Origin of the sequence: Qaidamihabitans albus, from assembly GCF_016464705.1 — a bacterium.
In the GTDB taxonomy this organism is placed as follows: domain Bacteria; phylum Actinomycetota; class Actinomycetes; order Mycobacteriales; family Pseudonocardiaceae; genus Qaidamihabitans; species Qaidamihabitans albus.
This window is the reverse complement of record NZ_JAEHOB010000009.1, coordinates 54,308-167,521: the sequence shown is the minus strand read 5'-3', so window position 1 is coordinate 167,521 and position 113,214 is coordinate 54,308. Positions and strand designations below refer to the sequence as shown.

Here is a 113,214-nt window from a genome sequence, read left to right as displayed (position 1 = left end):
CGCCGACCCGGGGACGCAGCGCGCGGCCCTCCCGGACCGGGTCGAGGCCGAGGACGCGTACCGTCCCGGCGTCCGGCCGCAGGAAGCCCTCGCAGACCTCGACCGTCGTGGTCTTGCCGGCCCCGTTCGGCCCGAGCAGCGCCAGCAGGCAGCCCCGTGGCATCTTGAGATCGAGGCCGTCGACGGCGGTCACGGACCCGAAGCGCTTCACCAGCCCGGTGATCTCGACGGCGGCTGCACTCACGAAGCTCAAGGGTACGGCGTGTACCTACACGCGCTCGGCGGGCATCCCGCTTTCCCGGCGGCGGAACAGTGCCGGCGCGCGGCGCCACGCCACCACGAGCGCCACGGCGAGCACGATGGCCCCCGCGAGGTAGGCCTGGTGCTGGATGTAGGCGCGCCCGTCGAACGGGGAGCCGGTCGGCGGTACCAGCATCGCGAGCGCCGCGCTGACGACGGTCGCCGCGACGCGGAACCGCGAGGTGCCCGCCGCCGCGGCGAGCGGGATCACCGCCCACAGCAGCCACCACGGCTGCATGGCGACGTGCAGCATCATGAAGGCGCCGAGCGAGACGCCCAGCCCGATCATCGGCCGGTAGCGCCAGCGGAAGCTGTCCCACAGGAACTTGACGGTGATCCCGGCCGCCACGGCATAGCCGAGGATGCTCAGGATCGCGATCACCGAAGCGGTGTGGTTGCCGAGCCCCAGCGCGATGCCGAGGACGCCGCCCAGCTGTCCGAGCTCGGCCACGGGTGAGAGCAGGCTCCACACCAGGCCCGGAGTGCCCAGCGCGCCGACCCAGCCGAAGCCGAGCCCGGTGCCGAAGCCCACGGCCACCGCGACCGCCGCGCCGATCACGGCCATCAGCGCGGCCGCCCAGAGCAGGTCGGCGACCCTGCCGTACCAGCGGCGCGCGATCATCACGCCGAAGAAGCCGAGCGCCACGATCGCGTGGATCTTGATCATGGCGCCGAGTGCGATCGTCGTGGCCCCCAGGACGATGTAGAGCAACTCGCCCCTGGCCAGCGGCGGCGGCGTGTCACCCGCCACGCGCATCGGCAGCCTGCGGATGCCGATCTCGAGCCCCGCCACCATGAGGCCGATGCCGAGTGCCTCGTTGTGCGCGCCGGCCACCAGGTGGAACAGCACGAGGGGATTCGCCGCGCCGAGCCACAGCGCGGCGGCCGGCTGCACGCCGAAGCGCTGTGCCAGCCGGGGCAGCGCCCACACGATGAGCCCGAACCCGACGAGCGCGAGGGCGCGCTGCAGCAGCACGCCGGTGGCGATGTCGGTCCCGACGACGCTGGAGATCCAGCTGCCGATCTCCAGGAACAGCGGTCCGTACGGGGCGGGGGTCTCCCGCCACAGGTTGGACACACCGGCGGTGAGCGGGTCGGCGACGCCAAGCGCCTCGGCGGGCCCCATCGCGTACGGGTCCATGCCGCGGTTGACGATCTCGCTCTGCGCGAGATAGCTGTAGACGTCCCGGGAGAACAGTGGCGGGATCAGCAGCAGCGGGGTGATCCAGGTCGCGAGCGTGCGATGCAGCTGCCCCTGGCTCGCCAGCCGGATCCGCCCCGGGCGGGTGAAGCGGCCGAGCAGCAGCCAGCCTGCGACCATCATGCCCATCCCCGCGAACGCGATCGCGAGCGAGACCGTGGGTATCCGCGCGAACAGCCGCAGCACGGGGATGTCGAGCACCGGGTTCAGCACCGGCGCGGCACCGGCGCCGAGCGAGCCGAACGCGAGGAACAGCGCGCCCACCGTGCCGAGACGGCGCACGACGTTCAACGCGCGGGTCTCCCCCGCGGCGAGCGGTTCGGCCGGGCCGGGATGAGCCGGCGAGCGGGTGACGAGCGCAGGACCGGCCGCGCGGACATCGTCCTGTTCCTGCTGCCGCGTGCCGCCGTCTGCCCAAGCCACGAAGGAAGCGTATCGACCACCCTCTCGACGTGAGTCCGGTCACTCCGTTTTCGCGTCCCTTTGCCGGGGACGCCGAAATACGACACACTTATGTTGTGAAAAAGCAGGGCACCTCGGAACGGCCGACGGGCGGCGCACGAACCGCCGCGGCGGGTGTTCCTGTCCAGGTGACGGCCGAGGGCCGGACCAGGCACGAGGTCGCCCGGTTGCTCCTGGAGCAGGGGCCCATGTCGGCGGTCGCGGTCGCCGAGGCGCTCGGCATCAGCCCGACGGCGGTGCGCCGGCATCTCGACGCGCTGCTCGGCGACGACGAGGCCGAGACCAGGCACGCGCCCCGGCGCGGACCGCGTGGACGTGGCCGCCCGGCGAAGCTGTTCCTGCTCACCGAGCAGGGCCGGGCCCGGTTCGGCCATGCCTACGACGACCTCGCCGTCTCCGCGATCCGGTTCCTCGCCGAGCACGCGGGGGAGGACGCGGTCCGGGCTTTCGCAGAGCGCCGCGTCGCCGCACTGGTGGAGCCGCACCGGGAGGCCATCACCCGCAGCGACGACCCCGCGGACCGGGCCGAGGCCCTGGCCACGGCTCTTACGCGGGAGGGCTACGCTGCGTCGACCCGGGAGGTCGGTGCCGGTGAGCAGCTCTGCCAGCACCACTGCCCGGTCGCGCACGTGGCGGCGGAGTTCCCGCAGCTGTGCGAGGCCGAGACCGAGGCGTTCGCGCAGCTGCTCGGCACGCACGTGCAGCGGCTGGCGACGATCGCACGTGGCGACGCCGCGTGCACCACACACGTACCCGCGGACAGCCCGCCGGGTATGCAAGGACGTACCTCGAATGGAGGGACAACCGCATGACTGCCGCTGCAGAGCAGCGCAACCCCACCACCACGCAGTTGAGCCAGGAAGAGACGATCGAGTCCCTGGGCAACTACGCGTTCGGCTGGGCGGACTCGGACGTCGCGGGAGCCAAGGCTCGCCGCGGCATCAACGACGAGGTCGTCACCGAGATCTCCGACAAGAAGTCGGAGCCCGAGTGGATGCGCGAGGCGCGCCTGAAGGCGCTGAAGCTGTTCGAACGCAAGCCCATGCCCAACTGGGGCGCGGACCTGTCGGGCATCGACTTCGACAACATCAAGTACTTCGTTCGCTCCACGGAGAAGCAGGCCACGAGCTGGGACGAGCTGCCTGAGGACATCAAGCGGACCTACGACAAGCTCGGCATTCCGGAGGCGGAGAAGCAGCGCCTCATCGCCGGTGTCGCCGCGCAGTACGAGTCCGAGGTGGTCTACCACCAGATCCGTGAGGACCTGGAGCAGCAGGGTGTGCAGTTCCTGGACACCGACACCGCCCTGCGCGAGCACCCGGAGATCTTCAAGGAGTACTTCGGCTCCGTGATCCCGGCCGGGGACAACAAATTCTCCGCGCTGAACACGGCGGTCTGGTCGGGAGGCTCCTTCATCTACGTGCCGCCGGGCGTGCACGTGGACATCCCGCTGCAGGCCTACTTCCGGATCAACACCGAGAACATGGGCCAGTTCGAGCGGACGCTGATCATCGTCGACGAGGGCGCCTACGTGCACTACGTCGAGGGCTGCACGGCGCCGATCTACCAGTCCGACTCGCTGCACTCGGCGGTCGTGGAGATCATCGTGAAGAAGGGTGGCCGCTGCCGCTACACGACGATCCAGAACTGGTCGAACAACGTCTACAACCTGGTGACCAAGCGCGCCAAGTGCGAAGAGGGCGCGACCATGGAGTGGATCGACGGCAACATCGGCTCCAAGGTCACGATGAAGTACCCGTCGGTCTTCCTGATGGGCGAGCACGCGAAGGGCGAGGTGCTCTCGGTCGCGTTCGCCGGCGAGGGCCAGCACCAGGACGCGGGCGCGAAGATGGAGCACCTGGCGCCGCACACGTCCTCGACCATCGTGTCGAAGTCGGTCGCGCGCGGCGGTGGCCGCACCTCGTACCGGGGTCTGGTCAAGGTCGCCAAGCGGGCGCACCACTCGCGTTCGACGGTGAAGTGCGACGCGCTGCTGGTCGACACGATCTCGCGCTCGGACACCTACCCCTACGTGGACATCCGCAACGACGACGTGTCGATGGGCCACGAGGCGACGGTCTCCAAGGTCAGCGAGGACCAGCTGTTCTACCTGATGTCGCGCGGTCTCACCGAGGACGAGGCGATGGCGATGGTGGTGCGCGGGTTCGTCGAGCCGATCGCGCGGGAGCTGCCGATGGAGTACGCGCTGGAGCTGAACCGCCTGATCGAGCTGCAGATGGAAGGAGCCGTCGGCTGAGATGACGGTGACGGAAGAGAACACCGCCAACACAGCCGCTGCCGGGGAGGCCGTCGTTCCGGCGGTCTCCCGCGGGGAGCGGTTCTCCTCGTACGACGTCGAGGCCTTCGAGGTCCCCGGCGGACGCGAGGAGAACTGGCGCTTCACTCCGATGAAGCGGCTGCGGGGCCTGCACAACGGCTCCGCGCCCGCGACGGGCGAGATCAAGGTGGACGCCGACGCCGCGCCGGAGGTCCGGATCGAGACGGTCGGCCGGGACGACGAGCGCCTCGGCGCGGCGGGCACTCCCTCCGACCGGGTCGCGGCGCAGGCCTACTCCTCGTTCACCAGCGCCACGCTGGTGACGGTGCCGAAGGAGACCAAGGCCTCGAAGCCCACGGTCGTCCGGCTGAGCGGGCCCGGTGAGGGTGAGACGGCCTACGGGCACGTCCAGGTGCGCGCGGAGGCGTTCGCCGAGGCGGCGATCGTGCTCGACCACGTCGGCTCCGGCACCTACGCGGACAACGTGGAGTTCGTCATCGGCGACGGTGCGCAGCTCACGGTCGTCAGCGTCCACGACTGGGCCGACGACGCGGTGCACGTCTCCGAGCAGCACCTGCGGCTCGGCAGGGACGCCAAGCTCAAGCACATCGTCGTCACGCTGGGCGGCGATCTGGTGCGGGTCAGCCCCACGGCCACGTTCGCGGGCCCCGGCGGGGACGTCGACATGCTCGGGCTGTACTTCGCGGACGCGGGCCAGCACCAGGAGCACCGGCTGTTCGTCGACCACGCGGGGCCGAACTGCAAGTCGAACGTGCTCTACAAGGGCGCGCTGCAGGGCGACGGCGCGCACGGGGTCTGGATCGGCGACGTGCTGATCCGGGCCGCCGCGGAGGGGACCGAGACGTTCGAGCTCAACCGCAACCTGGTGCTCACCGAGGGCGCCCGCGCCGACTCGGTGCCGAACCTGGAGATCGAGACGGGTGAGATCGCCGGTGCGGGGCATGCGAGCGCGACGGGAAGGTTCGACGACGAGCAGTTGTTCTACCTGCAGTCGCGTGGGATCGAGGAGGAGCAGGCGCGCAGGCTGGTGGTGCGCGGGTTCTTCCACGAGATCCTGATGAAGATCGACATCCCGGAGGTGCGTGAGCGGCTCGAGGCCGCGATCGAGGCGGAACTGCAGGCCATCGGCGTCTGAGCTCGCACTCCCGGACCACCGAAGGGTCCCGACAGCTTCCCGACAGCTTCCCGACACTGACGAGAGAAACGAAGAGGCATGGCCACACTGGAAATCAAGGACCTGCACGCCGCAGTCACCACTGACGAGGGCAGCAAGGAGATCCTCAAGGGCGTCGACCTGACGGTCCGCTCGGGCGAGATCCACGCGATCATGGGCCCGAACGGCTCCGGCAAGTCCACTCTCTCCTACGCGATCGCAGGCCACCCGAAGTACGAGGTCACCTCCGGCGAGGTGCTGCTGGACGGCGAGAACGTCCTGGACATGAGCGTCGACGAGCGCGCCCGTGCCGGGCTGTTCCTCGCGATGCAGTACCCGGTCGAGGTGCCGGGCGTGTCGATGTCGAACTTCCTGCGCTCCGCGGCCACCTCCGTGCGCGGTGAGGCGCCGAAGCTGCGGCACTGGGTCAAGGAGGTCAAGGACGAGATGGCCAAGCTGGACATCTCCTCCGAGTTCGCCGAGCGCAGTGTGAACGAGGGCTTCTCCGGCGGTGAGAAGAAGCGGCACGAGATCCTGCAGCTCGCCCTGCTCCGGCCGAAGTTCGCGATCCTCGACGAGACCGACTCCGGCCTGGACGTCGACGCGCTGCGTGTGGTGTCCGACGGCGTCAACGAGTACACCGCGAACAACGACGTCGGCGTCATGCTGATCACGCACTACACCCGGATCCTCAAGCACATCCACCCCGACTTCGTGCACGTGTTCGCCGGTGGGCGGATCGTCGAGTCGGGCGGCAAGGAGCTCGCCGACGAGCTCGAGGAGAGCGGCTACGTGAAGTACATCGAGAAGGCCGGTACCACTGCGGCCGTCTGAGCGGGACGCCCCAGGAGAGAACGAAAGGAGTTGGCGCGATGACCACCACAGTGTCTGGCGGTACGCCTGACTCGCTGCCCCTGGACGTCGCGGCGGTGCGCGCCGACTTCCCGATCCTGTCCCGCACCGTTCGCGACGGCAAGCCGCTGGTCTACCTGGACTCCGGGGCGACCTCGCAGCGCCCGGTCCAGGTGCTCGACGCGGAGCGGCGGTTCCTGGAGACGGCCAACGCGGCCGTGCACCGCGGCGCGCACCAGCTCGCCGAGGAGGCCACCGACGCCTACGAGGACGCCAGGGCGCGCATCGCCGAGTTCGTCGGCGTGGTGCCCGGTGAGCTGGTGTTCACGAAGAACGCGACCGAGGGGATCAACCTCGTCGCGTACGCGATGAGCAACGCCGTGACGGCCGGTCCGGAGATGGAACGGTTCACGGTCGGCCCCGGTGACGAGGTCGTCATCACGGAGATGGAGCACCACGCGAACCTCGTGCCGTGGCAGCAGCTGTGCCAGCGCACGGGTGCCACGCTGCGCTGGTTCGGGGTCACCGACGAGGGCAGGCTCGACCTGTCGAACATCGACGAGCTGATCACCGAGCGCACGAAGCTGGTGGCGTTCACCCACCAGTCCAACGTGCTCGGCACGATCAACCCGGTGCGCACGCTGGTGGAGCGCGCGCGGCAGGTCGGTGCGCTGACCCTGCTCGACGCCTGCCAGTCGGTGCCGCACTCGCCGGTGGACTTCGCCGCGCTCGGTGTGGACTTCGCGGTGTTCTCCGGGCACAAGATGCTGGCGCCGTCCGGTATCGGCGTGCTCTACGGGCGGCGGAAGCTGCTCGAGGCGATGCCCCCGTTCCTCACCGGTGGCTCCATGATCGAGATGGTCCGGATGGAGGGCTCGACGTTCGCTCCGCCGCCGCAGCGGTTCGAGGCGGGCGTGCCGATGACCTCGCAGGCGGTCGGTCTCGGTGCCGCGGTGGAGTACCTTTCCGTGGTCGGGATGGACCGCGTCGCGGCACACGAGCACGCGCTCACGGAGCGGGCGCTGGCGGAGCTGACGGCGGTTCCCGGCGTACGGGTGATCGGCCCGACCGACATGGAGTCGCGGGGCGGCGCGGTCTCGTTCGTGATAGACGGCGTGCATCCGCACGACGCCAGCCAGGTGCTCGACAGCCTGGGTGTCGCGGTGCGCGTGGGACACCACTGCGCGTGGCCGCTGCACCGCAGGCTCGGCGTGCCGGCGACGGTACGCGCGTCGTTCTACCTGTACAACGAGTTGTCCGAAGTGGACGCGCTCGTGGCCGGGGTGCGGGAGGCGCAGCGTTTCTTCGGAGCTGACCGGCCATGAACCTGGAGAGCATGTACCAGGAGATCATCCTGGATCACTACAAGAACCCGCACGGCCGCGGCCTGCGGGAGCCGTACGACGGTGAGTCGTTCCAGGTCAACCCGACCTGTGGCGACGAGGTGACGTTGCGGGTGAAGGTTGCCGACGGCAAGGTCTCCGACGTCTCCTACGAGGGGCAGGGCTGCTCGATCAGCCAGGCGGCCACCTCGGTGCTCACCGACCTCGTCACCGGGCACACCGTCGAGGAGTCCCTGACGACGATGGACGCGTTCGTCGAGCTGATGCAGGGCCGTGGCAAGGTCGAACCGGACGAGGACGTGCTGGAGGACGGCGTCGCCTTCGCCGGCGTCGCGAAGTACCCGGCCCGGGTCAAGTGCGCCCTGCTCGGCTGGATGGCGTTCAAGGACGCACTGGCGCAGACTCCCCACGGGGAGCGTGCGGCGAACACCGTGATCGAGTAGCGATCCGGCCCGGTGCCACAGAACGGAAGTGGAAGGCTCATGACCGAGGAACAGACGCAGGCCGCCTCTCCGGAGGCCCCGGAACACCGCGACGGCCGCACGGCCGCGGACCTGCCCGAGCAGGCGCAGCCCGCCGCGGACGTCGCCAAGGTCGAGGACGTCGAGGAGGCCATGCGCGACGTGGTCGACCCCGAGCTCGGCATCAACGTCGTCGACCTCGGCCTGGTGTACGACATCCGGGTCGAGCCGGACAACACGGCCACCATCGACATGACGCTGACGTCGGCGGCCTGCCCGCTGACCGACGTGATCGAGGACCAGACGTCGTCGGTGCTGACCGGCGGCACGGGCGTGGTACGCGACTTCCGGATCAACTGGGTCTGGATGCCGCCGTGGGGCCCGGAGAAGATCACCGAGGACGGCCGCGAGCAGCTGCGCGCCCTCGGCTTCACGGTCTAGCCCGCCGACCACCTCGTCAGTGCCGAGTCGAGTTCTCACTCGCATGCGCACTCACGAGGTGTTCGCGATCGGCTCGCCGCGGTCGTGAGCCGCGCGACGTATCGCCGCTGGGTCTACCTGATCCTCGGCGGCGCCGTGCTGGTGCCGTACGTGCTGTTCGCGGCCATGGTGGTCCCCTCACTGCTGCCGGTCCCGGCTCCCGTCGACGTGGCCGTCCTGCTCGGTGGCCTCGGCGCGCTCGCCGTGCTGGGCGCCACCTCGCTGTTGCCCGCCGTGCGGGCGATCGAGGCGACCGCCGTGCGGGAGCTGCTCGACGAACCGGTGCCGGAGCAGTCGTCCGGTGGATGGCCCGCGCGGCTGCGGGCGGGCGGGCTCTTCGTGGCGCATGTGCTCGTCGGTGGCGTGGTGAGCTTCGCAAGTCTGGTGCTGCCGATCCTCCTGGCACTGTCCGTGGCGGTCCCCTTCACCGGTACCTTTCCGGTCGGGACGGACGGCTCGACCGCGATGCCGACGGGCTGGGCGAGTGCGTGGCTGCCCGCGGTGCTGCTGCTGTCGGTGCTGCTGCTGTTCCCGGTCGTCGCGGGCAGCGGCGCGCTGCTCGCCCGGGCCGCACGGGCGCTGCTCGGCCTTCCCGTGGCCGAGCGCATCGCACTACTGCAGCGGCAGGCAGAGGTGCTCGCCGAGCGCAACCGCCTCGCCCGCGAGCTGCACGACTCCGTGGGGCACGCGCTGAGCGTGGTGTCGTTGCAGGCCGGCGCGGCCCGCCGGACGCTGCGGCGGCAGCCGGATACGGCCGAACGCGCGCTGCGGGCCGTCGAGGACTCGGCCCGCGCGGCGCTGGAGGACCTGGATCACGTCCTCGGCCTGCTGCGGGAGGAGGACGGGGCCCGCGCGCCGCGGGCGGGGCTGACGGAGCTGCCCGCACTGCTGACGGCGACCCGGGAGGCAGGCGTCGCCGTGGACAGCGAGGTACACGGCGAACCCGGCGCCGTGACGCCGGTGGTGTCCAGGGAGGCATACCGGATCCTGCAGGAGTGCCTGACCAACGCGCTGCGGCACGCCGGCAGGGTGCCGGTCGCCGTCCGGGTGCACGTGGGCGCGGAGGAGCTGCGGCTGAGCGTGCGCAACCCGCTCGGTACGGCACAAGGCGGCGTCCCCGGTGGCGGGCGGGGGCTACGGGGGATCACCGAGCGGGTGGAGCTGCTGCGCGGCGAGGTGCGTGCCGGGCGGGACGGATGACATTGGGAGGTCGCGGTGCGGCTGCCGCTGGGCATGCGATGAGCGGGGAACCGATCGGTGTGCTGCTCGTGGACGACGAGCAGCTCGTGCGGGCCGGCCTGCGCGCGATCCTCGAGTCGGAGCCCGGCCTCGCGGTGCTCGGCGAGGCGGTCGACGGCGCGGAGGTGCCGGGACTGGTGTCCCGGCTGCGCCGGACGTGGTGCTGATGGACGTCCGGATGCCGTCGGTGGACGGCATCCGGGCGACCGCGCATCTGATGTCCACACTGGACTCACCGCCGAAGGTGGTCGTGGTGACCACGTTCGAGAACGACGACTACGTCTACGATGCGCTGCGCGCGGGCGCCAGCGGGTTCCTGCTCAAGCGCGCCAGGCCCGAGGAGATCACGGCCGCCGTGCGGACGGTCGTGGCGGGCGACTCGCTGCTGTTCCCCGCGGCGATCCGGCGGCTCGCCGCGCGCCACGGCGGCGAGCCGGGGCAGGACCGGCTCGCGGCGGCCGGGCTCACGGAGCGTGAGGCCGAGGTGCTGCGGCTCATGGCGACCGGGCTGTCCAATGCCGAGATCGCCGGCACGCTGTACCTGGGGCTGCAGACGGTCAAGACCCACGTCGGCAACGTGCTGGCCAAGGTCGGCGCGCGCGACCGTACCCAGGCGGTGATCAGGGCATACGAGTCGGGATTCGTGTCGCCGACGTCCTGAACGTACGGTGTTGCCCATGTCAGCAGAGCCGGATCCACGAACACAGCGCCGGGACGGCGAACAGCCGGCACGGGGGCTCTCCGACCTGGCGGGCAGCCCGTTCCGGATCGACCGGGACCGGATCGCCGCTTCGCCGTTCTTCGCGCGGCTCGGCGGTGTCACGCAGGTGGTGAGCGCGGGCGGTTCCGGGCTGCTGCACAACCGGCTCACGCACAGCCTGAAGGTGGCGCAGGTGGCCAGGGCGATCGCCGAGCGCCTCGCGGCCTCGGCGGACTCCCGTGAGCTCACCGGCAAGCTCGGCGGCTGCGATCCCGACGTGGCCGAGGCGGCGGCACTCGGCCACGACCTCGGCCATCCCCCGTTCGGCCACCTCGGCGAGCAGGTGCTCGACCGCATCGCGCGGCACCGCTACGGCCTCTCCGACGGCTTCGAGGGCAACGCGCAGACGTTCCGCATCGTCACGACCACCGAGGTGGGCGGGCCGACCCCGATCGGGCTGAACCTCACGTCGGCGACCCGTGCCGCGCTGTTGAAGTACCCGTGGGCGAGGCTGCACTACCCGAGCCAGCACCCGGCGGCCATGCGGGTGCCGCCGCGCGGCGCGGCGGAGCCCGCCGACGCGCCGGGAACGGGTTCGAGCAAGTTCTCCGCGTACTGCACCGAACTCGACGACCTGGAGCAGGCGAGGGCGCCGTTCACGGGCCGGATCGAGCGCTGGCAGCAGACCGTCGAGGCCTCGGTGATGGACATGGCGGACGACATCGCCTACGCCATCCACGACCTGCAGGACTTCCACCGCATCGGCGTGCTGCAGCACGCGTCGGTGGCCACGGAGCTCGGCCAGTGGCTCGGCCGGGTGAGCGAGCTCGCCGAGCTCAGCACGGAACAACTGCGGGCAGGCGATCGCAAGCCGGGCCGCTCCCTGGAACTGCTGCGCCGCCGGATGCACGCCAAGGACGCGTGGATCGTCGACGACGAGGCGTTCGCGCAGGCGGTGGCGCGCGTGCGGGCCGAGCTGGTCGACGACCTGCTGGCCAGCCCCTTCGACGGGTCGATCGAGGCCGAGCAGGCGATAGCCGCCTTCTCCGCCCGCTGGAGCTCGCGTCTGGTCGACGGCGTCCAGGTGACACCGTCCCCGTCCACGCGGACCGGGCATGTCACGCTGCGGCCCGCGCAGTGGCACGAGGTGCAGGTGCTCAAGTTCGTGCACCGGCGGTTCGTCCTGCTGCGCCCCGACCTGGCGCTGCATCAGCGCGGCCAGGCGAGCGTGCTGTCGTCGCTGGTGGAGGCCCTGGACGCCTGGCTGTCCGACCGGGAGGAGGTCTCCCGCCTGCCGCGCAGGCTGCACGACCTCGTCGAGGTGGCCCGCGCGGAGTACGCCCTGCTCGCCGAGCGCTCGCCGGAGTTGCTGGTCGGCGCCACCGGGGAGCCGATCGAGGGTGCCGACGCGGTGCGCGCGTTCGCCAGGGGCCGGGCAGTGGTCGACTTCGTCGCCTCGCTGACCGACAAGCAGGCGGTCGGCATGCTGGACGCGATCTCCGGCCGGACCGCCCAGCCGTGGTCGGAGTCCTTCGTGCTCTGAACGCTCATCAGGTACGACGAGGGGAGCGGCGTGGCCCGGAAACGTGCGGTCCGCGGTGGGGGGCGCGCCGTCGAGGTGGAGCCCGAGCGGCTCGCGCGGTGGTTCGAGCGGTTCGCCGAGCGCAACGGCGGCGTGCGCCACACGGTGCTCGGTGCCGACGAGGTCGCGGTCACCGGTGGCGACGGCACCACCGCGACCGTTGCGGTGCCGTTTCCACCGCTGCCCACCGGCACCGGGGACACCGAGCACGTCGCCGAAGGACTGGCGGTGCGGCCGCTGATCGAGCATGCCTGCCGCCCGCGCCGGATCGGCCTGCTCCTGGTCCGGCTCGGCGGGCACAGCGTCGGCGTCGCCGAGCGGGGCAAGGTGCTCGTCTCCCGCACCGACCGGCATCTGGTGCACGGCCGCAGCGCCGCGGGTGGCTGGTCGCAGCAGCGCTTCGCCCGGCGCCGCGAAGGGCAGGCACGGCAGGCGCTGCGCTCGGCCGCCGACGACGCCGCCGACGTGCTCGGCTCCCGGGTCACCGAGCTGGACGGCGTCGTGCTCGGCGGTGACCGCAAGGCGATCGACGAACTGCGCGCCGACCACCGGCTCGAACCCGTGTTCGCACTCGCCGGGTCCCGGGTGCTCGACGTCGGTGAGCCCCGCCGGACCGTGCTCGACGACGCCGCCGAGCGGGCCCGGGCCGTCGAGATCGTCGTCCGGGACGGGTGAGCCAGGACACGGGTGGGTAATCCGATGGACACGCGTACGTACACTGGGGACGTGGTCGTCCGGCTGGAGTAGCTGACCCGCCTCTCGTGCGGGTGTCTCATGCTGTCCGTTTCCGCTTCTACGCCACGGAGCTTCCTTTGATCTCGGCCTCTGGCCTCGAACTACGCGCCGGTTCCCGCATCCTGCTCGCCGACCTGGGCCTGCGGGTCCAGCCCGGCGACCGGATCGGCCTCGTCGGCCGCAACGGCGCGGGCAAGACCACCACGCTGCGGGTGCTGGCGGGGGAGGGCGAGCCCTACGCCGGTGAGGTGCACCTCGGCAGTGAGCTCGGCTACCTGCCACAGGACCCGCGCGAGGGTGACCTTTCGGTCCCGGCGAAGGACCGCGTGCTGTCGGCACGCGGCCTCGACACGCTCGTACGGGACATGGAGAAGGCGCAGACCGCCATGTCCGAGCTCGTCGACGACGCCGAGCGCGACCGGGCGATCCGGCGGTACGGCAGACTGGAGGAGCGTTTCTCCGCTCTCGGCGGCTACGCGGCGGAGAGCGAGGCCGCGCGGATCTGCGCGAACCTCGGGCTGGAGGAACGCGTGCTGCCGCAGCCGTTGCAGACGCTCTCCGGCGGGCAGCGGCGCCGGGTCGAGCTCGCGCGCATCCTGTTCGCCGCGTCCGAGGCCGGTGCGGGCGGCAAGTCCGACACGGTCCTGCTGCTCGACGAGCCGACCAACCACCTCGACGCCGACTCGATCAACTGGCTGCGCGGGTTCCTGAAGTCGCACGAGGGCGGCCTCGTGGTGATCAGCCACGACGTCGACCTGCTCGACGAGGTCGTGAACAAGGTCTGGTTCCTCGACGCGACGCGCGCCGAGCTGGACACCTACAACATGACCTGGCAGCGCTATCTCGAGGCTCGCGCGACCGACGAGAAGCGCCGCAGGCGCGAGCGGGCCAACGCCGAGAAGAAGGCCTCCGCACTGCAGCAGCAGGCGGCCAAGCTGGGCGCGAAGGCCACCAAGGCGGTCGCGGCCAAGAACATGGCGCGGCGCGCCGAGCAGATGCTGGCGAACCTCGACGAGGAGCGGCAGTCGGACAAGGTCGCGCGGATCAAGTTCCCCGCGCCGGCGCCCTGCGGCAGGACACCGCTCACCGCGGAGGAGCTTTCGAAGTCCTACGGCTCGCTGGAGATCTTCACCGGCGTCGATCTCGCCATCGACCGCGGGTCCAAGGTCGTCGTGCTCGGCCTGAACGGCGCGGGCAAGACCACGCTGCTCCGCCTGCTCGGCGGGATGGAGACCCCGGACACCGGTGCCGTCGTCGCCGGCCACGGCCTGCGCCTCGGCTACTACGCGCAGGAGCACGAGACCCTCGACCACGACGCGTCGGTGTGGGAGAACACCCGGCACCTCGCCCCGGACACCGGGGCACAGGAGCTGCGGAACCTGCTCGGTTCGTTCCTGTTCACCGGCGAGCAGCTCAACCAGCCCGCCGGCACGCTCTCCGGTGGCGAGAAGACCCGGCTCGCGCTGGCGGGGTTGGTCTCCAGCGCGGCGAACGTGTTGCTGCTCGACGAGCCCACCAACAACCTCGACCCGGCGAGCCGCGCGCAGGTGCTGGACTCGCTGCGCAGCTACTCCGGGGCCGTCGTGCTGGTGACACACGACCCGGGAGCGGTCGAGGCACTGGAGCCCGAGCGGGTCATCCTGCTGCCGGACGGTACCGAGGACCACTGGTCCGAGGACTACCTCGAACTGGTACAGCTCGCCTGAGACCCGGCGAGAGAGCTAGTCGATCTCGTTAGTTGCGGTCGGACAAGGACCCTGGATCGGCCCAATATGGCGCCGTTTTAGGAGGTTTTTCGCTCGCCGTCTGGCATTCAGCGGCTCAGTGTTCGATCATTGCGACAGGCAGGGGTCGAATGTGACCCGAATTACCCGATCGGGGCGGAAGGTGGATTGACGTGGCAGACCTGAAGAAGGGCGCGCGCATCACCGGAAACACGCGCGACAAGCTGGCCGCCGACCTGAAGAAGAAATATGAGAAGGGCGCGAGCATTCGCGCCCTGGCCGAGTCGACCGGTCGTTCCTACGGTTTCGTGCACCGGGTGCTCTCCGAATCGGGTGTGCAGCTCCGTGGCCGGGGTGGCGCGACCCGGGTCAAGAAGAAGTAGCCGAAGTACGTCTGCCGGATTCCGCGGTGCCGGGCGGTGCTGCGGTGCGATCCGGAAAGCACAGCATCGCGCCGAGCAGTACGAACGGATACACCAGGTAGCCGAATCGCGTGGCCGGTGTGAGCAGGGTGAACGCCGCCAGGCCGACGGCGATGCGCAGTAGCGCGTCCGCACCCGTCCTCGGCGGCCGCCGGATGAGCCATGCCAGGATCAGCAGTGCGGCGGCGAACAGCAGTGCGAACGCGATCGCCCTGCCGGTGGCGCCGGTGCCGGCGATCAGGTGACCGGGCAGCGGGCTCGCCGCGGGGGAGCTGACGGCTCCGAGCCCGGCCGGGAACCGGATCACGTGCTCGGTGAACGCCGCCGGGTCGGCGAGCAGCACGGGGACGTTCAGTGCCGCGCACATCGCCACGAAGACGGCAGCGAAGCCGGCGAGCGCGCGGGCGCCGAGCCGGGTGAGCACGAGCGCCGCCAGCACGGCGGCGGCCGGCAGCACGATCAGCTTCGCGCTGGCGACGGCGGCCAGCACCACGGCGGCGAGCACTGGCCGGTCGGTCGCGGCGAGTGCGCAGGAGAGCACGAGCAGGCCGACCACGGCGAGGTCGGGACCGGCGACCGTCCAGGTGAGCGCCGTGAACGGCCCGATCAGCGCGAGTTGTGCGCCGCGCACCGGCACGCGCGGCGAGCCGAGCAGGCGCAGGCTCGCCCAGGCGCATAGCGCCGCCACGAGGATGAACACCAGCCGGGCGTCGGTCAGGGCATCGGCCACCGGCGTGCCGCCCAGCAGTGCCCTCGGCAGCCCGAACAGTGCCATGACCGGCCCGTACGGCGTGTAGTCGTTCACCACGGGTGGCCGGCCGAGTGCGCCGACGTCGACATAGGGCGTGCCGTGGTCGAGCAGCAGGGTCGCGGACCGCTCGATCACCCACACCTCGGGCTGGGCACTCCATGCTCCGGGCGCGCGTGCCCAGTCGCCGCCTCCCAGCCTGCTCCCCACCAGCGTGACCAACGGCGCGAGCATCGCCACGACGACGACGGCGGCGACGCCCACCCAGCGTGAGCGCCACCAGCCGGGCCGCAGGCGCGGCGTGAGCAGCAGCCAGCACGTGTGGACGAATGCGAGGCCGTATCCCGCGACCGCGAACGTTCCCCACACGCGGAAGCCGTAGTGCTTGTCGGTCAGCGCGATCACCAGCGCATAGCCGGCGCAGACGAGGTAGAACGCGGCGTCGAGCGGCAGCGGGCGCTCGTTCCAGCTCGGCCGGAGCCGGAGCGGCACCAGTCGTGTCGCCACGCGTTCACCTCCTGAGCAGCGGCCGGGGTCGCGGTCAGGTTACCGAGCCGCCTGCCACCGTCGGCGACGGCCGGGAAAATTGTCGGACCTGTCGGGAAGGATCAGGTAGAACAGTGCGTTGGGCTGGTCATATGCGCAAAAAATCTTGACTAAGGTCGAGGTATCTGGAGGGCGGCGGGCGAAGTGGACAACACCTGGTCACTGCTGAGCGGTGCCATGCGGGCGCCGGACGTGCCGAAGAAGGGACTGCGCCGTGGCACCGTGCGGCGGGTCGCCCGCTTCGCCCGGCCGCACTGGCGCAGGCTCGGGATCTTCCTCGCGCTGACCGTGCTCGCCGCGGTACTGGCGGTGAGCACCCCACTGCTCGCAGGCAGGGTCGTCGACACGATCGTCGGCGGGGGAGCGGTGTCGGTCCTGGTGTGGCTCGCCGTCGCCATCGCCGGGCTCGCGATCGCCGACGCCGGACTGGGACTGGCCGAGCGCTGGCAGTCCGCGCGCATCGGTGAGGGGCTGATCTTCGACCTCCGCCGCGCGGTGTACGAGCACATTCAGCGGATGCCCGTCGCGTTCTTCACCCGCACCCGGACGGGCGCGCTCGTGAGTCGGCTCAACAACGACGTGATCGGTGCGCAGCGCACGTTCACCGCCACCCTGTCCGGGCTGGTGACCAACGTGATCCAGCTTGTGCTGTCGCTGGCCGTGATGATGACGCTTTCCTGGCAGGTGACGCTGCTCGCGCTCGTGCTGCTGCCGGTCTTCGTGCTGCCCGCGCGCCGGATCGGCAGGCGGATGGCCGCGCTGCAGCGCGAGTCCGCCGAGCTGAACGCGTCGATGACCACGCAGATGACCGAGCGTTTCTCGGCGCCCGGAGCGACACTGGTCAAGCTGTTCGGCAGGCCGGACGCCGAGAACTCCGCGTTCGGCCTCCGCGCGGGCCGGGTCCGCGACATCGGCGTGCGCACGGCGATGCTCACCCGGTGGTTCATGACGAGCCTGACCCTGGTGTCGGCGCTCGCGCAGGCGCTGGTGTACGGGCTCGGCGGCTGGATGGCGCTGCGCGGCGACCTCGCGCCGGGCACGGTCGTGGCGCTCGCGCTGCTGCTCACCAGGCTCTACACGCCGCTCACGGCGCTGGCCAACGTCCGGGTGGATGTGATGACCGCGCTCGTGTCCTTCGAGCGGGTCTTCGAGGTGCTCGATCTCGATCCGATGATCAAGGAACGACCGGATCCGAAGCCGTTGCCTGCCGGTGGCGTTTCGGTGGAGTTCGAGGATGTCCGTTTCAGCTATCCCTCCGCCGACCGCTACTCGCTCGCGTCGCTGGAGGAAGTGTCCATTCTGGACAACCGTGGCGGCGAGGAAGTCCTGCACGGGGTCGGTTTCCGTGCCGAGCCTGGGCAGATGGTCGCCCTCGTCGGTTCGTCCGGAGCCGGGAAGTCGACGATCGCGGCGCTGGTACCCAGGCTCTACGACGTGGACTCGGGTGCCGTCCGGCTGTCCGGTGTGGACGTGCGCGACCTCGGCTTCGACACGCTGCGGCACACCGTCGGGGTGGTGACGCAGGACGGGCACCTCTTTCACGACACGATCCGGGCGAACCTCTCCTACGTCCGGCCCGAGGTGACCGAGCCGGAAATCTGGCACGCGCTCGAACGGGCGCGGCTGGCCTCGCTCGTGCGCTCGCTGCCGGACGGCCTCGACACGCTGGTCGGTGAGCGCGGTTACCGGCTCTCCGGCGGGGAACGGCAGCGGCTCACCATCGCGCGGCTGTTGCTCGCCCAGCCGCGGGTGGTCGTCCTCGACGAGGCGACCGCCCACCTCGACTCCGAGTCCGAGGTGGCGGTCGGTGAGGCACTCACCGACGCGCTGGACGGCAGGACCGCACTCGTCATCGCCCACCGGCTTTCGACCGTGCGGGCCGCCGACCTGATCCTGGTGATCGAGGCGGGCACGGTGGTCGAGCGCGGAACGCACGAGGAACTGCTCGCCGCAGGCGGCCGGTACGCCGAGCTCCACCGCACCCAGTTCAGCGAGGGTGAGCGGGAACACGCCGCCGCGTAGCGCGCGCCCCGGCGCCGGTGGCGTTCACTGCGACCAAAGCGGAGGAGGTCGCCGCGTGAAGGGCACGGAAGGCACGGAAGGCATGGAGAGCATGGAAGGTGACGAGCCTGCGCTGTTGGTACGGCGCCCGGCAGGCCCGGCCCGTGCGGTGGCACTGGTGCTGCACGGCGGGGCCCAGTTCGGCGCAGGCGTGGTGCGTCCGTGGGGACTCGCGTACCTGCGCATGGTGCCGCTGGCCAGGGCGTTGTACGCAGCCGGTGCTGCACACGGCCTTGAGGTCCGGCTGCTGCGCAACCGGGTGCGGGGCTGGAACGAGCCCGCGCTCGACCCCGTCCTGGACGCCCGGTGGGCCCTCGGCCGGTTGCGCGCGGAGCATCCCGGCCTGCCGGTGGTACTCGTCGGCCATTCGATGGGTGGCCGCGTGGCCCTGCGCGTCGCCGACGACCCTGCGGTCGTGGGCGTGTGCGCGCTCGCCCCGTGGACGCCGGGGGACGAGCCCGTGGAGCCGGTCCGGGGCCGGTCCGTGCTGATCGCGCACGGTACACAGGACCGGGTCACCGGCCCGGCCGACTCCTATGCCTACGCCGTCAGGGCCGAGGCGAGCGCCGCCCGCCTGGCCAGGTTCGAGGTGACCGCCGAGGGCCACGCGATGCTGCGCAGGCCCCCCGTCTGGAGCCGGCTCGTCGCGGAGTTCACCTTGCGGACGCTGGAGCTGCCCTTCCGTGACGGGCTTGTCACCTCGGCCTGGACCAAACCGCCGGCGCAGCGGCTGCGAATCCCGCTCTGAAGTCCCTGCGGGGTTCCTCAGGCGGAAGGAAGTGCCTTGACCAGCTCGAGCGTCGACCGGTCGCAGCGTGACGTGCAGGCATGGCCCGGCCTGACCACCCCACCGCGCGCTCCCGCCCGCGCCCGTATCGCGGAGCTGCTCTTCCGGCGTGCCGTGCGGCCGCTCGACGTCCGGGTGAGCCTGCCGGGCGGCAGCCGCCTCGGCGCCGGTGGCCCCGGTGCGCCTGAGCTGCGGCTCCTCCGGCCTGCGGCGTTCTTCCACCGCCTCGGCGCCGACGGGAAGATCGGCTTCGGCGAGGCCTACATGGCGGGCGACTGGACCTCCGACGCGCTGGCCGAGGTGCTGACGCCGTTCGCGGAGCGGACGGCGGTTCTGATTCCGCCGGCGTTGCAGCGCTTCCGGGGGTTCGTCGACCGCGGGCACCCGCAGGCCGAACGGAACACGGTCGACGGCGCGCGGGCCAACATCCACCGGCACTACGACCTGTCGAACGAGCTGTTCGGCCTGTTCCTGGACGAGACGATGACCTACTCCTCAGCGCTGTTCGGCCCAGGGGACGATCTCGCGGCTGCGCAGGTCCGCAAGATCGACAACGTCCTCGACTACGCCGGGGTCCGCGCCGGCAGCCGCGTGCTGGAGATCGGTACCGGTTGGGGTGAGCTGGCCGTCCGGGCCGCCCGGCGCGGTGCCGAGGTGACCTCCCTCACCCTGTCCGAGGAGCAGCGCACGCTGGCCACCAAGCGCATCGCCGAGGCGGGCCTCGCCGAGCGGATCGACGTGCGACTGCTCGACTACCGGCAGGCGGAGGGAACCTACGACGCGGTGGTGAGCGTCGAGATGATCGAAGCCGTCGGCGCCGACTACTGGCCGGAGTTCTTCGGCACGGTCGGCAGGCTGCTGCGGTCGGGGGGCAGGTTCGGTCTGCAGGCCATCACGATGCGGCACGACCGGATGCTCGCCGCGGCATCCTCGTACACCTGGGTGCACAAGTACATCTTTCCGGGCGGGCTGATCCCGTCCGTGGAATCGGTAAGACACGGCATCGCACACAACACCACGCTGCGGCAGCATGCCCAGCTCGAGTTCGGCCAGGACTACGCGCGTACCCTTGAACAGTGGCGGGAGCGGTTCCGGCACCGCCGGGCGGAGGTCGCCGAACTCGGTTTCGACGACGTGTTCCGCCGGATGTGGGACTTCTATCTCGCGTACTCGGAGGCCGGTTTCCGCTCCGGCTACCTGAAGGTGCACCAGTTCTCGTTCGGATGAGCAGGCGCAACCGATCGGGGTGCCGGACGTCCTTCTGTCGGGACAGTGCGGTTAAGTTAGCGCGGCGACACGGCCGGCACGACACCGAATCGGAGAACCGATGAGCTACGGCGGACAGTACGGCGGGCACCAGCCCCCACCTCGGCGCCGCCAGCCACCCCGTGGTCCGCGGGAACACCAGCGAGCGCAGACGCTGCCGGTGCCTGGCAGGGAACGCGCAGGTCAGGGTGCACAGCGTGCACGGCCCCCGCAGTCGACGCGGGCCGCCCCGCCGCACCAGCCCCCGCCGGGGGAGCGCAGGCGGCCGCCAGGGCCGCCGCCGAAGCGCAAGCGGTGGACGTTCGGCCGGGTGGCGCTGAGCCTGCTGATGGTTCTCGTGCTGTTCATCGCGGGTATCTGGGTCTATCTGGAGTTCTCGATCAACCGCATCGACGCGCTGCCCGGCTACGAGGGGCAGCCGGCCGCCGCCGAGGGCACCAACTGGCTGATCGTGGGCTCCGACTCACGGGCCGGCCTTGACCCCGAGGACCAGGAGAGGCTGTCCACCGGTGACTCCGGCGGCCAGCGCACGGACACGATCATGGTCGCGCACATCCCGGACAACGACACGGCGCCGACCCTGCTCAGCCTGCCCCGCGACTCGCAGGTCGAGATCCCCGGACACGGCACCAACAAGATCAACGCCGCGTTCTCCTTCGGTGGCGCGCCGCTGCTGGCGCAGACCGTCGAGCAGGCGACCGGCCTGCACATCGACCACTACGCGGAGATCGGCTTCGGCGGGTTCGCCAACATCGTGGACGCCATCGGCGGTGTCGAGATGGACATTCCGGAGGAGATGCGCGACACCAAGACCGGTGTCGTGATCCCTGCGGGCAAGCAGGAGCTGGACGGCGCGCAGGCACTCGGGTTCGTCCGCATGCGTTACAGCTCGGCGACGCCGCGTTCGGACCTCGACCGGGTGGCCAACCAGCGCAAGTTCATCGGCGCGCTGGCCAACGAGATGGCGAGCCCCGCCACGCTGCTCAACCCGTTCGACCTGTTCCCGCTGCTGTCCGCGGCGCCGGACGCGCTGACCATGGACACCGGTGACCACCTGCACCACCTGGTCGGCCTCGCCTGGGCCATGCGCGGCATCTCCGACGGCGGGGTGGTCGCCACCACCGTGCCCACGACGTCGGCCTCGGCGGAGAACTGGGACGAGGCCAAGTCGCAGCAGCTGTTCGACGCGCTACGCAACGACACTCCGCTGCCGGACAGCGTGATCGTCAACTAAGCACGCTCGTGAGTGGCTACGCGAGTTCTAACTCGCGTAGCCACTCACGAGGCGTGGCCGGTACGAGCGCGGAGCACTTCGAGGGCCTTGTCGGCGTGCACGCTCATCCGCAGCTCGCTCTTGATCACGTCGAGGACCGTGCGGTCGGTGTCGATCACGAACGTGTGCCGCCTGGTGAGCAGCGGGCCGAGCTTGCGGCGCACGCCGAACTGCGTCGCGACGGTGCCGTCCGGGTCGGAGAGCAGCGGGAAGTCGAAGTCGTGCGTGCTGGAGAACCGCCGCTGCTTGTCCACCGGGTCGGGGCTTATGCCGATTCGGTGGGCGCCCACCTCGGCGAACTCGGCGGCGAGGTCGCGGAACTGGCAGCTCTCGGCCGTGCAGCCGGTGGTCATCGCCGCCGGGTAGAAGAACAGTACGACCGGTCCGGTCTCCAGGAACCCGGACAGCGTGCGCTGCTCGCCCTGGTCATCGGCCAGCGTGAAGTCCGGTGCGAGGTCTCCCTTTTTCATGCTCGGGACGGTACTGGACGGCCGGGGTCAGCGGGTGTGCCGCCGGATCAGCGACTCGATCTCCGCTCCGCTGGCCGTCCCGCCGAACGCGGGACCTCGGCCCGCCACGATCCCGAGCTCCCTCAGCCGCCTCGCGTGCTCGGCGTCACGAACACCTTCCGCGCCGACGCGGTGCAGCCCCAGCTCCCTGGTTCGTTCGAGCAGTGCCGCGATGTGCCTGCGGGCGCCCGCCGCACCGGCCTCGTCCTCCGCGAGCGCGTCGATCAGCGGGCCGGAGAGCACCACGAAGCCCACCGGCAGCTTCTGGGCGTGCATCAGCTCCACGTCCGCGGCTCCCGTGGCCGCCATCGCGATCTGCACATCCAGATCGGACAGGACGGACAACGCTTCCAGAACCTCACCCCGCGGGTCGAGCAGGGCGGTGGTGTCCGCGCACAGGCGCACCTTCTGCGGCGGCAGCTCCGTGCGCTTCAGCTCGTCCCGCACCATTCCCACGAGGTTGGGATCGATCGCCAGCCGGGTCGGCAGCCGCAGGCACAGATCGGGTGCCGCCTCGCCGAACTGCTCATGCCACCTGGCCGCCTCGCTCAGTGACTCCTTCAACAGCCACTGCCCGAGGCTCAGCGTCATTCCGGTGGTGTCGGCGAGCGAGTAGAACTCCCGTGGCGCGAGCACGCCGTGCTCGGGGTGGTTCCAGCGCAGGGACGCGTTCACGACCGCGATCTCGTTGCTGTCGTCGAGCTTGACGGTCGGCTGGTACTCCAGCTCGAACTCGCCGTTCTCCAGCGCACCGCCGATGACGGCGCCGAGCCCGTAGCGTCGCCGGTCGAGGCTGTCGAGGTCCGCCTCGAACAGCATCCACTGCGCGCGGCCGTTCTCCTTGGCCCGGTGCAGCGTGATCTCCGCCGCGCGGTGCAGGTCCTCCTGGGTCCGCCCGGCCGTCTCCTGCACGACGATGCCGACGCTGACGCTGACCGCGACGCCGTTCCCGTCGAGGTAGACCGGCTCGGCCAGCAGTGCCATCGCGTCCTCGACGAGGTCGATCACGTCGGTGCCCGTCAGCCGTCCTTGCATGAGCACCGCGAACCCGTCGCCGGACAGCCGCGCCACGAAGGCGTCATGCGAGGTGAACGCGGACTCGATCTTGCGGGCAACACTGCGCAGGATCTCGTCGCCTGCGCCGGGGCCGAGTCCATCGTTGATCACCTTGAAGCCGTCGATGTCGAGGTAGACCAGAGCGACCTGCTCGTCGGAGTCGTACGACGGGCCGGCGAGCGCGGCCTCGAGACGGTTGAAGAAGCTGCCCGCGTTGGGCAGGCCGGTGAGCGAGTCCTGCACGTTCTGCCGGCGCAGCGTCTCGCGCAGCAGGCTCAGCTCGCTGGCGTCCTCGATCATCAGCACCGGATACAGGGATCCGGCGGAGTCGCCAGGGAGGCCGGCGATGGTCACCTGGGTGCGGAGGGAGCCGTCCTCGATGTGGATGAGGTCCAGCCGTTCCCGGAAGCGCGAGCGTGGTACGGACCGGAGTTCCGCGAGTCCCGCACGGATCGTCGCGGCGTCCTCTTCGGACGCCGTGAGCTCGGTGACCGGCTTGCCGCGGAGATCGCCGGCCTCGTGACCGAGCAGCCGGGTCAGCGCGGCGTTGGTGTCCACGATCCGGCCGTCGTGGTCGGCGAGGACGATTCCGGTCGGCGAGGCCGAGTAGAAGGCCGCGAAGCGGTGCGCGACGGCGTCCTTCTCGGCCTCCGCGTGTGCCCGGGCCTCCTGGGCGACGGCGAGCAGGACGCGTTCGAGTTCCTCGGCGGGTAGCGTTACCCCTTCCGTGTCAGCCAGCGTGGCTGCCCATCGACGGGCGATCCCCTCCGCCCCTGGCGCGCCACCAGGTTCCGGCACACTGCACCTCTCCAAGGAAGCGACGAAGGCCAGCTCGCAGCCGGTGCGGGAGGTCGAGCCCACGACACCGGCCGGAGTCGGCCGAGAGCCTTGCCACCGCATCATGCAGGTAACGCGGTGTCTACCGGCTGAAAGGGTGGTCGCGCGTACTCTAGCGAATACCCAGAGTGATTGTAGGTGGTGCTCCCGTTGCCGGTCAGCGGCGGTCCAGGCGCACGGGCAAACCATCGACGGGTACCGGCAGTGATACGTAGTCCCAGCGGACGTCGTAGCCCGGCGGCACGCTCCACCGGTAGGTCCGCAGCATCTCGTGCAGCAGGGCCTTCACTTCAAGCGTGCCGAAATGCAGGCCGATGCACTTGTGCGCGCCACCGCCGAAGGGCAGCCACGCGTAGCGATGGGACTTGTCCTCCCGGCGCTGTTCGCCGAACCGCTCGGGATCGAAGGAGTGCGGGTCGCTCCAGCACGCCGGGTCGAAATGGTTCACGGTCGGCGAGACGCCGACGAGCGTGCCCTCGGGGATGTAGTGGCCCAGCACCGAGGTCTCCTTGACCGTCTTGCGGGACAGGCTCGGCACCGGTGCGACGAGCCGCAACGCCTCCTTGATCACCAGGTCGAGCGTGTGAAGCTGCTCCAGGGCCTCGATGTCGGGGATGTCGTCGCCGAGCCGGAGTGACTCCGCCCTGGCCCGTTCCTGCCACTCGGGGTACTTGGCGAGGTAGAAGGCGGCGGCCGAGCTGGTGATGGTGGACGTGTCGTGCGCGGCCATCATCAGGAAGATCATGTGGTTGACGACGTCCTCGTCGGTGAACCGCTCGCCGTCCTCGGTCGTCGCCTGGCACAGCGCCGAGAACAGGTCGCCGCCGGGAGCGGCACGCTTGGCCGGCAGGTTCTCCGCGAAGTAGCGCTCGAGCACCTTGCGGCCGCGCAGCCCGGCCGCCCAGCGGCCTCCAGGTACCGGGTGACGCACGACGGCGGTGGCGGCTCGCACGGTGTCGACGAAAGCCCGGTTGATCGCCCTCGCGTCGTCCCCGCTGCGCATGTTCATGAAGACTCGCGTCGCCACGTCGAGCGTGAGCTGCTTGAGCGACCAGTACAGCCTCGGGTTCGGGTCGGTCCGCCACCCGGCGATCCCGGCGCGCAGGGTCGGGCCCATCTGGTCGACGTAGCCCACGAGCCGGTCGCGGGTGAAGGCGTCCTGCATGATCCGGCGGTGCATGTGGTGCTCGCCGAAGTCGAGCAGCATCAGCCCGCGCGAGAAGAACCGCTCGATGAAGAACCTCCAGCCTTCCTGCGAGAAGGCTTTGTCCTTGTTGACGAGGGCGGCCTGCGTGGCGTCCGGGCCCGCGAGGGTGACGATGCGGTGGCCGAACGCGCGGGACCAGGACACGGGGCCGTACCGCTCGATGCGGCGCAGGGCGTACTCGACGCCGTAGCGCATGAAGTCCAGCGAGTGCCCGATCAGGGGCGGGCCGTCGTCGCCGAGCACGGGCTTCAGCCCGCTGCCCGCAGGCGGTGCGGCGAGCTCGTGCACCGGCCAGCGTTTGGCGAGGATGCGCTCGTCGACGGCGCGCGGCAGCCGCAGCGCCGTGATCGGCGGTACGCGTTCCCTGATCGAATCGGTCACCCTGCCGACAGCCGACGTCATCGTCATCACCCCGCATCTGCCTCTGGGACGACGGTCCCGCACTATTGGCAATCTGACAAGAGGGTTCAGCCGTCCGGTGGTGAGTCAGACTTTCCGGGTCACCAGGGGACGACGCCCTCGTCGTCGAAGAAGCCACCGCGCGGCCCGTCATCCGGCAGGGTGGCGAGCCGGATCGCGATCGCGGCACCCTGCTCGGGCGTTCGCGGCGCGTTGAAGCCGGTGAAGTCGGTCGCCACGTAGCCGGGGCAGCCGGCGTTCACGATGACGTTCGTGTCGGCGAGTCGGCGGGCGTACTGTGCCGTGACGCTGTTGAGCATCGACTTCGACGGTGCGTACGCGGCCATGATCGGGCCGGTCTGCAGTGTCAGCGAGCCCATGTTGCTCGACATGTTGACGATGCGCGGCGAGTCCGCGCGGCGCAGCAGAGGGAGCATCGCGTTCGTCACCCGGACGACCCCGAACACGTTCGTGTCGAGGACGGTGCGGACGACGTCGAGGTCGAGCGTCGTCGGGTCTTGCGCGCCACCGTCGGTCCGGCCGGAGATGCCGGCGTTGTTGACGAGCACGTCGAGCCGTCCTGCCGTCTGCTCGATGGTCGCCGCTGCCGCGGCGACGCTGTCGTCGGAGGTGACGTCGAGGGCGACCCCGAACGCGTCAACGCCCGCGGTACGCAGACGCTCGAGGGCCTCCTCGCGCCTGGCATCGTCGCGTGCGCCCATCGCGACCGTGAAGCCGATCGCTCCGAGACCCTGTGCGATGGCGAAACCGATTCCCTTGTTCGCGCCGGTGACCAGCGCGGTCTTCGTGTTGTTCACTCCGTCCATGCTCGGCGAGCCGTGCGCTCGCTGTCCAAGACCGAGTCGGTGGACTGTGATACCCAGCAGGTATCAGCCGGTAGGCTGCTCGCGTGGACGATCTCGAGACCCGCGAGCTCAGATACTTCGTCGCCGTCGCCGAGGAAACGCACTTCGGACGTGCCGCCGGCCGGCTCGGGATCGCGCAGCCGCCGCTCTCACGCGCGATCCGCCGGCTGGAGCGGCGGCTCGGCGTCCAGCTCCTCGACCGGGACCGTCGAGGAGTGGCGCTCACCGACGCCGGCAGGGTGCTGCTCCGCGAGGCCCGAGCAGCCCTCGACGCGGTCGCGGCCGCTGAGCGTCGGACGCGGCGTGCCGGGGATCCGAAGCGGCCGCTGGTGCTCGCGACGAAGGCCGGGGCGTCCCATGAACTGCTGCAACGGCTCCTCGACGAGCTTGCGAGCGAACCCGATGGCGCACCGATCGAGATCCTCCTGTGCGAGGTCGGCGAGCAGGCACGGCTGCTCCGCAACGGGCGCGCCGACGTGGCACTCATGCATCGCCCGTTCGACGACCTCGCCGGGTTCGACACCGAGGACCTCTTCGTCGAAGGCCAGGTCGCGATCCTTCCCGCGGTGCATCCGCTCGCCTCCCGTGAGCAGCTCACGCTGGCGGATGTCCGCAATGTGCCGGACCTGCCGATCGCTCGATGGCCCCGGCTCGACGGGTCCTACCCGGACGGGCCCGGACCGGAGGTGCACACCCAGTCACAGCTCGCTCAGCTCGTGGCGCTCGGCAGGACGCTGCTCGTCATCCCTGCCTCCAGCCGTGCCTGGCAGTGGCCCGAACACGTCGCGGTGCCCGTCGTCGACGCGCCGGACGTCACCACGGTGATCGCATGGCCGCCAAGCAGTCACTCCCAGGCGGTCGCGTCACTCGTCCGCTCAGCGGCCGGGCTCCGCGGCAGCGCGCTGGGTCCATGGGCTGAGAGTGCCTCACCGTAGGCCCGGTGCAGCTCCCCTTGAGTCAGGACAGACCGGGGGGCGCTCAGTCCCAGTCGAGGGCGCTGCCGCTCTGGTACTCGGTCACCCTCGTCTCGAAGAAGTTCTTCTCCTTCTTCAGGTCCATTGCCTCCGACATCCACGGGAACGGGTTCTCGTCCACGCCGAAGATCGGCGTCAGGCCGATCTGCCGGGCCCGGCGATCGGTGATGAAGCGCATGTACTGCTCGCACAGCTGCGCCGACAACCCGAGCATCCCGCGCGGCATCGTGTCGCGCGCGTAGGCCACCTCCAGCTCGCACGCCTCGGTGAGCATGCCTCGCACCTCCCGCTGGAACTCCGGCGTCCACAGGTGCGGGTTCTCGATCTTGATCTGGTTGATGCAGTCGATGCCGAAGTTCAGATGGATCGACTCGTCCCGCAGGATGTACTGGTACTGCTCGGCGATGCCGACCATCTTGTTGCGCCTGCCGAGCGAGAGGATCTGCGCGAAGCCGGTGTAGAACCACATCCCCTCGAAGATCACGTAGAAGGCGACGAGGTCTCGCAGGAAGTCCTGGTCGGCCTCCGGCGTGCCGGTCTCGAAGTCCGGGTTCTCCAGGTTCCGCGTGTACTTGAGCGCCCAGGCGTCCTTGTCCGCGATCGAGGGCACCTCGCGGTACATGTTGAACAGCTCGCCCTCGACGAGACCGAGGCTCTCGCAGATGTACTGGAAGGTGTGCGTGTGCACGGCCTCCTCGAACGCCTGCCGCAGCAGGTACTGGCGGCACTCCGGGTTGGTGATGTGCCGGTACACCGCGAGCACGATGTTGTTCGCCACCAGCGACTCCGCCGTGGCGAAGAAGCCGAGGTTGCGCTTGAGCATCAGCCGCTCGTCCTCGGTCAGCCCGTCCGCCGACTTCCACAGCGCGATGTCGGCCTGCATCGCCACCTCGGTCGGCATCCAGTGGTTGTTGCAGCCGGCGAGGTACTTCTCCCACGCCCAGCCGTACTTCAGCGGCAGCAGCTGGTTGACGTCGGCGCGGGCGTTGATCATCGCCTTGTCGTCGACGCTGACGCGCTCCGCGCCACGCGCGATCTCGCCGAGGCCGGTGGTGTCGAGGGTGTCCACGTTGGTCATGGTGCCTTTCTGCAGGTCAGCGCTCGTGAGTGCGGACACGGGTTCTAACTCGTGTCCGCACTCACGAGGGGTCGGGCGGGTTACTGGCAGGCTTCGCAGTCCGGGTCGTCGATCCGGCACGCCTCCGGCTCGGGCGACGGCCCGGCGGCGGGCACTGTGCTGGTGCCTCCGGTGCCGGCGGGCACTGTGCTGGTGCCTCCGGTGCCGGCGGGCACTGTGCTGGTGCCTCCGGTGCCGGCGGGCACGGCGTTGAGCTTGCCGTCCGTTCCCCGCAGCGTGCTCTTCTCCACATGCGTCGCCGACTGGGCCCGCAGGTAGTACGTCGTCTTCAGCCCCCTGCGCCACGCGTAGCGGTACAGCTCGTCGAGCCTGCGCCCGCTCGGCGCATCGATGTAGAGGTTCAGCGACTGGGCCTGGTCGATCCACTTCTGCCTGCGCGACGCGGCGTCCACCAGCCAGCGGCTGTCCACCTCGAACGCCGTGGCGAACAGCTCCTTGAGATCAGCGGGCACCCGGTCGATCTCGCCCAGGCTCCCGTCGAAGTACTTCAGGTCCGCGACCATGACCTCGTCCCACAGCCCGCGCTCCTTGAGACTCGCCACCAGGTACGGGTTCACCACCGTGAAGTCGCCCGACATGTTCGACTTGACGAACAGGTTCCGGAACAGCGGCTCGATCGACTGGCCCACCCCGCTGATGTTGGAGATCGTCGCGGTCGGCGCGATCGCCAGCACGTTCGAGTTGCGCATCCCCGTCACGCGCACGCGCTCGCGCAGCGCGTCCCAGTCGAGCGTGGCCGAGGTGTCGACGTCCAGTGCGTCCCCCTGCCGTGCCTCCGCGAGCAGCCGCAGCGAGTCGAGCGGCAGGATGCCCCTGCTCCACAGGGAGCCCTCGAAGCTCTCGTACCGGCCGCGCTCGGCGGCGAGGTCGGCCGACGCCGAGATGGCGTAGTAGCTGATCCGCTCCATGCTGCGGTCGGCGAACTCCACCGCCCCTTCCGAGGCCAGCGGCAGGCCAAGCTGGAACAGCGCGTCCTGGAAGCCCATCAGCCCCAGCCCGATCGGCCGGTGCCGCAGGTTCGACCGGCGTGCCTCCGGAATCGTGTAGAAGTTGATGTCGATCACGTTGTCGAGCATCCGCACGGCCGTTCGCACCGTGCGCTCCAGCCGCTCGGCGTCCAGCCCGTCCGCCGTCACGTGCCGGTCCAGGTTCACCGAGCCGAGGTTGCAGACCGCCACCTCGCCGGAACCGGTGTTCAGCGTGATCTCCGTGCACAGGTTCGACGAGTGGACCACACCCGCGTGCTGCTGCGGCGAGCGCAGGTTGCACGGATCCTTGAAGGTGATCCACGGGTGGCCGGTCTCGAACAGCATCGTCAGCATCCGCCGCCACAGCTCCACCGCACGCACCGTGCGGAACACCCTGATCTCGCCGCGCCCGGCGGCCGCCTCGTACTCGCGATAGCGCTCGGCGAAGGCCGTGCCGTACAGGTCGTGCAGGTCGGGCACCTCGTCGGGGGAGAACAGCGTCCAGGAGCCGTCCGCCTCCACCCGGCGCATGAACTCGTCCGGCACCCAGTTCGCGGTGTTCATGTCGTGCGTGCGCCTGCGGTCGTCCCCGGTGTTCTTGCGCAGGTCGAGGAACTCCTCGACATCGATGTGCCAGGTCTCCAGGTAGGCGCAGGCCGCACCCTTTCGCTTGCCGCCCTGGTTGACCGCGACCGCGGTGTCGTTGGCGATCTTGAGGAACGGGACCACGCCCTGCGAGGTGCCATTGGTCCCCTTGATGTGCGCGCCGAGGCCGCGGACCGGCGTCCAGTCGTTGCCGAGGCCGCCCGAGTACTTGGCGAGCAGCGCGTTGTTCTTGTACGATTGGAAGATCGAGTCCAGGTCGTCGTCGACCGTGGTCAGGAAGCACGACGAGAGCTGCGGGCGCGTCGTGCCCGAGTTGAACAGCGTCGGCGTCGACGCCATGAAGTGGAACGACGACAGCAGCTCGTAGAACTCCACGGCGCGTGCCTCCCGGTCGTCCTCGCGGATCGCCAGGCCCATCGCCACCCGCATGAAGAACGCCTGCGGCAGCTCGAACCGGGTGCCGTCGTGGTGCAGGAAGTAGCGGTCGTAGAGCGTCTGCAGGCCGAGGAAGCCGAAATCGAGGTCCCGCTCGGGCCGGATCGCCGCGGTGATCGCGTCCAGGTCGAACGTGGCCAGCTCGGGACTGAGCAGCTCCAGCTCGATCGCGCGCCGGAGGTAGTCGCGGAAGTAGCCGCCGTAGGCCGCGGCCATCTCGTGCTGGCTCGCCAGCCGTGGCGCGCCGGCGAGGTAGCTCAGCGCCTCGCCGCGCAGCCGGTCCAGCAGCAGGCGCGCGCTGACGTAGGAGTAGTTCGGCTCCTGCTCGACGAGGGTGCGGGCGGCCATGACCTGGGCGAGCGCGAGCTCGTCGGGGCTGATGCCGTCGTAGAGGTTGCGCCACGTCTCGGTCAAGACCGGCTCGGCGGAGACGTCGGCCAGCCCCGCGACAGCCTCGCCGACCACCTGCGAGACCCGGTCCCAGTCCAGTGGCGTGACCGTGCCGTCGGCTGCCGCGACGCTGATCTCGGCCCTCGGCCGCCCGGGTCGCCCGGCCTCGCGTGCCCTGGTGCGTTCCTCGCGGTAGAGCACGTAGGCCCGCGCGACCTTGTGCTGGCCGCCGCGCATCAGCGCGAGCTCGACGAGATCCTGGATCTGCTCGATGTGCAGCGCCTGCTCCGGTCCGGCGTGCCGGAACAGTGCGGCCTCGACCTGCGCGGTCAGCTCGGCGACGATGTGGTGGATGCGGGAGGACGCGGCGGCGTCGCCGCCCTCGACCGCGAGGAACGCCTTGGTCATGGCGACGGAGATCTTGTTCGCGTCGAACGAGGACACGCTGCCGTCCCGGCGGATGACCCGCACCGCCGAGGCGGCCGGATCTGACGCGGACGGTGAGCGCTGGGAGGTCTCCACAGACATGCGCGGCTCCAGAAGGGTGCGTTCGGTGGCCCGCCGGCCGCTGCCGACGGGCTGAAGACGAGGTGTCGAAGCTCGCGAGCGCGCCGGGCCGCGGCAACGCGGTCCACCGCCCACGAGGTGCCCGAAGACTACATGTTGGGGTCGGCAGTCGCACGGGACCCAACATGCTGGCGTGTCGACGTGTTCTACGACACCTCGCCCGAACGGGTCAGATACCGGCGGCCCCCGGCGCGCCTGCGCGGAAGTCGGCCGGGTCGAGCCTGCGGGTGCGCCTGCGGTACTCGGCGGTGCGGCCCGGCCAGTTGCTCACCACCCGGCCGTGCTCGTTGCGGTACCAGCTGCTGCACCGGGTCCACACCGAGCGGCCGAGCCGCCGCTGCACCTCGGTGTCCCAGCGGCGCTCCGCCTCGGGACGCACGTCGAGGTAGCGGCCCGGGCGCGCGGCGAGCCGGCGCACCGCGTCGCGGATGTAGCGTGCCTGGCTCTCCAGCATGTAGACGACGGAGCCGCCGCCGAGGTTGGTGTTCGGGCCGTACATCAGGAACATGTTGGGGAATCCGGGCACCGTGATACCGAGATGCGCGCGGGCGCCCTCGCTCCATGCCTCCGACAGCGGCCGGTGGTCCAGCCCGTGGATCTTGATCGGGGCCAGCAGTTCCAGCGCGGCGAATCCGGTGCCGTAGACAATGACGTCGGCCGGGTGCTCAGTACCGTCGGCTGTCCGCACGCCGTCCGGCGTGATCTCGGCGATGTCCTCGGTCACCAGGTCCACATCGGACCTCGTGAGCGCCGGATAGTAGTCGTTGCTGAACAGCACGCGCTTGCACCCGATCTCGTAGTCGGGCGTCAGCTTCCGGCGTAGCTCCGGGTCCCGCACTTGTTCGCGCAGGTGTTTCTCCGCCTGTCTCTTGAACACCGGGACCATCCACTGCCACTTCGACAGGCACTGCTGGGCGAACTCGGCGTAGAGCCAGAAGCTGACGCGGTCGAGCGTCTGCAGCAACGGCACGGTGCGGAAGAGCCGATGGTGCCAGCTCCGGTAGGCATGGTCGCGCTTGGGCAGGATGTACTGCGCCGACCGCTGGAACACGGTCAGCCGCCCCACCTTCCGCTGGATCTCCGGCACGAACTGGATGGCGCTCGCCCCCGTGCCGATCACCGCCACACGCTTGCCGTCGAGCTCGCAGTCGTGGTCCCACTCGGCGGAGTGGAACGAGCGGCCGCGAAAGGTCTCGATGCCGGGGATGGTGGGGAACGCCGGCCGGGACAGCTGCCCGGTGGCCGGGATGAGGACCTGCGCGGAGTACTCCTCGCCGTTCGCCGTGTGGACGTGCCAGCGGGCGCCGGTCTCGTCGAACTCCGCGGAGGCGACCTCCGTGGAGAACCGGATGTGCCCGGTCACGCCGTACTTGCGCGCAGTCCGGCCGAGGTAGGAGTGGATGTCCGGCTGGGCCGCGTAGCGCCGGGGCCAGGCGAGGTTGCGCTCGAAGGAGAACGAGTACAGCGGCGAGGGGACGTCGCAGCCCGCGCCCGGATAGGTGTTCTCGCGCCAGACGCCGCCGAGGTCGTCCGCCCGCTCCAGGATCACGAAGTCGTGGATGCCCGCGCGGCGCAACTCGATCGCCATCGCGATGCCGCCGAAGCCCGCGCCGATGACGAGCGCGGTGGTACGGACGGCCTCCCTGGACGAGTTCACGGTCGTCATGGCTCGAAGGCTAGGTCGGGGGGCCGCGCTCCTCCAGCGGCGGGCCGGACAAGATATTGATACTTTCGGACACGTGGTGGTGAACGGAGACGTGCGACGGCCCCCGGTGACCGACTGGGACTTCCCACGCGGTGTCGGGGGAGTGGTGCTGCTCGTGGACTTCGCCTCGGAGCTGGGCATCCCGGCCGAGCGAGTGCTGCGCGGCACGGGGATCGGCGCGGACGCCGTCCGCGACCCGCTCGCACAGGTCGAGGCCCATCAGGAGCTCGCCGTCGTCCGCAACCTGTTGCGGGCGAGCGGCGCCGACCCGGCCGCGCTCGGGCTCGCGGCGGGGCAGCGCTACCACGCGACGTCCTACGGCATCTGGGGTTACGCGGTCATCAGCAGCGGCACCGTCCGCGACGCGGTGGAGGTCGCACTGCGCTACGTGGAGCTGACGTTCGTGTTCTGCGTTCCGGAACTGCGTGACGGTACCGACCTCGCCCAGCTCTGCTGTCACGACGAGGCCGTGCCGGCCGACGTGCGGCCGTTCCTGCTCACCCGGGACATGGCGGCGATCTTCACGCTGATCCGGGAGCTGCTCGGCACGCCGTTGCCGGCCAGGGCGGTGCGGCTGCGGCTGCCGGAGCCGGCGGATGTCGCGCCGTACGCCGACGTGTTCGGCACGGTGCCCGAGTTCGGCGGGGAGAGCAGCGGTGTGGTGTTCCCGCGGGAGCTGCTCGCGCGCCGGATGCCGCAGGCCAACGAGCACACCGCCGCGCTGTGCGAGCAGCAGTGCCGGGAGCTGCTCACGCGTCGCCGCGAGCGGACGGGCGTCGCGCGGCTGGTGCGGGACAGGCTGCTCGCCGCCGAAGGGCTGCGCTCGGACATGGACAGCATCGCCGCCGGGCTCGGCATGACCGGCCGGACACTGCGGCGGAGGCTGGCCGCCGAGGGCACCAGCTACCGCGCCCTGGTCGACGAGGTGCGCGAGGCCTTCGCCGAGGAGCTGCTCGCCACCCGCGCGCTGTCGGTCGAGCAGATCGCCTACCGGCTGGGCTACGCCGAGGCGTCGAGCTTCATCCACGCCTTCAACCGCTGGAAGGGAACCAGTCCGCGGGCGAGCCGGTCGTGAGTGCGCACACGAGTTAGAACTCGCGTGGGCACTCACGAGCCGGACGTGCTCAGCCGCCGAAGCGGATCCGGAAGTCCTTCAGGTGCAGGCTCAGCAGCGGGCGGCGGCCGGCGAGGTAGCCGAGCGGGCCGTCAGCGTTGACCTTCCAGTTGGCGGCGGCGGCCTGTGGCCGACCGGTCGAGCGCACATCGCTGACCAGGACCCGCCCTTGTACGGCCTGGGCGATCGAGAAGCTCACCGGCGGACCCGGCAGCGGCAGGCCGCGCGGCACGAACGCCGCCGTCGCGATCCAGTCGCCGGGGGTGCTCGCGGCACCGGCGAACCCGCGGCCGTGGCGGAACTCCAGGGTCGCCAGCTCCTTCGGGATGCCCCACAGCTCCCGGCCACCCGCGAGGGAGATCTCGCTGTCGACCCAGATCTCGGTGATCGTCGCGGTGGCACGCGGGCCCCGCCGGAGCACCACGGCGGAGAGCAGTTCGTGGTACGAGAGCTGCCCGTGCGGCTGGTAGTCGATCCACGCGGTGCACACGATCGCGCGGCCGCCTGCGGTCACCGGCGACACCCCGCCGGGTACCCGGGGCAGTTCGGCCAGTGGCACGGCCCACGCGGACAGGTACGCCTGGCCTGCCAGGTTCCAGGGCTCCGGTGGGTACCCGGGCATGGTCAGCGCTCCTCGGTCCAGGGCAGGAACTCCGGCAGGCCGTCGCCGACCCGCTGGGTGAACTCCGGCGGCCGCTTCTGCAGGAACGACATGACACCCTCGATCGCGTCCGGGTTGCTCGGGATGCTCGCGATGAGCTGGGAGTCCAGCTCGTGCACCGGAAACGGGGTGTCCACCCCGGACATCCGGTAGAGCAGCTGCCGGGTCACGGCGACCGAGACTGGCGCGGTGCTCGCGGCCAGGTCGGCGGCCAGCTCGTAGGCCGCTTCGAGCAGCCGCTCCGGCGGATGCAGCGAGTGCACGAGACCGGCCGCCCGCGCCTCCTCGGCGTCGAACACCCGCCCGCTGATCATCCAGTCCATGGCGCGGCCCAGCCCGACGAGCCGGGGCAGGAACCAGGCGGAGGCCCCCTCCGGGTAGATGCCGCGCCGCACGAACACGAAGCCGAACCGGGCGTCGGTGGCCGCGAGCCGGTAGTCGGCGGACAGCGTGATCGTGACGCCGCCGCCGATCGCGGCGCCGCGGATCGCCGCGATCACCGGCTTGTTCATCGTGTAGATCCGCTTCGAGCACCGGCCCGCAGGCTCCTGCCAGTGCGCGTCCGGGCCGGTCTGGTCGAAGTCGAAGCCGCCCTCCGACAGGTCGGCGCCCACCGAGAAGTTGTCGCCCGCCCCGGTCAGCACGGCCACGCGCACCTCGTCGTCCCGGTCGGCCCGGTCGAAGGCGTCGGCCAGCTCGTCGGCCATCCGCACGGTGTAGCCGTTGCGTGCCTCCGGGCGGTCGAGCGTGACGGTGGCGATGCGGTCGGCCACCTCGTACGTGATGTCGGCGTAGTCAGGCACGGCGTCTCCCACGGTGTGTCGTTGTGCCGACCGTATTCCATCCGAACCTTGCTGGCAATCTGTCAACAAGATAAAACAATCATGTGTGCTTGATTTTTCCGTGGCCGGGTGCCACGCTCGCCGCAACGGCGCGAGGAGGTGCTGGCGTGGCGGATCTCGGTCCGATCCTGAGCGACCTGGCAGACGAGAGTCAGGAGCTCGACGACCTGGTCGCGGGCCTGCCCGGGGTGGAATGGGCCCGGCCGACACCGGCCAAGGGGTGGACGATCGCGCACCAGATCGCGCACCTGGCGTGGACCGACGAGAAGGCGCTCGTCGCGGCGCGCGAGCCCGAGGGGTTCGCCGCCGAGGCACGGCGGGCACTGGCCTCGGGACCCGGCTACGTCGACGAGGGAGCCGCCGAGGGGGCCTCGAAACCCCCGGCCGAGCTGCTCGCCGCCTGGCGGGAGAGCAGGGCACGGCTCGCCGACGCACTGGCCGACGTCCCGCCGGGCACGAAGGTGCCGTGGTTCGGGCCGCCGATGAGCCCCGCCTCGATGGTGACCGCGCGGATGATGGAGACCTGGGCGCACGGCCAGGACGTCGCCGACGCGCTCGGCGCCCGGCGCACGCCCTCGGCGCGGTTGTGGCACATCGCCCGCTTCGGCGTGCGCACCAGGGACTTCGCCTTCCAGCTGCGCTCGCTGACAGCGCCCGCCGAGGAGTTCCGCGTCGAGCTCACCGCGCCGGACGGCAGCAGCTGGTCGTTCGGCCCGGAGGACGCCGGGCAGCGCGTGACCGGCAGCGCGCTCGGTTTCTGCCTCGTCGTGACCCAGCGCCGCCACCCGGCCGACACGGATCTGCGCGCCGAGGGGGCCGGTGCCGCGGAATGGCTCGGCATCGCGCAGGCCTTCGCGGGCGTGCCGGGGCCAGGGCGCAGGGCGGGGCAGTTCTCGTGACGATCAGGATCGGCAACGCGTCCGGCTTCTACGGCGACCGGTTCTCCGCCGTGCACGAGATGCTCACCGGCGGCCCGCTCGACGTGCTCACCGGCGACTACCTCGCCGAGCTGACCATGCTCATCCTCGGCCGCGACCGGCTCAGGAACCCGGACCGCGGTTACGCCAAGACCTTTCTGCGTCAGCTCGAGGGCGATCTCGGGCTGGCCGCCGACAAGGGCGTCAAGATCGTGGCCAACGCGGGGGGACTCAACCCGGCCGGGCTCGCCGGCGCGCTGCGGGAGCTGGCGGGCCGGCTCGGGGTCGACGTCGCGATCGCGCATGTCGAGGGCGACGACCTGCTGCCGAGAGCCGGCGAGCTCGGGCTGGGGACGCCGCTCACCGCCAACGCCTACCTGGGCGCGTGGGGGATCGCCGAGTGCCTGCGCGGCGGCGCCGACGTGGTCGTGACCGGGCGGGTCACCGACGCCTCGGTGGTCGTCGGTCCGGCCGCGGCACACTACGGCTGGGCGCGCGAGGACTACGACGCGCTGGCCGGTGCGGTGGCGGCCGGCCACGTCATCGAGTGCGGCGCGCAAGCGACCGGCGGCAACTACGCGTTCTTCACCGAGCACCGGATCGGTGTGCCGGGCTTCCCGATCGCCGAGATCGACGCCGACGGGTCGAGCGTGATCACCAAGCACGAGGGCACCGGCGGAGTGGTCACGCCGGGCACGGTCACCGCGCAGCTGCTCTACGAGGTCGGCGGCGCCCGCTACCCGGGCCCGGACGTGACCGCGAGGTTCGACACGCTCGTGCTCGGCGAGGACGGCCCGGACCGGGTGCGCATCAGCGGGGTGCGCGGTGAGCCGCCACCCCCGCGGCTCAAGGTGGGCCTCAACAGCCTCGGCGGGTTCCGCAACGAGGTCACCTTCGTGCTCACCGGCCTCGACATCGAGGCCAAGGCCGCGCTCGTGCGCGAGCAGCTGGAGACCGCGCTCCGGGCGAACCCGCCCGCCGAGCTGCGCTGGACGCTGGCCCGCACCGACCACGAGGACGCCGACACCGAAGAGCGGGCGAGCGCGCTGCTGCACTGCGCAGTGAAGGACGCCGACGCGAAGGTGGCGGGGCGCGCGTTCAGCGGTGCCGCGATCGAGCTGGCACTCGCCAGCTACCCGGGCTTCCACGTCACCGCGCCGCCGTCGGATGCCTCGCCCTACGGGGTCTACACGGCTTCGTTCGTGGACGCCGGGGAGGTGCCGCACGTCGCGGTGCTGCCGGACGGCGGCCGGGTGGACGTGCCGCCGCCGGGCGAGACCAGGGAGCTGGCCGATCCGGCCGAACCGGCGCCGCCCGAGCCGTTGCCGCCGGGGCCGGTGCGACGAGTGCCACTCGGCACGGTCGCCGGTGCCCGCAGCGGCGACAAGGGCGGCAGCGCCAACGTCGGGGTCTGGGCGCGCTCGGAGAAGGCGTGGCGGTGGCTCGCGCACGCGCTCACCGTCGAGGAGTTCCGCCGCCTGCTGCCGGAGACCGGGGGCTTGCCCGTCACCCGGCACGTGCTGCCGAACCTGCGTGCGGTGAACTTCGTCGTCGAAGGGCTGCTCGGCGAGGGCGTCGCCGCCCAGGCCCGCTTCGACCCGCAGGCGAAGGCCCTCGGCGAGTGGCTGCGCGGCCGGTACCTGGAGATTCCGGAGGTCCTGCTGTGAGCGATCGGTTCGCCACCCCAGAGCGGGCGGCACTGCGCAAGACCGTGCGCCGCTTCATGGAGGGCGAGGTGCTGCCGTACCTCGACGACTGGGAGCGGGCCGGTGAACTGCCCAGGGACCTGCACCGCAAGGCCGGTGAGATCGGGCTGCTCGGGGTCGCGTTCCCGGAGGACGTCGGTGGCGGTGGCGGCGACTATCTCGACGCGCTCACCGTCGCCGAGGAGATCCACTACGCCGGTGGCTCGGGCGGCCTCGTCGCGTCGCTGTTCACCTGCGGCATCGCGGTACCGCACATCGCGGAGGCCGGTGACGCGGCGCAGATCGAGCGCTGGGTCCGGCCCGCGCTGACCGGCGAGAAGATCGGCTCGCTCGCCGTGACGGAGCCCGGCGGCGGATCGGATGTCGCTTCGGTGCGCACCACCGCGCGCCGGGAGGGCGACCACTACGTCGTCAACGGGTCCAAGACGTTCATCACGTCGGGCTGCCGGGCGGACTTCGTCACCACCGTGGTACGGACAGGGGAGCAGGGTGCGCACGGGATCTCGCTGCTCGTCGTGGAGAGCGGCACGCCCGGCTTCGGCGTGACCAGGAAGCTGGCGAAGATGGGCTGGCACTGCTCGGACACGGCCGAGCTGTCCTATGTGGATGTCCGGGTCCCGGTCGAGAACCTGGTGGGCGCCGAGAACAGCGGCTTCGCGCAGGTGGCGACGCAGTTCGTCACCGAGCGGCTTTCCCTGGCCGTGCAGGCGTACGCGACCGCGCAGCGCGCCCTCGACCTCACCGTCGGGTGGTGCCGCCTGCGGGAGACTTTCGGCAGGCCGCTGATCTCCCGGCAGCTCGTGCAGCACAAGCTGGTCGAGATGGCGCGCCGGGTCGACGTCGCCCGTACCTACGTCCGTGAGGTGGCGCTGCGCCACGTCGCGGGCGAGGAGGTCATCGCCGAGGCGTGCTTCGCGAAGAACACGGCCGTCGAGGCGGGCGAGTGGGTGGTCGACGAGGCGGTGCAGCTGCACGGCGGCCTCGGCTACCTGAGCGAGTGCGAAGTGGAGCGGCACTACCGCGACATGCGCATCCTCGGCATCGGCGGCGGCACGAACGAGATCCTCGCCGGGCTGGCGGCGAAGCGATTGGGGTACACGTCGTGACGACACTGAGGTCCACTCTGGACACTTCGGGTGCGGAGTTCACCGCCTACCGCGAGGCCATGCTCGCCAAGCTGGACGAACTGGCCGGCGAGCACGCCAAGGCCGTCGATGGCGGTGGGGAGAAGTACGTCGCCCGGCACCGCAAGCGCGGCAAGCTGCTGGTGCGCGAGCGCATCGAGCTGCTGCTCGACGAGGACTCGCCGTTTCTGGAGCTGTCCCCGCTGGCCGGCTGGGGCAGCGACTTCCAGGTCGGGGCCAGCGCCGTTACCGGCATCGGCGTCGTCGAGGGTGTCGAGTGCATGATCATCGGCAACGACCCCACGGTGCGGGGCGGCGCGAGCAACCCGTGGACGACGCGCAAGATCTTCCGCGCCTCCGACATCGCACTGGAGAACCGGCTCCCGGTCATCAACCTGGTCGAGTCCGGCGGTGCCGACCTGCCGACGCAGAAGGAGATCTTCATCCCGGGCGGCCGGCTGTTCCGCGACCTCACGCGGCTGTCGGCGGCCGGCATTCCAACGGTCGCGCTGGTGTTCGGCAACTCCACCGCGGGAGGCGCGTACGTGCCGGGCATGTCCGACTACGTGGTGATGATCGAGGAGCGGTCGAAGGTGTTCCTCGGTGGCCCGCCGCTGGTCAAGATGGCGACAGGAGAGGAGGCGGACGACGAGTCGCTCGGCGGTGCCGGCATGCACGCGCGCACGTCGGGTCTCGCGGACTACCTCGCCCGCGACGAGCCGGACGCGATCCGGATCGGCAGGCGGATCGTGTCCCGGCTGAACTGGCGCAAGCACGGGCAGGCGCCCGCGGCCGCGACGGCGCCGCGCTACCCCGAGGAGGACCTGCTCGGCGTGGTGCCGGACGGGCTCAAGGTGCCGTTCGACCCGCGCGAGGTACTGGCAAGGGTCGTGGACGGGTCCGAGTTCGACGAGTTCAAGCCGCTCTACGGCAACAGCCTCGTCACCGGCTGGGCCAGGGTGCACGGCCATCCGGTCGGCGTGCTGGCGAACGCGCGCGGAATCCTGTTCAGCGAGGAGTCGCAGAAGGCGACGCAGTTCATCCAGCTCGCCAACCAGACCGACACGCCGCTGCTGTTCCTGCACAACACGACCGGCTACATGGTGGGGCAGAGCTACGAGCAGGGCGGGATCATCAAGCACGGCGCGATGATGATCAACGCCGTGTCGAACAGCAAGGTGCCGCACATCTCGCTGCTCATCGGCGCCTCCTACGGCGCGGGACACTACGGCATGTGCGGCCGCGCCTACGATCCGCGCTTCCTGTTCGCCTGGCCGAGTGCCAAGTCCGCGGTGATGGGCCCGCAACAGCTGGCCGGGGTGCTCTCGATCGTCGCCCGCGCCGCCGCCGAGGGGCGGGGCCAGCCCTACGACGAGGACTCCGACGCCGCGATGCGGGCGGCGGTGGAGTCGCAGGTCGAGGCCGAGTCACTGCCGATGTTCCTGTCCGGGCGGCTCTACGACGACGGGGTGATCGACCCGCGTGACACCCGCACCGTGCTCGGGCTCTGCCTTTCCGCGATCCACAACAACCCTGTCAGGGGTGCCCAGTTCGACGGCACCGGCTTCGGCGTCTTCCGGATGTGAGGCTGTGTTGAATCCGACCCCCAGCGCGATCGAGAACCTGCTGGTCGCCAACCGTGGAGAGATCGCTCTGCGCGTGTTCCGATCCTGCCGCGACGCCGGTATCGGCACGGTCGCCGTCCACTCCGACGCCGACGCCGGCGCGCCGCACGTGACGTCGGCGGACGCGGCGGTCCGGCTGCCCGGGGACTCGCCCGCGGACACCTACCTGCGCGGCGACCTGATCGTGAAGGCGGCCACCGACGCCGGAGCGGACGCGGTGCACCCTGGATACGGGTTCCTCTCGGAGAACGCCGGATTCGCCCGGGCCGTGCTGGACGCGGGCCTTACCTGGGTCGGCCCGTCCCCCGAGGCCATCGAGACGATGGGCTCCAAGGTCGGGTCTAAGCGCCTGATGGCGGACGCGGGCGTGCCGGTGCTGCCCGAGCTCGACCCCGCCGAGGTCACCGAGGACGACCTGCCCGTGCTGGTCAAGGCCTCCGCCGGGGGCGGCGGCCGCGGCATGCGGGTGGTGCGCGAGCTCGGCGAGCTGGCCGAGGCCGTGCGCGGCGCCGGTGCCGAGGCGGCATCGGCCTTCGGCGATCCCACCGTGTTCTGCGAGCGTTACCTCGACACCGGTCGGCACATCGAGGTCCAGGTCCTGGCGGACACCCACGGCACCGTGTGGACGGTGGGCGAGCGGGAGTGCTCGATCCAGCGCAGGCACCAGAAGGTCGTCGAGGAGGCTCCCTCTCCGCTGGTGGACGCCGCGATGCGGGAGCGGCTGTTCGCCGCCGCGCGGCAGGCGACGACCGCGATCGGCTATGTGGGTGCGGGGACCGTCGAGTTCCTCGCCACCGGCGACGGCGAGTTCTTCTTCCTGGAGATGAACACCCGGCTCCAGGTGGAGCACCCGGTCACCGAATGCACGACCGGGCTCGATCTGGTCGCCCTCCAGCTCACGGTGGCCGAGGGCGGGCGGCTTCCCGCCGAGCCGCCGCGGCCGAAGGGTCACGCCATCGAGGTCCGGCTCTACGCGGAGACCGTGACCTTCGAGCACGGCGCCGCGAGCTGGCAGCCGCAGAGCGGGACGATGCACCGCTTCGAGATACCGGGTGTGACCGCGGAGTTCACCGTGCCCAGGGCGTACGGCCTCCGGCTGGACAGCGGGGTCGCCGATGGTTCGGTGGTCGGCGTGCACTACGACCCCATGCTGGCCAAGGTGATCGCATGGGCGCCGGAGCGCCGCGCGGCGGCCCGCGCGCTGGCCGGTGCGCTGGCCCGCGCGCGGATCCACGGCGTGGAGACCAACCGCGACCTGCTGGTCAACGTGCTGCGGCAGCCGGAGTTCCTGGCCGGCGACACCGATACCTCGTTCTTCGACCGGCACGGGCTGGACACGCTCGCAGCGCCGCTGGCGGACGAGCGGGCGGTGCGGCTCTCGGCGCTCGCCGCGGCGCTCGCCGACGCGGCGGACAACCGGGCGAGGGCCGTGGTGCTCGGCGGGCTGCCCAGCGGCTGGCGCAACGTGGACTCGCCGCCGCAGCGCAAGACCTACACCGCGGGCGGCTCCGAGTACGAGGTGCGCTACCGGTTCACCCGTTCCGGCCTCTGGGCCGACGGCTACGACGACGTCGCGCTCGTCGAGGCCGCCCGGGAGCGCGTGGTGCTGGAGGTGGCCGGGGTGCGCCGCACCTTCGAGATCGGCAGGTACCCGGGGCTCGTCGGCGTGAACTCGCCACTCGGCCCGGTGAGCCTGCTGCCGGTGCCGCGGTTCACCGACCCGGACGCCGTGCCGGCGGCCGGATCGCTGCTGGCGCCGATGCCCGGCTCGGTGCTCAGGGTCGCGGTGTCCGAAGGGGACACCGTGCGGGCGGGCGCACCGTTGCTGTGGCTGGAGGCCATGAAGATGGAGCACCGGATCGCGGCGCCCGCAGACGGCGTCGTCACCGAGCTTCCCGTCACGGTAGGACAACAGGTTGAGCAAGGCGCGGTACTCGCCGTGGTGACAGGCACAGAGGAGCGGGAATGAACTTCGTCGAATCCGAGGAGCGGCAGGCGCTGCGCAAGGCCGTGGCCGAGCTCGGGCGCAGCTACGGCCACCAGTACTACCTCGAGAAGGCCCGCGGCGGCGGGCACACCAGCGAGCTCTGGGACGAGGCGGGCAGGCTCGGCTACCTCGGCGTGGCGGTGCCGGAGGAGTACGGCGGCGGTGGCGCCGGGATCGGCGACCTCGCCGCGGTGTGCGAGGAGTTCTGCGCGGCAGGCACGCCGATGCTGCTGATGGTCGTCTCGCCCGCGATCTGCGCGACGGTGATCGCGCGGTACGGCACCGAGGAACAGAAGAAGCACTGGCTGCCCGGCTTCGCGAGCGGCCGGGTGCGGATGTCCTTCGCCATCACGGAGCCGGACGCGGGCTCGAACTCACACCGGATCACCACCACCGCGCGGCGCGAGGACGGCGGCTGGGTGCTGAGCGGCCGCAAGGTCTACATCTCGGGCGTCGACGAGGCGGACGCCGTGCTCGTCGTCGGACGGATGCACGACGCGCGGACCGGCAACCTCAAGCCCGCGCTGTTCATCGTGCCGACCGACACGCCGGGCCTCGAGTACCGGGAGATCGAGATGGACCTCGTCTCCGCCGACAAGCAGTTCGGGCTCTTCTTCGACGACATGCGGCTGCCCGCCGACGCGCTGGTCGGCTCCGAGGACGCCGCGATCGCGCAGCTGTTCGCCGGGCTCAACCCGGAGCGGATCATGGGCGCGTCGTTCTCCCTCGGGATCGCCCGCTACGCCCTCGACAAGGGGGTCGGCTACGCGAAGGAGCGCAGCGTGTTCGGCGCTCCGATCGGCTCCCACCAGGGGCTCGCCCACCCGCTCGCCCAGGCGAAGATCGAGCTGGAGCTGGCCAAGCTGATGACCCAGAAGGCCGCGGCGCTGTACGACTCCGGTGACGACTTCGGCGCGGGGGAGGCGGCGAACATGGCGAAGTACGCGGGCGCCGAGGTGGCGATCAAGGCCGTCGACCAGGCCGTTCAGGTGCACGGCGGCAACGGACTCGCGTCCGAGTACGGGCTCGGCACGCTGATCGGGGCGGTCCGGGTCGGCCGCATCGCCCCGGTGAGCAGGGAGATGGTGCTGAACTTCGTCGCGCAGCATAGTCTGGGCCTGCCCAAGTCCTACTGATAAGTAACAAGGAGCAGATGGTGAGCACGCTGGCGGGGAAGACGCTGATCATGTCCGGCGGCAGCCGCGGCATCGGCGAGGCGATCGCGGTGCGCGCAGCCCGGGACGGAGCGAACGTCGCGCTGATCGCGAAGACCGCCGAGCCGCACCCGAAGCTGCCCGGCACGATCTACACGGCCGCGAAGGCGATCGAGCAGGCCGGTGGCAAGGCGCTGCCCATCGTCGGCGACATCCGCGACGACGAGGCGGTCGAGGCCGCCGTGGCGCGGACCGCCGAGCAGTTCGGCGGCGTGGACATCGTGGTCAACAACGCGAGCGCGATCGATCTGACCCCGTCGGAGTCGATCCCGATGAAGCGCTACGACCTGATGCAGGACATCAACGCACGGGGTTCGTTCCTGCTGTCCAGGACCGCGATCCCGTATCTGCGGCAGGCGCGCAACCCGCACGTGCTGACGCTGTCGCCGCCGATCCGGCTCGAGGAGAAGTGGTTCCAGGCGGGTCATCTCGCGTACAGCATCGCGAAGTACTCGATGAGCCTGGTGACGGTGGGGCTCGCGGCGGAGCTGCGGGCCGACGGCATCGCGGCGAACTCGCTGTGGCCGCGCACCACCATCGACACCGCCGCCATCCGCAACGTCGTCGGCGAGCAGCTCGCGAGCCACTCACGGACACCGGAGATCATGGCGGACGCGGCGTACGCGATCCTGACCAAGCCGAGCACGGAGGCCACCGGCAGGTTCTTCATCGACGACGAGGTGCTGGCCGCCGCGGGCGTCACCGACCTGTCCGGCTACCGGATCGGCGGGCGGGAAGAGGACCTGCAGCTGGACTTCTGGGTCGACCCGGCCTGACGATGCGGCAACCACAGCAGGAGCGCAGCAGGACCACCCGGCGGCGGCTGGTGGACGCCGCCGTCGAGTGCCTCGGCGAGCGTGGCTGGAACGGCACCACGGTCGCGGTGATCGCCGAGCGGGCCGGTGTCTCGCGGGGTGCCGCGCAGCACCACTTCCCGACGCGGGAGGACCTGGTCGCGGCCGCCGTGGAGTTCGTCGGCGAGGAGCAGATCGTCGAGCTGCGCAAGCGAGCTGCCGCGCTGCCGGAGGGCCCCTCGCGGGCCGGGCCGGTCGCCGACATGCTGCTCGACCTCTACACCGGGCGGATGTTCCGCGCCGCGCTGCACCTGTGGGTCGCCGCGTCGACCGACGAGAAGCTGCGCGCCGCGCTCGTGCCGCTGGAGGCCAGGGTCGGCCGGGAAGCGCACCGGGTGGCCGTCGAACTGCTGGGCGCGGACGAGTCCCGGCCGGGCGTGCGGGAGACGGTCCAGGCCACTCTCGACCTCGCCCGCGGGCTCGGGCTGGCCAACCTGCTGACCGACGACACCAAGCGGCGGCGCCAGATCGCCCGGCAGTGGGCGAAGATCCTCGAACCGACCGTGGCGACCCGTGGCGCGGCACCGAGGTCCGCCTAGGGTGTCCTGACCGCTCAGGTCAGGACACCCAGGCGGCTCGTGAGTGGCAACCGGGTTCTATTGCCGAAGCGGCAGGGGCGATCTCGCTCCGCCGTGCGGCGGGCGAAGCCTAAGAGGCTGTCTTCGAACCTGCTGGAACGGACCAGGGCGCGCTGTTTCCGCAGTCCACCGGTCGTGAGTGCGTAACAGTGTTCTAACTCGCGTGCGCACTCACGAGAGGTGACCAGGCAACGCCGCGCCTCCGTGGGATCAAGGACAGGCTCTAGAAGAGATCCGGCATCACCGGTGGCACGTCATCGAGGAACGCACTCACCATCGGCACCAGTACCGCTGACTCCCCCGAGATGCCAAGGTGCGACGTCGCCGGCAGAATCACCAAGCGCGCGGCCGGAACCTTCTGCAGCATCCCCGACGCTGCCGCTTCCTCGCCGCCACCACCGCGTAGCCTGAACATCGCCAGCGCATGCTCCGGTTTCACGGCATCCGCGTCACCGACGATGACCATCGTCCTCGCGGAGATCGAACGCATCTGCGCGTCACTGATGTTCTGGTCGTCGATGCCCAGGACCTTCATCTTTTCGAGGTAGGCGTCGAACGCCGTGGCGTCCGGCGTGTGCTCCTTGAACGCCTTCTCGACGGGCGTACCGGCAAACGCTGTGGCGCTGAGACCCGCGATGCCCTCCAGCGCCGACGGGTACCAGCCGTCCTGGCGGTAGGTGGCGGACAGCGAGACCAGCTTGCCGACAAGCGCCGGGTGACGGAGCGCGAGCTGCAGCGCGACCCCACCGCCTTGGGAGTAACCCATCACATCCGCGCGCTCGACCTGCAACGCGCGCAGCAACGCCGCGGCGTCGTCGGCGAACTGCTCGTAAGACATCCTGCGCGAGGTATCCGGGGTGCGGCCGTGCCCTTGCTGATCGAAGACGATCACGGCGCGCGTGCCCGCGAAGGCGGACACCCACGACCTCATCGAGTCGGTCGCCATGAAAGCGCCAGGGATGAGCAGCAACGGAGACGTTCTCGACTTGCCGAGCTCGCCATACACTTCGTGATAGAGGCTCAGACCGTTGATCGGCAGGTGGCCATGGCGCGAAGGCTTCGTTGCCGTCACGTCAGCCTCCGTTCGGGCCGTAGAGCCGTGCGACATCGGGGGAGTCGAGCCACTTGGAGTAGGTGGGCGACTTCGGCCAGCCATCGGGTGAATCCTGCCATTCCTCCTGGCGGCCCCACGGCAGGATGTCGATCAACGCGAAGGTGTAGCTGAGCTGTTCGGTGCCGCGGCCGTCGGTGTGCCAGGTGCGGTAGACCTTGTCGCCGTCGCGGAGGAACACGTTCACCGCGAAGCCCGCGCCGGGGGGCGCGCCTACGTCGGCGCCGAACGAGCTCTCCGACGACGAGTACCAGTCCATCTTGTTGCCGACTTTGGTCTTGTAAGCCAGCGCTTCTTCGATGGGCCCGTTGGTGACGATGACGAAGCGGGCATCGTAGTTGTCGAGAAAGCCCAGCCGGACGTACTGCGACGTCAGCCCTGTACAGCCGCCGCACTGCCACTCCGCGCCGTCGGACCACATGTGGTTGTAGACGATGAGTTGGGAGCGCCCGCCGAATACGTCGACCAGTCGGATGGGGCCGTCCGGACCGATCAGCGTGTAGTCCGGGAGCTCGACCATCGGCAGTCTGCGGCGTTGTGCGGCGATGGCGTCGAGTTCACGGGTGGCGGCCTTCTCCCGCATACGCAGATCGTCGAGCGCGGCCTGCCAGGTCTGCAGGTCGACGACTGTGGGCAGGGCGCTGGCGGTCTTCTCGGTCACGGTTCCTCCCGGGCTCGGATGGATCGGCTCTGACGTGCTGACCGGAGACGGCTGCAGAAATCATCGCGCCCGGGTCCAGTTGGTCGAACCTTGCCATTCCGGGCAAGCAGCTGCCAGCCGTCCTCACGGGTTGCGACCGGAATCCGGTTGTCCGGTGGCATCCAGGAGTCCGTGGCCGAACGTCTAGGACCGGATCTCCACGTACCCGTTCGTTCCATTCACGCGGATCCGCTGCCCGTCCCGGATCAGGCGGGTGGCACGCTCCACACCCACGACGGCCGGCAAGCCGTACTCCCGGGCGATCACGGCGCCATGGGTCATCTGGCCGCCGACCTCCGTGACAAGGCCTTTGATCGTGACGAACAGGGGCGACCAGCTGGGGTCCGTGTAGGTCGTGACCAGGATGTCGCCCGCTTCGAGATCGGCCTCCGTCATGTCCAGGACGACGCGGGCCCGCCCCTCGACGTTGCCATTGGAAACCGGCAAACCGACCAGCGCGCCCGCCGGCACGTCTTCGCGTCGGTACGCCCCGGCGACGGCCTCACCGTCCGACGTGAGCACCCGGGGTGGTGTGAGCGCCTGATACGCCCTGAACGCCTCCCTGCGCAGGCGGATGAGCTCGTCGTCCACCTGTCTCGTGCGTGCGGCGTCGTGGAGCTCCTGGAACGTGAGGTAGTAGATGTCCTCCCTCTCCCGGAGCACACCGTCCCGCACGAGCCGTTCGGCCTCTTCCAGCAGCGCCTGCTTGTACACGAAGTAGCGGCTGATCATGCTGTACTTCGGGTACTCCCGATACCCGATGAAGGTGCGGAGGCGGTCGATCATCCGCTTGGTCTCTTCGGCTTTCCGCTCTCCGTCCGGCAGGGCCCGCAGGCGCTCGAGCACCTCCTGTTCCTTCTTCCACGCCTCCTGCCGCCCTTGTGCGAAGCGCCGCTCGCCTGCGCCCGGCTCGAAGTTGTCGATGTTGCCGAGAAGCACGGGAACGAGGGCGGTGGGGCGCTCGCTCCACCGCGGCCTGGTGATGTCGATCTCGCCGACGCAGCGCATGCCGTACTTGTCGAGGTAGGCGAGGATCGCGTCTCGCGCCTCCCGCCCGCCTGCAAGCCTGGGTAGCTCGTCCAGAAAGCCGTCGTCCTCGACGGTCCGGAGAAAGGCCACCACAGCCGGACGCGGGCGGATCACGTCCGCGACGTCCAGGAGCGCGAGCCCCATCTCCGAGGTGACGTTGCCGGGCGCGGACTGCGTGAGTGTGTCGGCCGCGTTCTTCTCGCCCAGCCACGCCTGCAGCTGTTCGTTGAGCCACCACGTCGCGTCCATCACCGCCGTGATCACCTGATGGCTCCGCGGATCGAACAGGAGCCGCTTCACTTCCTGAAGGTCCTCCAGGATGAAGTCGAACAGCTCCGATCCGGACCTCGTCCGGATGTCGCGTTTCACGGCGGCGATGGATTCCTGGCTGCGCGCGATCAGCTCGGCAACGATTGCCGGATCGGTTTCGATCGGAGCCGGCGCGCCGCCGGCAGGCGGCCCGCCGGTACCCTCGTCCGGGAGCGACGGGACGAAGTCGCCGCGGTCGAGGACCGTCTGCAGCGCGTCCCTGATCAGCGGATCGGACTTCCCCAGGGCATCGAGGTATCCGTCGCGGCTCGCTGGTGCCGCCAGGCCCCGGGTGACGTCGACGAACAGGCGCCCACCGGCCTCGACCATCGGCGCAGGGGTCGTCAGCAGCCACACGGAGAGCCCGAGGGGCTTCATGGCGTCGGTCATCATCTGCTGATGACCGACGGAGACGTAGACGTGGTTCTCGCCGTCGTCGACCTCCGGAACGGGGAACAGCGTGGTGATCGGCCGGCTCTGGACGATCTGGAAGCCGCCGCCCGCGAGGCACCACTCGATGTCCTGCGGGCGGCCGAAGTGCGCCTCGATCCGCCGGCCCAGCTGCGCGAGCTGCACGGCCTGCGCGTCCGTCAGCGCCGGCTGTTCCTGCAACTCGAGCTCGATCGCCCGTTCCTGCGTCCCGCCTCCAGGCGAGGCTTCGATGGCGAGCTGCTTCGTGGCGACCCTCTTTTCGACGATTTCGCCGTCCCGCACCTGGTAGACGTCCGCGTTCACCAGGCCGGAGACCAGCGCCTCGCCGAGGCCGAAGCCGGCCTCCACGGTGGCGACCTTCCGGTTCGACGTGACGGCGTCGGCTGTGAACAGGGTGCCTGCGGCGTCCGAGGAGACCATCTGCTGCACGACCACGGCCATGCGGACCTTGCGGTGGTCGAAGCCGTTCCGCAGGCGGTAGGTCACGGCTCGGTCGGTGAAGAGCGAGGCCCAGCATCGGCGGATGTGCCTGAGGACCGCCGCCGGCCCCACGATGTTCAGGTACGTGTCCTGCTGGCCCGCGAAGGAAGCCGTCGGCAAGTCCTCCGCGGTCGCGCTGGATCGCATGGCGTAGGCGGCTTCCTCTTCGAGCCGGGCGAGCGGGCGTGTGATCGCCGCCGCCAGATCATCAGGGATGTGGACCCTTTCGACGCTGCTGCGGATCTCGGCGCTGAGCGGTCGGATCGCGTCCCGGTCGTCCGGGTTCAGGCGCGACAGCTGATCGAGCAGATCGTCGATCGACGGCACCTCCGCCATGATCCGCCGGAAGGCGTCCGTCGTCACGCAGTAGCCGGCCGGCACGTGGATGCCCTCGACCCGCGAAAGCTCCCCCAGCTGCGCGCCCTTGCCCCCAACCAGCGCGACCTGCGTCTGGTCGATCTCCTGAAGACCCAGCACGTAGCAGTCGGGCGGGAGAGACCTCGCCACACTGCTGTCAGTATCAAGCACTCGCTACCCCCCGCGTCGTTTCTGGTTTCGACCGGAGGATTCTGCGGCACGACGCGGGTCTTGCCGCAAGCCCCCTGTCGTGCTATACATTGAGAATGGCAGGGAGTACGCAAACTCCTTGCCATTTGTTTTGTCCGCTGTGGATGGACAATCCCCTCGCCAGGCCGCGCGAGCGCCGGCGCCTTGATCACCGGTCGTGAGTGAGGAACCGTGTTCTGGCTCGCGTGCGCACTCACGAGAGGTGAGTGTCGGCGCCGATGTCCTCGAACCACAGCTCGGGCCGTTCGGCGATGAACCCGGCCATCAGCTCGGCGCACTCGGGATCGTCGAGCAGGGTGATCCGCACGCCGTGCTCGGCGAGCCAGTCGTGCCCGCCGGAGAATGTCCGCGCCTCGCCGATCACCACGTGGCCGATGCCGAACTGGCGTACCAGCCCGCTGCAGTACCAGCACGGCGACAACGTCGTCACCATCACGGTGTCCCGGTAGTGCGGCCGCCGTCCGGCGGCACGGAATGCCGCGGTCTCCGCGTGCATGGCCGGGTCGCCGTCCTGGACCCGCCGGTTTCGGCCCCGGCCCAGCAGCTCGCCGCCCGGGCCGAACAGCGCGGCTCCGACCGGGACGCCGCCCTCGGCCCGACCGGTCCGCGCCTGCTCCAGCGCCGTGGCCAGCATGCGGGTGGTGTCTGTGTCGTCCATCCGCTCACTCTCGGCCGACTCCGCCGCGCGGGCAACAAGCCGCTCCCGGCGCGGCGGGGTGGCGCCTGCGTGAGCGACCGCTTAGTATGTCGCCGCGCCGGGAGTCGTCTGGAGGTGAGTGTGCGCCGCGATCAACCGGGTGTGCCGCCGAGCATCCGCAGGGCCAGCTCGCCGTACTCCTTGCCGAGCTCGTCCGGCGTCATCGACGCCCGGTCGGTGTACCAGCGCGCGACGTCGATGCCGAGGGAGAGCACGGCACGGGCGGCCGTCTTGGCGTCCGCCGTGCGGAAGTCGCCCGACTCGACACCGGCGACGACGAGCTCGCGCACGATGTCCTCGATGCGCCTGCGCAGGCCCGCGACCACCTCGTACTCCTTCTCGGGCAGTGCGCCGAGCTCGTACTGCACCACTCTGGCCACCGTGTGCCTGCGGGCGTGCCAGGCGACGAAGCGCTCCACGATCGCGCGCAGGGCTGCGGACGGTGTGTCGGCGTCGGCGGCGGCGTTCTCCACCAGCGCGAGCGCCTGCTCGTGCCCGCTGCGGCTGATCGCGAACAGCAGTGCCGCCTTCGAAGGGAAGTGGACGTACAGGGCGGCCGGGCTCATCCCCGCACTGCCCGCGATGTCGCGGGTGGTGGTGGCGTGGTAGCCGCGCCGGGCGAAGGACTCGACCCCGGCCAGCATCAGCCGGCGGGCCGCCTCCGGCTGCACATCCGGCCACAGCTCGGTCGTCAGCGACATCGTCATGGGAAGATTGTAAGCGAGCGCTTAGTGTGTGGTGGGAAGCGCGCGGTACGGATTGGAGATCGGCAGCAGTGAACTCTTTCAAGGATCGTGTCGCCATTGTGACGGGCGCGAGCAGGGGTATCGGTCTCGGCATCGCCAAGGACCTGGTGGAACGCGGCGCGAAGGTGTGCATCACCGCACGCAAGCCCGAGCCGCTGGCCGAGGCGGTGGAGGAGCTCGGTGGCGCCTCGGTCGCGCTCGGCGTGCCCGGCAAGGCCGACGACGACGCCCACCAGCAGGACGCCATCGCGCGGACCATCGAGGCGTTCGGCAGCGTCGACCTGCTCGTCAACAACACCGGGATCAACCCGGTCTACGGCCCCGTGCTCGACGTGGACACCGACGCGGCGGCCAAGATCCTCGCCGTCAACGTGCTCGCGCCACTGGCCTGGACACGCAAGGCACGTGACGCGTGGATGGGGGAGCACGGCGGTGCCGTCGTCAACGTGGCCTCCATCGCCGGGCTGCGGACCTCGCCGGGCATCGGCATGTACGGCGTCAGCAAGGCGGCCCTGATCCGGCTGACCAAGGAGGTCGCCGAGGAGCTCGCGCCCGGCATCCGGGTCAACGCCGTCGCGCCCGCCGTGGTAAAGACCAAGTTCGCGACCGCGCTCTACGAGGACCGTGAGGAGGAGGTCGCCTCGGCGTACCCCATGAAGCGCCTCGGCGTGCCCGCCGACATCGCCGGTGCCGTCACGTTCCTGCTGTCCGAGCAGGCCGGCTGGATCACCGGGCAGACCCTGGTCGTCGACGGCGGCGTGACCCTGGGGGGCGGCCTGTGAGCATCGAACTCTCCGGCGCGGGCGTGGTGATCACTGGCGGTGGCGCGGGCATCGGTGCCGCGCTGGCCCGCCGGTTCGCGGCGGAGGGCGCCAGGATCGTGGTCGCCGACCTCGACGGGACGGCGGCCGCCGCCGTCGCCGAGGAGGTCGGCGGCGTCGCGGTGGCCGGGGACGCCGCGGGCGAGGACGGGGTGCGCCGGCTCGTCGCGCGCTCCCGGGAGGTGCTCGGCGCGATCGACCTGTTCTGCGCCAACGCCGGCGTCGCCACCCGCGGTGGGCCGGAGGCGCCCGACGAGGACTGGGCGAACGCCTGGGAGGTCAACGTGATGGCGCACGTGCGCGCGGCGCGCGAGCTGCTCCCGGAGTGGCTCGAGCGCGGCAGCGGGCACTTCCTCGCGACGGTCTCCGCGGCTGGCCTGCTCACCAGCCTGGGCTCGGCGCCGTACTCGGTCACCAAGCACGGCGCGCTCGCGTTCGCCGAGTGGCTCTCCGCGACCTACCGGCATCGCGGCGTCACCGTGCAGGCCGTGTGCCCGCAGGGCGTGCGGACCAAGATGCTCGCCGACAGCGGCCAGGGCGGCCAGCTGATCATGGGCCGCTCGGCGATCGAGCCGGAGGAGGTGGCCGACACCGTGCTCGAGGCGCTGCGGGACGGGCGTTTCCTCATCCTGCCGCACCCCGAGGTCGCGGAGTACTACGGGAACCGCGCCACGCAGACCGACCGCTGGCTCGGCGGGATGAACAAGCTCCAGCGGAAGGTGGAGAGCGTGCTCGGCGACTGACGAGCGGAGGACGGCCGTGGCTGTGACCGAGACGGCGGGGACGGTGCAGACCGTCCGCGGACGGCGCGACGCTGCCGAGCTGGGCCGCGTGCTGATGCACGAGCACGTCTTCGTGCTGAGCCCGGAGTTCCTGACCAACTATCCCGAGCACGAGGGATTCCGCGAGGACGAGCAGGTGCCTGCCGCGATCGAGCGGCTGCGGGAGCTGGCCGCGGCGGGGATCGACACGATCGTCGACCCCACCGTGATCGGGCTCGGCCGCGACATCCCGCGCATCCAGCGGGTGGCGGCCGAGGTGGAGCTGAACATCGTCGTCGCCACCGGGCTCTACACCTACCGGGATGTGCCGCACTACCTGCACTACCGCGGCCCCGGCACGCTGCTCGGCGGTGCCGATCCGCTGGTCGGCCTGTTCGTCGGCGACATCACCGAAGGCATCGCGGGCACCGGGGTGAAGGCGGGCGTGCTCAAGTGCGCCACCGACACCCCCGGCATCACGCGCGGGGTGGGCCGGGTGCTGCGGGCCGTCGCCGCGGCACACCGGGCCACCGGAACACCGATCATGACGCACACGCACGCCACCAGCATGCAGGGCCTCGCACAGCAGAACGTGTTCGAAGAGGAGGGTGTCGAGCTGTCCCGGGTGCTCATCGGCCACTGCGGCGACACCACCGACCTCGGCTACCTGATCGAGCTCGCCGACCGCGGCTCCCTGCTCGGGATGGACCGCTTCGGCGTCGACACGATCCTGCCGTTCGAGAAGCGGGTGGACACCGTCGCCGAGCTGTGCGCACGGGGTTACGCCGGGCACCTGGTGCTCTCGCACGACGCGTCGTGCTACATCGACTGGTTCCCGCGGGCGGAGCTGCCCCGGATCCTGCCCAACTGGCACTATCTGCACATCACCAGGGACGTGCTGCCCGCCCTGCGGGAACGCGGCGTGGCGGAGGCGCACCTCGAGCAGATGCTCGTGGCGAACCCGCGCCGCTTCCTCGGGGGCGGGGCAACCGACCGGTCGGTATCGTCCTGGCCATGAGCGCACCGGAGGAAGGCGACTCGGCAGGCGTGGCGGACTCGGTGCCGCGGCGGCTGCTCTCGGTGGCGACGCGGCTCTTCGCCGAACAGGGCTTCGACCGCACGTCGGTGCAGGAGATCGTGGCCGCGGCCGGTGTCACCAAGGGCGCCATGTACCACTACTTCGGCTCCAAGGACGACCTGCTCTACGAGATCTACGCCCGGGTGCTGCGGGAGCAGACCGAGCGCCTCGAGAAGTTCGCGGTCACCGAGGCGCCGGTGGCCGAGCGGCTCCGCTCGATCGCCTCGGACGTCGTGGTGAGCACCATCGTCGCGCTCGACGACACGAAGATCTTCTTCGAGTCGATGCACCAGCTGAGCCCGGAGAAGCGGCGGACGGTGCGCGCAGAGCGCCGCCGCTACCACGAGCGGTTCCGCGGCCTGATCGAGGAAGGGCAGCGGGCGGGGGACTTCCGCCGGGACAAGCCGGCCGAGGTGGTCGTCGACTTCTTCTTCGGCGCGGTGCACCACCTCGGCTACTGGTACCGGCCCAGCGGTGAGCTCTCCGCGCAGGACATGGGCGAGCACTTCGCCGACCTGCTGCTGGCCTCGCTGCGCCCGGACCGCCCCGGCTCGTAGGGTTGGGGCATGCCTGCGGATCACGTCATCGTCGCGACCACCACGGACTCCGAGGAAGCCGCGCGCAAGCTCGCGGCGAGCACCGTCGAGGCGAACCTCGGCGCGTGTGCCCAGATCGTCGGCCCCATCACCAGTGTCTTCCGGTGGGAGGACGCGGTGGAGACCGCGCGGGAGTGGCGGGTGGAGGTCAAGACCGCCGCCGACCGGGCCGGTGCGCTCGTGGAGCACCTCACGGCACAGCACACCTACGACGTGCCCGAGGTGATCGTCACGCCGATCACCGGCGGCCACGCCGAGTACCTGTCCTGGCTGGTCACCGAGACGCGCCCGGCCTCGTGAGTGCCTACGCAAGCCGGGTGCGGGTGTCCCGCAGGACACCGTGAACTCGCGTGCGCACTCACGAGGGGCGGCGCTAGGCGGGGAGGTCGACCAGGTCCGCCAGCCGGTCCCGGTGCCGGCCCGGCGCTCCGAGTGCGATCTCGTTCGCCTTCGCCCGCTTGAGGTAGAGGTGCGCCGGGTGTTCCCAGGTCATCCCGATCCCGCCGTGCAGCTGGACGCATTCCTCGGCGGCGTGCACGGCCACCGTCGCGCAGTAGGACTGCGCGACGGCCACCGCCACCCCGGTGTCCGGGTTGCCGGTGGCGAGCGCGTCGGCCGCGTAGCGCGCCGCCGCCCGCGCGGCGACGAGTTCCAGCCACAGGTCGGCGAGCCGGTGCTTGAGCGCCTGGAACGAGCCGACCGGGCGGCCGAACTGGTAGCGCTCGCGCACGTACCGCACCGTCTCCTGCAGGCACCACTCGGCGATGCCGAGCTGTTCCGAGGCGAGTAGTCCCGCGCCGGTGAGCAGCGCCTGCCCCAGGGCGTCCGCCGCCCGTTCCGGCCCGGCGAGCAGGCGCCCGCCCGCCTCGGTGAGCGTCACGTCGGCGATCCGCCGGGTCAGATCGAGCGGCACCAGCTCCGACACCGAGACCCCGGCCGTGCCGGTGTCCACCGCGTACAGCGCGGGACCGTCCGGGCCGGTCGCGGGCACCACGAGCACATCGGCGGCCTGCGCGTCGGCGACCGTACCCACCCGGCCGGTCAGCCCGCCGTCGCCGGAGGCCCGGACCGACTGCGGGAACGGCGCGCCCGGCGCGGTGGACAGCGGCACGGCGAGCGCGCCGGTCGCCTCGCCGGAGGCCAGGCGGCGCAGCAGCCCGGCGGCGGCCTCGCGCTCGGGGTCGGTGCCCAGCAGCGCGGACGTGGCCAGCACCGCGCTGCCCAGGAACGGCACCGGCGCGACGCTGCGGCCGAGCTCTTCGAGCACCAGTGCGGTCTCCCGGGCGGAGGCGCCCTGGCCGCCGCGTTCCTCCGGCACGTGCAGCCCGGCGGTGCCGAGCTCGGCGCCGAGGGTGCGCCACAGCTTCGTGTCGTACGGCTCGCCGCTCTCCACCCTGGCCAGCAGCGCCGCAGGCTCGCAGCGATCGGCGAGGAGGTCCCGCACGCTCGCGCGCAGGTCGTTCTCGACGTCGGAGTAGAGCAGGTCGGGAGTGCTCATCGGGGCAGGTCCTTCCAGGCGACGTCCTTGTCCACACGCGGCTCGGGCGGCAGGCCGAGCACCCGCTCGGCGATGATGTTGCGCAGGATCTCCGAGGTGCCGCCCTCGATGGAGTTGCCCTTCGCCCGCAGGTAGCGGTACCCGGCCTCGCGGCCGGTGAAGTCGACGAGCTCCGGCCTGCGCATCGACCAGTCGTCGTAGCGCAGCCCCTCGTCGCCGAGCAGCTCCACCTCCAGCCCGGACAGCGCCTGGTTGAGCCGCGCGAACGCCAGCTTCATCCCGGAGCCCTCCGGCCCCGGCTCGCCCACCGCGAGCTGCTGGCGCAGCCGGGTCCCGGCGAGCCGGAACGCCTCCGCCTCGGCCCACAGCCGCAGCAGCCGGTCGTGCAGGTCGGGCGCGCGCAGCTCGGGCCGCTCCCGCCAGGTGCGGGCGACGGTGCCGACCATGCCGCCCTCCCGGGGCATCGCGCTGCCGCCGATGGCGACCCGCTCGTTCATCAGCGTGGTCTGCGCGACCTTCCAGCCCTCGCCGACCTCGCCGAGCCGATGTGCGTCCGGGATCCGGGCGCCGGTGAGGAAAACCTCGTTGAACTCGGCCTCGCCGGTGATCTGGCGCAGCGGCCGCACCTCGACGCCGGGATCGGTCATGTCACACACGAAGTAGGTCATGCCCTGGTGCTTGGGCACGTCCGGATCCGTGCGCGCGACCAGGATGCCCCACCGCGCGGTGTGCGCGGTCGAGGTCCAGACCTTCTGCCCGGTCACCACCCACTCGTCACCGTCACGGACCGCGCGGGTGCCGAGCGCGGCCAGGTCCGACCCGGCGCCCGGCTCGCTGAACAGCTGGCACCAGACCTCCTCGCCCGTCCACAGTGGACGTAGGAAGCGGCGTTTCTGCTCGTCCGTGCCGAACCGGAGGATGGTCGGTGCCGCCATGCCGAGGCCGATGCCGATCCGGCGCGGGTTGTTGCTCGGCGCTCCCGCCGCCGTGAGCTCGGTCTCCACCACGTTCTGCAGCTCGCGATAGGTGTTCAGGCCGCCCAGGCCGACCGGGAAGTGCACCCAGGCCAGCCCGGCGTCGAAGCGGGCGCGCAGGAACTCCAGGCGGTCGGTGGTCCGCGGATCGTGCTGCTCCAGCAGCGCCCGTACCCGCTCGCGGATTTCGTCGGCGGTGATCGTGGGTTCGCTCATCACAGGTACCTCTTGAGTTCACGGCGGGCCATCGAGCGCTTGTGCACCTCGTCCGGGCCGTCGGCCAGCCGAAGCATGCGCGCGGACGTCCAGAGCGAGGCCAGCGGGAAGTCCTGGCTGACCCCGCCCGCGCCGTGCGTCTGGATCGCCTTGTCCAGGATCCACTCGACCGATGCGGGGGTGGCGATCTTGATCGCCTGGATCTCCGAGTGCGCGCCCCGGTTGCCGACCTGGTCCATCATCCACGCGGTCTTGAACACCAGCAGCCGCAGTTGCTCGACACGGACCCGTGACTCGGCGATCCACTCCTGGATCACGCCCTGCTCGGCGAGCGTCTTCCCGAACGCGACGCGGGAAACGGCCCGGCGGCACATCAGCTCGATCGCACGCTCCGCCATGCCGATCAGCCGCATGCAGTGGTGGATGCGGCCGGGCCCGAGCCGCGCCTGCGCGATCGCGAAGCCACCGCCCTCCTCGCCGACCAGGTTCTCGGCGGGCACCCGCACGTTGTCGAAGACGATCTCGGCGTGCCCGCCGTGGTCGCCGTCGCCGTAGCCGAACACGGACATGCCGCGTTTGATGTGCATGCCCGGCGTGTTGCGGGGCACGAGCACCATGCTCTGCTGCCGGTGCGTCTCGGCGTCCGGGTTCGTCTTGCCCATGACGATGATGATCTGGCAGTTGGGGTTCATCGCGCCGGAGATGAACCACTTGCGCCCGTTGATGACGTAGTCGTCGCCGTCGCGCTCGATGCGGGTCGCGATGTTGCTGGCGTCGGAGGAGGCGACGTCCGGCTCGGTCATGGCGAACGCCGAGCGGATCTCCCCTTCGAGCAGGGGGTCCAGCCACTGCTTGCGCTGCTTCTCGTTGCCGAACTCGGCGAGCAGTTCCATGTTGCCGGTGTCGGGGGCTGCGCAGTTCATCGCGGCCGGAGCGAGTGCGGGGCTGCGGCCGGTGATCTCGGCCAGTGGCGCGTACTGCATGTTGGTGAGCCCGGCGCCGAGCTCGCCGGGCAGGAAGAAGTTCCACAGTCCGCGCTTGCGGGCCTCGGCCTTCAGCTCCTGCAGGACCGGAACCGGTTCCCACGGGTTGCCGCGGGCGGCCAGCTGCTCGCCGAACACCGGCTCGGCCGGGTAGACGTGCTCGTCCATGAACGACTGGAGCCGTTCGCGGTACTCCTCGGTCGTGGCGTCGAACGAGAAATCCATCAGTCCTCCTAGTTTTTCCGGACGCTTCGGCCGAGCGTGTGCACGTCCTGCCCGAGGACGGAGTTGCCGTGTGCCACGAGCGGGGGGACGCCTGCACCGATGTCGTCGAAGCCCTCGCCGACCGTCTGGCCGTGGCTGAAGCGGTAGTGGATGCCCTCCAGGATCACGGCCAGCTTGAAGAACGCGAAGCCGACGTACCAGTCGAGCGTGGAGACGTCCCGCCCGGAGAGCCGTGCGTAGCGGGAGATCACCTCGTCGGTCCCGGGATAGCCGGGTGCCGAGCTGACGTTGCTGACGATCTGCAGGTCGAGTGCGTCTCGCTCGGCGTAGGCGACCAGGAGCGCCAGGTCGGTCAGCGGATCGCCGATCGTGGACATCTCCCAGTCGAGCACGGCCTTGATCCGGTAGTCGTCGCCGACGAGAACGTTGTCGAGCCGGTAGTCACCGTGCACGATCGCCGGCGCAGGCGATTCCGGGACGCGTGCGGCGAGGCGGTCGTGCAGCGTGTCGATGCCGGGCAGGTCGCGGCTGCGGGAGGCGTCGAGCTGCTTCTTCCACCGGCGCAGCTGGCGCTCCAGGAAGCCCTCCGGCCTGCCGAAGTCGGCGAGGCCCACCGTCGCGGGATCCACGGCGTGCAGCTCGACCAGCGTGTCGATCAGCTCGTCCGCGATCGCCCTGGTGCGGCCGGGGCCGAGCGCGGCGAGCTCCTCCCTGGCCCGGTACGGCGTGCCGGGCACGTACTCCATGACGTAGAACTGCGCCCCGAGTACCGACTCGTCCTCGCACAGCAACAGCGTGGCCGGCACGGGTACCGCGGTGTCACCGAGCGCGCTCATCACCCGGTGCTCGCGCTTCATGTCGTGCGCGGTCGGCAGTACGTGGCCCAGCGGGGGCCGCCGCACGACCCACCGGTTCGTGCCGTCGCTCACCACGTACGTCAGGTTCGATCGGCCGCCCTTCACGACCTCGGCGCTCAGCGGCGCCGTCACGAGCCCCGGCAGTTCCCGGTCGAGGTGACCGCGCAACCGGTTCAGGTCGAGACCCGGCGGGTCCTCGTTGCTCATCCGACCTCCTTGTCAGTGACCGGACCGACAGTACCGACCGGTCGGTATGCCGGGGAGACCCGGCGGGCGCCGGCATGTCCGTGCCCGGGCGGCCCGTCAGGGAACCAGTATGGCCACCGTCTCGGCCACGCAGGCGGGCTTCTCCTCGCCGTCGATCTCGATCGTCCACCGTACGAGCGCCTGCTTGCCCTGGCTGGCGTCGCTGATCTCGGTGAGCTCGGCGGTCGCCCGAACCTTCGAGCCGACCTTCACGGGCTGCGGGAAGCGGACCTTGTTCACGCCGTAGTTGATCCCCATGCTCAGGTTGTCCACCCGGTAGATCTCCTTGCCCAGCATGGGGATCAGCGAAAGGGTGAGATAGCCGTGCGCGATGGGGGCGCCGAAGGGCCCCTTGGCGGCCCGCTCCGGGTCGACGTGGATCCACTGGTGATCGCCCGTGGCGTCGGCGAACAGGTTCACCTGTTCCTGGGTCACCGTATGCCAGTCGCTCCTGCCGAGCTGCTCGCCGACGGCGCCCGCGAACTCGTCGAGGCCGGCGAAAACACGCGGCTCACTCATGCCTTCGGTCCTCCCGCCACGTAGATGACCTGGCCGGAGACGAACGAAGCCTGGTCACTGACCAGGAACGACGCGACGTTGGCGATGTCCTCGGGCTGGCCCACCCTGCGTACCGGGATCTCCTGCGCGGCCGCCTTCTGGAACTCGTCGAACGGCATGCCCACCCGCTCGGCGGTCTGCGCGGTCATGTCGGTGACGATGAACCCGGGAGCGATCGCGTTGACGGTCACGCCGAACTTGCCGAGCTCGATCGCCAGCGTCTTGGTGAAGCCCTGCAGGCCCGCCTTCGCGGTGGAGTAGTTGGCCTGGCCGCGGTTGCCGAGCGCGGACACGCTGGAGAGGTTCACGATGCGCCCCCAGCCCTGCTCGGTCATGTGCTTCTGCACCGCACGGCTCATCAGGAAGGAGCCGCGAAGGTGAACACCGAGCACCGAGTCCCAGTCGGTGTCCGACATCTTGAACAGCAGGTTGTCCCGCGTGATACCGGCGTTGTTGACCAGCACCGTGGGTGCGCCGAGCTGCTTGGCGACGGTGTTGACGGCTGCCTCGACCGACTCGGTGTCGCTGACGTCCAGGCCCACGCCGACCGCGCGGCCACCGTCGGCACCGATCGCCTCGGCGCCGGCCTTGCAGCTCGCCTCGTCGAGGTCGAGCAGACCGACGGCGAACCCGTCGGCGGCGAGCCGCCGCGCGACGGCCGCGCCGATGCCGCGGCCCGCACCGGTGACGATCGCGACACGGGAAGGGGACTCTGTCACTGGTTCCTCCTCATCGAGTAAGCGTGCGCTTAGGAAGGTACTAGTAGCGTACCGCGACGCGCTGTGATCCCCGTCATGCGTGTCGGCCGCTACGGCACCTGGACACCCTCGTCGCGACGGGGTCGGGAGCGCTCGCCGGCGCGCGGAGCTGGCCGAGGGTGAGGGCCACGACCGCGAGCACCTCGTTGAGCGCCAGCATGCGCTCGACCAGCCCGAGCGGGATGCTCCGCCACCACGGGGGGCCGCCGGCGAGCATCACGACGACCGCGCCGATGATCACGCCGAACCACAGCAGCGAGGTGAACGCGAGCCATCGCGTCAACCGGCGTGGGCCGGGGGAGTGCGGGTAGGCGGCCCGCGCCGCCAGCAGCACCGCGAGCGGCAGGCAGACGAACGCCACGATGCTCGCGTACCGGTGGATCGTGCCCTCGATGCTCGGGCCGACCGACCAGTCCGTCTTCGGGAAGACGACGATCGCGAGCAGGCCCGCCGTCCACAACGCCGCGAAGACCGTGTTGCCGGACAGCGGCCGGACGAGCCCGCGCCGGACGAGCGTGCCGAACGCCATGGCGGAGCCGCCGGCGATCAGCAGGACGGCGACGCCGAAGACCCAGCCGACCGGGCCGAGCGCGTACTCGCTGATCGTGCGCCGCACCGGGTCGATGTCGCTGGTCGCCGGCAGCACCTGCAACAGTGCCATCAGCACGATTCCGCCGAGCAGGGCGGCGAGCGCCGCCGCCGGAAGTGCCCGGGAACCGGTGTTCGCGGCCGGTCTGTCCTCCGGCATCCGGACTCCTCCCCGTGATCGGGCTCCCTGTGATCGGACCCTGTGCCAGGCTATCGGGAGGGGGTGTGAAGGGACGGTAGATGGAAAGCCATGACGTCGTGATCGTCGGCGGCGGCCACAACGGTCTCGTCGCCGCCGCCTACCTCGCCCGGGCGGGCCGGTCGGTACTGCTGCTGGAACGCCGCGGCGAGCCGGGCGGTGCCGCGGTGTCGTTCCGCGCCTTCCCCGGCGTGGACGTGCGGCTCTCGCGCTACTCCTACCTGGTCAGCCTGTTGCCGGGGAAGATCGTGGCGGACCTCGGGCTTTCCGTGGAGCTGCGCAGGCGGCGCATCTCGTCGTACACCCCGGCCGGGCGGACCGGCCTGCTCGTCGACACCGCCGACGACGCCCGCACCGCGGCGTCGTTCGCGCGGGTGTGCGGCACGGCCGCCGACCTCGTGGCGTGGAAACGGTTCTACACGCTGGCCGGCCGGGTCGCCGAACGTGTGTTCCCGACCCTGACCGAACCGCTGCCCGCCAGGTCGCGGCTGCGCGAGCGGGTCGGTGACGAGGAAGCCTGGAGGATGCTCTTCGAGGAGCCGGTCAGCGCGGCGATCGAGGGGCGCTTCGCCGACGACACCGTGCGGGGCGTCGTGCTGACCGACGCGCTGATCGGCACGTTCGCCGCCGCGGACGCCCCGGACCTGCGGCAGAACCGCTGCCTGCTCTACCACCTGATCGGCAACGGCACCGGTGACTGGGACGTGCCGGTCGGCGGGATGGGAGCGCTCACCTCGGCGCTGGCCGGGACCGCGCGGGCGGCCGGTGCGCGGCTGCGGACGAGCGCTGAGGTGCTCTCGATCGACCCGGCGGGGGAGGTGCGTTACCGGCACCGGGACGGCGAGCACGTCGCCGCCGCAGGGCACGTGCTGGTGAACGTGGCGCCGAGCCGGCTCGCCACCCTGCTCGGCGAGCCGCCGGAGCAGGCCGAGGGCGCCCAGCTGAAGGTCAACATGGTGCTGCGCAGGCTGCCCCGGCTCAAGGACCGGAACGTCGATCCGCGGGACGCCTTCGCGGGTACCTTCCACGTCAACGAGAGCTACGATCAGCTCGCCGCCGCCTACGCGCAGGCTCGCGGCGGCACGATCCCCGCCGTGCCACCGTGTGAGGTCTACTGCCACTCACTGACCGACCCGTCCGTGCTCGGCCCGGCCGAACGAGCGGCCGGTGCGCACACGCTGACACTGTTCGGGCTACACATGCCGGCCCGCCTCTTCGCGGGCCGCAACGAGCCGGCCCGCGAGCGGGCGCTGCGGGCGACGCTGGCTTCATTCGACAGCGTCCTCGCCGAGCCGATCGAGGACTGCCTGTGGCGCGACGCCGACGGCAACCCGTGCCTGGAGGCGAAGACGCCGCTGGACCTGGAGCGGGAGCTCGGGCTGCCCGCGGGGCACATCTTCCACCGGGACCTGTCCTGGCCCTTCGCCGCCACTCCGGAGCAGGCCGGTACCTGGGGGGTCGAGACCGGGCACGACCGGATCCTGCTGTGCGGCGCCGGTGCCGTCCGGGGTGGCGGGGTGAGCGGCATTCCCGGGCACAACGCGGCGATGGCGGTGCTGCGCGGGCCGGTGCCCGGGAACCGCTCACGCTGACCGGGCTCACCCCCTGCCGCCGTCACCCGTGGTCGTGGCCGCCGGTCCGGAGGGTGCGCGGCACGCTGTCCTCGCGGCCGGGCGGGACGATCACGAACTGGCCCATCATGCCCTTGTCCTCGTGGTAGAGCAGATGGCAGTGGTACATGTACGGGACCTCGGGATCGACGTCGGTGCCGAACTCCACCACCAGCCGCACCTCCTCACCGGGAGGGACGTACACGGTGTCCTTGCGGCCGGCGAGCCACGAGGGCGGTGGCTCACCGCCGATGTCCAGGATCCGGAACGCGACGTCGTGGATGTGGAAGCTGTGCGGGTTCCTGCCCCCACGGATCTCCCAGACCTCGGTGGCTCCCGCGGACACCACCTCGTCGACGCGGGACATGTCCATCTTCTTGCCGTTGATGCTCCTTCCACCGAGGTCGAACCGCCGTACCGGTGCACCGGGCCGAGGTTCGGGCGGCTCGCCGCGGGAGAGTTCGGCCGGCACCCCGGGGCTGGGCGCGATGCCGGCCGGTGCCCGGAGCTGGATGAGGTCGAAGGTGTCGTCCCCGCCGGCGAACCGATCGCCGGGAAAGCCCGCGCCCAGCCCACCGGGGAAACTGCGCAGGACCGGCGACTCGCCGGGTGCCAGGCGGACCACCAGCTCGACGCGCTCGCCCGGTGACACGACGACCCGGTCGCGCGGGGCCGGCACAGGCAGCAACCCGCTGTCGGTGCCGATCACCCGGAAGTCGCGGCCGTCGTCGAAGCCCAGGTTGTAGACGCGTGCCGGGGACGCGTTGAGCACCCGCAGCCGCGTCAGCGTCCGGGAGACCTCGAAGTGGGGATCGTGGGTGCCGTTGACCAGGATCTCATCGCCGAGGATGCCGGTGGCCCCGGCGCCCACTCCCCCGGCGAGTGAGGAGGCGCGGCTGAAGTCCAGCTCGCCGTCCTCGTCGAACCTCTTGTCCTGGATGATCAGCGGTACGTCGTCGACGCCGTACTCACCGGGCAGGTCGAGCCGGCCGGACTCCGGATCGTCGAGGAGGAACATGCCGGACACGCCCCGGTAGACGTGCTCGGCGGTGTGGCCGTGCGGATGGGGGTGGTACCACAGGCTCGCGCCGGGCTGCCTGATCGTCCACTGTGGAGACCAGGTCTCGCCGGGGGCGATCTCCTGGTGCGGCCCGCCGTCCGTCCGCGCGGGCAGGCGCATCCCGTGCCAGTGCAGCGTCGAGGCTTCCGGCAGATCGTTGGTGACGTGCATGACGACGCGGTCGCCCGTGCTCGCCCGCAGTGTCGGGCCGAGGTGTGCGCCGTTCACGCCCCACGTCTCCGTGTCGTGCCCGGGCAGGAGCTCGCTGCGTCCGGTACGCAGCCTCAGGTCGAAGTGCTTGCGTCCCTGCGCGTCGACGGTGGGTTCGAGTACCGGCGGCACGGCGACGGGGTTGCCGAACGTCAGCTCGCCCAGGTTGCTCTGGCGCGCGTCCTGGTACGCGACGGTGAACACCGCGCCGAAGAACGCGCCGAACGGCACGAGCGCCAGCGCACCGATCAGGAGTAGCTTGCCGAATAGGCCGCGGCGGCGCCAGAAGTGCCGCGGCGGCGAGGGATGCGTCTTCACGCCCCGAGCAGACCAGCCGGCGCCCGGCCGTCGCTTCCGGAACGCCCCTGACTTTCACCCCGAACCCCGGCCCCCGGGATCCCGTACGCCCCTGGTCGTACCGGCGACCTGGCCGAGTACCACCCGGAAAACGCTACGGTCCACTGTGTATGGTTCGACGGCGAGCCAGTCGCCGATCTCGCGGACGAACCGCTCCGGGGCCATCGGCGCCGCGGCGCCGGTCGCCGCACCGGTGCTGAGCGCGCCGCTGCGGCTCGGGTACAGCACGAGGGCGCCGCGCACCTCCACCTCCGGCAGCAGCGCCCGGAAGGCGTCGACGCCGTCGGCGAGCCTGCTGCCGCCACCGCGGAAACGCTGCCCGTTGCGCAGGAGGGTACCTGCGGCGTCGGTGGTGTAGTGCCCCGGCAGCCACAGCTTGGACTCGATCAGCACGAGCCGCCGCCCGCACAGCACGGCGTGGTCGATGTCGGCGAAGACCGAGTCCGGCCAGGCGAGGCCGTGGAAGATCCGCACGCCTGGTAGCCGGGTGAGGTAACGCGACAGCAGGTCGGCCGTCAGCCGCTCACCGGCCTGGTCGCGGTCCGCGCCCGGGCGGCCGAACACCGTCCGGCCGCCGAACTCGTCGCGAAACGCCCGTGCGGTCCGCACTGACGAGCGGTGGTGCCGCATCAGCCGCCGTCCCGCGACGAGCGCGGCGACGACGAGCACCAGCCAGCAGACCAGCAGCGGCGTGGAGAACTCGACGGGAAGCAGCGGCGGCGCCGCGAGCAGCGCCAGCCCGCCTGCCGCTGCCGCCCACGGCGCGTGGCCGGGTGCGCCGGGATGCGCGTAGTGCACCCGCTCGCGGGCGTCGACCAGGCCCCACCAGGGAATGGTGTCCACGTCGATGCGGACCGGCGGTGGTGCGAAACCGGGGTCCTCGCCGAACCGCCTGCCCCGGTGCGCGCGGCCCGGCGCCCGGCGCCTGGCCCGGGTGGCCGTGGTGGCGGCCGGGTCCCGGGCCGCACCGTTCGCTTCGTCGTCGCGCCCGGTGGCGTCGTCGTCGCTGTCGCTGTCGCCGTCCCGGTCGTACTCCGCGCGGCGGGCCGGGTCGTTGAGTGTCTCGTATGCCTCCCGCAGCAGCCGGAACGTGCCTGCGGTACCACCGGTGTCCGGGTGCATGCTCCTGGCGAGCGTGCGGTAGGCCGACTTGATCTGCGCGTGGGTGGCGTCCGGCCGCACACCCAGCAGCTCGTAGTAGTCGACGTCGTCCACGCAGTCCTCCGCTTGGTAGCGCGCACACAATATGGCGTCCCCGGCCGCACGCGGGCACCGGCCGCCCGGCACGTCGGGGTGGAATCGGGGTGTGCTAATGCCGGTCCACGTGGGTGTCCGGGTGTATCGCGAGCCGGTCCGGCACGGCTACGCTTTGTCCCTGTGCGACCCGGTGACCTCGATGCGGGCCCGATCGTGCTCGACGGCGGCCTGGCCACGGAGCTGGAGGCACGCGGGCACGACCTCTCCGACGAGCTGTGGTCGGCGCGCCTGCTCGCCGACGCACCGGCCGGGATCGTCGCCGCGCACGTCGCGTTCTTCCTGGCTGGTGCCGAGGTCGCGACGACGGCGAGCTACCAGGCGAGTTTTCCCGGCTTCGCCGCGCACGGCATCGACCGGGCCGAGGCGGCGACACTGCTGCGCCGCAGCGTCGAGCTGGCCCGGACGGCGCGTGAGCAGGTGCGGGACCGGGTCGCGGACGGCAGGCGCCGGTGGGTCGCGGCGTCCGCCGGTCCGTACGGCGCGCTGCTCGCCGACGGCTCGGAGTACCGGGGGCGCTACGGCCTGACCCGGCGCGAGCTGGTCGCCTTCCACCGCCCGCGGCTGGAGGTGCTCGCCGAGGCCGGCCCCGACGTGCTCGCACTGGAGACCGTGCCCGACATCGACGAGGCCGTCGCACTGGTCGAGGCGCTCGGCGCGGTGGACGTTCCCGCGTGGCTGTCGTACACGATCGCCGGCGGGCGCACCCGCGCCGGCCAGCCGCTCGACGAGGCGTTCGCCGTGGTGGCCGGATGCGAGCAGATCCTCGCGGTGGGCGTGAACTGCTGCGCCCCGGACGAGGTGGCCGGGGCGGTGGAGCTGGCGCGGGAGGTCACCGGCAAACCAGTGGTGTGCTACCCCAACAGCGGGGAGCGCTGGGACGCCGCGCGGCGGCGGTGGACGGGGGAGTCGCGGTTCCGCACCGACCACGTTGGACACTGGCTCTCCGCCGGCGCGGCCCTGCTCGGTGGCTGCTGCCGGGTCGGCCCGCCCGACATCGCGGCGCTGTGCCGGGCCGTGCGCTGAGGGTGGATCCCGGATTCACCTGATGGGGCGGAGTTCGGCCGTTCGGGAAGCTGTGCGTAAGTGTGCGTGTGAGCCTGAGGCTCGCGGGGTACCCCCGGCTGGTCCACCAGCGACACAACTGCAGACGGTTTCCGGCCGAGCGCTCAGTAGCCTGCCGGCCGCAGAAGGGAAGTGGAACCGGATGAACATAACGGAATCCTTCAACGACGCCCTCGGGGCGGTGATCACCTTCCTGCCGAAGTTCGTCGCGTTCGTGGTGATCCTGCTCGTCGGGTGGTTGGTCGCCAAGGGACTGCGCAAGCTGGTGAACATGGTGCTCGACCGGCTCAACTTCGATCGGGCCGCCGAGCGGGGCGGCATCAAGCGTGCACTCGCCCGGTCGAAGTACGATGCCAGCGGGCTCGTCGCGGCGTTGGTCTACTACGCCGTGCTGCTGGTCGCGCTCCAGATCGCGTTCGGAGTCTTCGGCCCGAACCCGGTGAGCGCGCTGCTGACCGGGATCGTGGCCTGGCTGCCGCGGGCGATCGTCGCGATCGTGATCGTCGTCGTGGCCGCCGCGATCGCCAACGCCGTTCGTGATCTCGTCGGCAGCGCGCTCGGCGGGCTGAACTACGGCGCGTTCCTCGCCAGGGTCGCGCAGGTCTTCATCATCGCGCTCGGGGTCATCGCCGCTCTGAACCAGATCGGGGTCGCGACGGCTGTCACCACCCCGGTGCTGATCGCGGTGCTCGCCACCGTGGGTGGCGTGATCGTGGTGGGTGTCGGCGGCGGCATGGTGCGCCCGATGCAGCAGCGCTGGGACCGCTGGCTGAACCGGGCGGAGGAGGAGCTGCCCAACGCCAAGTCGCAGACGCAGGCGTACCAGCGTGGCCGCGAGGACGCGTCCCGGGCGCAGACCGAGGAGCCGCCCACGCAGCCGACGCCGCAGCAGCAGCCGGCGGGGCAGGCGCCGCCCGAGTACCCGCGGTAGCAGTCGGGGACGCCCCCAATGCGGCATTGGTAGCGCTGAGCGCTACCAATGCCGCATTGGGGGCAGAAAATCAGAAGAACAGCAGCGGGTCGGCGTCGCCACCGGCGACCACGACCGGCGCCGCCACGGCCAGCAGGCACACGGCGATCAGCCGCAGGCTCACCCAGTCGGGGGTCCACGAGGCGTGACCGGGCAGCCGCCAGCCCGACTCGGCGGCCACGTCCTGGACGCCGCGGGCGTATCCGGCGAGCTCGGCGGCACTGACCCGGCCACCGCTGAGCGTGAGGATGTCGCGGACGGAGGCGGCGTGCTGGTCGACGGCGGCGAGCAGGCCGGGCGCCAGCGAGCCGAGGCGCAGCCCGGCGTGCCCCAGCCGGTCCGCCAGCGACGCCAGCTCACGGCGCGCGGCGGACTCGTGCCAGACGTTCAGCCACCTGCTCATCGCCCGGTATCATACGAACGACCCCACCGCATCCGGAAGGCGGGTGGATCACTCCGTCGTGAGGAGCGGTCCCAGCGGACCCAGATCGATGTCGAGGTCCTCGGCGCCCAGCCCGAAATGCTCGCGGAGCTCGGCCATCCGCTCCTCGAGCCGCATCAGCGTGAGGCCGATCCGCTCCACCTGGGCATCGGTGAGGCCGCCGTCATCGACCCGGCGAAAGCGCCTGCCGCTCCATGAGCTGCCGCAGCAGCTCGATGATCGTGAGCACGAGCCCGGCCAGCCCGCGTTCCACCGACTCGGGGTCGGAGTCGATCCGCTCGGCCAGCGGGTTCCGGCGGCCGGGGGTGTCAGGCATCCGCCACACCCCGCTCCAGCGTGCTCGCGGAAGTGAGCAGGGCCCGCAGCGACAGGTGCACCAGATCGACGTCGGCGATCGCGAGCGTGATCTCACCGGAGACGACGACGCCGCCGGCCAGTACCCGGTCGAGCAGATCGACCAGCGCGATCCGGCGCTCCGGGCCCGCCTGCACCGCTTCGGGTTCCGTCATCACTCCTCCAGCACCTCCAGCACTGTTGTCGAGAACGAGTACGGCGGCCACGGTCCGGTCAGTTCGAGCGAGACCCCGCTCCGCTCGCCGTCCAGGTCGCTGACGGCGGCGGCGAACTCGTCGGCTCGCGCGTCGTCGACCAGGTAGGAGCCGTTGAGCACCATCCACGCCCGCTGCCCGGACAGGTTCGGGTCCTGAGGGGCGTGCCGCCTGCCCGCGACCGACAGGTCGGTGAGTGCGGCGTGCAGCCGCCCGGCGTGCTCGGCCGCCGTGCGCTCGGCGCTCTCCCTCGCCGACAGCTGCGCTCGTCGCCGGAGCAGGTAGGCCGTACCGGAACCCCGCCCGGCGGCTGCCTCGTCGCCGGACCGCGGCGGCGCGGCGAGCGCGTCGGGATCGGCGTAGCCCTTCACCCCCCACTCGGTCCGCCCGGCCAGCCGGTCGAGCGCGACCGCGAACTCGGTTCGCCGGTCGGCCAGCAGCACGCGTACCCGCTCGTCGCCGAGGTACACGGTGGCGAGCCGGAGCGGAACGGCCGCGGTGGCCGACCGCGCGACGGTGTGCACGACCGCGTCGTGGGCCCGTGCCGTCGCCGCGAGCCAGTCGAGGTCTTCGAGGTTGCGCCGCAGCGGTTGCTCGCCGTACTCGGCGAGATCGACCGTGCTGACGACGGCGACCAGGCCGGCTGCCTCCACCGTGCGGGCCGGCTCGCCCCCACCCAGCGCGATGACCCCGCGTACCGGAGCCAGGGGCAGGCCGAGGATTAGCGACAGAAGGCCCATCCCGTCACTCCTGCTGTTGGCCGAGCAGCCGCAGGTGCACGCGGCCCTCCCACTCACGGGCGAGCTCGCCGACGGAGTCCTCCAGCTGATCCTGCTTCGCCGTCTCGGCGAGGCACGCGACGTGGACCGCGTCCTCCTCGTGAGTGGGCTGGCGCACCGAGGTCGCGAAGCCGAGCGAGTCGAGTGCCCGCACGGTTCGCCGGGTGTCCGCTTCGCGTTTCGCGGCGATGGCGTTGTTGACGAGCTCGCCCAGCGCGATGCGCGCGTTGCGGGAGGCGTCCTCCGGCAGTTCGGCGATCTCGTCGCGCAGCCGCGCCGCCTCCTCGCTTTCGGACAGAATCTCGCGCAGTACCGCCTTCTCGTCGTACCGGCCCTTGACGATGTACTGCGCATGGCCCTCCAGCTCGCGGAGTGCGGCGAGGAACTCGTCGTGGTGGGCCGCGAGCAACTCGTCGGTCACCGCGTTCTCGTCGGCCAGCACGGCGCCGAACCGCAGGGGCAGGACCGGCGCCTCCCCGGCGGTGGCGTCGAGGATCTGGGCGTGCGCGGTGAGCTCCTCGGGCCGGCCCAGCGGCCGGTCGGCGACGATCTCACTCACCAGCGCCGCGACCTCCCCGTGCCGCACGGCCGTGATCGGGCTGGGCGGGTCACCCACGCCGCGCACCTCGGGGTCGGTCTCGACGTCGGCGGGCACGATCCCGTACACGTAGCTGGCGGTCTGCTGCGCGGTGTCGTCTCGCGTGGGCATCATTCGTCCCCCTTCTGCCTGCGGCCGCGGCCGGCCTGCTGCTGCTCGTTCTCGCCGAGGAACTCGTGCAGTTTGTCGCCCGCCGCCTCGATCGCTCCCTTCGTCCTGGACCTGGCGCCGCCCTGGTTCATGTCCTGCATGAGGTCCGGCAACCCCTTCTGCTCGTTGTCGGAGATGTCGAGCCGGTTCACGGCCTCGGCGAAGCGCAGGTAGGTGTCGACGCTGGCGACGACGATCCGCGCGTCGATCGTCAACAGCTCGATACCGACGAGCGACACCCGCACGTAGGCGTCGATCACGAGGCCCTTGTCCAGGATCGTGTCGATGACATCGGCCAGGCTGGACGAGGAGGGGCGGTCGAACCCGCCTCCTCCGCCGCCTGCGGGCTGCACGGCTGTGGTCATGAACGGCCTCCTCGGGTTGCCCGCGTCCGGGTTCCGGTCTTCGGTTCCCGGCGCCGGGTGCGGCGCCGCGGCCGCGCCGGCTCGGGCTCCCCGGGAGCCTCGGTCTCGTCCGGTTCTTGGTCTTCGCCGGTTTCTTCGGTGTCTTCCGTGTCTTCGGGACCGTCGACGACCTCTCCGTCCTGTATCTCGCCGCGCCAGCCCTCGACCTCGTCGGGATGCAGGACGGAATGGGTCATCACGTGCCGCTGGAAGTGCTTCAGTTCCAGGCGCGCCCGGCGACCCTGGGCGCGCCAGAGGTTGCCGGTGCGCTCGAAGAGGCCCTGCGGGTGGTACTCGAGCACGAGGACGACGCGGGTCAGCTGTGGTGCGAGCTCGTGGAACGTCACCGCGCCGTCGACATGGCCCTTGTCGCCCCTGGACCGCCAGACGATGCGCTCACCGGGAACCTGGTCCAGGATCGTGGCCTCCCAGCTGCGATGGGACCAGAAGACCTGGGCCTTCCACACGAGCTTCTCGTCCGATACCTGCTCGACGTTCTCGACCTTCTTCATGAAGCTCGGAAAGTCGGTGAACCGGGTCCACTGGTCGTAGGTGACGTCCACCGGCGCGCCCACGTCGATCGCCTCGACGATGTTGGTGACCCTCAGCTTGCCACCCTTGCCGCCACCACCAGCACCGACGGCTTCCCTGAGCTTGCCGCCGATGCGGGAAAGGCCCGCTCCGGTCACGGCGGAGAGCAGGCCACCGCCGTCACCGCCGCCGCTCGCGTAGTCGTTGAGCCGCCCGGCGGTCGCCTCGACCTTGCCCGTCACCGTCGACGCCGCTCGCCCGGCCATCGTCGTGACGAGCTGCTGTACCGCGTCCTTGAGCTGGTCCGCCGAGTCGGTGCCGGTCGCCTTCCGGGCCTTGCCGGAAACCTGTTCGGTCGCCACCTGGCTCACCTCCGCGTGCGCCGCACGGGCGCGCGGCCGGTGGAAGTACCGGCCCGCGGGGATCGCCGCTGCCGCGCGGGACGCTGCTCGGATTCGTCACCGCTGTCGGATTCGCCCACTGTTCCGGAGATTTCCGCTTCGTCGTCCGCGGAGCCTTGCGTCCGGTCCATAGTAGACTCGACGGGTTCGGCCGGTTCGTCGCTTCCGGTCGCCGTGCGGCCGCCACTCTGGATGCGCTCGTTCAGCGACTCGATCCGGCCGCTCGCGGCCGTGGCGGCCGCGGACTTCGCGGCGCCGAGTAGTTCTCCGCGTACCGTCTCGGTGAGCCGGCCCAGTTCCGGCGATGCGGTGAGCCGCTTGGCGCCTCGTTGCACCAGTTCGCCCGGGGACACGCCGAGTCTTCCGGTCGCTCCCGCCCCGGCCATCATCAGTGCCAGCCGCATCTTGCGGGTACGACCGAGTAGATAGCCTGCCCCGACCCCCATGGCTACCTGAGCCCCACGTTTCATGGTCAGCCTCCCTTGGTGAATTGTCCTGAATGAACTTGTTGTGAATTCGTAATGCATTAGGTCTTGCGAACTCGACCGAATTACCACCGCCGAGTGAACGTAAAACGCGGGATTCGGAACCCTTCCCGCGAATTGCTCCAAGTGGCCCAGTCGCGTTCAGGCGAAACGCCAGGCATCGCGCGCTGCGAGCCGGATCTCCGGTGGGGAACGAACGCTCTACCCTGTCGGAGTGACAGGGAGACACCGGTGAGCGACGACGAGGGACGCCTGGTCGCCGGGCGTTACCGCCTTCAGGGCCGCATCGGCAGCGGCGCGATGGGCGTGGTGTGGCGGGCGGTGGACGAGCGCCTGGACCGGGTGGTGGCGGTCAAGCAGGTACTGCTGCCGCCGGGGTTGAGCGAGGCCGAGGCCGAGAGTGCGCGGCAGCGGGCGTTCCGTGAGGGAAGGATCGCCGCGCGCCTGCAGCATCCCAACGCCATCGCGGTCTACAACGTGGCCGAGGACAGTGGCAGGCCCGTGCTCGTCATGGAGTACCTGCCCTCGCAGAGCCTGGCCGCGGTGCTGGACGAGCGCGGCATCCTGCCCCCGGCGGAGGTGGCCCGGATCGGCGGCCAGACCGCATCCGCACTGGCCGCGGCCCACGCCGCGGGCGTCATCCACCGCGACATCAAGCCGGGCAACATCCTGCTCGGCCACGACGGCGCCGTGAAGATCACCGACTTCGGCATCTCCCGTGCCGCCGGTGATATCACGGTGACCAAGACGGGTCTGCTCGCCGGGACACCGGCCTTCCTCTCGCCCGAGTCCGCCCGGGGCGAGGAACCCGGCCCGGCATCGGACGTCTTCTCCCTCGGGGCCACGCTGTACGCGGCGGTGGAGGGGCGGCCGCCGTTCGGCGGTGGCGGTAACGAGATCGCCCTGCTGCACACGGTGGCGACCGGGCGCGTGGAACCACCGCGGCAGGCCGGTCCGCTCACCGGCCCGTTGCAGCAGATGCTGCAACCCGAGGCCGGAGGCCGGCCGACAATGCCCCAGGTCGCCGATCTGCTGAACGCGGTCGCGGGCGGCAGGTCGCCCGTCGGCGTGGAACCACCGACGATGCCCGCGTCGAGGCCGGCGTCGACGCGGCTCGACATGCACGCCGCCGCACCGGCCGCACCGAGGGCGGCTCCGGCGGCCGCCGCGGCGGCCGCACCCGCAGGACGATCCGGCAGGCGGGTCGCCTACTACGCGCTGGCACTGCTCGCCGCCGCGGCGGTGGGCGTCCTCGTGGCGGAGTTCCTCGTCAGCGCCGGCCAGCGAAGTGCCGCGGACGATGCGCCGCCGAGCTCGTCGGCGCCACCAGCTCCCGGCACCTCGTCCAGCCCGGCCACGCCGACGACGCCCACCGCCGAGCCGGTGAGCGACGAGGACCTGCGCGATGCGGTCACCGAGTACTACGCGCTGCTGCCCGAGCGGACCGGCCAGGCGTGGGACCGGCTCGGCCCGGGGCTGCGGGAGCAGGGCGAGAAGGAGTACGAGCGGTTCTGGGGCGACGTCAAGAAGGTCAAGGTGATCGCCGGGCCACGGGTGGCCGGGAAGGACCTCGTCGAAGTCCGGCTCGAGTTCGACATGGCGGGCACCGGCAAGTTCCGCGAGACGCACCGGCTCGGCATGCTCACCCGCGACGGCGCGCCGCTGATCGACTCCGACGAGCTGGTCTCCTCCGTCCGGCTCGACGACGAGAACGACGAGAACAGCGACAACGGCGACAACGGCGACAACGACAAGAAGGACGACAAGAAGGACGACAAGGACCAGAAGGACGAGGACGACGACAACTGAGCGGTCCCGGTGGGGTGTCCCGGTGGGGTGGCACGGCGCCGCCCGGCCCTGGGTGGCATAGTTCGAACGCCCACCCCGGCCAGGCTGGCCGCGTGCTCGGGCGATCCGTCATTGACCACTCGGGGGAGCCTTGTCCGCGGAGAACTCGATCGAGCCCCGGCCGGGTAGCGAGGACACCGTTGAGGAGTCCGCTGCCGATCCGGTGGCACCGCCTGCCCCGGCGCGGGTCCGTCCCAGGCTGCACAGGGCCGCTGCCGTCGCGGGTGCGGTGGCCGGCGTCCTCACGCTGGTGTACGTGCTGGACCTGCTCCTGACCAGCGGCGACGTGGCGAGAGGCAACACGGTGGCCGGCGTCGATGTCGGCGGGATGAGCCGCGAGGATGCCGAGCGGCGACTGCGGGCGGTGGTCCGGCCCCGGCTCGGCCGTCCCGTCGAGCTGACGGCGGCGGGCACCACCCACTCGCTGGACCCGGCTGCGGCCGGGCTCAAACTGGACTGGGCGGCGACCCTCGACAGAGCCGCCGAGCAGCCACTGAACCCGTTCGCCCGGATCGCGTCCTTCTTCACCACCGAGGAGATCGGCGTCGTGTCCAGGGCCGCCGACGACGGCCTCGGCGCGGAGCTGGAACGGCTGCGCGCCGAGGTGGACCGGGAACCGGCCGAGGGAACCGTCCGCTTCGAGGGCCTGGAGCCGGTTCCGGTGGACCCCGTGCCGGGCAGACGGCTCGACGTGGCCGCGGCCACCGACCGTGTCCTGCGGCACTGGGCCGCGGGCGAGCCGGTGCGACTGCCGGTGGCGACCCTGCCGGTGCGCACGACCCCCGGCGCCGTGCGCACCGTGCTCGACCAGGTGGCCAGGCCCGCCGTGGCGGCGCCGGTGCACGTTCGTGGTGACGGCGCCGACGCCGTGCTGAGCCCCCGGACCATCGCCGCGGCGCTCACCTTCGTGCCCGGCGCGGACGGCACGCTGGTGCCGGAGCCCGACCACGACAAGATCGCCGAAGCCGTCGGCCCGGCGCTGGCGCCGACCGAGCGCGCGGGCAAGGACGCCGGGTTCTCGTTCAAGGGCGGCGAGGTGCGGGTGCTGCCGTCCGCTCCCGGCCGTGCCGTCGACTGGGACGCGACGCTGGCCGGGTTGCCTGCCGTGCTCCGGCAGCAGGGGCAGCGCGAGATCACCGCGCGGTACGCGGCGCGGCCCGCCACGCTCACCACCGAGCAGGCGCACGCCCTCGGTATCAGGGAAGTGATCGGCGAGTTCACCACGAGCGGGTTCGCGGCCGACTCGGGCGTCAACATCAGCGTGGTCGCCGAGGAGGTCGACGGGGCGGTCGTCCGCCCTGGCGAGACGTTCAGCCTGAACGGGCACACCGGCCCCCGGGGCACGGAGCAGGGCTACATCGGCGCCGGTGTCATCAAGGAGGGCGCGCCGGCCAGGGCCGTCGGCGGTGGCATCTCCCAGTTCGCCACCACGCTCTACAACGCGGCGTACTTCGCCGGTATGCGCGACACCGAGCACAAGGAACACAGCTACTACATCAGCCGCTACCCGGAGGCCCGGGAGGCGACGGTGTTCCAGAACCCGGACGGCTCCAGCGTCATCGACCTGAAGTTCACTAACGACGCCCCGACCGGTGTGGTCATCCAGACGGTCTGGACCCCCTCGGACATCACCGTGCGGCTGTGGGGCACCAAGCGCTACGACGTCGAGTCGGTCACGGGCGGCCGCTACGCCTACACGTCCCCGCCCACCCGGCAGGGACCCGAGGGCTACTGCGTCCCCAGCAGCGGCGCGGGTGGGTTCAGCACGAGCGACACCCGCATCATCCGCGAGGTTTCCACCGGTGAGGAGGTCCGCCGCGAGACCCGCACGGTGGTCTACAACCCGCAGCCCCGCATCGTCTGTGAACCGCCACCGGAGCCCGAGTCCGGGGCGGACTCGGAATCCGAACAGGACGCCGAGCCGGAGTCCGGGTAGGACACACCGGTCAGCCCGGCAGCGGGCCGCCGTCCAGAACGGTGAGGACCGGGCCGGCCAGCACACCGATCAGGATCGTGGCCGGGGCGGCGGTGAGCGCACCGGCCGCGGCCCACCGTCCGGGCCGCTCGCCCGCCCAAGGCCCGGATCGCAGTGCGGGCACGATCCAGCGCAGGTAGTAGAACACGCTCGCCACCGTGTTGGCGACGGCGAGCACCACCAGCCAGCCGAAGCCCGCGTCCAGCGCCGCGGTGAAGACCGTGAGCTTGCCCGCGAAGACGGCCGTCGGTGGCGTGCCCACCAGTCCGAGCAGGACGATCACCAGGCTGAGCGCCAGCCAGGGATGGCGGCGCCGCAGGCCCGTGTAGTCGCCAAGGGTGCGGGCGGCGGGGAACGCGCAGACCACGGCGAACGCGCCGAGGTTGGTGACGGCGTAGGCGCCGAGGTAGAGCAGCAGGCTGGGTAACGCCAGACCGCTGCCGGTGGCGGCCGCGACCGCCATCAGCACGTAGCCGACCTGTCCGATCGTCGAATAGGCCAGCAGGCGGCGGACGTTGTCCTGGAAGAACGCCGCCAGGTTGCCGAGCGTCATCGTCGCCGCCGCGATGATCGCGACCAGCAGGGGCCAGGCGAGCGTGGTCGGCGCGAGCACGGCCGTGCCGATCCGATAGAGGGCCACCACGGCACCGATCTTCGGGATCGTGGTGACGAGCGCGGCGACCGGAGGCCGTGCGCCCTCGGTGACGTCGGGTACCCAGAAGTGTGCGGGCACGGCACCGGCCTTGAACAGCAGCCCCGCGAACAGCGCGATGACGCCGACCGCCACGGCCGCGCCAGGCGCACCGGGCAGCCCCTCGCGCAGCGCCGGGTACGCCGTGGCGCCACCGGTTCCGAACAGCAGCAGCGCTCCGAACAGCATCGTCACGCCGAGCAGGGCACCGAGCAGGTAGTACTTCAGCGCCGCCTCCGTGCCGGGCGCGTCCTTGCCGAACGCGGTCAGCGCATAGAGCGGAACGCTGGCCAGCAGGTACGCCGCGACGAGCAGCAACAGATCGTTCGCGCCGGAGAGCAGCACCGCGCCGAGCGCACCGAGCAGCACCAGCACCACGAACTCGCTCTCCCTGCGGTGGCCGTGGATGTCCGTGCCCGCCAGGCACAGCACCAGCAGCACTGACACGAGCACCACCACGCGGGTCGCGCCGAGCGGCACGTCCACCGAGTACGCGCCCTCGAACGCCGTGCTCGTCCGGTGCCAGCCGGCCACGGTCGCGGCCAGTGCCGCCGCGCACACCAGCGCCGCCAGCGCGCGGACCGCCCACTGCCGCCGCCTGGGCAGGAAGGAACCGAGCAGCAACCCGAACACCGCGCCGCCGGTGAGGAGGAGCTCAGGCAGCACGAGGAGCAGGCTCGTGATCATAGTGCTCCCGCGGCCGGCTCGATCACGTCCAGCAGGAAGCGCGGGAACAGCCCGATCGCGACGGCGAGCAGCATCAGCGGGCCGATCGCGGCCGTCTCCGTGACCGTGAGGTCACCGACGACCTGCCTGCTCGGCGGTCCGAGGAAGAGCCGCTGATACGCGCGCAGGAACAGCGCCGCGGTGATGAGCACGCCGAGCAAGGCGATCGCCGTGGCGACCGGGGCGCCACGCAGCGAACCGGTGAAGATCTGGAACTCGGCGATGAACCCGGAGAAGCCGGGCAGGCCGAGCGAGGCGAACGCGGCGAGCCCGGTGATCCCGGCGAAGACGGGCAACTGCCGGGCCAGCCCGCCGTAGGAACCCATGTCGTAGGTACCGCCGCGCTGGTAGAGGACACCGGCGAGGAGGAAAAGCGCGCCGGTGATCAGGCCGTGGCTCACCATCTGGGTCACCGCGCCGGTGATCGCCAGCTGACGCGCCTGCGCGTCCGACTGGCCCACCAGGGCGGCAGCCCCGACCGCGAGCACGATGTAGCCCATGTGGTTCACCGACGTGTAGGCGATCATCCGCTTGAAGTCGCGTTGTGCCAGCGCCACCAGCGCGCCGTAGAGCACGCTCAGCACGCCGACGATCACGATGACCGGCGCGTAGTCGCGCCACGTGCCCGGCAGCACCGGCAGCACGATCCGCACGAAGCCGTAGGTGCCCATCTTCAGCAGCACCCCGGCCAGGATGGCCGATCCGGCCGCGGGCGCCTCCACGTGTGCGGGCGGCAGCCAGGTGTGCACCGGCACCGTCGGCGTCTTGATCGCCAGCCCGAGCACCAATGCCAGCAGGATCAGCCCGGCCACTGCACCCTTGCCCGCCGCGGGGTCCTGCCGGACCAGCTCGACGATGTCGAACGTGTGCGGCGAGGAGGCCAGGTAGAGGCCGATGAAGCCGAGCAGCAGAACGAGCGAGCCGAGGAACGTGTAGAGGAAGAACTTCAGCGCCGCCCGCGCCGCGCCGCGGTGCCCCCAGCCGGCGATCACGAAGTACATGCCCACGATGGACAGGTCGAAGAACACGAAGAACAGCAGCAGGTCCAGCGCGACGAACACGCCGAGGCACACCGTCTCCAGGAACAGGAAGAGCGTCGCGAAGCCGCGGACCCGCTCCGTCTGCCTCAGCGAGTAGATCGCGCAGGCGAGGAACAGCACTGCCGTCAGCGCGACCAGTGGCAGGCTCAGCCCGTCGACTCCTACGTGGTAGCCCGCGCGCACGCTCGGGATCCAGCGCTGGTTCTCCTCGTAGGCGAATCCGGACGTGCCGGGGGAGCCGGGGGAGCCGGGGGAGTAGGCCACCCACATGCCCACGAGGAGGGCGACCTCGGTCGCGCTGGTGCCGATCCAGGTCCAGCGCACGACCGGGTCGCTGACCCGGGGCACCGCCAGCAGCACGACCGCCACCACGACGGGCAGGAACACCACGAGGCTGAGCACGCTCACCCCTCTCTCTCACAGGACGGCCAACAGCAGCGCGAGCACCGCGAGGACGACCACGGCCTGGGCGTAGTACTGGTGGAGCTGGCCCGTCTGCGGGCGGCGGGCCAGCCGGCCCAGCGCGCGGCCGCCACGCGCCACGCCCCGCACGCCCGCATCGACCACCGGCTCGATCCGGACATCGGTGAGCCGGGCCACCGCCGTACCCGCCCCCGCGGCCGCGTGGACACCTCCGTCGACGACCCGGTCGTCGAAGCGCGCCAGTAGCCCGGCGAGGACGTCGGCGGGTGTGACGAGCACCCTGCGGGCGAGCCGTTCCAAACCGAGCCAGTCGCCGAGCACACCGGACTCGCCGACGTCGCCGCGCCGGTGGACCACCGCCGCCGCGGCGCCGGTGGCGAACAAGGCGACCGCCGCCGACACGGCCATCTCGGCCCAGGTCGGCGCCGGCTCGCCGGGATGTCCGACCGCGTCGGCGAACGCCGACCACACCGGGGGCACGGCGAAGGCGCCGAGCAGCACCGCCGGCGCGGCGAGCAGGGGTAGCGGGGCCGTCCGCCACCGGCCGGCCCGCCCAGGTCCGTCTGCGTCCACAGTGGAATCGGCGTCCACAGTGGAGTCGGTCGAGTCGGTCGAGTCGGCGGGCGACCAGACCAGCATCAGCGCGCGGCCCGCGTACCCGGCGCTCAGCGCGCTCGCGGCCAGCCCGAGCAAGTAGAGCGGCACGGACGAGTGCAGCGCCGCCGTCAGGACGGCGTCCTTGGCGGCCCAGATGGACAGCGGCGGCACCCCGGCGAGCGTGACCGCACCGATTGCGAACAGGACACCGACCATCGGCTTGCGCCGTGCGGCGCCGCGCAGGCCGGACAGGCTCTGCCTGCCCAGCACGGCCAGCCACACGCCGGCGGAGAGGAACAGCAGGGTCTTGGTCACCGCGTGCGCCGTCAGCTGCGCGGCACCCCCGGCCACGCCGCCCGCTCCGGCGGCGAGCACCATGAAACCCACCTGTGCGCAGGTGGAGGCCGCCAGCAACTGCTTGAGATCGCGCTGCACGACGGCGACGGCGCCCAGCGCGAGCGCGGTCAGCACACCGACCCACAGCACGAGCCCCGCCGCCCATGCGGTCGTCTCGAGCAACGGCCGCAGCCGCAGCAGCAGGTAGGCCCCCGCCGCGACCATGGTCGCCGAGTGCAGCAGCGCCGACACCGCGGTGGGACCCGCCATCGCGCGGGAGAGCCAGAAGCTGAACGGCAGCTGTGCCGACTTGCCGAATGCCGCGAGCAGGACACCCGCGGCCGCCGCGTCGCGCCAGCCGTCCGGCAGCGTGGCCAGCCCGTCCAGCGCGAGCGCACCGGCACCGCCCGCCATCGCCGCGGCGGCCGCGAGGTAAAGGCCGAGGTCGGCGCCCCTGGTGGTGAGGAAGGCGATCGTGCCGGAGCGGGCCCGCTCCGGCTCGTGCCACCAGAACCCGATCAGCCCGTACGAGGTCGCGCCCATGACCTCCCACGCCATCAGCAGCGCCACCATGCTCGTGGCGGTGACCGTCACCAGCATCGCTGCGGCGAAGAGCAACATGAGGCCGAAGAACCGGGCGCGGGGCTCACCCGGGCCCACCTCACCGACGGCGAACACGAGCACGGCGAGCAGCACCACCGCGACGAGCACGATCAGCACGGCCGAAAGGCCGTCCACCCTAAGGCCGAACGGCACCCCGGCGAGGAACGGGGCCGAGACCTCGGGCCTGCGCACGGCGGCGCCGACCGCGAGCGCCAGCGTGAGCGCGGCGGCCGGCAGTGCGGTGCCGGGAGCCCACCGGTCCGCGCGCCTGCCGGAGGCGAGCAGCGCGGCGCCTGCGATGAGCGGGATCACGACTAGGGTCCAGAGCATCGGTCAGTCCCGCAGATCCGCGGCCATGTCGGTCATGTCCACATCCCGCGCGCGGAACACCGCCGTGGTGACGGCAAACCCCATGGCCATCTCGATCGCCATCGCGGTCACGGCGAGCACGACGACGACCTGGCCGTCCGGCCTGTCCGGCGAGGTGAAGTACCAGAACGCGGCGCCGCCGACGATCACGGCGTTGATCATCAGCTCCAGGCCCATCATGATCATCACGATCGACTGCTGGGACAGCGCGCCGTAGAGCCCGACGCTGAACAGGGCGGCCGCGAGCAACAGGTAGTCCTGCAGGGTCATCGGCCGACACCTCCCCGCACGGGGTCGTCGGGACGGTCGCGTTCCAGCCGGTCGCCGTAGCGGTCGTAGCGACCCCGGTTGGTGGCGAGCACGACCGTGGCGACGATCGTGGCGAAGAGTGCGAGGCCGAGCACGATCATCACCAGCATCTTCGGGCCCATCAGAGCCTCACCGAGAGCCTTCGTCGGGTCGCCGGGGCGCGGCGCCCGCGAGGTGGGCCAGTCGACGAGATAGATGCCCGCGGTGAGCAGCGCGAACGTGCCTGCGGCGATCGCGAGCGAGCCCCTCTGGTTGTGCAGCATGCTCATCGGCATCAGGCCGGCGGGATTCATCATGTACATCACCATGAAGACGACCATGATGACCATCTCCATGATCATCATGAGGATGACCAGCACACCGAGGTAGGTCAGCTCGACCAGCAGCACCGTGCCCGCGCCGAAGAGGAAGGACGCGAGCAGGGCGAAGGTGGCCCTTGCCATCGAGTCCACCCGGAACACCGCTATGCCGGTGCCAACGGCACCCGCCGCGCAAAGCCAGAAAACGATCTCCTGCCACATGCGACCACAGCCCTAGATAACCACGATGGACACGAAAAGAGCCTGGAGCAGCGTCGCCGGGATGAGCACGAGCCAGGCGAGCTCGGCGAAGCGATCCATCCGGACCGTCGGCAGCCGGTGTCCCGCCCACACCAGCGCCGCGAGGACCGCCGCCGTCTTCAGCACCGACCACAGCCACGCGGGCAGCAGCGGTCCCGCGCCGCCGCCGAGGAACAGCGCGACGGCCATGCCCGCGCCCGAGACCAGCAGCAGCCAGCGCCCGGCGAGGAACACCAGCCGGTCCACACCGGACAGCTCGGCGAGCACGCCCCCCGCGGTGTCCCGGCTCACCGGGTGATCGAACGGCCGGCGGAACGCCATCGCGAGCACGGTCGCCAGGAAGACCAGGAAGGCCACGGGCATCCACACGGCGAACCATAGCCCGTCCTGCGCGGACACCACGTCCGCGACCCGCAGTGAACCGGCACCGATCGCCGGGGCGGTGAGCGCGAACATGTGCGGCAGCTCGTAGGAAAGCCCCTGTGCGATGAACCGGTAGCCGCCCACCAGCCCGAACGCCGAGTTTGCGCCCCAGCCCGCCAGCCACACCGCGGCCCAAGCCACGATCTCCATCGCGTTGAACCACACGATGCCGACCGAGAGGTCGCCCACGGCCCACCGGCCGAGCGGGGTCACGAGGGACGCGAGGACGCCGGCGGCGGCCAGCGTGATCCCCGCACCACGCCACAGCGGCGCGTCGGCGGCCAGCGTGCGGCGCCGTTGCTGGAGGAGCAGCCCGCCCGCGGCCCGCAACGGCGCCCCGGCGGCCGCACGCGGAGCGGGTGCACCGGCAGCCCTGGCCGTGAGCGCCGAGTCGAAGACGGCGGCGGCCACCGCGAAGGCCGCGAGAACGGGGGGCAGCAGTAGTGCGCCCCACCAGGGAGTCAGCTCGATCACGGGCGCACCTCGCGGCCGGTCAGAGCCTCGATGTCCGGATCGAGGCTCGCGACGAGCAGCCGGGCGGCGGCGAGCTCACTCCCGGCCAGCAGCCGCGGCAGCGTCTCGATCGTCCACTGCGCATCGCCGGACTCATCGCCGGACCGGCCGGGCAGCGCACCGTCCTCGTCCAGGTCGGCGAGTGCCTCCTCTGCGGCGGTGGCGAAACGCCGCAGCCTGGCGAGTACGTCACCGGCCAGGTGCGGGGGAGGGGCGAGGTCGTCGTCGACCGGACCGAGGCCGGAAAGCAGCCACCGCAACGGCCACGAGCGGCGGACCCCGGCCGACCACCGGCGCAGCGGCCCGGTGAGCTCCGCGGCGGGCCGGCCGAGCAGGACGTCGTCGCGCAACCGCCGCGCGGTGATCGCCGCGCGGCCCGCTCCGGCGAGCGTGAGCAGGCTCGCGCACGTATCGAGGTGCCGCGCGGCGAGCCCGCGGCGGGGCGTGCCGCCGCCGTACGGCCACCACGGGGTGCCGCCGGACACCTGGCCGAGCCCGAGCAGTTCGACGCGGGCATCCTGGATCACGTCACCCTGGACGGTCGTGTGCAGTACGAGGCCGGCGGGCCATTCGGGCAGCACCGGGCCCAGCGGCACGGTGAGCTGGTCCAGCATGAGCCCGTCGCGGTCCTCGCCGCGCCCGGCCATCTCGGGTTCCGGTCCGGGGTGGACGGTCTCGGTGGCCTGGCGGCGCTGGCGGAAGGTGTCGCGCAGGGTCGCCTCCGCCGCGTCGAGCTGTCCTTCCGCGTGCTCCGCGCGGGCGATCGCGGCCCGTGCCCGGGGAGCCGGCATCGACTGCCACACGCGTTCCACCGCCGCTTCGAGCGCGCCGTCCGTGGCTCCGGCGACGACGAGGAGGTTGGCCTCGGCCGGACTCGCCGCGGAATACCAGCCCCGGGTACGGCAGGTGCGTTCGGCCGCGAGCCGCGACGCGGTGCCGCCCGGCACGGGCACCACGAGCGGGCGCACCGGAAGCCGTCGCGACAGCCATCCCCTCAGGTCCACCGCAGCGCCCCCTCACGCCAGGCGTAGACCACCCCGGCCATCAGGATGGCCAGGAAGACGAACATCTCCACGACCGCGCTCGTACCCTTCTCGGCCACGACCAGCGCCCAGGGGTACATGAACACCATCTCCATGTCGAAGGCGAGGAAGATCATCGTGAGCGCATACCAGCGGACGTGGAAGCGGGACAGTGCGTGCTCGGCCGGGTCGTGCCCGGAGAGGAACGGGCGCATGCCCACACCGGTACTGCCGAGCCGGACGAGGTGCGCCACGCCGTAGAGGCCGCCGGTCACGCCGAGCACTAGTGCCAGCGCGATCAGTGCGTTGGCGAAGGTCACGTCGGTCTGCACCTCCCCGGATCGGAGCCAGTGTCGACTACCCCAACCGCACCGGCGGTATGCATCGTCCCCGCCGGCTGGGAGTGCGCGGGACGAAAGGCCAGCGCAAGATACCCCGCCCTCGTATCGGTGGCGCGTTGACTTGCCTTACCCCCCTAGGGTATAAACGAGGCTGTCGCCGACCCTCGGCTACCGCCGCCGGATATACGGGTAAGGGGTAAACTTGGGTGTCGGCGCGAACAAGGAGATGGCGAGATGCGGGGATACACCGGAGACAAAGAGGCATACCTCAAGCGGCTGCGGCGCATCGAGGGGCAGATCCGCGGGCTGCAGCGGATGGTCGAGAGCGACGAGTACTGCATCGACGTTCTCACCCAGATCTCGGCGGCCACCAAGGCACTGCAGTCGGTGTCGATCGGGCTGCTCGACGAGCACCTCAAGCACTGTGTCGCCGAGGCGATCGCCGAGGGCGGCGACGCTGCCGAGGAGAAGGTCCGCGAGGCCAGCGACGCGATCGCCCGGCTCGTCCGCTCCTGAGGACCATTCGACGAACGGAAAGGGCTGCACCATGACCGAGACGACCTACACCGTCACCGGCATGACCTGCGAGCACTGTGCTCGCTCGGTGACCGAGGAGGTAGGCGCGATCCAGGGGGTGACCGACGTCGCGGTGGACCTGCCGACCGGTGCGGTGACCGTGACCAGCGCGGGCGAGGTCGACGTCGCGGACCTGCGTGCCGCGGTCGAAGAGGCCGGATACGAGCTGCGGCCATGACCGCGCAGGTGGGGACGGGGCCCGCGGGCACCGAGGTCGAACTGGCGATCAGCGGGATGACCTGCGCCTCCTGCGCTGCGCGAATCGAGCGCAAGCTCAACAAGCTGGACGGTGTCACGGCGACGGTGAACTACGCCACCGAGAAGGCCAGCGTCACCTACGGTGCCGGCGTCGAGCCGGAGCAGCTGGTGGCGCAGGTGGAGGCGGCGGGCTACGCGGCCACGTTGCCCGGCCCCGGCCGGGCGGAGCCCGCCGAGAACTCTGAGGAGCCGGAGGACCAGTCGATCCGGGCACTGCGGCAGCGGCTCATCGGCTCGGCCGTGCTGTCGGTGCCGGTGATCCTGCTGGCCATGGTGCCCGCGCTGCAGTTCACCTACTGGCAGTGGATCTCGCTGACGCTGGCCGCGCCGGTGGTGGTGTGGGCGGGCTGGCCCTTCCACAAGGCCGCCTGGACGAACCTGAGGCACGGCGCGGCCACGATGGACACGCTCATCTCGATGGGCACCCTCGCGGCGTTCCTCTGGTCGCTGTACGCGCTGCTGTTCGGTGGTGCAGGCATACCGGGGACGACACACCCGTTCGAGCTGACCATCGAGCGGATGAGCGGGGACGCCAGCATCTACCTCGAGGTCGCGGCCGGGGTGACGACGTTCATCCTCACCGGCCGCTATTTCGAGGCGCGCTCCAAGCGCAGGGCCGGCGCCGCGCTGCGGGCGCTGCTCGAGCTCGGCGCGAAGGAGGTCGCCGTCCTGCGGGACGGGCGCGAGGAGCGCATCCCGACCGACCGGCTCGCGGTGGGAGACCGCTTCGTCGTCCGGCCGGGGGAGAAGATCGCCACCGACGGCGTGGTCGACGAGGGCAGCTCCGCGGTCGACGCCAGCATGCTCACCGGTGAGTCGGTGCCGGTCGAGGTGCGGCCGGGCGACACCGTGGTGGGCGCGACGGTCAACGCGGGCGGGCGGCTGATCGTGCGGGCGAGCAGGGTCGGCTCGGACACGCAGCTGGCGCAGATGGCGAAGCTGGTCGAGCAGGCCCAGACCGGCAAGGCCGCCGTGCAGCGCCTCGCCGACCGGATCTCGGCGGTGTTCGTGCCGATCGTCATCGTGCTCGCGCTCGGCACGCTCGTGACGTGGCTGGCCGTCGGCGGTTCGGCCGCGGCCGCGTTCACCGCCGCGGTGGCGGTGCTCATCATCGCCTGCCCGTGCGCACTGGGGCTGGCGACACCGACCGCGCTGCTGGTGGGCACCGGCCGGGGTGCGCAGCTCGGCATCCTCATCAAGGGCCCGGAGGTGCTGGAGTCGACGCGGCGGGTGGACACCGTCGTGCTCGACAAGACCGGCACGGTCACCACCGGCCGGATGGCGCTCACCGACGTGCACGTGGCCGAAGGCACCGACACCGGGGAGGCATTGCGCCTGGCGGGCGCGCTGGAGAACGCCTCCGAGCACCCGATCGCCAGGGCGATCGCCCGTGGCGCGGCCGAGCGGGCCGGTGAGCTGGGCACGGTCGAGGAGTTCGCCAACGTCGAAGGGCTCGGCGTGCGGGGCGTCGTCGACGGCCGGGCGGTGCTCGTGGGCAGGCCGGCGCTGCTGCGGCAGTGGAGCCAGGAGCTGCCCGCCGACCTGGCCGAGGCCGCCGACGCGGCGCAGCGTCAGGGGCGGACCGCGGTCGCCGTCGCCTGGGACGGGAGGGCCAGGGCGGTACTGGTCGTGGCCGACACCGTCAAGCCGACCTCCCGGGAGGCCGTCGGCAGGCTGCGCGAGCTCGGGTTGACCCCGGTGCTGCTCACCGGCGACAACGAGGCCGTCGCCAGGTCGGTGGCCGCCGAGGTGGGGATCGACGCCGGAGACGGAATGGGCACCGTGATCGCGGAGGTGCTGCCCAAGGACAAGGTGGACGTCGTGAAGCGCCTGCAGTCCGAGGGCAAGGTCGTCGCGATGGTCGGCGACGGCATCAACGACGCCGCGGCGCTCGCGCAGGCCGACCTCGGCCTGGCCATGGGCACCGGTGCGGACGTCGCCATCGAGGCCGGGGACCTGACCCTGGTCCGCGGTGACCTCCGCGCGGCGGTCGACGCGATCCGGCTGTCGCGGCAGACCCTGCGCACGATCAAGGGCAACCTGTTCTGGGCCTTCGCCTACAACGTGGCCGCCCTGCCGCTGGCCGCGGCCGGCCTGCTCAACCCGATGATCGCCGGTGCCGCGATGGCGTTCAGCTCCGTGTTCGTGGTGAGCAACAGCCTCCGCCTGCGCCGGTTCCGCGCGTACTGACCCCGTGTCCGCGGTCGGTGCACCAGCGTCCGCGGTTCCCGCACGCGTGTCCGCGTTCTGTGCGCACAGAACGCGGACACGCGCGCATGGGGCCGCGGACACGGCGTCACTGGCGGTCGCCCTTCGGCTTGCCGGGCTGGCCTGCGACCCCCTTCGGGGGCGGGTGGATCGGTTCCGCGCTGCTCGCGGGCGACACCGGGGAGCCGTGCCGGGTCGGCGCGGACTGCTCCGGCCGGGTTTCCTGGTCGCCGCCGGGGGAGGGCTCCGCGCCCTGCTCCAACTGTTCGAGCCGGGTCTCCAACGTGGTGGTCACCGGCGCGCGGTCACCGTGCGCCCGCTCGTAGTCGAGCAGTTGCCGCACCTCCCCGGCGGTGAGCGACCGGATCCGGTCGCGCAGTGACCCGACCGGGAGATGGTCGTAGTCGGCGAGGGGAAGTTCCTCACGGGCCGGTTCGGTCATCAGTTGCCTCCTAGTCTTCTCCGCACTCAGTGCGCCGGTGGACCGCTCCCGCCGGCATCGACCTCCGCGATGGCGGAGGTCACCGACTCGGCCACCTCGGGTTCCGCCAGCGACCGCGGTCGCGCGCCGCGGGTGACGACCCGGACCTGCACGCCGTCGATCTCCCGCTCGTCATCACCGTCGGCCGGGTCGACCAGCAGCAGCGAGCGCACCGGCCCCGGATGCCGGCCCAGCGCTTGCCGCACGGCCTCGGGTACGGCGCCGCCGGTGACCACGTCGATCGGCCTGCCGAGGGCATCGGGATCGGTCAGCAACCGCTCGGCCTCCGCCAGTGCGTGGGGCGCGGCAAGACGGCACCACACGACCTGGCGTTCGACGGTCATTCGCCGCCAGGTCCGGGGCAGCTCGCGCTGCTCGACCTCACCCGGATCGAGCACCAGCACCGCGGGCCCGCCGGGGTCGCCCTCCCGGATGACGGTCGTTGCCATGGCCGCTCCTTTCCGCCCACTGCCGCCGAACCCGCCCGTGCCATCACTGCCCGAACGGGTAGGTCTCCGGTTCGCCCGTCTCCGGTTCCCAGGGATGCAGCGGATCGAGCGCCTCGGTGCGGTCACAGTGGACGAACACGTCGTAGCGGTCGGCGAGGACCGTGGGGACGTAGCTGCCGCGCCGGTGCGCGGAGGGGTCATACACCACCCCGATCGCCCGATGCCCGCGTACCGAGCTCGCCCAGCCGGGTGCGTCGTCGCCGTCGAGCATGAACAGGCTGTCGCGCTCCGGCGCCGCCTCGTGCAACAGCGCCTCCGTGGTCCCGGGACTCGCCTCCGGCAGCGGCATCCGGCGCACGGGGCCGCCCCAGAACCCGGAGGCGACGACGCTGCCGGAGTACGTGCCGAAACCGATCGCCACCACATCGTCCGCGCCGTGGCGTTGCCGGGCGAGCTGGCCGACGTTGTGCATCCCGACCGAGGCCATGTCGGTCGCCCGCGCGTCACCGATATGGGTGTTGTGCGCCCAGACCACCGCCTTCGCGCCGGGGCCGTAGGCACGGACCAGCCGGTCGAGGGTGTCGGTCATGTGCTCGTCGCGGACGTTCCACGACCGGGCGCCGCCGCGCACCATCTCGCGGTAGTAGCGTTCGGCGCCGGCCACGATCTCCGCGTTCTGCTCGGCGACGAACGCCGGATCGAGTCCCTCGGTCGCCGAGCCGGCGTGCTTGCTCCGCAGCTGCGCCAGCAGCCGCACCACCTCGTCCTCGCACGTTCGCGGAACGAGGGCGGCGGTGGACCGGGCGTAGGAGCCGGGATCCTCGCCGTGCGGCTCGAAGCAGCGGTAAGCCTCCACCGCGGCCGCGACCTTGTCCGGCTCGTGCTCGCGCAGGTAGTCGATGATGCCGCGCAGCGAGTCCCACAGGCTGTACACGTCCAGGCCGTGGAACCCGGCGGGTGGCCGGTCCGGGTTCGCGGCGTTGAATCCGCGCAGCCACTCGGCGAAGTCGGCGACGTCCTCGTTCGCCCACATCCAGGTGGGCCACCGCCGGAAGCCCCACAGCACCTGCCGCGGGTCGTTGGGCGCCCCGGGAGCCCCGCTCACACAGCAGTGCACCTGGTGGCAGTCCGGCCAGTCGCCCTCGACCCCGACGAACGAGAATCCACGCTCGGCGATCAGCCGCTTCGTGAGCTCGGCACGCCAGCGGTAGAACTCGGCGGTGCCGTGCGAGGCCTCCCCGATGAGGACGTACCGCGCCGCCCCGATCCGCGCGAGTACCGGATCGAGGTCCTGCGGGCTGCGCAAGGGCAGCGCATCCTGCCGTGCCTGCGCGACTTCGTTCTGCATCGCTTCGGAGCTTTCCCGCCGCCGCCTGCCGCGAAACCGGCGAATAGCGGGGCGCGCGGACGGGTAGTCCGCGGCCATCGGCAGGAAGGAGGGGAAACCCGTGATCAAGCATCAGGATCTCGTCGACTCGGTTCGCGAGTACGCCGAGCTGGACAGCACGGAGCAGGCGCGCGGCGCCACGGCGGCCGTGCTGAGCACGATCGGGCATTGCCTGCGGCCGGAGGACCGGCGGCGGCTCGCCGAGGACCTGCCCGGTACGGTGGAGGAGGCCGCCCGGGTTCCCGGCCAGCTCGAGGCGCGCGACGCCGACGAGCTGCTCGTCGAGGTTGCCCACCGGCTGGACACCACGCCGGAGCGGGCCCGCTACCTTGCCAAGGCGGTGTTCGCGGGCGTGCGGGACAACGACCCCGATCTCGTCGACTTCCTGCGCTCGCGCATGGCCTCCGACCTGCTGGACGTGCTGGCCGCCGACGGTGATCCACCCCACCGGGCGGAGAGCGTGCGGCCGGGGGAGCCGACCGAACTGTCCGATGAGGACGTCGAACGAGCGTTGCGTGGCCTCACCGGATGGAGCGGTGACCACACGGGCATCTCCCGCACCGTCCGGTTGCCGGACGACCGGGTGAGCCCGCTGATCGACCGGGTGCAGCGGGAGGCGCGCGAGATGAACGACCACGCGCACACCGAACGTTTCGAGGACGGTGTCACCTTCACGCTGCGCACGGATCGGCGGGGCGCGGTCACCGAGCCGGACATCCGGCTGGCCGAGCGGATCGACGCGGCCGTGCAGGACATCGGTTCCGGCGGCAGGCCCGGCTGAGGCGCGGTGCCGGTCAGTCCTCGCCGGTGCCGGCTTCCAGGCCGTAGACGGTGAACGCCGAGCGGATCACCGGCTGTGCGACGTTGCGCACCCGGACCCCGCCCGGTGTCACACCGCGCTCGGAGCCCATGTGCGCGTGCCCGTGCAGCGCCAGGTCGGTGCCCGTCGCGTCGACCGCCTCGCCGAGCTGGTAGGCGCCGAGGAACGGGTAGATCTCGGGCGGTTCACCGTGCAGTGTCTGGGGCACCGGCGCGTAGTGCATCAGCGCGACCCGGGTGTCGCAGCTCAGCGAGTCCAGTGCCGAGCGCAGCTTGTCGGCGATCTCGATGGTGTGGCCGACGAACGCCTTCATCTCCGGCTCGCCGAAGTTGCTGCCGCACTTGCCGGCGAAGCCGCCGCCGAAGCCCTTCACCCCGGCGACCCCGAGCCGCAGCCCGCCGACAGGCAGCACGACACCGTCGCCCTCCAGCACCTGGATGCCCGCGTCGGTGAGGATCTGGGTGAGCGCGGACACCTCGTCGCAGTGGTAGTCGTGGTTGCCGAGCACCGCGAGTACGGGGACGCCGAGGTCGCGGAACTCCGCGGCGACGACGCGCGCCTCCTCCTCCGTGCCGTGCCGCGTCAGGTCACCGGCCAGGAGCAGGACGTCGGCGTGCTGGGGGAGCCGTTCGAGTGCGGGCCGGAGCCGGCCGTGCGCGTCCTCGCCGAGATGAACGTCGCCGACCGCCGCGATCCTGATCATTCGATCACCTCCGGCTCGCCCGGCTCGCCCGCCTCCACGACCCGGACGTCGTTGTGCACCCGGGTGCCGGGTTCCTTCTCGTGCAGCACGTGGTCGAGTTCCTCCTTGCGCTGCCGCGACGGCACGGACCCGGACAGGTACACGTGCTCGCCGCGGACGGTGACCTGCACGCCGAGCTCGGCGGTGCGTGTGTCCTCGGCGAGCGCGCGGCGCAACCTGGCCGCGCGGTACTGGGGCGCTTCGGTGTCATCCGGGCCGGGCATCGGTCGGTCCTCCCTTGGGAACGGTCCGCAGGGTGCCGGCGAGCTCCTGCGCCTGCACGACGCCGAGATCCGCGATCAGCGTGAGAAAGGCCCTGGCGTAAGGGGATCCGGCTGTCTCGCGGGCGACCTCGTTCCAGTCGACCTGCTCGCGCAGCGCCCGCGCGACCGGCAGCAGCGGCGTGAGGTCGCAGCGGTGCGGCCCGAGGACGAGCAGCTTGTCGACGACCAGGTCGGTGGCGGGCACGACCGGCGCCCAGGCCGGGCCGACCCGCTGCATGCGGGCGCGGTCGAGCATCTCGGCGGTCACCGGCCGCTGGTTGGGCCGGAAGATCAGGTCGACGAGGCAGTCGCCGTCGTAGGCCTTGGTCAGCCAGTCCTCCGGTGGGTCCACGGCGCGCATGCCCTCGGCGACGAGGGCCTGGCGCGCCGGATGCGCGTCCCGTTCGGTGACGAGGACGTCCACGTCGTGCTCCGTGGCCGGACCGCCGTGCGCGTACACCGCACAGCCTCCGGCGAGCGCGAACGGGATGTCGTTCGCCCGCAGGATGCTCGTCACCTTCGTGACCGTCCGGAGCAACTGCTGTTGATCCACCTCCACAGCGCGCGGGTACCCACCGCCGCCATTTCCGAATCGGGCCGCCGCCCGCGGTTTCCGGGGCGCGGGCCGGGGTATGCGCTGCGCAGACGCCAGGAGAGGAGAGGACCGTGTCCCAGCCGAACCCGATCAAGATGCAGAAGTACCTCGCCGGGGTGGACTACCCGTGTGACCGGGACAGCCTGGTCGCGCACGCGAAGGACAAGGGTGCCGACGAGGAGGTGCTCGAGCACCTGCGCAACCTGCCGGACCGCACCTACGACGGGCCCAACGCGGTGAGCAAGGAGTACTCCCGGAGCTGAACGGCGCCGAGCAGGACCGGCGAGCGCGACGTTTACTCCGGTCGGCGGCGGACCACCCTGCCCGCAGGAGGTACGCCATGACTGATCTCGCCGTTGAACTCGACCTGCCCGCCGCCGGCGTGGACGAGCCGCACAGCATCCGGATCGACAACCCGGCCGACGGGCGGCTCGTCGGCCGGGTGGCGATGGCGACTCGCGAGGAGGTGACCGACACCCTCGCGAGGGCGCGCGAGGCGCGGTACACGTGGGCACGGACCCCGGCGGCGGACCGAGGGGCGGCCTTGCGCGCGGCCGCGGCCGCGCTGCGTGAGCGGGCCGACGACCTCGCCTCGGTGAACCAGGCGGAGACCGGCAAGCCGCTCGACGAGGCCAAGGGAGGCGTGCTCGCCGGTGCGGGCACCCTGGAGCAGTACGCGGAGCTGGGGCCGGTGCATCGCGGGCGGAGCCTGCTCGGCGACGTGTCGGCCACCGACCTGATGGTGCCCGAGCCGCATGGCGTGGTGGCGGCGCTGACCCCGTGGAACGATCCGGTCGCGGTGGCCTGCGGCCTGCTCGGCGCGGCACTGGCGGTCGGCAACACGGTGGTCTACAAGCCCAGTGAGCGGTGCCCGCACACCGGCCTGATGCTGGGTGAGCTGCTGATCCCGCACTTCCCGGACGGCGTGCTGAGCAGCGTCGCAGGGGACGGTCAGGTCGGCTCGTGGCTCGCCGGGAGCCCGGAGGTGGACCTCATCGCGCACGTCGGCAGCACCGCGACAGGCCGTTCGATCGCCGAGGGGGCCGCGCGCACCGGCGCGAAGGTACTGCTGGAGAACGGCGGCAACGACCCCCTGCTCGTGGACGCGGACGTGGACCCGGTGTGGGCGGCGAAGCAGGCCGCGACCGGAGCGTTCGCCAACAGCGGGCAGATCTGCGTCGCGGTCGAACGGATCTACGTGCACGACGCCATCGCCGATGCCTTCGTCGACGCGCTCACCGCGGAGGCCGACCGGATCGGGCTCACGCCGCTGGTGGACGTCCCGCACCGGGACGGCGTGCACGAGCAGGTCACCGCCGCGGTCGCTGACGGCGCCCGGCTGCGCGCCGGTGGTGTCGTACCGGGCGGGCCCGGCTCGTACTACCCGGCCACCGTGCTCGCCGGCTGCTCGCCGGACATGCGGGTCATGAGCGAGGAGACGTTCGGCCCGGTCGCCCCCGTGCGCGCCGTCAGCGACTTCGAGCAGGGGCTGAACGAGGCCTGCGCCGGCCGCTACGGTCTCGCGGCGACGGTGCTGACCACGTCGATGGAACACGCGCAGCGGGCGTGGCGCTCGCTGCCCGTGGGCACGGTGAAGGTCAACGCCGTGTTCGGCGGCGCCCCGGGCGGCGCGGCGGAGCCCCGGCGCGCGAGCGGGCAGGGCTTCGGCTACGGCCCGGAACTGCTCGACGAGATGACGGCGACGAAGGTCGTCCACATCGAACCGGCCCCCGGCTGAGCACGCCCTCGTGAGTGCGCACGCGAGTTAGAACTCGCGTGCGCACTCACGAGGCGGGGGGCGGCAGCGGGCGGTGTCAGCGGTGTCAGCGGGCGAAGAGCCCCACGAGCGTGCCGCGGGCCAGGGTGTGGTCCTCCGCCGCGGCGTGCACGTCCGCCCCGCTGGCGCCCTCGCCGAGGCCGAGCGGGCGGTCCACCGCGTACAGCCGGAAGAAGTAGCGGTGCGTGTCGTCGCCTGCCGGCGGCTGCGGCCCGCCCCAGCCGAGCTCGTCGAAGTCGTTGCGCCCCGGCGTGCCGCCCGCGGGCAGCCGGTCCTCGGCCACACCGCCGGTGTCCGGCGGGATGCTGGTGACGACCCAGTGCGTGAACGTGCCGCCCGGCGCGTCCGGGTCCTCGCACACCAGCGCGAGCTCCTCGGTGCCGTCGGGCACGCGCGTCCACTCCAGCGGTGGCGACGAGTTGCCGCCCGGCCGCGAGTACCGGTCGGGGATCAGCGTGTGGTCGCTGAACGCCTGACTGCGCAGCTCCAGCTCGGCCGCGACCGGACGGGGCGGGTCGCCGATGGCCGGATCGCCCCGGCTGGTCCCGCGTGTGCCCTTCGGCCCGGCCGCGCGTTCCGGGTCACCCTTCGGCCGCGCGGGATACTCCCGCTCCAGCCGTTCGTTGGCTCTCTGGTCCGCGTGCTGGTCGGGCACGCCACGATCGTCGTACTCGGCACGCAACCGGGCGCGCCGCACGTCGTACTGGTGACTGCCCGGATCCGGCATGGCGTCCTCCCTTCCGTGGTCAGCGTGCTCCTGAACGCGCAACCTGGTCCCGTCGCCGGGACTCGGTCTGCTCCGTCCGTTTCGCCGCCGCGATCGCGGGTTGGCCCGGTTCTGGAGCAAGCTGTCAGCACAGGCATTCCCGGGCCAGGGCCGGGCAAACCCGCTAGCGGACCACCACGGTGTGCTCGCGGCGGGGCACCAGCTCCCCGATCACCGGCGCGCCGGGCACCTCGCCCGCGACCAGGAGGCCGCCCGAGGTCTGCGCGTCGGCCAGCAGCAGCGCGGTGTCGTCGTCGACCGCGGACAGGTCGGTGTGCGGCCGCACCCAGTCCAGGTTGCGCCGGGTGCCGCCGCTGACGAAGCCGTCCCGCAGCGCCTCCCGCGCGCCCGCGACGAACGGCACCGCCGCCGCGTCGACGACCGCGCTGACCCCGCTCGCCCTTGCCAGCTTGTGCAGGTGCCCGAGCAGCCCGAAACCGGTCACGTCGGTCGCGCACTTCACGCCCGCCGTGACGGCCGCCCTCGACGCGCGGTCGTTCAGGGCGGCCATCACCTCGATCGCCTCCTCGAACCGCTCCGCGGTGGCCTTGTGCCGCGTGTTGAGCACCCCGAGACCGAGCGGCTTCGACAGGGACAGCGGCAGGCCCGGCCGCCCGGCGTCGTTGCGCAGCAGGCGGTCCGGGTCCGCGGTGCCGGTGACCGCGAGCCCGTACTTCGGTTCCGGATCATCGACACTGTGCCCGCCCGCCAGATGGCAACCGGCGTCACCGCACACCTGCGTGCCCCCGCGCAGGGCCTCGGCGGCGAGCTCGAACGGCAGCGTCTCCCGCGGCCAGCACAGCAGGTTGACGGCGACGACCGGCCGGCCACCCATGGCGTAGACGTCGGAGAGCGCGTTGGCGGCCGCGATCCGCCCCCAGTCGTACGGATCGTCGACGACCGGGGTGAAGAAGTCCGTGGTGGCGATGAGGGCCTGGCCACCCTCGATGCGCACCGCGGCGGCGTCGTCCCCGTCGTCGAGCCCGACGAGCAGTTCCCCAGCGGGTTCGGCCGGGGCCGAGCCCGCAAGCCCGCGCACCATGTCCTCGAGCTCGCCGGGCGGGATCTTGCACGCGCAGCCACCGCCGTGGGCGTACTGGGTCAGTCGGTAAGCCATGTCACCATGGTGCGGCCGCCGCTGAAGTCGCACATGTCGCGGCCTCCTGCGAGGATGGGCTGACGGCTCAGGGAGGCGTATCCGGCCTGGTGGCCGGCGCGGTCTTCAAAACCGTTGAACGGCAGGCACTGCCGTTGGCGGGTTCGATTCCCGTCCGCCTCCGCCAGCAACCCAGAGGCCCGGACCATGAGCAGCAGCGACTCCGACCACGCCGACCCGCGCAGGCACATCCCTCGCACCGATGCGCTGCTGGCGCAGCCCCGGCTCGCGAAGGCGGCACACGAGCTCGGGCACGCGCTGGTCAAGGAGGCGGTCGGCGCCGCGCAGGACCGGGCCCGCCGCGGGGAGATCGCCCCCGGCGAGGTCGCCGACGAGGCGGCGGCCGCCCTGCCCGCCACCGCCTCGTCACTGCGGCCCGTGCTCAACGCCACCGGCGTGCTGGTGCACACCAACCTCGGCCGTGCCCCGCTTTCGGCCGCCGCGCTGGACGCCGTGCGGGCGGCGGGCGGGAGCACCGACGTCGAGTTCGACCTGACCGGCGGACGGCGTGCCCGGCGCGGCCAGGGCGCGCTGGCCGCGCTCGCCGGGGCGGTACCCGACGCGGGTGGCGTGCACGTGGTGAACAACAACGCGGCCGCACTGCTTCTCTGCGCGCTCGCCATGGCGCCGGGTAAGGAGATCGTGCTGAGCCGCGGCGAGCTCGTCGAGATCGGTGACGGCTTCCGCATCCCCGACCTGCTCGCCGCCGGCGGCGCGCGGCTGCGCGAGGTCGGCACCACCAACCGCACCACCGTGAGCGACTACGCCGACGCGCTCGGTCCCGACACCGGCTTCGTGCTCAAGATCCACCCGTCGAACTTCCGCATCACCGGCTTCACCGCCGAGGCAGGCGTCGCCGAACTCGCCGAGCTCGGAGTGCCGGTCGTGGCCGACATCGGCTCGGGCCTGCTCGCGCCGCATCCGCTGCTGCCGGACGAGCCCGACGCCACGACCCTGCTGCGCGACGGTGCCGCACTCGTCACCGCGAGCGGCGACAAGCTGCTCGGCGGTCCGCAGGCAGGCCTGCTGCTCGGGGAACAGGCCATGGTCGAACGCCTGCGCAGGCACCCGAGTGCGCGTGCGCTGCGGGTGGACAAGCTCACCCTCGCCGCGCTCGAGGCGACGCTGCGCGGCCCCAGCCCGCCTGTGCGCGCCGCGCTCGATGCCGATCCGGCGGCGCTGCGGGCCCGCGCCGGAGAACTGGCCGCGCGGCTGGCGCGCCGCGGCGTGGACGCGGTCGCCGTGGACTCGGCCGCCGCGGTCGGTGGTGGGGGAGCACCGGGTGTGCGGCTGCCCAGCGCCGCGGTGAGCCTGCCCGAGGAGCTGGCCGACCGGCTGCGCGGCGGTGATCCACCGGTGGTCGGCAGGGTCGAACGCGGCCGCTGCCTGCTGGACCTGCGTACCGTCGAGCCCGGCGACGACGAGCGGCTGCTGGAGGTGGTCACGCGATGCACGTCCTAGCCACGGCGGGACACGTCGACCACGGCAAGTCGACTCTGGTCCGCAGGCTGACCGGGATGGAACCGGACCGCCTGGCCGAGGAGCGCCGCCGCGGGCTGACGGTCGACCTCGGCTTCGTCTGGGCCGAGCTGAACGGGGACGTGCTCGCGTTCGTCGACGTGCCCGGGCACGAACGGTTCGTGTCGAACATGCTGGCCGGCGTCGGCCCGGTCGCCGCAGCCGTGTTCGTGGTGGCCGCCGACGAGGGCTGGCAGGCACAGTCGAGCGAGCACCTGGCCGCCCTCGACGCGCTCGGCGTCCGGCACGGCCTGGCGGTGGTCACCAAGGCCGACCGCGCGGACCCCGCGCCCGCGCTCCACGAGGCACGGGAGCGGATCGGGCCGACGACGCTCGGCGAGGTGCCCGCGATCGCGGTGAGCGGCCACACCGGCGAGGGCTTCGACCGGCTCAGGGCCGAACTGACCGCGCTGACCGGCGCGCTGCCCGCGCCCGACCCCGCCGCCGAGGTCCGGTTGTGGATCGACCGCGTGTTCACCGTGCGCGGCTCGGGCACGGTCGTGACCGGCACGCTGGCGGCGGGCACCCTGCGGACCGGTGACGAACTCGTGCTCGCCGGCACCGGGCGCAGGGTGGGAGTGCGGGCACTGCAGTCGCTCGGGACGGACCACGACGAGGTCCCCGCCGTGGCGCGGGTCGCGGTGAACCTGCGCGGCGTCGACCGGGACGGTGTCCGGCGCGGGGACGCGCTGATCACCCCGGGCGCGTGGCCGAGCACTACCGAGCTGGACGTGCGGCTGCGCGGGGACAAGGCCGGGGAGCTGCACCGGGAGCTCGTGCTGCACGTCGGTGCCGCCGCGGTACCCTGCCGTGTCCGTCCACTGGGGACGGACACCGCGCGGCTCACGCTGGCCGGCGGGCTGCCGCTGCGGGCCGGTGACGGCGGCCTGCTCCGCGATCCCGGCGAGCACCGGGTTCCGGCGGGGGTCGAGGTCCTCGACGTGCGCCCGCCCAGCCTCCGCCGCCGGGGCGCCGCGACGGCCAGGGCGTTCGAGCTTGACGCAGGGGACGCCGCGGACGCCTACGTCCGCAGGCACGGGGTCGTCCCCGGGCGGGAACTGCGCATGCTCGGGTGGCGGCCGCCCGCGACCCGTTTCGGCGACTGGGTGGTGGACGAGGGATTGTGGGCCGAGCTGCCCGCACGGGCCTGCACCCGGTGGTCCGACTGGGCGCGGGAGAACCCGCTCGCCGCGGGAATGCCCGTGGAGTCCCTGCGGCGTGTCCTGGGTGTACCCGCGGAGCTCCTGCCCGCCGTGCTGTCCGGCTCCGGGCTTGAGCTGCACGACGGGCTCGTGCGCCGCCCGGCCACGGCGCACCAGCTGCCGCCCCGGGTCGAGCGGGCCGTGTGCCGGGTCGAGGAACGTCTCGCGGAGCAGCCGTTCCAGGCGCCCGAGGCGGACGACCTCGCCGCACTGGGCCTCGGCGTCCGGGAACTCGCCGCCGCCGAGCGGGCGGGGAGGCTGCTGCGCATCACCGAAGGTGTCGTGCTCGGGTCGGACGCCGTGTCGCGGGCCGCCCGCGTTCTCGCCGAGGCCGGGGAGACGTTCTCGGTGAGCCAGGCACGCCGCGCACTGGGCACCACGCGCCGCGTCGCGGTGCCCCTGCTGGAACGCCTTGACGCCGAGGGGGTCACCGAACGCCTGAACGACGGCATCCGGCGCCTGCGGTAACCTCAGCCCAGGCCGAACAGCGGACCGGTGATCGTCAGCCCCAGGTCTTCGACGTAGGCGAAGAACGCGAACAGCGTCAGTGCCGCCCCGCCGAGCGAGATGTCCTTGTTGAACTGGATCATCTCGTTCTGCCGCGCCTGCTGGTCCTGTTCCTTCCAGAACGGATGCATCATCAGCGCGGTGGGCACGAGGAACACGAGCAGCAGCAACGCGCCCAGATCGGCCCAGACACCGAGGAGCACCATCAGCCCTCCGACACCGAGCAGCACCCCGGTTCCCGGTACCAGGACCTTCGCGAACGGGACGCCCTTCGACTCGGCGTAGCCGGCCATGGCGCGGGTCTGTGTCAGATGGCCGAGTGCCGAGGCCAGGAAGATCGCCACGAACAGGATACGGCCAATGAGGACCAGAACGCTCATCGTCACCTCCTCGATGAGGATCGCCGCAGTTCGGTGCCGTCCGGAAACGGGGCTTCCGGACGATTCGTCAGACGTGGTCGCGCGGGATCGCGGTGTGCCAGTTCCGGGAGATCACGCGTTGGCCGCCCTCATAGCCGTCGAGCCTGGCGTAGACCCGGAACTCCTCGGGCGTGCACGTCAGCGTCGTGTGCGTGGTCGTCTCGACGTCCCAGTCGCCGCGGACGAACCGCATCGTCCAGTCGACGTGCCCGCGTGCCGAGGTGAAGTCGTCGCGAACCCACTCGTACTTCTCGTAGGCGCGGCGGCGGACGTCCAGGTCGATGTCCTCGAACCGGACGACGCCGAGGTCCTTCACCACTTCAAGTGCCGAGTGATAGTCGACGAGGTCACGGGAGACGGACCATTTCTGCTCGCCGGGTTCGAGCTGCGTCGTCTCGATCGGTGCCGCGCCCTCCGGCTCGCCGAACGGCGTGAGCGGCGCCTCGTCGTGATCGATCGGGCGGACCGGCAGCACGAGCTGGGTGGCGCCGGCGAACACGCTGAGCCGCACCGGTTCGGGCGGCGGCCACGCCAGCGGCCAGTACGACGTGGAGATCGACAACCGGATCCGGTGGCCGGCCGGGAACGCCTGCGCCATCCCGTTGAGCTGCACGCTCACCCGGTAGCGTTCGCCGGGCACGAGTGCGGCAGGCTCGGCGTGGCCGTCGCGGTGCGCGAGGTTCAGCAGGCCGTAACTGACCCGCGTTGCGCTGCCGTCCGGCGCGACATCGGAGAGCCGCACGGCGACCATCGCGTTCTCCCGGTCGGCGGCGAACTCCAGGTTGACCATCGGTGCGCCGAGGATCTCCCAGCGCTCGGTGAGCACCTCGGTGTCGAACACGAGTGAGCCGCCGTCCTCCTCGCGCTGGTCGTAGGGCAGGTCGGGCGGTGCGTTGTAGGAGCACCACTTGCCCGCGAACTGGCCGACCGAAAGCGGCGACTCGATCGTGAGCTCCTCTTCGGACTCGTGCTCGCCTTCCGAAAGAGTGTTGCGCAGCAACGTGAACTGCGTTTCCTCCAGCCGTGGCGACGGCCATTCCGTCTCGCCGACCCACCGGCCGGGCCGTTCCTCGTATGCCGTCGAGGGCCGCACGCTGTCCTGGAGCCAGATCCGCAGCATCGGCTCGTCCATGACGCCGTTGTCATCGTCCTTGAGCCAGCGGTCCCACCAGCGGACCAGTTCCTGCAGGAAGCCGATCGCCGGCCCCGGTTCGCCCAGGTGCGGGTACTTGTGCGACCAGGGCCCGATCAGTCCCTTGCGGGGGGCATCGAGATTGGCCAGCAACCGGAACACCGAGTTGGAGTAGCCGTCGGCCCAGCCGCTGACAGCGAGCACCGGGCAGGTGATCGCGGAGAAGTCCTCGCACACCGAACCGTGCCGCCAGTAGTCGTCGCGGCGCTGGTGCTGCAGCCATTCCACGATCCACGGTTCGGCCCGTTCCAGCCGTTCGTGCCACATCTTGCGCCACTGCTCACCGACGATGGCCGGATCCGGTGGGCACGAGATGTACGCGAACATCGTCGACGCCCACGACAGGTTGTCGGAGAGCAGGCACCCGCCCATGTAGTGCACGTCGTCGGCGTAGCGGTCGTCGGTGGAGCTGACGGTGACGATGCCACCGAGGCTCGGCGGCCGCCGGGCCGCGATCTGCAGTGCGTTGAAACCGCCCCACGAGATGCCCATGATGCCGGTGCGGCCGTTGCACCACGGTTGCTTCGCGAGCCAGGCCAGCACATCCTCACCGTCGATGAGCTCCTGCTCGAGATACTCGTCGGCGAGCACGCCTTCGGAGTCGCCGCTGCCGCGCAGGTCCACCCGCACCCCGGCGTAGCCGTGCCCGGCGAGGTAGGGGTGGTGGATGGAGTCCCGCTTCGCCGTCAGGTCACGTTCGCGGTACGGGATGAACTCCAGGATCGCCGGCACCGGGTCGTTGTCGGAGGACACCGGTCGCCAGATCCGCCCGGACAGCCGGGTGCCGTCCGACAGCGGGATCCAGACATGTTCATCCTCACGGACGGGGTGGGGAAACGAGGTCACCGTCCGCATACAGCGGTTCCTCCTACTCCTCGATCTCCTCGATATCGAAAGGCAACGCTTCCACGCATTGCTCGTACTTGGCCGTCAGTTCGCGCTGGCTGTTGGCGCCGACATGGATGTCGGCGAGCTCGAAGGTGTAGCTGTCCCGGGCCTGTTGCTCGGACAGTCGCGCACCCTGCTCGGTGGTGATCTGCACCGAGACACCGGGAAGGTCGCGTTCCACCTGCTCGATCTCCGCCGCGGTCGGCACGCGATGCACCACGCCGTCGTTGAACGCACGCAGGAAGCACTTCGCGGCCATCTCGTAGGGGCCTTCCCGATGCGGCATCCGCGGTTCGCGGCCGAGGCCGAGGCTCACCATGTAGTAGTGGTTGGCGACGCCGTCGACCTCCTCGAACAGCCGCGCATGCGACTGGGAGTGCCGGGGGTTGACCTCCAGCAGCCTGATCCGGTCCTGCTCGACGTCGACGAAGTACTCGATGTTGAACGCCGTCTCGGTCAGGCCGACCTGCCGGACGACCCGCTTCGAGATGTCGGAGACCTGCTCGATGATGTGCTCGGGCAGCACCGAGGGATACTGGTACCTCAGGAAGCTGGGACTCTCCGGATAGGAGACCGAGTCGATCACGCCGTAGACGCGCGGCTCACCGTGGAAGCTGTAGCCCTCCACCGTCAGCTGGGCACCTTCGACCGCTTCCTCGGCGAGACAGGCCTGTGCGCCCGCCTCCGCGATCTCCGGCGGTAGCTGAACCCGTTCGAGTACGGCTTCGAACGGGCCGCCGAGCTGGGAGATGCCTTCCCGGATCTCCTTGACGGCGTCGTTGAAGCTGTCGTCGTCGTCCACCCGGAAGGCCAGCTTCGACGAGTAGGACTTCACCGGCTTCAACCACAGGGGGTAGTGGAGCCCTTCCGGTAGCGTGGCGTGCTGTTCGAGGTCGATCGTCGCGAACTGCGGGTGTTCGTCGATCACTTTCTGCTGTTCCAGCCTGCTCCAGTACTTGTGCTCGCACTTGGCGACCGACTCCAGGCTGGAGGCGGGCAGCCCGAAGCGTTCGCACAGCGCCGGAACCAGCGAGGAGACGGGGAAGTCCCAGTACCCCACGATCGCGTTCACCGGCTCGCCGAAGGACTCCAGGTGTCTCTGTGCCTTGTCGAGCAGCTGTTCGAACTCGATGTCCTCGGCCTGCAGCTCGTCGATCTCCAGCAGCTGGTGATACCTGTGGTCTTCGGCACCCGGCAGTTTCTGGAGCACCTCCAGGTTCCAGTCGTCCAGGCCCACCACAAAGATGTTCTCGGGCACGAAGTGTTCCCTCCTGCGCGATGTTGTGTCCGCAGGGTGTCCAGTCCGCCGGTCGCTAAACCCGGGTGCTCGTTGCGGAGTGCGCAACCCAGGCGCGCCGGGCCGGCTCCAGCGTGCCGCACGACGGCGCCGTTCCGGAAGAGTCAGCGGACCCCGCGGGGGCGGAACTGGATGCTGATCCGGGGGCCGACCGGCCGGTTCGTCTTGGGCACCGCGTGCTCCCAGGTGCGCTGGCAGGAGCCGCCCATGACGATCAGGTCGCCGTGGCCGAGGGCGTGCCGCACGGTGCCGCCCCGGCCGCGCCGCGGGCGCAGCAGCAGTGCCCTCGGCGCACCGACGGAGAGGATCGCGACCAGTGTGTCCTCGGTGCTGCCGCGGCCGATGGTGTCGCCGTGCCACGCGACGCTGTCGTGTCCGTCGCGGTAGTAACAGAGGCCCGCGGTGCGCAGCGGTTCGCCGAGTTCGGCGGCGTAGTGGGCGCTGAGCGCCGACCGCGCCTCGGCGAGTACCGGATCGGGTAGCGGATCGTCCTCGTCGTAGAAGCTCAGCAGCCGCGGCACATCGACCACCCGGTCGTACATGCGCCGGCGTTCGGCGTGCCATGGCACCTCGTTGATCAGCCGGTCGAACAGCGCATCGGCACCGGTCAGCCAGCCCGGCAGAACGTCGATCCAGGCGCCCTGGCCGAGCGTGCTGCGCCGGAGGCCGTCGAGCGGCCGGAGTTCGGCCGTCCCGGCCGCGTCGAAGAGGCACCCCTGCAGTGGAGTGGACATGTTTCCGAGGATACCCTGCATCGAACTGGTGTTCTAGCGGGCGAGCGCGTGGGCCGGGATCGGCGGGATCGAGGCTGCCACGCCCACTTGTACGACTGGGCAGACGGCGGCGCCCTGTCATCGGACCGACCGCCGATCTCGGATCCGTGTGGCGGCACCGGCCGATCATCGTCGTCGGTGCCATGGGCGCCGCCCGCCCGACGACGCGGTTCCCTGCGACCGTCTACAGTGGAGCAAGGCACCGCCTGTGCCGGGTTGTGTTGCACGATCGTTACCGGCATCGGTGATGACATCTCGTCTCCTTCCTGCTGAGTTGAGTGTTTCCGCTCGGCGAGCGCGCTATGGAGACCCGTTGCCCCCTACAATCACGACATGCGTGGACGCCGACCGGTGACCGAGGTACCCGACGTGGTGGGACTGGGCGCCGAAGACGCCTGCGAGATCATCCGGCGGGCGGGGCTCGAGCCGTTCGGACCGGACGGCGTAGCCGCCCCGACCTCTGGCATCGTCACCGAGCAACGACCGATCGGTGCTGCCGGTGCCGAAGAGGGTGCCCCCGTTTTCCTGTGGACCCATCCGGGACGGGACGGGGCGGATGATCTGGTGTCGCCGATGCCGAGGGAAGCGGCCGACCTCGACCCGGTCTAGGACTCATCGAGCGTGGTGCCGGCCGGAGCTGTGAGTACCGCCTTTGGTTGATCGGCGGCGCACGGCCTCCCTCGCCCTGCCGTGCGTAACCGCCGGCATGCCTCCTTCCGTTGTGAGGTGTGTTGTCAGAACGGTGGCGGATCGTCGGGTTGGGGGCGTGGCTCGTGCAGTGGTTCGAGTGTGCTGGTGCGCTGTCGTCCTGAGGGGGTGGTGATGGTGAGTGCCGCTGTGGTGGTCGGGGTGGTGGCTCCATTCGGGTTGGTGTCTGGTGTGGTGGTGGCGGGTGCAGTAGCCGGCGAGTTCTCGGGTGTTGGTGTTGCCAGGCGGTGGTGTGGTCGATCTCGCCGAACTGGGTGGGGCGGTGGCAGGAGGGGTGGCGGCATTCGCGGTCGCGGATGCGGACGTAGTCGGCGGTGACGGCGGGTGGGCGGTAGCGGCGTCGTCGACATCGAGGGGCAGGCCGGTGGAGGGGGCGGTGATGATGCGCCGCCACGTGCTGTGGGGGTCGGCGGCGATGTGGCGGGCGAGCCAGGCGGGGATGGGTCCGTGTCCGGCGAGTTCGGCGGGGTGCTGGTTGGGTCCGGTGAGGGTGTGCAGGCGACGTAGACGTGGATGTCGGCTTTGCCGCCGGAGGTGCCTTCGGGAGCGCCGGTGAGCAGGAGGTCGGCGAACACGTCGGCGCGGAGTTGGTCGAGGTGCGGGAGTCGCCGGTGCGGCGCCGTCGGCGGGCGAGGGGTCGAGGCGGGAGTAGATGGCGCTGCCGGTTTCCGCGGGCAGGTCGGCGACCAGGGTGGTCATGGCGTCGCCGTGGTGGAGGAGCTCGACCGGTGGCGCGGCGGATGCTGCCGGGGTCGTGGCCGGCGAGCCGGCCAGCAGGGTGTCGACCTGGCGGGCGTGTTCATCGGAGAGGCAGGCGGTTGGTTCGGCGATTTTCGTGGCTTTGCCGGCATCGAGGAGTTCGCGATGCATCGCGGCCAGGGTGCGGGGCAGCCGGGTGGTGAGTGCCTGGGCGAGTGCGAGTTGTTTCGCGGCGGCGTGGTCGTTGATCGCCAGTGTGGCCGCCAGTTCGGTGGCCACGTCGCGGGCGTGGCGGCGGTCGGCCGGGTGGGCGGCGATTTCCTGGAGTTGCCGGGCTTGCAGTTTCGCGATCGCGGTGCCGAGTCGCTGGATCTTCTGCATCATCCGCATGCCTCGGCGGGTCGAGCCGGGGAGGAGGACGTCCGGTGGTTCCGGGGCTTGCTGATCGCTGTACACCACATCAGCATAGCCGCGAATCGAACATGCGTTCGACACACGTTACGGTGATCGGAACAGCAAGGGCAAACGCGGAGAGTGACACTGGTGCGGTGACAACAACATGGCCTGCGAGCACTCGGGGTGGCGGGCGTGGGTGTTGCGCCAGCGCAGGTAGGAGTTCAGGGTGCGGGCGAGTGCGGTGTGGTTGGGGTAGTTGGCGTTGCTCATCGTGAACGTCCGCAGTGGACCGAACTGTGGCTCGATCGGGTTTGCCCAGGACGCATTCGTCGGCGTGGAGCAGAGCGTGACGTTGTTGCGCGTGGCCCACGCCCGGATCGGCCGTCTTGTTCGCCTAGAGGTTGTCGAGGATGACGTGGATCGGGGCGCCGCCCGGGCGGGCGGCGCGGATGGCCTTCAATGCCGTGAAGGCTGTGGTCACCGCCTTTGCGCCGTGGTGCGGACGGCTCGACAACGGCCCGAACTGGTCGAACGCGAAACACCGGTCGGGAAACCGGCGCACGACGTGCTCGGTCCGGTCGAGCTTGGCGTCGAACTCCGGGTCGGCGGACTGCTTCCAGTTGCGGGTGCGCTGGAAGGTGATCTCCTGCTCGTGCAAGATCTGGCGGAGTCGTTCCACCCGAGCGTGATCGGGCGAGCAGTGGCCGTCGCCACGATGAACGCGATGTCATCGGGGTTGATCGGGCCGGGACGGCCTCTCCCGCCCACTGAGGGGCCAGCGCGGCCAGCCCTCGCTGGCTGAACGCGTGAATCGCGTCCCGCACGGTGTCCTCGTGCGCGGCGACGAGGCGGCCTCGTCCTCGGACAACCGCCGCGCCCGGGCAGTTCAGCCATCGCACCTCCACTCTTGACAGCACCGTCATGCCGTCAAGAGTGAGATCAACACCAATCCCTGCGAGGGACCCAACTCGGTGTGTCGCCGACCCGGCGGCGATAGCCTGGTTCCAGAACAACTCGGACGAAGGCGCGGGGACAGATGAGCGAGACCGATCCGCACGTCCACGTCGAGCAGAAGGTGCTGGAGGCCGGACCCGCTGTACGCAACCTGATCTCGTCGATGCTGGGCCGCGCGACCGACGCACCGAGCGTCGTCACCGCCGGCTGCGGACTCCAGGTGCCCTACGCGATGACCTCTCCCCGTCCCGAAAGCGTCACCTGCCTCGCCTGCCGGGAACACGCTCACCGGGAGTACCTGCGCTTCGCCGATCAGATCGAGCGCCTCGGCCGAGGCCCGACGCCTGGCGTGAACATAACCGGCGACCAGGTGGCCGAGGCGGTGGAACGGCTCCGGGACCTGGCGAAGAGGTTCTCCGGCTGATGCGGTGACCACAGAAGCCGGCCCGGTCAGCTGGGTGGTGGATTACCATCGGCAGCTGGCACACCCCGGGGAACGCCGGTGGTCAGCGCACTGGGTAAAGAGATCTACAATGGACTGCCATTGGGCCGTCGTTGTTACAGCAGCCGCACCTTGTGTTCTTGGGTCACTCGCCGACTTCGCCGTCGGCGAGTTCGCGCAGGAGGTCGAGGTGGCCGACGTGCCGGGCCGTTTCCTGGTTGACGTGCGCCAGGATCCACCGGATGGTTCGCTGGCCGTCCTCCGCCAGGTCATCCGGTTTCTTGTCGGCGAGCGCGTCGGCGGAATGGGTCCACTCCGCCTGGTAGGCGGCGATGACCGCCTCGGGTGTGTCGGTGTCGGAGAGGTTCCACGAGGGGTCCGGGCTGCCTTGCCACAGTGAGGGCAGGTCGGCACCGGCGGCGGTGATCGAGATCCAGTGCCGTTCCATGGCCGTGAGGTGCTTGATCACACCGAGGCCGGTGGTGCGGGGTGAGGTGGCAAGGGGTGCCGCGGTCGCGAGCGCGTGGGTGAGCCCGGCGATTTTGTCGATCGCAGTCTGCCGTAGGAACTGAAGAAACTCTTGTTGGAGCCGCAATTCGTCGGTCGCGAGTTCGTCCGGCCAGCGCCGAGGGGCCATCGTCACGCAGTGCTCCCTGTGTGCCGCATGCAGTGCTCGTGACGTGTCGTGATCACGAGGACGGCCACCGTGTGATCAGCTTCAAGGTGTGTCGGTTCTCGAAGAAGGCGCGGTTGCCACGTTCTCACAGTAGCTGATGATCGGTGCCTGCTGGGGCTGCTCGCGGAGCTGCCCTACTGCATCTGCAACAGCGCAACACCCGGTACCCTGGCCGAACTCGTCCGCGTAGCAGGATCCCTTAGGGCCGTCGAGGAAACCTGCCAGTTCGCCTAGAACGGGACCTGGTCGGATCACGACCAATGCCGCCGATTCGACGGCTGGTACCGGCACCTCACTTTGTCCAGGCTCCCGCCGCGTTCCTGGCCGTGACAGCCCAAACCGAACGAGTCCGCGACGACACCGTCGGAAGGGGCTCCCGCAGACGAGAGCGAACACGTGATCCCGCTGCCCTGCACCGTTGCCGGTGAGCGAGAGCCGCACGCCGAGCACGGCATGTCGCGACAGGTCGACGTAGCCGGTGCCGCGCGACGCGCACTGTGCGGCTCGTCCACGAAATCGCGCCGTCTGCGATGCTTGTCCGCGCCGAGGATGTCGTTGTTCTCTCCCTCGGCGGGGCGGCAGATCACCTCAGCGTGGTCCCGAGCCGCTCGGCCCAGCGGCGGGCCCGCTCGGTCTCGCCCTCGGCCAGCGGGCCGCTCACGCCCGTCACATAGAAGGTCTCGGCGGGCGCGACGGGCCTGCCACCGAGCCTGCGCAGCCGTTTGTGCGCCTTGGCGGCGGCCGAGCCGGGCAGCCGCGGTTTGGCGGACTTCGTGTCGAACGCCGTGACGCCCGTGCCGTGCGGGATGCGCGCCTCGGCCAGCCACTCGCGGATGCCCCTGCCCGCCGACACCAGCCCTTCGCTCGCCTGTTCGGCCGCGTCCTGCCGCGTCGACGACCTGCTCATGCCGAACGCGTGAGTCGGCCCGCCGACGACGATCAGCCCGACGTCGCCGGCCACCGTCGCCGGGGCGTCGCCGACCTCCACCAGCTCGACGTCCATTCGTGCGGAAAGACCCGCGGCGATGGCCTTCGCGATCGTCTGCGTGTTGCCGAACATCGACTCGTAGATCACCAGCGCGCGCATCGTCGTTCGCCTCCTCGGTAGGTCCTGCTTCGAGGATCGCGGCGCCGGAGGCGGCCACCTAGTGCCGTTGGACGTCGTTTCACCGGGACCTTCGGCCGGAGGCGGCGCCTCACGACACAGGGGCGGCGGGTCCTGTGACACAGCGCGCGGACACTCGCGCACAGGACGCGGACACGTGTGCGTGGCGTGCGGACACGTGTGCGTGGCGTGCGGACACGCGGGTCAGCGGGGGCCTCCCGTGCGCGGGCGCGGAACCGGGGCCGGGGCGCGCCTGTTGCCGACGGCGAGGAGCTTGCGCTCCCGTTCCCGGCACGGCAGGCAGACCACCGCGCTGCCGGTCGGGCGCCCTGCCTCGTCTGTCACCGACGCGATCCGCGCCGTCCGGTAGCCGCACTCGCCGCACACCACGGCGGGGGCATGGGCATGGAAACTGATCCTGCCGTTCGCTGTAGGTATCACGCCGCTGTGCCTTCCGTTTCGGTTCTTCACGGGCGCCCGGCGAGTACCCTCGCGTTGGGGTGGCACACGCCACAGCCGAAAGAAATTTCCGTACCAACCGCTCGTGTGAGATCTGTGGGGAGGGGGAAGACCATGACCTGTCCGGGAGAGACGGGAGGCGGACATGCCGACGAGGGACCAGGTACGTGCACTGCTCGACCAGGGCTGCGACTATCCCGACGCCGCCCGGCGGCTCGGTATCTCACCCGGGCTGGCGTATCTGATCGCCACCGGACTGCCCGCCGACGCCGGTGACGTCCCGAGCCCGGAGGAGCGCAGGCAGCGCCCCGGCCTCCGGTCGGCGAGCCAGGACCTGGCCAATCCCGGGTACGAGAACCCGACGGCCCGGGAACGGGTGCGCCGGTGGACGGCGGAACGGGTCCGGGCGGACGAGCAGATGCGGCAAGCCGGAAAATCGTGAGTTTGGCCCCTGGGGGAGCTGGGTAACTGGCGACGGCTGCGGTGTATCGGAGCGACTGCGGAGGGCAGCGGATGGGTTTCCGACAGTGGATCGAGGGCTGGCCGGTCTACCGCCAGTGGGCGGAGAAGGATCCGAGTGGTCGCGGCGCGGCGGCGAAGAGCCGCGTCAGCGACAACCTCGGCTCTCGGGCGAGCGACGCCGACCGAGTGGTCAAGTCGATCTGCCCGTACTGCGCCGTCGGCTGCGGCCAGAACGTCTACGTGAAGGACGACCGGGTCACCCAGGTCGAGGGTGACCCGGACTCGCCGGTGAGCCGCGGTCGGCTGTGCCCGAAGGGCGCCGCGAGCCTTCAGCTCACCACCGGTTCCGCGCGGGAGCACCAGGTGCTGTACCGGCGGCCGTATGGCACCGAGTGGGAGACACTCGACCTGGACACGGCGATGGACATGATCGCCGACCGGACCATCGCCAGCCGGGAACGTGGCTGGCAGTGGGAGGTCGACGGTACGCGGACGCGGCGCACGCTCGGCTTCGCCAGCCTCGGTGGCGCGACACTGGACAACGAAGAGAACTATCTGATCAAGAAGCTCTTCACCGCGCTCGGCGCGGTCCAGATCGAGAACCAGGCGCGTGTTTGACACTCCTCCACGGTCCCCAGTTTGGGGACCTCCTTCGGTCGCGGTGGTGCGACGACGTTCCAGCAGGACCTGGCGAACGCGGACTGCATCGTCATCCAGGGGTCGAACATGGCCGAGTGCCATCCGGTCGGCTTCCAGTGGGTGATGGAGGCGAAGGCCCGCGGAGCCAAGGTGATCCACGTCGACCCGCGGTTCACGCGCACCAGCGCGCTTTCCGATCTGCACGTCCCGCTGCGGGCCGGCTCGGACATCGCGTTCCTCGGCGGGATCGTCAACTATGTGCTGGAGAACGAGAAGTACTTCCGCGAGTACATGCTCACCTACACCAACGCGTCGACGATCGTGAACGAGAAGTTCACCGGAGCCGACGAGCTGGACGGCGTGTTCTCCGGGCTGGACCGTGACGAACGCAGCTACGACGTCGAGACGTGGCAGTACGACGGCGCCGAGGTGCAGGCCGCTTCCGGCAAGCGCGATCAGCACTGGAACGCCCGTACCCGGCGCGGCGTGCGCGCCTCCGCCCGCGGTGAGGCGCACGGTTCCGGCGGTGCCGAGATCGGGACCGAGCCGCGCACGGACGACACGCTGCAGCACCCGCGGTGTGTCTTCCAGATCCTCAAGCGGCACTACGCGCGCTACACCCCGGAGAAGGTCGAGCAGATCTGCGGGGTGCCCCGGGAGAAGTTCCTGCAGGTGTGCGAGCTGCTGACGGAGAACTCGGGCCGCGAGCGCACCAGCGCGTTCGCCTACGCCGTCGGCTGGACGCAGCACTCCGTCGGCGTGCAGTACATCCGCACCGCCGGCATCCTGCAGGCGCTGCTCGGTAACATCGGCAGGCCCGGCGGCGGCATCCTCGCCCTGCGCGGGCATGCGTCGATCCAGGGCTCCACGGACATCCCGACGCTGTTCAACCTGCTGCCCGGCTACATCCCCATGCCGCACGCGCACACGAACCTGGATCTGCCGACGTTCGTCCACGCGGAGTCGGCGCAGAAGGGCTACTGGGGCAACATGGAGTCCTACCTGGTGAGCCTGCTGAAGGCGTGGTGGGGCCCCGCGGCGACCCCGGGCAACGAGTTCTGCTTCGACTACCTGCCGCGGCTGACCGGCAATCACAGCACGTACGAAACGGTCATGGCCCAGCTGAACGGCACCTGCGACGGCTACTTCCTGATGGGTGAGAACCCGGCGGTGGGCTCCGCGAACGCGAAGATGCAGCGGCTGGGCATGGCCAACCTCGACTGGCTGGTCGTACGCGACTTCTCGCTGATCGAGAGCGCCACCTGGTGGAAGGACGGGCCGGAGATCGAGACCGGCGAGCTGCGCACCGAGGACATCGCCACCGAGGTGTTCTTCCTGCCCGCGGCGGCGCACACGGAGAAGGACGGCAGCTTCACCAACACCCAGCGGCTCCTGCAGTGGCACCACCAGGCCGTCGAGCCCGAGGGCGACGCCCGCAGCGACCTGTGGTTCATGTACCACCTCGGCCACAGGATCCGGGAGAAGCTGGCCGCGGCCGCGGACGACGGCACGCGGAAGGAGACCGACCGGGAACGCGACCGGCCGGTGCTCGAGCTGACCTGGGACTACCCGACCAAGTCCTCGCCCACCCGTCCCGAGCTCGAGGAGCCGGAGGCCGAGGCCGTGCTCGCGGAGATCAACGGCTGGAACTCCGACGCCGAGCCGCTGAGCAGCTACGAGCAGCTCAAGTCCGACGGCTCCACCGCGTGCGGCTGCTGGATCTACTGTGGCGTCTACGCCGACGGGACCAACCAGGCCGCCCGCCGCAAGCCCGGCACCGAGCAGAACTGGGTGGCCAACGAGTGGGCGTGGGCCTGGCCGCTCAACCGGCGCATCCTCTACAACCGCGCGTCCGCCGACCCGGACGGCAGGCCGTGGAGCGAGCGCAAGGCGTACGTGTGGTGGGACGCCGAGCAGGAGAAGTGGACCGGGCACGACATCCCGGACTTCAAGGCGACCAAGCCCCCGGACTTCGAGCCGGAGGAGGGCGCCAAGGGGCCCGACGCCCTGCGGGGTACCGACGCGTTCATCATGCAGGCCGACGGGAAGGCCTGGCTGTACGTGCCCGCCGGGCTGACCGACGGACCGCTGCCCACGCACTACGAGCCGCAGGAGTCGCCGTTCCAGAACCTGCTCTACGGCCAGCAGCACAATCCGGTCCGGCAGATCCTCAAGCACGAGAACAACCGGCTGCAGCCCAGCGGGGACACGCCTGGCTCGGAGATCTTCCCGTATGTGCTGACCACGTACCGGCTCACCGAGCACCACACGGCCGGTGGCATGTCGCGGTGGCAGCCGTACCTTTCCGAGCTGCAACCGGAGTTCTTCTGCGAGGTGTCGCCCGAACTGGCCGTCGAACGCGGGCTGGAACACCTCGGCTGGGCGCATGTCGTCTCGGCCCGCACGGTGATCGAGGCG

Annotated in this window: 105 protein-coding genes, 1 tRNA gene and 2 pseudogenes (2 of these 108 only partly in view); 51 read left to right on the top strand and 57 right to left on the bottom strand. The window is 71.1% G+C overall.

What is annotated here, in order from left to right; all coding sequences use genetic code 11:
* Positions 1-244: the 5' end (the start) of an ABC transporter ATP-binding protein gene (locus JAP66_RS18945; protein ID WP_199433115.1), read on the bottom strand. Its footprint begins 683 nt before the window's first position; only the first 244 of its 927 coding nucleotides appear in the window; its start codon is at positions 242-244; its stop codon lies off the left edge, out of view.
* 24 nt (positions 245-268) lie between these two features.
* On the bottom strand, positions 269-1,924 hold the full coding sequence (gene mptB, locus JAP66_RS18940; protein WP_199433114.1) for a polyprenol phosphomannose-dependent alpha 1,6 mannosyltransferase MptB: 1,656 nt from the start codon (positions 1,922-1,924) through the stop codon (positions 269-271).
* 95 nt (positions 1,925-2,019) lie between these two features.
* Here mptB and JAP66_RS18935 point away from each other — a divergent pair, with 95 nt between their 5' ends.
* From JAP66_RS18935 to JAP66_RS18875, 13 genes and pseudogenes are all read left to right on the top strand, one after another.
* Complete coding sequence (locus JAP66_RS18935; protein WP_199433113.1) at positions 2,020-2,775, top strand: helix-turn-helix transcriptional regulator; 756 nt, start codon at positions 2,020-2,022, stop codon at positions 2,773-2,775.
* A complete protein-coding gene (sufB, locus tag JAP66_RS18930) occupies positions 2,772-4,220 on the top strand; it encodes a Fe-S cluster assembly protein SufB (protein ID WP_199433112.1) in 1,449 nt (482 codons plus the stop codon). The genes JAP66_RS18935 and sufB overlap by 4 nt, the downstream gene beginning before the upstream one ends.
* A 1-nt stretch (position 4,221) precedes the next feature.
* Positions 4,222-5,397, top strand: a complete 1,176-nt coding sequence (gene sufD, locus JAP66_RS18925; RefSeq protein WP_199433111.1) for a Fe-S cluster assembly protein SufD — start codon at positions 4,222-4,224, stop codon at positions 5,395-5,397.
* Positions 5,398-5,475: 78 nt separating this feature from the next.
* Complete coding sequence (sufC, locus tag JAP66_RS18920) at positions 5,476-6,249, top strand: Fe-S cluster assembly ATPase SufC (RefSeq protein WP_199433110.1); 774 nt, start codon at positions 5,476-5,478, stop codon at positions 6,247-6,249.
* A gap of 38 nt (positions 6,250-6,287) precedes the next feature.
* Positions 6,288-7,592: a cysteine desulfurase gene (locus JAP66_RS18915; RefSeq protein WP_199433109.1), complete on the top strand. Its 1,305-nt coding sequence runs from the start codon at positions 6,288-6,290 to the stop codon at positions 7,590-7,592.
* Complete coding sequence (gene sufU, locus JAP66_RS18910) at positions 7,589-8,053, top strand: Fe-S cluster assembly sulfur transfer protein SufU (protein WP_199433108.1); 465 nt, start codon at positions 7,589-7,591, stop codon at positions 8,051-8,053. The genes JAP66_RS18915 and sufU overlap by 4 nt, the downstream gene beginning before the upstream one ends.
* A gap of 39 nt (positions 8,054-8,092) precedes the next feature.
* Complete coding sequence (locus tag JAP66_RS18905) at positions 8,093-8,512, top strand: metal-sulfur cluster assembly factor (RefSeq protein WP_199433107.1); 420 nt, start codon at positions 8,093-8,095, stop codon at positions 8,510-8,512.
* An 84-nt stretch (positions 8,513-8,596) separates the two neighbouring features.
* Positions 8,597-9,751: a sensor histidine kinase gene (locus tag JAP66_RS18900; protein ID WP_307849620.1), complete on the top strand. Its 1,155-nt coding sequence runs from the start codon at positions 8,597-8,599 to the stop codon at positions 9,749-9,751.
* A gap of 38 nt (positions 9,752-9,789) precedes the next feature.
* Positions 9,790-10,451 (top strand): annotated as a pseudogene (locus JAP66_RS18895) (response regulator).
* Positions 10,452-10,467: 16 nt separating this feature from the next.
* A complete protein-coding gene (locus JAP66_RS18890; RefSeq protein WP_199433106.1) occupies positions 10,468-12,033 on the top strand; it encodes a deoxyguanosinetriphosphate triphosphohydrolase family protein in 1,566 nt (521 codons plus the stop codon).
* Between the two features lie 30 nt (positions 12,034-12,063).
* Positions 12,064-12,747 (top strand): acVLRF1 family peptidyl-tRNA hydrolase, encoded by a 684-nt coding sequence (locus JAP66_RS18885; protein WP_199433105.1) that lies wholly within the window; start codon positions 12,064-12,066, stop codon positions 12,745-12,747.
* Positions 12,748-12,884: 137 nt separating this feature from the next.
* Positions 12,885-14,513: an ABC-F family ATP-binding cassette domain-containing protein gene (locus JAP66_RS18880; RefSeq protein ID WP_199433104.1), complete on the top strand. Its 1,629-nt coding sequence runs from the start codon at positions 12,885-12,887 to the stop codon at positions 14,511-14,513.
* 191 nt (positions 14,514-14,704) lie between these two features.
* Positions 14,705-14,914, top strand: a complete 210-nt coding sequence (locus JAP66_RS18875) for a helix-turn-helix domain-containing protein (RefSeq protein WP_005437638.1) — start codon at positions 14,705-14,707, stop codon at positions 14,912-14,914.
* On the opposite strand, the gene JAP66_RS18870 is transcribed toward JAP66_RS18875, so the two are convergent.
* Positions 14,901-16,208, bottom strand: coding sequence for a glycosyltransferase 87 family protein (locus tag JAP66_RS18870; protein ID WP_199433103.1), 1,308 nt, complete (start codon positions 16,206-16,208; stop codon positions 14,901-14,903). The two genes, JAP66_RS18875 and JAP66_RS18870, sit on opposite strands and share 14 nt — an antisense overlap.
* A 183-nt stretch (positions 16,209-16,391) precedes the next feature.
* Between JAP66_RS18870 and JAP66_RS18865 the strand changes: the two genes are divergently transcribed.
* The 4 genes from JAP66_RS18865 to JAP66_RS18850 all read left to right on the top strand — a co-directional run bounded on the left by JAP66_RS18865 (position 16,392) and on the right by JAP66_RS18850 (position 21,595).
* Positions 16,392-18,269: an ABC transporter ATP-binding protein gene (locus JAP66_RS18865; protein WP_199433102.1), complete on the top strand. Its 1,878-nt coding sequence runs from the start codon at positions 16,392-16,394 to the stop codon at positions 18,267-18,269.
* Positions 18,270-18,360: 91 nt separating this feature from the next.
* Entirely contained in the window at positions 18,361-19,056 is a 696-nt protein-coding gene (locus tag JAP66_RS18860; protein ID WP_199433198.1) for an alpha/beta hydrolase, read from the top strand.
* Between the two features lie 36 nt (positions 19,057-19,092).
* Positions 19,093-20,322, top strand: coding sequence for an SAM-dependent methyltransferase (locus JAP66_RS18855; protein WP_199433101.1), 1,230 nt, complete (start codon positions 19,093-19,095; stop codon positions 20,320-20,322).
* A gap of 100 nt (positions 20,323-20,422) precedes the next feature.
* Positions 20,423-21,595: an LCP family protein gene (locus tag JAP66_RS18850; protein WP_199433100.1), complete on the top strand. Its 1,173-nt coding sequence runs from the start codon at positions 20,423-20,425 to the stop codon at positions 21,593-21,595.
* Between the two features lie 44 nt (positions 21,596-21,639).
* Here JAP66_RS18850 and JAP66_RS18845 read toward each other — a convergent pair whose 3' ends face one another.
* The 4 genes from JAP66_RS18845 to JAP66_RS18830 form a co-directional block, all read right to left on the bottom strand.
* Positions 21,640-22,104 carry a peroxiredoxin gene (locus JAP66_RS18845; protein WP_199433099.1) on the bottom strand — a complete coding sequence of 155 codons (465 nt, stop codon included), beginning with the start codon at positions 22,102-22,104 and terminating at the stop codon, positions 21,640-21,642.
* 27 nt (positions 22,105-22,131) lie between these two features.
* Positions 22,132-23,997 (bottom strand): diguanylate cyclase domain-containing protein, encoded by a 1,866-nt coding sequence (locus tag JAP66_RS18840; protein WP_199433098.1) that lies wholly within the window; start codon positions 23,995-23,997, stop codon positions 22,132-22,134.
* Between the two features lie 196 nt (positions 23,998-24,193).
* Positions 24,194-25,645 carry a cytochrome P450 gene (locus JAP66_RS18835; protein WP_199433097.1) on the bottom strand — a complete coding sequence of 484 codons (1,452 nt, stop codon included), beginning with the start codon at positions 25,643-25,645 and terminating at the stop codon, positions 24,194-24,196.
* Between the two features lie 98 nt (positions 25,646-25,743).
* Positions 25,744-26,469, bottom strand: coding sequence for an SDR family oxidoreductase (locus JAP66_RS18830; protein ID WP_199433096.1), 726 nt, complete (start codon positions 26,467-26,469; stop codon positions 25,744-25,746).
* 83 nt (positions 26,470-26,552) lie between these two features.
* On the opposite strand from JAP66_RS18830, the gene JAP66_RS18825 reads away from it, so the two are divergent.
* Positions 26,553-27,443: a LysR family transcriptional regulator gene (locus tag JAP66_RS18825; protein ID WP_199433095.1), complete on the top strand. Its 891-nt coding sequence runs from the start codon at positions 26,553-26,555 to the stop codon at positions 27,441-27,443.
* Between the two features lie 43 nt (positions 27,444-27,486).
* On the opposite strand, the gene JAP66_RS18820 is transcribed toward JAP66_RS18825, so the two are convergent.
* From JAP66_RS18820 to JAP66_RS18810, 3 genes are all read right to left on the bottom strand, one after another.
* On the bottom strand, positions 27,487-28,560 hold the full coding sequence (locus JAP66_RS18820; protein WP_199433094.1) for a ribonucleotide-diphosphate reductase subunit beta: 1,074 nt from the start codon (positions 28,558-28,560) through the stop codon (positions 27,487-27,489).
* Positions 28,561-28,640: 80 nt separating this feature from the next.
* On the bottom strand, positions 28,641-31,547 hold the full coding sequence (locus tag JAP66_RS18815; protein ID WP_199433093.1) for a ribonucleoside-diphosphate reductase subunit alpha: 2,907 nt from the start codon (positions 31,545-31,547) through the stop codon (positions 28,641-28,643).
* 208 nt (positions 31,548-31,755) lie between these two features.
* A complete protein-coding gene (locus JAP66_RS18810; protein WP_199433092.1) occupies positions 31,756-33,252 on the bottom strand; it encodes a flavin-containing monooxygenase in 1,497 nt (498 codons plus the stop codon).
* A gap of 106 nt (positions 33,253-33,358) precedes the next feature.
* On the opposite strand from JAP66_RS18810, the gene JAP66_RS18805 reads away from it, so the two are divergent.
* The gene (locus tag JAP66_RS18805; protein WP_199433197.1) at positions 33,359-34,366 is read left to right on the top strand and encodes an AraC family transcriptional regulator; all 1,008 of its coding nucleotides are present in this window, start codon (positions 33,359-33,361) and stop codon (positions 34,364-34,366) included.
* A gap of 49 nt (positions 34,367-34,415) precedes the next feature.
* Here JAP66_RS18805 and JAP66_RS18800 read toward each other — a convergent pair whose 3' ends face one another.
* The gene (locus JAP66_RS18800) at positions 34,416-35,027 is read right to left on the bottom strand and encodes an acetoacetate decarboxylase family protein (RefSeq protein WP_199433091.1); all 612 of its coding nucleotides are present in this window, start codon (positions 35,025-35,027) and stop codon (positions 34,416-34,418) included.
* Between the two features lie 2 nt (positions 35,028-35,029).
* A complete protein-coding gene (locus JAP66_RS18795; protein ID WP_199433090.1) occupies positions 35,030-35,869 on the bottom strand; it encodes an enoyl-CoA hydratase-related protein in 840 nt (279 codons plus the stop codon).
* A 146-nt stretch (positions 35,870-36,015) separates the two neighbouring features.
* Here JAP66_RS18795 and JAP66_RS18790 point away from each other — a divergent pair, with 146 nt between their 5' ends.
* Genes JAP66_RS18790 through JAP66_RS18755 form a run of 8 tightly spaced genes read left to right on the top strand, consistent with a single transcriptional unit; the run spans position 36,016 to position 45,874 of the window.
* The gene (locus JAP66_RS18790) at positions 36,016-36,807 is read left to right on the top strand and encodes a TIGR03084 family metal-binding protein (protein ID WP_199433089.1); all 792 of its coding nucleotides are present in this window, start codon (positions 36,016-36,018) and stop codon (positions 36,805-36,807) included.
* Positions 36,804-38,492 carry an acyclic terpene utilization AtuA family protein gene (locus JAP66_RS18785; protein WP_307849619.1) on the top strand — a complete coding sequence of 563 codons (1,689 nt, stop codon included), beginning with the start codon at positions 36,804-36,806 and terminating at the stop codon, positions 38,490-38,492. Before JAP66_RS18790 ends, JAP66_RS18785 begins: the two co-directional genes overlap by 4 nt.
* Positions 38,489-39,637 (top strand): acyl-CoA dehydrogenase family protein, encoded by a 1,149-nt coding sequence (locus JAP66_RS18780; protein WP_199433087.1) that lies wholly within the window; start codon positions 38,489-38,491, stop codon positions 39,635-39,637. Before JAP66_RS18785 ends, JAP66_RS18780 begins: the two co-directional genes overlap by 4 nt.
* Positions 39,634-41,241, top strand: coding sequence for an acyl-CoA carboxylase subunit beta (locus JAP66_RS18775; protein WP_199433086.1), 1,608 nt, complete (start codon positions 39,634-39,636; stop codon positions 41,239-41,241). Before JAP66_RS18780 ends, JAP66_RS18775 begins: the two co-directional genes overlap by 4 nt.
* A 4-nt stretch (positions 41,242-41,245) precedes the next feature.
* Complete coding sequence (locus JAP66_RS18770) at positions 41,246-43,249, top strand: acetyl/propionyl/methylcrotonyl-CoA carboxylase subunit alpha (RefSeq protein WP_307849618.1); 2,004 nt, start codon at positions 41,246-41,248, stop codon at positions 43,247-43,249.
* A complete protein-coding gene (locus JAP66_RS18765) occupies positions 43,246-44,403 on the top strand; it encodes an acyl-CoA dehydrogenase family protein (protein WP_199433085.1) in 1,158 nt (385 codons plus the stop codon). The genes JAP66_RS18770 and JAP66_RS18765 overlap by 4 nt, the downstream gene beginning before the upstream one ends.
* Before the next feature lie 20 nt (positions 44,404-44,423).
* Positions 44,424-45,257, top strand: coding sequence for an SDR family oxidoreductase (locus JAP66_RS18760; RefSeq protein WP_199433084.1), 834 nt, complete (start codon positions 44,424-44,426; stop codon positions 45,255-45,257).
* A gap of 2 nt (positions 45,258-45,259) precedes the next feature.
* Positions 45,260-45,874 carry a TetR/AcrR family transcriptional regulator gene (locus JAP66_RS18755; protein ID WP_199433083.1) on the top strand — a complete coding sequence of 205 codons (615 nt, stop codon included), beginning with the start codon at positions 45,260-45,262 and terminating at the stop codon, positions 45,872-45,874.
* A 262-nt stretch (positions 45,875-46,136) separates the two neighbouring features.
* Here JAP66_RS18755 and JAP66_RS18750 read toward each other — a convergent pair whose 3' ends face one another.
* The 5 genes from JAP66_RS18750 to JAP66_RS18730 form a co-directional block, all read right to left on the bottom strand.
* Positions 46,137-46,985: an alpha/beta fold hydrolase gene (locus JAP66_RS18750; protein ID WP_199433082.1), complete on the bottom strand. Its 849-nt coding sequence runs from the start codon at positions 46,983-46,985 to the stop codon at positions 46,137-46,139.
* Between the two features lies 1 nt (position 46,986).
* Complete coding sequence (locus JAP66_RS18745) at positions 46,987-47,685, bottom strand: DUF899 domain-containing protein (protein ID WP_199433081.1); 699 nt, start codon at positions 47,683-47,685, stop codon at positions 46,987-46,989.
* A 183-nt stretch (positions 47,686-47,868) separates the two neighbouring features.
* Positions 47,869-50,481 carry a rifamycin-inactivating phosphotransferase gene (gene rph / locus JAP66_RS18740; protein WP_199433080.1) on the bottom strand — a complete coding sequence of 871 codons (2,613 nt, stop codon included), beginning with the start codon at positions 50,479-50,481 and terminating at the stop codon, positions 47,869-47,871.
* 253 nt (positions 50,482-50,734) lie between these two features.
* On the bottom strand, positions 50,735-51,199 hold the full coding sequence (locus JAP66_RS18735; RefSeq protein WP_235999131.1) for a nucleoside deaminase: 465 nt from the start codon (positions 51,197-51,199) through the stop codon (positions 50,735-50,737).
* 131 nt (positions 51,200-51,330) lie between these two features.
* Entirely contained in the window at positions 51,331-51,945 is a 615-nt protein-coding gene (locus tag JAP66_RS18730; protein ID WP_199433079.1) for a TetR/AcrR family transcriptional regulator, read from the bottom strand.
* Between the two features lie 68 nt (positions 51,946-52,013).
* Here JAP66_RS18730 and JAP66_RS18725 point away from each other — a divergent pair, with 68 nt between their 5' ends.
* The 5 genes from JAP66_RS18725 to cutA are packed head-to-tail and all read left to right on the top strand — an operon-like array spanning position 52,014 to position 55,540.
* On the top strand, positions 52,014-52,766 hold the full coding sequence (locus tag JAP66_RS18725; RefSeq protein ID WP_199433078.1) for an SDR family oxidoreductase: 753 nt from the start codon (positions 52,014-52,016) through the stop codon (positions 52,764-52,766).
* A complete protein-coding gene (locus tag JAP66_RS18720) occupies positions 52,763-53,548 on the top strand; it encodes an SDR family NAD(P)-dependent oxidoreductase (RefSeq protein WP_199433077.1) in 786 nt (261 codons plus the stop codon). The genes JAP66_RS18725 and JAP66_RS18720 overlap by 4 nt, the downstream gene beginning before the upstream one ends.
* Before the next feature lie 16 nt (positions 53,549-53,564).
* Positions 53,565-54,584 carry a phosphotriesterase family protein gene (locus JAP66_RS18715; protein ID WP_307849617.1) on the top strand — a complete coding sequence of 340 codons (1,020 nt, stop codon included), beginning with the start codon at positions 53,565-53,567 and terminating at the stop codon, positions 54,582-54,584.
* Entirely contained in the window at positions 54,581-55,201 is a 621-nt protein-coding gene (locus tag JAP66_RS18710; RefSeq protein WP_199433076.1) for a TetR/AcrR family transcriptional regulator, read from the top strand. The genes JAP66_RS18715 and JAP66_RS18710 overlap by 4 nt, the downstream gene beginning before the upstream one ends.
* Before the next feature lie 9 nt (positions 55,202-55,210).
* Positions 55,211-55,540 carry a divalent-cation tolerance protein CutA gene (cutA, locus tag JAP66_RS18705; protein ID WP_199433075.1) on the top strand — a complete coding sequence of 110 codons (330 nt, stop codon included), beginning with the start codon at positions 55,211-55,213 and terminating at the stop codon, positions 55,538-55,540.
* A 73-nt stretch (positions 55,541-55,613) separates the two neighbouring features.
* Here cutA and JAP66_RS18700 read toward each other — a convergent pair whose 3' ends face one another.
* From JAP66_RS18700 to JAP66_RS18670, 7 genes are all read right to left on the bottom strand, one after another.
* Positions 55,614-56,738: an acyl-CoA dehydrogenase family protein gene (locus tag JAP66_RS18700; RefSeq protein ID WP_199433074.1), complete on the bottom strand. Its 1,125-nt coding sequence runs from the start codon at positions 56,736-56,738 to the stop codon at positions 55,614-55,616.
* Positions 56,735-57,928 carry an acyl-CoA dehydrogenase family protein gene (locus tag JAP66_RS18695; protein WP_199433073.1) on the bottom strand — a complete coding sequence of 398 codons (1,194 nt, stop codon included), beginning with the start codon at positions 57,926-57,928 and terminating at the stop codon, positions 56,735-56,737. Before JAP66_RS18695 ends, JAP66_RS18700 begins: the two co-directional genes overlap by 4 nt.
* Positions 57,928-59,136 (bottom strand): acyl-CoA dehydrogenase family protein, encoded by a 1,209-nt coding sequence (locus JAP66_RS18690; RefSeq protein WP_199433072.1) that lies wholly within the window; start codon positions 59,134-59,136, stop codon positions 57,928-57,930. Before JAP66_RS18690 ends, JAP66_RS18695 begins: the two co-directional genes overlap by 1 nt.
* An 8-nt stretch (positions 59,137-59,144) precedes the next feature.
* Positions 59,145-60,200, bottom strand: coding sequence for a phosphotransferase family protein (locus JAP66_RS18685; RefSeq protein WP_199433071.1), 1,056 nt, complete (start codon positions 60,198-60,200; stop codon positions 59,145-59,147).
* Positions 60,201-60,296: 96 nt separating this feature from the next.
* The gene (locus JAP66_RS18680; protein ID WP_199433070.1) at positions 60,297-60,758 is read right to left on the bottom strand and encodes a MaoC family dehydratase; all 462 of its coding nucleotides are present in this window, start codon (positions 60,756-60,758) and stop codon (positions 60,297-60,299) included.
* Positions 60,755-61,516 (bottom strand): beta-ketoacyl-ACP reductase, encoded by a 762-nt coding sequence (locus JAP66_RS18675; RefSeq protein WP_199433069.1) that lies wholly within the window; start codon positions 61,514-61,516, stop codon positions 60,755-60,757. Before JAP66_RS18675 ends, JAP66_RS18680 begins: the two co-directional genes overlap by 4 nt.
* 73 nt (positions 61,517-61,589) lie before the next feature.
* Positions 61,590-62,303 (bottom strand): DUF998 domain-containing protein, encoded by a 714-nt coding sequence (locus JAP66_RS18670; RefSeq protein ID WP_199433068.1) that lies wholly within the window; start codon positions 62,301-62,303, stop codon positions 61,590-61,592.
* An 80-nt stretch (positions 62,304-62,383) separates the two neighbouring features.
* Here JAP66_RS18670 and JAP66_RS18665 point away from each other — a divergent pair, with 80 nt between their 5' ends.
* Complete coding sequence (locus JAP66_RS18665; RefSeq protein WP_199433067.1) at positions 62,384-63,934, top strand: phytoene desaturase family protein; 1,551 nt, start codon at positions 62,384-62,386, stop codon at positions 63,932-63,934.
* Between the two features lie 22 nt (positions 63,935-63,956).
* On the opposite strand, the gene JAP66_RS18660 is transcribed toward JAP66_RS18665, so the two are convergent.
* Complete coding sequence (locus JAP66_RS18660) at positions 63,957-65,540, bottom strand: multicopper oxidase family protein (RefSeq protein ID WP_307849616.1); 1,584 nt, start codon at positions 65,538-65,540, stop codon at positions 63,957-63,959.
* A gap of 54 nt (positions 65,541-65,594) precedes the next feature.
* Positions 65,595-66,794, bottom strand: a complete 1,200-nt coding sequence (locus tag JAP66_RS18655) for a J domain-containing protein (protein WP_199433066.1) — start codon at positions 66,792-66,794, stop codon at positions 65,595-65,597.
* A 162-nt stretch (positions 66,795-66,956) separates the two neighbouring features.
* Between JAP66_RS18655 and mmuM the strand changes: the two genes are divergently transcribed.
* Together mmuM and JAP66_RS18645 are read left to right on the top strand one after the other, a co-directional pair.
* Positions 66,957-67,859 (top strand): homocysteine S-methyltransferase, encoded by a 903-nt coding sequence (gene mmuM, locus JAP66_RS18650; RefSeq protein WP_199433065.1) that lies wholly within the window; start codon positions 66,957-66,959, stop codon positions 67,857-67,859.
* Positions 67,860-68,040: 181 nt separating this feature from the next.
* Complete coding sequence (locus JAP66_RS18645; protein WP_199433064.1) at positions 68,041-68,829, top strand: mechanosensitive ion channel family protein; 789 nt, start codon at positions 68,041-68,043, stop codon at positions 68,827-68,829.
* Positions 68,830-68,899: 70 nt separating this feature from the next.
* Here the strand turns inward: JAP66_RS18645 and JAP66_RS18640 are convergent, their stop codons facing one another.
* The 8 genes and pseudogenes from JAP66_RS18640 to JAP66_RS18605 all read right to left on the bottom strand — a co-directional run bounded on the left by JAP66_RS18640 (position 68,900) and on the right by JAP66_RS18605 (position 73,191).
* Entirely contained in the window at positions 68,900-69,271 is a 372-nt protein-coding gene (locus JAP66_RS18640) for a DUF6401 family natural product biosynthesis protein (protein WP_199433063.1), read from the bottom strand.
* A 48-nt stretch (positions 69,272-69,319) separates the two neighbouring features.
* Positions 69,320-69,626 (bottom strand): annotated as a pseudogene (locus JAP66_RS18635) (gas vesicle protein K).
* Positions 69,619-69,819: a gas vesicle protein gene (locus JAP66_RS18630; RefSeq protein ID WP_199433062.1), complete on the bottom strand. Its 201-nt coding sequence runs from the start codon at positions 69,817-69,819 to the stop codon at positions 69,619-69,621. The pseudogene JAP66_RS18635 and the gene JAP66_RS18630 overlap by 8 nt, the downstream one beginning before the upstream one ends.
* The gene (locus tag JAP66_RS18625) at positions 69,819-70,598 is read right to left on the bottom strand and encodes a GvpL/GvpF family gas vesicle protein (RefSeq protein ID WP_199433061.1); all 780 of its coding nucleotides are present in this window, start codon (positions 70,596-70,598) and stop codon (positions 69,819-69,821) included. The genes JAP66_RS18630 and JAP66_RS18625 overlap by 1 nt, the downstream gene beginning before the upstream one ends.
* A gap of 4 nt (positions 70,599-70,602) precedes the next feature.
* Entirely contained in the window at positions 70,603-71,346 is a 744-nt protein-coding gene (locus tag JAP66_RS18620; RefSeq protein ID WP_235999130.1) for a GvpL/GvpF family gas vesicle protein, read from the bottom strand.
* Positions 71,346-71,750 carry a gas vesicle protein GvpJ gene (gene gvpJ, locus JAP66_RS18615; protein ID WP_199433059.1) on the bottom strand — a complete coding sequence of 135 codons (405 nt, stop codon included), beginning with the start codon at positions 71,748-71,750 and terminating at the stop codon, positions 71,346-71,348. Before gvpJ ends, JAP66_RS18620 begins: the two co-directional genes overlap by 1 nt.
* A complete protein-coding gene (locus JAP66_RS18610) occupies positions 71,747-72,691 on the bottom strand; it encodes an SRPBCC family protein (RefSeq protein WP_372448986.1) in 945 nt (314 codons plus the stop codon). Before JAP66_RS18610 ends, gvpJ begins: the two co-directional genes overlap by 4 nt.
* Entirely contained in the window at positions 72,688-73,191 is a 504-nt protein-coding gene (locus tag JAP66_RS18605; RefSeq protein ID WP_199433058.1) for a hypothetical protein, read from the bottom strand. The genes JAP66_RS18610 and JAP66_RS18605 overlap by 4 nt, the downstream gene beginning before the upstream one ends.
* A 246-nt stretch (positions 73,192-73,437) precedes the next feature.
* Between JAP66_RS18605 and JAP66_RS18600 the strand changes: the two genes are divergently transcribed.
* Positions 73,438-75,015, top strand: coding sequence for a serine/threonine-protein kinase (locus JAP66_RS18600; RefSeq protein ID WP_199433057.1), 1,578 nt, complete (start codon positions 73,438-73,440; stop codon positions 75,013-75,015).
* Between the two features lie 130 nt (positions 75,016-75,145).
* The gene (locus JAP66_RS18595; protein WP_210770348.1) at positions 75,146-76,990 is read left to right on the top strand and encodes a VanW family protein; all 1,845 of its coding nucleotides are present in this window, start codon (positions 75,146-75,148) and stop codon (positions 76,988-76,990) included.
* 10 nt (positions 76,991-77,000) lie between these two features.
* Here JAP66_RS18595 and JAP66_RS18590 read toward each other — a convergent pair whose 3' ends face one another.
* Genes JAP66_RS18590 through JAP66_RS18555 form a run of 8 tightly spaced genes read right to left on the bottom strand, consistent with a single transcriptional unit; the run spans position 77,001 to position 84,961 of the window.
* Positions 77,001-78,407 carry an NADH-quinone oxidoreductase subunit N gene (locus tag JAP66_RS18590; RefSeq protein ID WP_199433056.1) on the bottom strand — a complete coding sequence of 469 codons (1,407 nt, stop codon included), beginning with the start codon at positions 78,405-78,407 and terminating at the stop codon, positions 77,001-77,003.
* Complete coding sequence (locus JAP66_RS18585) at positions 78,404-79,888, bottom strand: complex I subunit 4 family protein (RefSeq protein ID WP_199433190.1); 1,485 nt, start codon at positions 79,886-79,888, stop codon at positions 78,404-78,406. Before JAP66_RS18585 ends, JAP66_RS18590 begins: the two co-directional genes overlap by 4 nt.
* Positions 79,889-79,903: 15 nt before the next feature.
* On the bottom strand, positions 79,904-81,775 hold the full coding sequence (locus tag JAP66_RS18580; RefSeq protein WP_199433055.1) for a proton-conducting transporter transmembrane domain-containing protein: 1,872 nt from the start codon (positions 81,773-81,775) through the stop codon (positions 79,904-79,906).
* Positions 81,776-81,778: 3 nt separating this feature from the next.
* Positions 81,779-82,084 carry an NADH-quinone oxidoreductase subunit NuoK gene (gene nuoK, locus JAP66_RS18575; protein WP_199433054.1) on the bottom strand — a complete coding sequence of 102 codons (306 nt, stop codon included), beginning with the start codon at positions 82,082-82,084 and terminating at the stop codon, positions 81,779-81,781.
* Positions 82,081-82,644, bottom strand: a complete 564-nt coding sequence (locus JAP66_RS18570) for an NADH-quinone oxidoreductase subunit J (protein ID WP_199433053.1) — start codon at positions 82,642-82,644, stop codon at positions 82,081-82,083. The genes nuoK and JAP66_RS18570 overlap by 4 nt, the downstream gene beginning before the upstream one ends.
* A gap of 12 nt (positions 82,645-82,656) precedes the next feature.
* Entirely contained in the window at positions 82,657-83,580 is a 924-nt protein-coding gene (locus JAP66_RS18565) for a complex I subunit 1 family protein (protein WP_199433052.1), read from the bottom strand.
* Complete coding sequence (locus tag JAP66_RS18560) at positions 83,577-84,623, bottom strand: hypothetical protein (protein ID WP_199433051.1); 1,047 nt, start codon at positions 84,621-84,623, stop codon at positions 83,577-83,579. The genes JAP66_RS18565 and JAP66_RS18560 overlap by 4 nt, the downstream gene beginning before the upstream one ends.
* Complete coding sequence (locus tag JAP66_RS18555; protein WP_199433050.1) at positions 84,614-84,961, bottom strand: NADH-quinone oxidoreductase subunit A; 348 nt, start codon at positions 84,959-84,961, stop codon at positions 84,614-84,616. The genes JAP66_RS18560 and JAP66_RS18555 overlap by 10 nt, the downstream gene beginning before the upstream one ends.
* A gap of 255 nt (positions 84,962-85,216) precedes the next feature.
* Here JAP66_RS18555 and JAP66_RS18550 point away from each other — a divergent pair, with 255 nt between their 5' ends.
* The 3 genes from JAP66_RS18550 to JAP66_RS18540 are packed head-to-tail and all read left to right on the top strand — an operon-like array spanning position 85,217 to position 88,006.
* Positions 85,217-85,498 (top strand): metal-sensitive transcriptional regulator, encoded by a 282-nt coding sequence (locus JAP66_RS18550; RefSeq protein ID WP_199433049.1) that lies wholly within the window; start codon positions 85,217-85,219, stop codon positions 85,496-85,498.
* Positions 85,499-85,529: 31 nt separating this feature from the next.
* Entirely contained in the window at positions 85,530-85,736 is a 207-nt protein-coding gene (locus tag JAP66_RS18545; RefSeq protein WP_199433048.1) for a heavy-metal-associated domain-containing protein, read from the top strand.
* Positions 85,733-88,006: a heavy metal translocating P-type ATPase gene (locus JAP66_RS18540; protein ID WP_199433047.1), complete on the top strand. Its 2,274-nt coding sequence runs from the start codon at positions 85,733-85,735 to the stop codon at positions 88,004-88,006. The genes JAP66_RS18545 and JAP66_RS18540 overlap by 4 nt, the downstream gene beginning before the upstream one ends.
* Before the next feature lie 106 nt (positions 88,007-88,112).
* On the opposite strand, the gene JAP66_RS18535 is transcribed toward JAP66_RS18540, so the two are convergent.
* From JAP66_RS18535 to JAP66_RS18525, 3 genes are read right to left on the bottom strand one after another with little or no spacing between them, the layout of a single operon-like run.
* On the bottom strand, positions 88,113-88,466 hold the full coding sequence (locus tag JAP66_RS18535; protein WP_199433046.1) for a DUF8129 domain-containing protein: 354 nt from the start codon (positions 88,464-88,466) through the stop codon (positions 88,113-88,115).
* Between the two features lie 26 nt (positions 88,467-88,492).
* Entirely contained in the window at positions 88,493-88,954 is a 462-nt protein-coding gene (locus tag JAP66_RS18530; protein WP_199433045.1) for a hypothetical protein, read from the bottom strand.
* Between the two features lie 43 nt (positions 88,955-88,997).
* Complete coding sequence (locus JAP66_RS18525; protein WP_199433044.1) at positions 88,998-90,302, bottom strand: erythromycin esterase family protein; 1,305 nt, start codon at positions 90,300-90,302, stop codon at positions 88,998-89,000.
* A 100-nt stretch (positions 90,303-90,402) separates the two neighbouring features.
* On the opposite strand from JAP66_RS18525, the gene JAP66_RS18520 reads away from it, so the two are divergent.
* Entirely contained in the window at positions 90,403-91,122 is a 720-nt protein-coding gene (locus JAP66_RS18520) for a DUF2267 domain-containing protein (RefSeq protein WP_307849614.1), read from the top strand.
* 13 nt (positions 91,123-91,135) lie between these two features.
* On the opposite strand, the gene JAP66_RS18515 is transcribed toward JAP66_RS18520, so the two are convergent.
* The 3 genes from JAP66_RS18515 to JAP66_RS18505 are packed head-to-tail and all read right to left on the bottom strand — an operon-like array spanning position 91,136 to position 92,725.
* Positions 91,136-91,864 (bottom strand): metallophosphoesterase family protein, encoded by a 729-nt coding sequence (locus tag JAP66_RS18515; RefSeq protein WP_199433043.1) that lies wholly within the window; start codon positions 91,862-91,864, stop codon positions 91,136-91,138.
* Positions 91,861-92,127, bottom strand: a complete 267-nt coding sequence (locus JAP66_RS18510) for a BON domain-containing protein (RefSeq protein WP_199433042.1) — start codon at positions 92,125-92,127, stop codon at positions 91,861-91,863. The genes JAP66_RS18515 and JAP66_RS18510 overlap by 4 nt, the downstream gene beginning before the upstream one ends.
* Positions 92,111-92,725 carry a nucleotidyltransferase family protein gene (locus tag JAP66_RS18505; protein ID WP_199433041.1) on the bottom strand — a complete coding sequence of 205 codons (615 nt, stop codon included), beginning with the start codon at positions 92,723-92,725 and terminating at the stop codon, positions 92,111-92,113. Before JAP66_RS18505 ends, JAP66_RS18510 begins: the two co-directional genes overlap by 17 nt.
* Positions 92,726-92,832: 107 nt before the next feature.
* Here JAP66_RS18505 and JAP66_RS18500 point away from each other — a divergent pair, with 107 nt between their 5' ends.
* A complete protein-coding gene (locus JAP66_RS18500) occupies positions 92,833-93,024 on the top strand; it encodes a DUF2795 domain-containing protein (protein ID WP_199433040.1) in 192 nt (63 codons plus the stop codon).
* A gap of 77 nt (positions 93,025-93,101) precedes the next feature.
* Positions 93,102-94,499, top strand: a complete 1,398-nt coding sequence (locus tag JAP66_RS18495) for an aldehyde dehydrogenase family protein (protein ID WP_199433039.1) — start codon at positions 93,102-93,104, stop codon at positions 94,497-94,499.
* Between the two features lie 85 nt (positions 94,500-94,584).
* Here JAP66_RS18495 and JAP66_RS18490 read toward each other — a convergent pair whose 3' ends face one another.
* Positions 94,585-95,061 (bottom strand): YbhB/YbcL family Raf kinase inhibitor-like protein, encoded by a 477-nt coding sequence (locus JAP66_RS18490; protein WP_372448987.1) that lies wholly within the window; start codon positions 95,059-95,061, stop codon positions 94,585-94,587.
* Between the two features lie 367 nt (positions 95,062-95,428).
* Positions 95,429-96,421, bottom strand: a complete 993-nt coding sequence (gene selD / locus JAP66_RS18485; protein WP_199433037.1) for a selenide, water dikinase SelD — start codon at positions 96,419-96,421, stop codon at positions 95,429-95,431.
* Between the two features lie 71 nt (positions 96,422-96,492).
* On the opposite strand from selD, the gene JAP66_RS18480 reads away from it, so the two are divergent.
* The 3 genes from JAP66_RS18480 (at position 96,493) to selB (ending at position 99,648) form a co-directional block, all read left to right on the top strand.
* Positions 96,493-96,587: transfer RNA gene (locus JAP66_RS18480), tRNA-Sec, on the top strand.
* Between the two features lie 20 nt (positions 96,588-96,607).
* Positions 96,608-97,921, top strand: a complete 1,314-nt coding sequence (gene selA / locus JAP66_RS18475; RefSeq protein WP_199433036.1) for an L-seryl-tRNA(Sec) selenium transferase — start codon at positions 96,608-96,610, stop codon at positions 97,919-97,921.
* Entirely contained in the window at positions 97,909-99,648 is a 1,740-nt protein-coding gene (gene selB / locus JAP66_RS18470) for a selenocysteine-specific translation elongation factor (RefSeq protein ID WP_199433035.1), read from the top strand. The genes selA and selB overlap by 13 nt, the downstream gene beginning before the upstream one ends.
* Positions 99,649-99,650: 2 nt before the next feature.
* On the opposite strand, the gene JAP66_RS18465 is transcribed toward selB, so the two are convergent.
* The 4 genes from JAP66_RS18465 to JAP66_RS18450 form a co-directional block, all read right to left on the bottom strand.
* The gene (locus tag JAP66_RS18465; protein ID WP_199433034.1) at positions 99,651-100,067 is read right to left on the bottom strand and encodes a DoxX family membrane protein; all 417 of its coding nucleotides are present in this window, start codon (positions 100,065-100,067) and stop codon (positions 99,651-99,653) included.
* A gap of 67 nt (positions 100,068-100,134) precedes the next feature.
* Positions 100,135-102,153: a CocE/NonD family hydrolase gene (locus JAP66_RS18460; protein WP_199433033.1), complete on the bottom strand. Its 2,019-nt coding sequence runs from the start codon at positions 102,151-102,153 to the stop codon at positions 100,135-100,137.
* A 13-nt stretch (positions 102,154-102,166) separates the two neighbouring features.
* Positions 102,167-103,444, bottom strand: coding sequence for an ATP-grasp domain-containing protein (locus JAP66_RS18455; protein ID WP_199433032.1), 1,278 nt, complete (start codon positions 103,442-103,444; stop codon positions 102,167-102,169).
* Positions 103,445-103,587: 143 nt separating this feature from the next.
* A complete protein-coding gene (locus tag JAP66_RS18450; protein WP_199433031.1) occupies positions 103,588-104,217 on the bottom strand; it encodes an alpha-ketoglutarate-dependent dioxygenase AlkB in 630 nt (209 codons plus the stop codon).
* Between the two features lie 372 nt (positions 104,218-104,589).
* On the opposite strand from JAP66_RS18450, the gene JAP66_RS18445 reads away from it, so the two are divergent.
* Together JAP66_RS18445 and JAP66_RS32210 are read left to right on the top strand one after the other, a co-directional pair.
* Positions 104,590-104,865 carry a PASTA domain-containing protein gene (locus tag JAP66_RS18445; protein WP_199433030.1) on the top strand — a complete coding sequence of 92 codons (276 nt, stop codon included), beginning with the start codon at positions 104,590-104,592 and terminating at the stop codon, positions 104,863-104,865.
* A gap of 810 nt (positions 104,866-105,675) precedes the next feature.
* Positions 105,676-106,170, top strand: a complete 495-nt coding sequence (locus JAP66_RS32210; RefSeq protein WP_235999129.1) for a hypothetical protein — start codon at positions 105,676-105,678, stop codon at positions 106,168-106,170.
* A 283-nt stretch (positions 106,171-106,453) separates the two neighbouring features.
* Here JAP66_RS32210 and JAP66_RS18435 read toward each other — a convergent pair whose 3' ends face one another.
* Entirely contained in the window at positions 106,454-106,717 is a 264-nt protein-coding gene (locus tag JAP66_RS18435; protein WP_199433029.1) for a hypothetical protein, read from the bottom strand.
* A 378-nt stretch (positions 106,718-107,095) separates the two neighbouring features.
* Here JAP66_RS18435 and JAP66_RS18430 point away from each other — a divergent pair, with 378 nt between their 5' ends.
* Positions 107,096-107,437 carry a hypothetical protein gene (locus JAP66_RS18430; RefSeq protein ID WP_199433028.1) on the top strand — a complete coding sequence of 114 codons (342 nt, stop codon included), beginning with the start codon at positions 107,096-107,098 and terminating at the stop codon, positions 107,435-107,437.
* A gap of 163 nt (positions 107,438-107,600) precedes the next feature.
* On the opposite strand, the gene JAP66_RS18425 is transcribed toward JAP66_RS18430, so the two are convergent.
* Positions 107,601-108,092, bottom strand: a complete 492-nt coding sequence (locus JAP66_RS18425) for a mycothiol transferase (protein WP_199433188.1) — start codon at positions 108,090-108,092, stop codon at positions 107,601-107,603.
* Positions 108,093-108,714: 622 nt separating this feature from the next.
* Positions 108,715-109,218 (bottom strand): flavodoxin family protein, encoded by a 504-nt coding sequence (locus JAP66_RS18420; protein WP_199433027.1) that lies wholly within the window; start codon positions 109,216-109,218, stop codon positions 108,715-108,717.
* Between the two features lie 622 nt (positions 109,219-109,840).
* On the opposite strand from JAP66_RS18420, the gene JAP66_RS18415 reads away from it, so the two are divergent.
* Together JAP66_RS18415 and fdh are read left to right on the top strand one after the other, a co-directional pair.
* A complete protein-coding gene (locus JAP66_RS18415) occupies positions 109,841-110,137 on the top strand; it encodes a hypothetical protein (protein WP_199433026.1) in 297 nt (98 codons plus the stop codon).
* Positions 110,138-110,208: 71 nt separating this feature from the next.
* A protein-coding gene (fdh, locus tag JAP66_RS18410; protein WP_199433025.1) for a formate dehydrogenase crosses the window boundary here: on the top strand, positions 110,209-113,214 show its 5' portion. Its footprint extends 285 nt past the window's final position; only the first 3,006 of its 3,291 coding nucleotides appear in the window; it begins with the start codon at positions 110,209-110,211; its stop codon lies off the right edge, out of view.

What these genes read in the sequence shown, in the direction of transcription:
- sufB (WP_199433112.1), top strand. Translation starts at nt 2,772, where the DNA reads ATGACTGCCGCTGCAGAGCAGCGCAACCCCACCACCACGCAGTTGAGC.
- sufD (WP_199433111.1), top strand. Translation starts at nt 4,222, where the DNA reads ATGACGGTGACGGAAGAGAACACCGCCAACACAGCCGCTGCCGGGGAG.
- sufC (WP_199433110.1), top strand. Translation starts at nt 5,476, where the DNA reads ATGGCCACACTGGAAATCAAGGACCTGCACGCCGCAGTCACCACTGAC.
- JAP66_RS18915 (WP_199433109.1), top strand. Translation starts at nt 6,288, where the DNA reads ATGACCACCACAGTGTCTGGCGGTACGCCTGACTCGCTGCCCCTGGAC.
- sufU (WP_199433108.1), top strand. Translation starts at nt 7,589, where the DNA reads ATGAACCTGGAGAGCATGTACCAGGAGATCATCCTGGATCACTACAAG.
- JAP66_RS18905 (WP_199433107.1), top strand. Translation starts at nt 8,093, where the DNA reads ATGACCGAGGAACAGACGCAGGCCGCCTCTCCGGAGGCCCCGGAACAC.
- JAP66_RS18890 (WP_199433106.1), top strand. Translation starts at nt 10,468, where the DNA reads ATGTCAGCAGAGCCGGATCCACGAACACAGCGCCGGGACGGCGAACAG.
- JAP66_RS18860 (WP_199433198.1), top strand. Translation starts at nt 18,361, where the DNA reads ATGGAAGGTGACGAGCCTGCGCTGTTGGTACGGCGCCCGGCAGGCCCG.
- JAP66_RS18850 (WP_199433100.1), top strand. Translation starts at nt 20,423, where the DNA reads ATGAGCTACGGCGGACAGTACGGCGGGCACCAGCCCCCACCTCGGCGC.
- JAP66_RS18845 (WP_199433099.1), bottom strand. Translation starts at nt 22,104, where the DNA reads ATGAAAAAGGGAGACCTCGCACCGGACTTCACGCTGGCCGATGACCAG.
- JAP66_RS18835 (WP_199433097.1), bottom strand. Translation starts at nt 25,645, where the DNA reads ATGACGTCGGCTGTCGGCAGGGTGACCGATTCGATCAGGGAACGCGTA.
- JAP66_RS18830 (WP_199433096.1), bottom strand. Translation starts at nt 26,469, where the DNA reads ATGGACGGAGTGAACAACACGAAGACCGCGCTGGTCACCGGCGCGAAC.
- JAP66_RS18820 (WP_199433094.1), bottom strand. Translation starts at nt 28,560, where the DNA reads ATGACCAACGTGGACACCCTCGACACCACCGGCCTCGGCGAGATCGCG.
- JAP66_RS18815 (WP_199433093.1), bottom strand. Translation starts at nt 31,547, where the DNA reads ATGTCTGTGGAGACCTCCCAGCGCTCACCGTCCGCGTCAGATCCGGCC.
- JAP66_RS18810 (WP_199433092.1), bottom strand. Translation starts at nt 33,252, where the DNA reads ATGACGACCGTGAACTCGTCCAGGGAGGCCGTCCGTACCACCGCGCTC.
- JAP66_RS18800 (WP_199433091.1), bottom strand. Translation starts at nt 35,027, where the DNA reads ATGCCCGGGTACCCACCGGAGCCCTGGAACCTGGCAGGCCAGGCGTAC.
- JAP66_RS18765 (WP_199433085.1), top strand. Translation starts at nt 43,246, where the DNA reads ATGAACTTCGTCGAATCCGAGGAGCGGCAGGCGCTGCGCAAGGCCGTG.
- JAP66_RS18755 (WP_199433083.1), top strand. Translation starts at nt 45,260, where the DNA reads ATGCGGCAACCACAGCAGGAGCGCAGCAGGACCACCCGGCGGCGGCTG.
- JAP66_RS18735 (WP_235999131.1), bottom strand. Translation starts at nt 51,199, where the DNA reads ATGGACGACACAGACACCACCCGCATGCTGGCCACGGCGCTGGAGCAG.
- JAP66_RS18730 (WP_199433079.1), bottom strand. Translation starts at nt 51,945, where the DNA reads ATGACGATGTCGCTGACGACCGAGCTGTGGCCGGATGTGCAGCCGGAG.
- JAP66_RS18710 (WP_199433076.1), top strand. Translation starts at nt 54,581, where the DNA reads ATGAGCGCACCGGAGGAAGGCGACTCGGCAGGCGTGGCGGACTCGGTG.
- cutA (WP_199433075.1), top strand. Translation starts at nt 55,211, where the DNA reads ATGCCTGCGGATCACGTCATCGTCGCGACCACCACGGACTCCGAGGAA.
- JAP66_RS18700 (WP_199433074.1), bottom strand. Translation starts at nt 56,738, where the DNA reads ATGAGCACTCCCGACCTGCTCTACTCCGACGTCGAGAACGACCTGCGC.
- JAP66_RS18695 (WP_199433073.1), bottom strand. Translation starts at nt 57,928, where the DNA reads ATGAGCGAACCCACGATCACCGCCGACGAAATCCGCGAGCGGGTACGG.
- JAP66_RS18690 (WP_199433072.1), bottom strand. Translation starts at nt 59,136, where the DNA reads ATGGATTTCTCGTTCGACGCCACGACCGAGGAGTACCGCGAACGGCTC.
- JAP66_RS18685 (WP_199433071.1), bottom strand. Translation starts at nt 60,200, where the DNA reads ATGAGCAACGAGGACCCGCCGGGTCTCGACCTGAACCGGTTGCGCGGT.
- JAP66_RS18680 (WP_199433070.1), bottom strand. Translation starts at nt 60,758, where the DNA reads ATGAGTGAGCCGCGTGTTTTCGCCGGCCTCGACGAGTTCGCGGGCGCC.
- JAP66_RS18670 (WP_199433068.1), bottom strand. Translation starts at nt 62,303, where the DNA reads ATGCCGGAGGACAGACCGGCCGCGAACACCGGTTCCCGGGCACTTCCG.
- JAP66_RS18665 (WP_199433067.1), top strand. Translation starts at nt 62,384, where the DNA reads ATGGAAAGCCATGACGTCGTGATCGTCGGCGGCGGCCACAACGGTCTC.
- JAP66_RS18645 (WP_199433064.1), top strand. Translation starts at nt 68,041, where the DNA reads ATGAACATAACGGAATCCTTCAACGACGCCCTCGGGGCGGTGATCACC.
- JAP66_RS18640 (WP_199433063.1), bottom strand. Translation starts at nt 69,271, where the DNA reads ATGAGCAGGTGGCTGAACGTCTGGCACGAGTCCGCCGCGCGCCGTGAG.
- JAP66_RS18630 (WP_199433062.1), bottom strand. Translation starts at nt 69,819, where the DNA reads ATGACGGAACCCGAAGCGGTGCAGGCGGGCCCGGAGCGCCGGATCGCG.
- JAP66_RS18625 (WP_199433061.1), bottom strand. Translation starts at nt 70,598, where the DNA reads ATGGGCCTTCTGTCGCTAATCCTCGGCCTGCCCCTGGCTCCGGTACGC.
- JAP66_RS18620 (WP_235999130.1), bottom strand. Translation starts at nt 71,346, where the DNA reads ATGCCCACGCGAGACGACACCGCGCAGCAGACCGCCAGCTACGTGTAC.
- gvpJ (WP_199433059.1), bottom strand. Translation starts at nt 71,750, where the DNA reads ATGACCACAGCCGTGCAGCCCGCAGGCGGCGGAGGAGGCGGGTTCGAC.
- JAP66_RS18605 (WP_199433058.1), bottom strand. Translation starts at nt 73,191, where the DNA reads ATGAAACGTGGGGCTCAGGTAGCCATGGGGGTCGGGGCAGGCTATCTA.
- JAP66_RS18590 (WP_199433056.1), bottom strand. Translation starts at nt 78,407, where the DNA reads ATGATCACGAGCCTGCTCCTCGTGCTGCCTGAGCTCCTCCTCACCGGC.
- JAP66_RS18580 (WP_199433055.1), bottom strand. Translation starts at nt 81,775, where the DNA reads ATGCTCTGGACCCTAGTCGTGATCCCGCTCATCGCAGGCGCCGCGCTG.
- nuoK (WP_199433054.1), bottom strand. Translation starts at nt 82,084, where the DNA reads ATGACCCTGCAGGACTACCTGTTGCTCGCGGCCGCCCTGTTCAGCGTC.
- JAP66_RS18570 (WP_199433053.1), bottom strand. Translation starts at nt 82,644, where the DNA reads ATGTGGCAGGAGATCGTTTTCTGGCTTTGCGCGGCGGGTGCCGTTGGC.
- JAP66_RS18550 (WP_199433049.1), top strand. Translation starts at nt 85,217, where the DNA reads ATGCGGGGATACACCGGAGACAAAGAGGCATACCTCAAGCGGCTGCGG.
- JAP66_RS18545 (WP_199433048.1), top strand. Translation starts at nt 85,530, where the DNA reads ATGACCGAGACGACCTACACCGTCACCGGCATGACCTGCGAGCACTGT.
- JAP66_RS18540 (WP_199433047.1), top strand. Translation starts at nt 85,733, where the DNA reads ATGACCGCGCAGGTGGGGACGGGGCCCGCGGGCACCGAGGTCGAACTG.
- JAP66_RS18535 (WP_199433046.1), bottom strand. Translation starts at nt 88,466, where the DNA reads ATGACCGAACCGGCCCGTGAGGAACTTCCCCTCGCCGACTACGACCAT.
- JAP66_RS18530 (WP_199433045.1), bottom strand. Translation starts at nt 88,954, where the DNA reads ATGGCAACGACCGTCATCCGGGAGGGCGACCCCGGCGGGCCCGCGGTG.
- JAP66_RS18525 (WP_199433044.1), bottom strand. Translation starts at nt 90,302, where the DNA reads ATGCAGAACGAAGTCGCGCAGGCACGGCAGGATGCGCTGCCCTTGCGC.
- JAP66_RS18515 (WP_199433043.1), bottom strand. Translation starts at nt 91,864, where the DNA reads ATGATCAGGATCGCGGCGGTCGGCGACGTTCATCTCGGCGAGGACGCG.
- JAP66_RS18510 (WP_199433042.1), bottom strand. Translation starts at nt 92,127, where the DNA reads ATGCCCGGCCCGGATGACACCGAAGCGCCCCAGTACCGCGCGGCCAGG.
- JAP66_RS18495 (WP_199433039.1), top strand. Translation starts at nt 93,102, where the DNA reads ATGACTGATCTCGCCGTTGAACTCGACCTGCCCGCCGCCGGCGTGGAC.
- selD (WP_199433037.1), bottom strand. Translation starts at nt 96,421, where the DNA reads ATGGCTTACCGACTGACCCAGTACGCCCACGGCGGTGGCTGCGCGTGC.
- selA (WP_199433036.1), top strand. Translation starts at nt 96,608, where the DNA reads ATGAGCAGCAGCGACTCCGACCACGCCGACCCGCGCAGGCACATCCCT.
- selB (WP_199433035.1), top strand. Translation starts at nt 97,909, where the DNA reads ATGCACGTCCTAGCCACGGCGGGACACGTCGACCACGGCAAGTCGACT.
- JAP66_RS18465 (WP_199433034.1), bottom strand. Translation starts at nt 100,067, where the DNA reads ATGAGCGTTCTGGTCCTCATTGGCCGTATCCTGTTCGTGGCGATCTTC.
- JAP66_RS18460 (WP_199433033.1), bottom strand. Translation starts at nt 102,153, where the DNA reads ATGCGGACGGTGACCTCGTTTCCCCACCCCGTCCGTGAGGATGAACAT.
- JAP66_RS18450 (WP_199433031.1), bottom strand. Translation starts at nt 104,217, where the DNA reads ATGTCCACTCCACTGCAGGGGTGCCTCTTCGACGCGGCCGGGACGGCC.
- JAP66_RS18445 (WP_199433030.1), top strand. Translation starts at nt 104,590, where the DNA reads ATGCGTGGACGCCGACCGGTGACCGAGGTACCCGACGTGGTGGGACTG.
- JAP66_RS18430 (WP_199433028.1), top strand. Translation starts at nt 107,096, where the DNA reads ATGAGCGAGACCGATCCGCACGTCCACGTCGAGCAGAAGGTGCTGGAG.
- JAP66_RS18425 (WP_199433188.1), bottom strand. Translation starts at nt 108,092, where the DNA reads ATGGCCCCTCGGCGCTGGCCGGACGAACTCGCGACCGACGAATTGCGG.
- JAP66_RS18420 (WP_199433027.1), bottom strand. Translation starts at nt 109,218, where the DNA reads ATGCGCGCGCTGGTGATCTACGAGTCGATGTTCGGCAACACGCAGACG.
- JAP66_RS18415 (WP_199433026.1), top strand. Translation starts at nt 109,841, where the DNA reads ATGCCGACGAGGGACCAGGTACGTGCACTGCTCGACCAGGGCTGCGAC.